Annotated in this window: 115 protein-coding genes, 1 tRNA gene and 1 other RNA gene (2 of these 117 cut by a window edge); 65 read left to right on the plus strand and 52 right to left on the minus strand. The window is 35.1% G+C overall.

The features are described 5' to 3' along the window. Together rsmH and mraZ are read right to left on the minus strand one after the other, a co-directional pair. On the minus strand, window positions 1–731 hold the 5' portion of the coding sequence (rsmH, locus tag HNS40_RS01990) for a 16S rRNA (cytosine(1402)-N(4))-methyltransferase RsmH (protein WP_172276863.1). Its footprint begins 169 nt before the window's first position; 731 of the gene's 900 nt are visible here — the first part of the coding sequence; its start codon is at window positions 729–731; its stop codon lies beyond the left edge, outside the window. Between the two features lie 10 nt (window positions 732–741). After that, the gene (gene mraZ / locus HNS40_RS01995; protein WP_172276866.1) at window positions 742–1,206 is read right to left on the minus strand and encodes a division/cell wall cluster transcriptional repressor MraZ; all 465 of its coding nucleotides are present in this window, start codon (window positions 1,204–1,206) and stop codon (window positions 742–744) included. Between the two features lie 484 nt (window positions 1,207–1,690). Between mraZ and HNS40_RS02000 the strand changes: the two genes are divergently transcribed. The 4 genes from HNS40_RS02000 (at window position 1,691) to HNS40_RS02015 (ending at window position 6,636) form a co-directional block, all read left to right on the plus strand. Further along, window positions 1,691–2,527 carry a 1-acyl-sn-glycerol-3-phosphate acyltransferase gene (locus HNS40_RS02000; protein ID WP_172276869.1) on the plus strand — a complete coding sequence of 279 codons (837 nt, stop codon included), beginning with the start codon at window positions 1,691–1,693 and terminating at the stop codon, window positions 2,525–2,527. A 2-nt stretch (window positions 2,528–2,529) separates the two neighbouring features. Further along, complete coding sequence (locus tag HNS40_RS02005) at window positions 2,530–3,495, plus strand: GNAT family N-acetyltransferase (RefSeq protein ID WP_172276872.1); 966 nt, start codon at window positions 2,530–2,532, stop codon at window positions 3,493–3,495. Continuing rightward, complete coding sequence (gene yihA / locus HNS40_RS02010; RefSeq protein WP_172276875.1) at window positions 3,492–4,097, plus strand: ribosome biogenesis GTP-binding protein YihA/YsxC; 606 nt, start codon at window positions 3,492–3,494, stop codon at window positions 4,095–4,097. The genes HNS40_RS02005 and yihA overlap by 4 nt, the downstream gene beginning before the upstream one ends. Before the next feature lie 220 nt (window positions 4,098–4,317). Continuing rightward, on the plus strand, window positions 4,318–6,636 hold the full coding sequence (locus HNS40_RS02015) for a T9SS type A sorting domain-containing protein (RefSeq protein ID WP_172276878.1): 2,319 nt from the start codon (window positions 4,318–4,320) through the stop codon (window positions 6,634–6,636). A gap of 419 nt (window positions 6,637–7,055) precedes the next feature. Here HNS40_RS02015 and HNS40_RS02020 read toward each other — a convergent pair whose 3' ends face one another. The 10 genes from HNS40_RS02020 to HNS40_RS02065 form a co-directional block, all read right to left on the minus strand. Then, window positions 7,056–7,556, minus strand: coding sequence for a cupin domain-containing protein (locus HNS40_RS02020; protein WP_172276881.1), 501 nt, complete (start codon window positions 7,554–7,556; stop codon window positions 7,056–7,058). Continuing rightward, window positions 7,556–8,242: an outer membrane beta-barrel protein gene (locus HNS40_RS02025; RefSeq protein WP_172276884.1), complete on the minus strand. Its 687-nt coding sequence runs from the start codon at window positions 8,240–8,242 to the stop codon at window positions 7,556–7,558. The genes HNS40_RS02020 and HNS40_RS02025 overlap by 1 nt, the downstream gene beginning before the upstream one ends. A 133-nt stretch (window positions 8,243–8,375) precedes the next feature. Further along, window positions 8,376–10,484 carry a Tex family protein gene (locus HNS40_RS02030; RefSeq protein WP_172276887.1) on the minus strand — a complete coding sequence of 703 codons (2,109 nt, stop codon included), beginning with the start codon at window positions 10,482–10,484 and terminating at the stop codon, window positions 8,376–8,378. Between the two features lie 4 nt (window positions 10,485–10,488). Beyond that, window positions 10,489–11,067 (minus strand): dephospho-CoA kinase, encoded by a 579-nt coding sequence (coaE, locus tag HNS40_RS02035; protein ID WP_172276890.1) that lies wholly within the window; start codon window positions 11,065–11,067, stop codon window positions 10,489–10,491. Then, on the minus strand, window positions 11,068–12,018 hold the full coding sequence (locus tag HNS40_RS02040; protein ID WP_172276893.1) for a hypothetical protein: 951 nt from the start codon (window positions 12,016–12,018) through the stop codon (window positions 11,068–11,070). It lies immediately after the preceding gene. 246 nt (window positions 12,019–12,264) lie between these two features. After that, on the minus strand, window positions 12,265–12,591 hold the full coding sequence (gene yajC, locus HNS40_RS02045; RefSeq protein ID WP_172276896.1) for a preprotein translocase subunit YajC: 327 nt from the start codon (window positions 12,589–12,591) through the stop codon (window positions 12,265–12,267). A 34-nt stretch (window positions 12,592–12,625) separates the two neighbouring features. Further along, complete coding sequence (locus HNS40_RS02050; RefSeq protein WP_172276899.1) at window positions 12,626–13,075, minus strand: DUF1573 domain-containing protein; 450 nt, start codon at window positions 13,073–13,075, stop codon at window positions 12,626–12,628. A 319-nt stretch (window positions 13,076–13,394) separates the two neighbouring features. After that, window positions 13,395–13,468: transfer RNA gene (locus HNS40_RS02055), tRNA-Arg, on the minus strand. Window positions 13,469–13,568: 100 nt separating this feature from the next. Continuing rightward, window positions 13,569–13,975: a transfer-messenger RNA gene (ssrA, locus tag HNS40_RS02060) on the minus strand. Between the two features lie 55 nt (window positions 13,976–14,030). Next, window positions 14,031–15,191: a glycosyltransferase gene (locus tag HNS40_RS02065; protein WP_172276902.1), complete on the minus strand. Its 1,161-nt coding sequence runs from the start codon at window positions 15,189–15,191 to the stop codon at window positions 14,031–14,033. Between the two features lie 306 nt (window positions 15,192–15,497). On the opposite strand from HNS40_RS02065, the gene rpsL reads away from it, so the two are divergent. The 35 genes from rpsL (at window position 15,498) to eno (ending at window position 35,484) form a co-directional block, all read left to right on the plus strand. After that, window positions 15,498–15,872: a 30S ribosomal protein S12 gene (rpsL, locus tag HNS40_RS02070; RefSeq protein ID WP_172276905.1), complete on the plus strand. Its 375-nt coding sequence runs from the start codon at window positions 15,498–15,500 to the stop codon at window positions 15,870–15,872. 23 nt (window positions 15,873–15,895) lie between these two features. After that, the gene (gene rpsG / locus HNS40_RS02075) at window positions 15,896–16,366 is read left to right on the plus strand and encodes a 30S ribosomal protein S7 (RefSeq protein WP_172276908.1); all 471 of its coding nucleotides are present in this window, start codon (window positions 15,896–15,898) and stop codon (window positions 16,364–16,366) included. A 36-nt stretch (window positions 16,367–16,402) separates the two neighbouring features. After that, window positions 16,403–18,484: an elongation factor G gene (gene fusA, locus HNS40_RS02080; protein WP_172276911.1), complete on the plus strand. Its 2,082-nt coding sequence runs from the start codon at window positions 16,403–16,405 to the stop codon at window positions 18,482–18,484. Window positions 18,485–18,513: 29 nt separating this feature from the next. Next, window positions 18,514–18,819 carry a 30S ribosomal protein S10 gene (gene rpsJ, locus HNS40_RS02085; RefSeq protein ID WP_172276914.1) on the plus strand — a complete coding sequence of 102 codons (306 nt, stop codon included), beginning with the start codon at window positions 18,514–18,516 and terminating at the stop codon, window positions 18,817–18,819. An 18-nt stretch (window positions 18,820–18,837) separates the two neighbouring features. Further along, a complete protein-coding gene (rplC, locus tag HNS40_RS02090; protein ID WP_172276917.1) occupies window positions 18,838–19,461 on the plus strand; it encodes a 50S ribosomal protein L3 in 624 nt (207 codons plus the stop codon). Next, on the plus strand, window positions 19,452–20,075 hold the full coding sequence (rplD, locus tag HNS40_RS02095; protein ID WP_172276920.1) for a 50S ribosomal protein L4: 624 nt from the start codon (window positions 19,452–19,454) through the stop codon (window positions 20,073–20,075). Before rplC ends, rplD begins: the two co-directional genes overlap by 10 nt. Before the next feature lie 40 nt (window positions 20,076–20,115). Continuing rightward, a complete protein-coding gene (gene rplW, locus HNS40_RS02100; protein ID WP_172276923.1) occupies window positions 20,116–20,409 on the plus strand; it encodes a 50S ribosomal protein L23 in 294 nt (97 codons plus the stop codon). Window positions 20,410–20,413: 4 nt separating this feature from the next. Beyond that, window positions 20,414–21,238, plus strand: coding sequence for a 50S ribosomal protein L2 (gene rplB / locus HNS40_RS02105; RefSeq protein ID WP_172276926.1), 825 nt, complete (start codon window positions 20,414–20,416; stop codon window positions 21,236–21,238). A 21-nt stretch (window positions 21,239–21,259) separates the two neighbouring features. Further along, the gene (rpsS, locus tag HNS40_RS02110) at window positions 21,260–21,538 is read left to right on the plus strand and encodes a 30S ribosomal protein S19 (RefSeq protein ID WP_172276929.1); all 279 of its coding nucleotides are present in this window, start codon (window positions 21,260–21,262) and stop codon (window positions 21,536–21,538) included. A 16-nt stretch (window positions 21,539–21,554) separates the two neighbouring features. Further along, window positions 21,555–21,965, plus strand: coding sequence for a 50S ribosomal protein L22 (gene rplV, locus HNS40_RS02115; RefSeq protein WP_172276932.1), 411 nt, complete (start codon window positions 21,555–21,557; stop codon window positions 21,963–21,965). Beyond that, window positions 21,965–22,666, plus strand: coding sequence for a 30S ribosomal protein S3 (gene rpsC, locus HNS40_RS02120; protein ID WP_172276935.1), 702 nt, complete (start codon window positions 21,965–21,967; stop codon window positions 22,664–22,666). The genes rplV and rpsC overlap by 1 nt, the downstream gene beginning before the upstream one ends. 27 nt (window positions 22,667–22,693) lie before the next feature. Beyond that, the gene (rplP, locus tag HNS40_RS02125; RefSeq protein WP_172276938.1) at window positions 22,694–23,116 is read left to right on the plus strand and encodes a 50S ribosomal protein L16; all 423 of its coding nucleotides are present in this window, start codon (window positions 22,694–22,696) and stop codon (window positions 23,114–23,116) included. 12 nt (window positions 23,117–23,128) lie between these two features. Next, a complete protein-coding gene (gene rpmC / locus HNS40_RS02130) occupies window positions 23,129–23,326 on the plus strand; it encodes a 50S ribosomal protein L29 (RefSeq protein ID WP_172276942.1) in 198 nt (65 codons plus the stop codon). 8 nt (window positions 23,327–23,334) lie between these two features. Then, window positions 23,335–23,589 (plus strand): 30S ribosomal protein S17, encoded by a 255-nt coding sequence (gene rpsQ / locus HNS40_RS02135; RefSeq protein WP_172276945.1) that lies wholly within the window; start codon window positions 23,335–23,337, stop codon window positions 23,587–23,589. Window positions 23,590–23,591: 2 nt separating this feature from the next. Beyond that, the gene (rplN, locus tag HNS40_RS02140; protein ID WP_172276948.1) at window positions 23,592–23,960 is read left to right on the plus strand and encodes a 50S ribosomal protein L14; all 369 of its coding nucleotides are present in this window, start codon (window positions 23,592–23,594) and stop codon (window positions 23,958–23,960) included. A 12-nt stretch (window positions 23,961–23,972) separates the two neighbouring features. Continuing rightward, complete coding sequence (gene rplX / locus HNS40_RS02145; RefSeq protein WP_172276951.1) at window positions 23,973–24,296, plus strand: 50S ribosomal protein L24; 324 nt, start codon at window positions 23,973–23,975, stop codon at window positions 24,294–24,296. Next, on the plus strand, window positions 24,293–24,853 hold the full coding sequence (gene rplE, locus HNS40_RS02150) for a 50S ribosomal protein L5 (protein ID WP_371742905.1): 561 nt from the start codon (window positions 24,293–24,295) through the stop codon (window positions 24,851–24,853). Before rplX ends, rplE begins: the two co-directional genes overlap by 4 nt. Before the next feature lie 2 nt (window positions 24,854–24,855). Then, entirely contained in the window at window positions 24,856–25,125 is a 270-nt protein-coding gene (gene rpsN / locus HNS40_RS02155; protein WP_172276957.1) for a 30S ribosomal protein S14, read from the plus strand. Between the two features lie 26 nt (window positions 25,126–25,151). Next, window positions 25,152–25,553, plus strand: a complete 402-nt coding sequence (rpsH, locus tag HNS40_RS02160; protein WP_172276960.1) for a 30S ribosomal protein S8 — start codon at window positions 25,152–25,154, stop codon at window positions 25,551–25,553. Between the two features lie 16 nt (window positions 25,554–25,569). Further along, window positions 25,570–26,124, plus strand: a complete 555-nt coding sequence (rplF, locus tag HNS40_RS02165; protein ID WP_172276963.1) for a 50S ribosomal protein L6 — start codon at window positions 25,570–25,572, stop codon at window positions 26,122–26,124. Window positions 26,125–26,177: 53 nt separating this feature from the next. After that, window positions 26,178–26,540, plus strand: coding sequence for a 50S ribosomal protein L18 (gene rplR, locus HNS40_RS02170; protein WP_172276966.1), 363 nt, complete (start codon window positions 26,178–26,180; stop codon window positions 26,538–26,540). A 6-nt stretch (window positions 26,541–26,546) separates the two neighbouring features. Next, window positions 26,547–27,065, plus strand: a complete 519-nt coding sequence (gene rpsE, locus HNS40_RS02175; protein WP_172276969.1) for a 30S ribosomal protein S5 — start codon at window positions 26,547–26,549, stop codon at window positions 27,063–27,065. An 11-nt stretch (window positions 27,066–27,076) separates the two neighbouring features. Then, a complete protein-coding gene (gene rpmD / locus HNS40_RS02180) occupies window positions 27,077–27,259 on the plus strand; it encodes a 50S ribosomal protein L30 (RefSeq protein ID WP_172276972.1) in 183 nt (60 codons plus the stop codon). A gap of 11 nt (window positions 27,260–27,270) precedes the next feature. Beyond that, window positions 27,271–27,717 (plus strand): 50S ribosomal protein L15, encoded by a 447-nt coding sequence (gene rplO / locus HNS40_RS02185; protein ID WP_172276975.1) that lies wholly within the window; start codon window positions 27,271–27,273, stop codon window positions 27,715–27,717. Between the two features lie 11 nt (window positions 27,718–27,728). Next, window positions 27,729–29,090, plus strand: a complete 1,362-nt coding sequence (gene secY, locus HNS40_RS02190) for a preprotein translocase subunit SecY (RefSeq protein WP_172276978.1) — start codon at window positions 27,729–27,731, stop codon at window positions 29,088–29,090. A 2-nt stretch (window positions 29,091–29,092) separates the two neighbouring features. Further along, window positions 29,093–29,884, plus strand: a complete 792-nt coding sequence (gene map, locus HNS40_RS02195) for a type I methionyl aminopeptidase (RefSeq protein ID WP_172276982.1) — start codon at window positions 29,093–29,095, stop codon at window positions 29,882–29,884. A 7-nt stretch (window positions 29,885–29,891) separates the two neighbouring features. After that, window positions 29,892–30,110, plus strand: coding sequence for a translation initiation factor IF-1 (gene infA, locus HNS40_RS02200; protein ID WP_172276985.1), 219 nt, complete (start codon window positions 29,892–29,894; stop codon window positions 30,108–30,110). 7 nt (window positions 30,111–30,117) lie between these two features. Continuing rightward, complete coding sequence (gene ykgO, locus HNS40_RS02205; RefSeq protein WP_172276988.1) at window positions 30,118–30,234, plus strand: type B 50S ribosomal protein L36; 117 nt, start codon at window positions 30,118–30,120, stop codon at window positions 30,232–30,234. 25 nt (window positions 30,235–30,259) lie between these two features. After that, window positions 30,260–30,637 (plus strand): 30S ribosomal protein S13, encoded by a 378-nt coding sequence (gene rpsM / locus HNS40_RS02210; protein WP_172276991.1) that lies wholly within the window; start codon window positions 30,260–30,262, stop codon window positions 30,635–30,637. Between the two features lie 32 nt (window positions 30,638–30,669). After that, window positions 30,670–31,062 (plus strand): 30S ribosomal protein S11, encoded by a 393-nt coding sequence (rpsK, locus tag HNS40_RS02215; protein ID WP_172276994.1) that lies wholly within the window; start codon window positions 30,670–30,672, stop codon window positions 31,060–31,062. A gap of 67 nt (window positions 31,063–31,129) precedes the next feature. Beyond that, window positions 31,130–31,732, plus strand: coding sequence for a 30S ribosomal protein S4 (gene rpsD / locus HNS40_RS02220; RefSeq protein ID WP_172276999.1), 603 nt, complete (start codon window positions 31,130–31,132; stop codon window positions 31,730–31,732). A 36-nt stretch (window positions 31,733–31,768) separates the two neighbouring features. Next, on the plus strand, window positions 31,769–32,761 hold the full coding sequence (locus HNS40_RS02225) for a DNA-directed RNA polymerase subunit alpha (protein WP_172277002.1): 993 nt from the start codon (window positions 31,769–31,771) through the stop codon (window positions 32,759–32,761). A gap of 5 nt (window positions 32,762–32,766) precedes the next feature. Further along, window positions 32,767–33,291 carry a 50S ribosomal protein L17 gene (gene rplQ, locus HNS40_RS02230; RefSeq protein ID WP_172277005.1) on the plus strand — a complete coding sequence of 175 codons (525 nt, stop codon included), beginning with the start codon at window positions 32,767–32,769 and terminating at the stop codon, window positions 33,289–33,291. Window positions 33,292–33,484: 193 nt separating this feature from the next. Next, window positions 33,485–34,039 (plus strand): hypothetical protein, encoded by a 555-nt coding sequence (locus HNS40_RS02235; protein WP_172277009.1) that lies wholly within the window; start codon window positions 33,485–33,487, stop codon window positions 34,037–34,039. A 155-nt stretch (window positions 34,040–34,194) separates the two neighbouring features. Then, entirely contained in the window at window positions 34,195–35,484 is a 1,290-nt protein-coding gene (gene eno, locus HNS40_RS02240; protein ID WP_172277012.1) for a phosphopyruvate hydratase, read from the plus strand. Between the two features lie 70 nt (window positions 35,485–35,554). On the opposite strand, the gene HNS40_RS02245 is transcribed toward eno, so the two are convergent. From HNS40_RS02245 to HNS40_RS02270, 6 genes are all read right to left on the minus strand, one after another. After that, the gene (locus HNS40_RS02245; RefSeq protein ID WP_172277015.1) at window positions 35,555–36,349 is read right to left on the minus strand and encodes a thymidylate synthase; all 795 of its coding nucleotides are present in this window, start codon (window positions 36,347–36,349) and stop codon (window positions 35,555–35,557) included. 27 nt (window positions 36,350–36,376) lie between these two features. Then, on the minus strand, window positions 36,377–37,630 hold the full coding sequence (locus HNS40_RS02250) for a nucleoside permease (RefSeq protein WP_172277018.1): 1,254 nt from the start codon (window positions 37,628–37,630) through the stop codon (window positions 36,377–36,379). Between the two features lie 28 nt (window positions 37,631–37,658). After that, a complete protein-coding gene (locus HNS40_RS02255) occupies window positions 37,659–38,240 on the minus strand; it encodes a bifunctional nuclease family protein (RefSeq protein ID WP_172277021.1) in 582 nt (193 codons plus the stop codon). A 123-nt stretch (window positions 38,241–38,363) separates the two neighbouring features. Continuing rightward, window positions 38,364–38,681 (minus strand): metal-sulfur cluster assembly factor, encoded by a 318-nt coding sequence (locus tag HNS40_RS02260; protein ID WP_172277024.1) that lies wholly within the window; start codon window positions 38,679–38,681, stop codon window positions 38,364–38,366. A 5-nt stretch (window positions 38,682–38,686) separates the two neighbouring features. Beyond that, complete coding sequence (locus HNS40_RS02265; protein WP_172277027.1) at window positions 38,687–39,985, minus strand: hypothetical protein; 1,299 nt, start codon at window positions 39,983–39,985, stop codon at window positions 38,687–38,689. Beyond that, complete coding sequence (locus HNS40_RS02270; RefSeq protein ID WP_172277030.1) at window positions 39,982–40,788, minus strand: DUF2249 domain-containing protein; 807 nt, start codon at window positions 40,786–40,788, stop codon at window positions 39,982–39,984. The genes HNS40_RS02265 and HNS40_RS02270 overlap by 4 nt, the downstream gene beginning before the upstream one ends. A gap of 535 nt (window positions 40,789–41,323) precedes the next feature. Between HNS40_RS02270 and HNS40_RS02275 the strand changes: the two genes are divergently transcribed. Then, window positions 41,324–43,675, plus strand: coding sequence for a sodium-translocating pyrophosphatase (locus tag HNS40_RS02275; protein WP_172277033.1), 2,352 nt, complete (start codon window positions 41,324–41,326; stop codon window positions 43,673–43,675). Between the two features lie 254 nt (window positions 43,676–43,929). After that, window positions 43,930–45,216 (plus strand): MFS transporter, encoded by a 1,287-nt coding sequence (locus HNS40_RS02280; RefSeq protein WP_172277036.1) that lies wholly within the window; start codon window positions 43,930–43,932, stop codon window positions 45,214–45,216. A 200-nt stretch (window positions 45,217–45,416) separates the two neighbouring features. Here the strand turns inward: HNS40_RS02280 and HNS40_RS02285 are convergent, their stop codons facing one another. Further along, a complete protein-coding gene (locus HNS40_RS02285) occupies window positions 45,417–46,376 on the minus strand; it encodes a hypothetical protein (protein WP_216663650.1) in 960 nt (319 codons plus the stop codon). Between the two features lie 112 nt (window positions 46,377–46,488). Between HNS40_RS02285 and HNS40_RS02290 the strand changes: the two genes are divergently transcribed. The 4 genes from HNS40_RS02290 to HNS40_RS02305 all read left to right on the plus strand — a co-directional run bounded on the left by HNS40_RS02290 (window position 46,489) and on the right by HNS40_RS02305 (window position 47,479). Beyond that, on the plus strand, window positions 46,489–46,677 hold the full coding sequence (locus HNS40_RS02290) for a hypothetical protein (protein WP_172277039.1): 189 nt from the start codon (window positions 46,489–46,491) through the stop codon (window positions 46,675–46,677). Beyond that, window positions 46,649–46,858, plus strand: coding sequence for a hypothetical protein (locus tag HNS40_RS02295; RefSeq protein ID WP_172277042.1), 210 nt, complete (start codon window positions 46,649–46,651; stop codon window positions 46,856–46,858). Before HNS40_RS02290 ends, HNS40_RS02295 begins: the two co-directional genes overlap by 29 nt. Window positions 46,859–46,976: 118 nt before the next feature. Then, complete coding sequence (locus tag HNS40_RS02300; protein ID WP_172276714.1) at window positions 46,977–47,324, plus strand: hypothetical protein; 348 nt, start codon at window positions 46,977–46,979, stop codon at window positions 47,322–47,324. Then, window positions 47,261–47,479 carry a T9SS type A sorting domain-containing protein gene (locus tag HNS40_RS02305; protein WP_172277045.1) on the plus strand — a complete coding sequence of 73 codons (219 nt, stop codon included), beginning with the start codon at window positions 47,261–47,263 and terminating at the stop codon, window positions 47,477–47,479. Before HNS40_RS02300 ends, HNS40_RS02305 begins: the two co-directional genes overlap by 64 nt. 117 nt (window positions 47,480–47,596) lie before the next feature. On the opposite strand, the gene HNS40_RS02310 is transcribed toward HNS40_RS02305, so the two are convergent. From HNS40_RS02310 to HNS40_RS02340, 7 genes are all read right to left on the minus strand, one after another. Then, window positions 47,597–48,826, minus strand: a complete 1,230-nt coding sequence (locus tag HNS40_RS02310; RefSeq protein ID WP_172277048.1) for a PQQ-binding-like beta-propeller repeat protein — start codon at window positions 48,824–48,826, stop codon at window positions 47,597–47,599. 333 nt (window positions 48,827–49,159) lie between these two features. After that, entirely contained in the window at window positions 49,160–49,738 is a 579-nt protein-coding gene (locus HNS40_RS02315; RefSeq protein WP_172277051.1) for a HutD family protein, read from the minus strand. Between the two features lie 215 nt (window positions 49,739–49,953). After that, window positions 49,954–50,877, minus strand: coding sequence for an AraC family transcriptional regulator (locus HNS40_RS02320; protein ID WP_172277054.1), 924 nt, complete (start codon window positions 50,875–50,877; stop codon window positions 49,954–49,956). A 63-nt stretch (window positions 50,878–50,940) separates the two neighbouring features. Then, window positions 50,941–51,441 (minus strand): hypothetical protein, encoded by a 501-nt coding sequence (locus HNS40_RS02325; RefSeq protein WP_172277057.1) that lies wholly within the window; start codon window positions 51,439–51,441, stop codon window positions 50,941–50,943. A gap of 20 nt (window positions 51,442–51,461) precedes the next feature. Next, window positions 51,462–52,415 (minus strand): SDR family oxidoreductase, encoded by a 954-nt coding sequence (locus HNS40_RS02330; RefSeq protein ID WP_172277060.1) that lies wholly within the window; start codon window positions 52,413–52,415, stop codon window positions 51,462–51,464. 142 nt (window positions 52,416–52,557) lie between these two features. Further along, complete coding sequence (locus tag HNS40_RS02335; RefSeq protein WP_172277063.1) at window positions 52,558–53,007, minus strand: hypothetical protein; 450 nt, start codon at window positions 53,005–53,007, stop codon at window positions 52,558–52,560. Window positions 53,008–53,154: 147 nt separating this feature from the next. Then, window positions 53,155–53,862 carry a YebC/PmpR family DNA-binding transcriptional regulator gene (locus tag HNS40_RS02340; RefSeq protein ID WP_172277066.1) on the minus strand — a complete coding sequence of 236 codons (708 nt, stop codon included), beginning with the start codon at window positions 53,860–53,862 and terminating at the stop codon, window positions 53,155–53,157. A gap of 135 nt (window positions 53,863–53,997) precedes the next feature. Here HNS40_RS02340 and gcvP point away from each other — a divergent pair, with 135 nt between their 5' ends. Together gcvP and HNS40_RS02350 are read left to right on the plus strand one after the other, a co-directional pair. Beyond that, the gene (gcvP, locus tag HNS40_RS02345) at window positions 53,998–56,856 is read left to right on the plus strand and encodes an aminomethyl-transferring glycine dehydrogenase (RefSeq protein WP_172277069.1); all 2,859 of its coding nucleotides are present in this window, start codon (window positions 53,998–54,000) and stop codon (window positions 56,854–56,856) included. 355 nt (window positions 56,857–57,211) lie between these two features. Next, complete coding sequence (locus tag HNS40_RS02350) at window positions 57,212–57,748, plus strand: glutathione peroxidase (RefSeq protein ID WP_172277072.1); 537 nt, start codon at window positions 57,212–57,214, stop codon at window positions 57,746–57,748. A gap of 85 nt (window positions 57,749–57,833) precedes the next feature. Here the strand turns inward: HNS40_RS02350 and HNS40_RS02355 are convergent, their stop codons facing one another. Then, window positions 57,834–60,299: an endonuclease MutS2 gene (locus HNS40_RS02355; protein WP_172277075.1), complete on the minus strand. Its 2,466-nt coding sequence runs from the start codon at window positions 60,297–60,299 to the stop codon at window positions 57,834–57,836. A 455-nt stretch (window positions 60,300–60,754) separates the two neighbouring features. Between HNS40_RS02355 and HNS40_RS02360 the strand changes: the two genes are divergently transcribed. The 3 genes from HNS40_RS02360 to HNS40_RS02370 all read left to right on the plus strand — a co-directional run bounded on the left by HNS40_RS02360 (window position 60,755) and on the right by HNS40_RS02370 (window position 64,994). Further along, the gene (locus HNS40_RS02360; RefSeq protein WP_172277078.1) at window positions 60,755–61,525 is read left to right on the plus strand and encodes a glycyl-radical enzyme activating protein; all 771 of its coding nucleotides are present in this window, start codon (window positions 60,755–60,757) and stop codon (window positions 61,523–61,525) included. Between the two features lie 34 nt (window positions 61,526–61,559). Then, a complete protein-coding gene (gene hypD, locus HNS40_RS02365) occupies window positions 61,560–63,926 on the plus strand; it encodes a trans-4-hydroxy-L-proline dehydratase (RefSeq protein ID WP_216663649.1) in 2,367 nt (788 codons plus the stop codon). A 387-nt stretch (window positions 63,927–64,313) separates the two neighbouring features. Beyond that, window positions 64,314–64,994: a hypothetical protein gene (locus tag HNS40_RS02370; RefSeq protein WP_172277081.1), complete on the plus strand. Its 681-nt coding sequence runs from the start codon at window positions 64,314–64,316 to the stop codon at window positions 64,992–64,994. A gap of 3 nt (window positions 64,995–64,997) precedes the next feature. Here the strand turns inward: HNS40_RS02370 and HNS40_RS02375 are convergent, their stop codons facing one another. Then, a complete protein-coding gene (locus HNS40_RS02375) occupies window positions 64,998–65,468 on the minus strand; it encodes an accessory gene regulator B family protein (RefSeq protein ID WP_371742907.1) in 471 nt (156 codons plus the stop codon). A gap of 160 nt (window positions 65,469–65,628) precedes the next feature. Here HNS40_RS02375 and HNS40_RS02380 point away from each other — a divergent pair, with 160 nt between their 5' ends. From HNS40_RS02380 to HNS40_RS02390, 3 genes are all read left to right on the plus strand, one after another. Further along, a complete protein-coding gene (locus HNS40_RS02380; protein WP_172277087.1) occupies window positions 65,629–66,447 on the plus strand; it encodes an ion transporter in 819 nt (272 codons plus the stop codon). A gap of 441 nt (window positions 66,448–66,888) precedes the next feature. Continuing rightward, complete coding sequence (gene aqpZ / locus HNS40_RS02385; RefSeq protein ID WP_371742908.1) at window positions 66,889–67,584, plus strand: aquaporin Z; 696 nt, start codon at window positions 66,889–66,891, stop codon at window positions 67,582–67,584. 125 nt (window positions 67,585–67,709) lie between these two features. Next, window positions 67,710–67,967: a DUF1543 domain-containing protein gene (locus HNS40_RS02390; protein WP_172277093.1), complete on the plus strand. Its 258-nt coding sequence runs from the start codon at window positions 67,710–67,712 to the stop codon at window positions 67,965–67,967. Here HNS40_RS02390 and HNS40_RS02395 read toward each other — a convergent pair. From HNS40_RS02395 to HNS40_RS02455, 13 genes are all read right to left on the minus strand, one after another. Then, window positions 67,962–68,996 (minus strand): DUF481 domain-containing protein, encoded by a 1,035-nt coding sequence (locus HNS40_RS02395; RefSeq protein WP_172277096.1) that lies wholly within the window; start codon window positions 68,994–68,996, stop codon window positions 67,962–67,964. The genes HNS40_RS02390 and HNS40_RS02395 overlap by 6 nt on opposite strands. Window positions 68,997–69,076: 80 nt before the next feature. Further along, window positions 69,077–70,003: a cytochrome c gene (locus tag HNS40_RS02400; RefSeq protein ID WP_172277099.1), complete on the minus strand. Its 927-nt coding sequence runs from the start codon at window positions 70,001–70,003 to the stop codon at window positions 69,077–69,079. A gap of 4 nt (window positions 70,004–70,007) precedes the next feature. After that, the gene (nrfD, locus tag HNS40_RS02405) at window positions 70,008–71,354 is read right to left on the minus strand and encodes an NrfD/PsrC family molybdoenzyme membrane anchor subunit (protein ID WP_172277102.1); all 1,347 of its coding nucleotides are present in this window, start codon (window positions 71,352–71,354) and stop codon (window positions 70,008–70,010) included. A gap of 36 nt (window positions 71,355–71,390) precedes the next feature. Beyond that, window positions 71,391–72,377, minus strand: coding sequence for a 4Fe-4S dicluster domain-containing protein (locus HNS40_RS02410; RefSeq protein WP_172277105.1), 987 nt, complete (start codon window positions 72,375–72,377; stop codon window positions 71,391–71,393). A gap of 329 nt (window positions 72,378–72,706) precedes the next feature. After that, on the minus strand, window positions 72,707–73,342 hold the full coding sequence (locus HNS40_RS02415; protein WP_172277108.1) for a 7-carboxy-7-deazaguanine synthase QueE: 636 nt from the start codon (window positions 73,340–73,342) through the stop codon (window positions 72,707–72,709). Beyond that, window positions 73,342–74,577, minus strand: a complete 1,236-nt coding sequence (locus HNS40_RS02420) for a T9SS type A sorting domain-containing protein (RefSeq protein ID WP_172277111.1) — start codon at window positions 74,575–74,577, stop codon at window positions 73,342–73,344. The genes HNS40_RS02415 and HNS40_RS02420 overlap by 1 nt, the downstream gene beginning before the upstream one ends. 36 nt (window positions 74,578–74,613) lie before the next feature. Further along, the gene (folD, locus tag HNS40_RS02425; protein WP_172277114.1) at window positions 74,614–75,495 is read right to left on the minus strand and encodes a bifunctional methylenetetrahydrofolate dehydrogenase/methenyltetrahydrofolate cyclohydrolase FolD; all 882 of its coding nucleotides are present in this window, start codon (window positions 75,493–75,495) and stop codon (window positions 74,614–74,616) included. A 2-nt stretch (window positions 75,496–75,497) separates the two neighbouring features. Further along, complete coding sequence (gene ffh, locus HNS40_RS02430) at window positions 75,498–76,832, minus strand: signal recognition particle protein (RefSeq protein WP_172277117.1); 1,335 nt, start codon at window positions 76,830–76,832, stop codon at window positions 75,498–75,500. Between the two features lie 362 nt (window positions 76,833–77,194). Further along, window positions 77,195–78,895, minus strand: coding sequence for a M23 family metallopeptidase (locus HNS40_RS02435; RefSeq protein WP_172277120.1), 1,701 nt, complete (start codon window positions 78,893–78,895; stop codon window positions 77,195–77,197). Between the two features lie 371 nt (window positions 78,896–79,266). Then, the gene (locus HNS40_RS02440; RefSeq protein WP_172277123.1) at window positions 79,267–80,319 is read right to left on the minus strand and encodes an ABC transporter permease; all 1,053 of its coding nucleotides are present in this window, start codon (window positions 80,317–80,319) and stop codon (window positions 79,267–79,269) included. Then, window positions 80,319–81,419: a BT_3928 family protein gene (locus HNS40_RS02445; protein WP_172277126.1), complete on the minus strand. Its 1,101-nt coding sequence runs from the start codon at window positions 81,417–81,419 to the stop codon at window positions 80,319–80,321. The genes HNS40_RS02440 and HNS40_RS02445 overlap by 1 nt, the downstream gene beginning before the upstream one ends. Before the next feature lie 160 nt (window positions 81,420–81,579). Beyond that, window positions 81,580–81,984: a hypothetical protein gene (locus HNS40_RS02450; protein ID WP_172277129.1), complete on the minus strand. Its 405-nt coding sequence runs from the start codon at window positions 81,982–81,984 to the stop codon at window positions 81,580–81,582. A gap of 26 nt (window positions 81,985–82,010) precedes the next feature. Next, window positions 82,011–82,553, minus strand: coding sequence for a DUF1599 domain-containing protein (locus tag HNS40_RS02455; RefSeq protein ID WP_172277132.1), 543 nt, complete (start codon window positions 82,551–82,553; stop codon window positions 82,011–82,013). Between the two features lie 38 nt (window positions 82,554–82,591). On the opposite strand from HNS40_RS02455, the gene folP reads away from it, so the two are divergent. Both folP and cdaA read left to right on the plus strand, forming a co-directional pair. Continuing rightward, on the plus strand, window positions 82,592–83,455 hold the full coding sequence (gene folP / locus HNS40_RS02460) for a dihydropteroate synthase (protein WP_172277135.1): 864 nt from the start codon (window positions 82,592–82,594) through the stop codon (window positions 83,453–83,455). An 89-nt stretch (window positions 83,456–83,544) separates the two neighbouring features. Further along, complete coding sequence (gene cdaA / locus HNS40_RS02465; RefSeq protein ID WP_172277138.1) at window positions 83,545–84,342, plus strand: diadenylate cyclase CdaA; 798 nt, start codon at window positions 83,545–83,547, stop codon at window positions 84,340–84,342. A 111-nt stretch (window positions 84,343–84,453) separates the two neighbouring features. Here the strand turns inward: cdaA and HNS40_RS02470 are convergent, their stop codons facing one another. The 7 genes from HNS40_RS02470 to HNS40_RS02500 form a co-directional block, all read right to left on the minus strand. After that, window positions 84,454–85,029: a hypothetical protein gene (locus HNS40_RS02470; protein WP_172277141.1), complete on the minus strand. Its 576-nt coding sequence runs from the start codon at window positions 85,027–85,029 to the stop codon at window positions 84,454–84,456. Between the two features lie 57 nt (window positions 85,030–85,086). Next, complete coding sequence (gene aroA / locus HNS40_RS02475; RefSeq protein WP_172277144.1) at window positions 85,087–86,334, minus strand: 3-phosphoshikimate 1-carboxyvinyltransferase; 1,248 nt, start codon at window positions 86,332–86,334, stop codon at window positions 85,087–85,089. A 1-nt stretch (window position 86,335) separates the two neighbouring features. Further along, a complete protein-coding gene (gene aroB, locus HNS40_RS02480; RefSeq protein WP_172277147.1) occupies window positions 86,336–87,409 on the minus strand; it encodes a 3-dehydroquinate synthase in 1,074 nt (357 codons plus the stop codon). 3 nt (window positions 87,410–87,412) lie between these two features. After that, on the minus strand, window positions 87,413–90,211 hold the full coding sequence (locus tag HNS40_RS02485; RefSeq protein WP_172277150.1) for a PD-(D/E)XK nuclease family protein: 2,799 nt from the start codon (window positions 90,209–90,211) through the stop codon (window positions 87,413–87,415). Beyond that, entirely contained in the window at window positions 90,208–90,930 is a 723-nt protein-coding gene (locus HNS40_RS02490; RefSeq protein WP_172277153.1) for a nucleotidyltransferase family protein, read from the minus strand. Before HNS40_RS02490 ends, HNS40_RS02485 begins: the two co-directional genes overlap by 4 nt. A gap of 109 nt (window positions 90,931–91,039) precedes the next feature. Continuing rightward, window positions 91,040–92,485 carry a chromosomal replication initiator protein DnaA gene (dnaA, locus tag HNS40_RS02495; protein ID WP_172277156.1) on the minus strand — a complete coding sequence of 482 codons (1,446 nt, stop codon included), beginning with the start codon at window positions 92,483–92,485 and terminating at the stop codon, window positions 91,040–91,042. Window positions 92,486–93,113: 628 nt separating this feature from the next. Continuing rightward, on the minus strand, window positions 93,114–94,493 hold the full coding sequence (locus HNS40_RS02500) for a C1 family peptidase (RefSeq protein WP_172277159.1): 1,380 nt from the start codon (window positions 94,491–94,493) through the stop codon (window positions 93,114–93,116). A 201-nt stretch (window positions 94,494–94,694) separates the two neighbouring features. Between HNS40_RS02500 and secA the strand changes: the two genes are divergently transcribed. From secA to HNS40_RS02515, 3 genes are all read left to right on the plus strand, one after another. Next, window positions 94,695–97,973, plus strand: coding sequence for a preprotein translocase subunit SecA (secA, locus tag HNS40_RS02505; RefSeq protein ID WP_172277162.1), 3,279 nt, complete (start codon window positions 94,695–94,697; stop codon window positions 97,971–97,973). 105 nt (window positions 97,974–98,078) lie between these two features. Continuing rightward, window positions 98,079–100,316, plus strand: a complete 2,238-nt coding sequence (locus tag HNS40_RS02510) for a patatin-like phospholipase family protein (RefSeq protein WP_172277165.1) — start codon at window positions 98,079–98,081, stop codon at window positions 100,314–100,316. 104 nt (window positions 100,317–100,420) lie between these two features. Further along, window positions 100,421–102,610, plus strand: coding sequence for a patatin-like phospholipase family protein (locus HNS40_RS02515; RefSeq protein WP_172277168.1), 2,190 nt, complete (start codon window positions 100,421–100,423; stop codon window positions 102,608–102,610). Window positions 102,611–102,729: 119 nt separating this feature from the next. Here the strand turns inward: HNS40_RS02515 and HNS40_RS02520 are convergent, their stop codons facing one another. After that, window positions 102,730–103,011 carry a hypothetical protein gene (locus HNS40_RS02520; protein ID WP_172277171.1) on the minus strand — a complete coding sequence of 94 codons (282 nt, stop codon included), beginning with the start codon at window positions 103,009–103,011 and terminating at the stop codon, window positions 102,730–102,732. A 204-nt stretch (window positions 103,012–103,215) separates the two neighbouring features. Between HNS40_RS02520 and HNS40_RS02525 the strand changes: the two genes are divergently transcribed. The 4 genes from HNS40_RS02525 (at window position 103,216) to HNS40_RS02540 (ending at window position 107,205) form a co-directional block, all read left to right on the plus strand. Further along, entirely contained in the window at window positions 103,216–104,505 is a 1,290-nt protein-coding gene (locus tag HNS40_RS02525; RefSeq protein WP_172277174.1) for a sensor histidine kinase KdpD, read from the plus strand. Between the two features lie 5 nt (window positions 104,506–104,510). Beyond that, window positions 104,511–105,212 (plus strand): response regulator transcription factor, encoded by a 702-nt coding sequence (locus HNS40_RS02530; RefSeq protein WP_172277177.1) that lies wholly within the window; start codon window positions 104,511–104,513, stop codon window positions 105,210–105,212. Window position 105,213: 1 nt separating this feature from the next. Further along, complete coding sequence (locus HNS40_RS02535) at window positions 105,214–105,600, plus strand: DUF302 domain-containing protein (protein ID WP_172277180.1); 387 nt, start codon at window positions 105,214–105,216, stop codon at window positions 105,598–105,600. Window positions 105,601–105,663: 63 nt separating this feature from the next. Then, window positions 105,664–107,205, plus strand: coding sequence for an OstA-like protein (locus HNS40_RS02540; RefSeq protein ID WP_172277183.1), 1,542 nt, complete (start codon window positions 105,664–105,666; stop codon window positions 107,203–107,205). A 31-nt stretch (window positions 107,206–107,236) separates the two neighbouring features. On the opposite strand, the gene HNS40_RS02545 is transcribed toward HNS40_RS02540, so the two are convergent. Next, window positions 107,237–108,184 carry an MlaD family protein gene (locus HNS40_RS02545; RefSeq protein WP_172277186.1) on the minus strand — a complete coding sequence of 316 codons (948 nt, stop codon included), beginning with the start codon at window positions 108,182–108,184 and terminating at the stop codon, window positions 107,237–107,239. Between the two features lie 83 nt (window positions 108,185–108,267). Continuing rightward, on the minus strand, window positions 108,268–109,554 hold the full coding sequence (locus HNS40_RS02550; RefSeq protein WP_172277189.1) for an N-acetylmuramoyl-L-alanine amidase: 1,287 nt from the start codon (window positions 109,552–109,554) through the stop codon (window positions 108,268–108,270). A gap of 135 nt (window positions 109,555–109,689) precedes the next feature. Between HNS40_RS02550 and HNS40_RS02555 the strand changes: the two genes are divergently transcribed. The 3 genes from HNS40_RS02555 to HNS40_RS02565 all read left to right on the plus strand — a co-directional run bounded on the left by HNS40_RS02555 (window position 109,690) and on the right by HNS40_RS02565 (window position 114,962). Continuing rightward, a complete protein-coding gene (locus tag HNS40_RS02555) occupies window positions 109,690–112,323 on the plus strand; it encodes a putative LPS assembly protein LptD (RefSeq protein ID WP_172277192.1) in 2,634 nt (877 codons plus the stop codon). 90 nt (window positions 112,324–112,413) lie between these two features. Continuing rightward, window positions 112,414–112,791 carry a RidA family protein gene (locus HNS40_RS02560; protein ID WP_172277195.1) on the plus strand — a complete coding sequence of 126 codons (378 nt, stop codon included), beginning with the start codon at window positions 112,414–112,416 and terminating at the stop codon, window positions 112,789–112,791. 8 nt (window positions 112,792–112,799) lie between these two features. After that, complete coding sequence (locus HNS40_RS02565; RefSeq protein WP_172277198.1) at window positions 112,800–114,962, plus strand: S46 family peptidase; 2,163 nt, start codon at window positions 112,800–112,802, stop codon at window positions 114,960–114,962. 72 nt (window positions 114,963–115,034) lie between these two features. Here HNS40_RS02565 and HNS40_RS02570 read toward each other — a convergent pair whose 3' ends face one another. Further along, a protein-coding gene (locus tag HNS40_RS02570; protein WP_172277201.1) for a YitT family protein crosses the window boundary here: on the minus strand, window positions 115,035–115,343 show its end. It continues 576 nt past the right edge of the window; 309 of the gene's 885 nt are visible here — the last part of the coding sequence; its start codon lies off the right edge, out of view; the stop codon is at window positions 115,035–115,037.

Raw genomic sequence — 115,343 nt, forward strand, 5'->3', positions numbered from 1 at the left:
ATGAAGTTCTTCGCGATACGATCCTCTAAAGAGTGATAGCTGAGGATGACTAGTCTTCCGTCTGGGTTCATTATCTGAGTGCATTGATTAAGCATGTCTTTAAAAGCTTCCAATTCTTGGTTGACTTCTATTCTTAAGGCTTGGAATACTTGTGCATAGAATTTGTTTTCACGAAATTTCGGTGCGAGAGGCAGTAGACTGTCTTTTAAACCCTGAATGCTTTCGAAAGGATTGGTTTCTCTTACGGCAATAATGTGATGGCTGATTTTATAGGCATTCTTTAATTCCCCATAAAGGCGGAACATATTGGTGAGGTCGTGTAATTCGTAAGTGTTTAGGATATGACTTCCAGTAATGCTGCCCCTTTGGTCCATTCGGCCGTCGATAGGACCATCGAAGCGAGTGCTAAAACCTCTCTCAGGAGTATCGAACTGATGGCTAGAAACGCCTAGGTCAGCTAATAATCCATCAATTTTTTTTACTCGGTGAAGGCGAAGGAAGTTCTTTAAAAAGCGGAAGTTTTCATGAATAAGGGTGAACCTAGAATCGTTTGGGATGTTTCTTTTTGCATCTTCATCTTGGTCGAATGCATATAAGTGGCCGTCCTCTAAATGTTCTAAAATCTTTTTACTGTGACCACCGCCACCAAAAGTTACGTCCACATAAATCCCATTGGGGTTAATGTTTAGTCCTTCAATACATTCATTCAATAAAACGGGCAAATGGTACATAATTTTTTACTTACTCATTGTCATGAGGAATATTCCCCATCACCTTTTCAGCAAGCGAACCAAAGTCCATGTCTGGGCTGCTTAAAACACCTTCGTAAGTGTCTTTGTCCCAGATTTCCATTCTGTTCACAGAAGAAGAGATAACCAGGTTCTTTTTGATGTTGGCATATTTAACCAAATCCTTAGGGATTTGAATTCTCCCAGTAGAATCTACTTCTACCGAACGAACGCCAGCCATAAAAGCCCTGATGAAATCATTATTTTCTTTTACAAAGCGATTCAATTTTGATAGGCCTTCTGCTTCTTTATTCCATTCACTCATGGGGTAAAGCTCCAGGCAGTTTTGAAATATGCTTCTTTTTAAAATAAAACCTTCATTCAGAATAGGTTGAACTTGTTTTTTTAAACCTGCAGGAATCATCACACGACCTTTTGTGTCTGCTTTAACCTCGTATGACCCTATCAGATTTATCATTATTACTTGCTAAAATTGAGTGTAAAAATACAGTTATTTTACCACATTATCCCACATTTTACGTTCTTGTTGATAAAATGTTACGGTAAAATTTCTAATATATTTTTCAAAGTGATATAAAAACCTAAATATCAATAAGATAGGGTGTTTTAGCTGTGGTGGTAAAAAGTGGGTGTGTTTATAACTTTTTCGAATTGTTAATTATTGGTAGTGTTTTTATTTATGAAAGTATTTATATGGTTGTTATTGTGTGTAAGTTATATGTATTCAGCTTTATAGGAAGGTGAGGTGGATGAATGGTTAGATGTGAAATTACTTTTTTTTTGGAAAATGAAATCCTTCCCACTTGTCCTGATGAGTGATCGAAAATATGGAGGGTGAGAAAAGTGGAATTTTGTTGGAATAATATAAATTAGATTAGATTCTAAGAAATGAGTAAATTTGCAGAATTCAGGTATATAAGAAATCCATAAATTCGTATAGGATGATAGAAGAGTCTAGTAAAATAGATAAGGTGATTGATGTGGAGAAAGTGATGGCCAGTAAGAATGAGAAATTGTTAAAATGGTTACCTTCTTTTGTCATATCTTATTTGAAAAGGATTATTCATCAAGACTTTATTAATAGTTTTCTACATAGAAATAAAGAGCTGTATGGTTTAGATTTTGTAAAAGCTATTCTTGATGATTTTGGGATAACGGTAACTTGGCAAGGTCTAGAAAATATTGGCAAAGAAGATAGAGTGATTATAGCATCGAATCATCCTTTGGGAGGGATGGATGGTATTGCATTGATGTATGTGATTGGACAATTACGTCAGGATATACAGTTTCCTGTCAATGATATCTTAATGAATCTTCCAAATTTGAAGGAGCTATTTGTTCCCATTAATAAACATGGGAGTAATATGGAGAATGCCCGTATCATTGACCATGCTTTCGAAAGTGATGTGATTACTTTGTTTTTTCCAGCTGGATTAGTTAGCCGGAAGCAGAGTGGAGGTATTGTGGATTTAGAATGGAAAAAGACATTTATTCGTAAAGCTAGATCCTATAAAAGAGATATTATTCCTACATTTATTTCAGGTAGAAACAGTAACTGGTTTTATGGCTTAGCCAAGTGGAGAACGAGGTTAGGGATTAAAATCAATATCGAAATGTTGTATTTGGTAGATGAAATGGTCAAGCAGAGAGGGAAAGAAATAAATATTAATTTTGGCTCCGCAATTTCTTATCAAAAATTTGATAGATCTAAGTCCGATATTGAATGGGCAAAAGAAGTAAAAGAGGTGGTTTATAGCATGCAAAATAAAAAAAGATAAAAATGAAAACCATAATACCTAAGGTTGATAGAGCCTTAATTGATGCTGAATTAACTGCGGATAAATATCTAGCAGATACGAATAATGGAGGGAATCAAATTTATGTATTTACTGCCCATGATTCTCCACACTTAATGCGTGAGGTAGGTAGGTTAAGAGAGATTACTTTTAGAGATGCTGGTGGGGGAACGGGTTGTGAATTAGATGTTGACGAGTATGATACATTAGAAAAACCTTTCCAGCAATTGATAGTTTGGAATCCTGAAGACAAAGAAATTGTTGGTGGATATCGTTTTATCCATGGAAGAGATATCGAGGTGAATGGCACCGAGGTAAAAAGCGCAACTTCTCATTTATACAGGTTCTCACAGCAATTTATTGATGATTTTTTGCCTCATAGTATAGAACTCGGGCGTTCTTTTGTTCAGCCTAATTATCAACCAACATTTAATCTTAAAAAGGGATTATACTCTTTGGATAATCTTTGGGATGGGATAGGAGCCATGGTTGTTGGTACTCCAGGTGTAAAGTATCTGTTCGGAAAAATGACCATGTATACAGATTATGATAAGGAAGCCAGAGATATTCTTTTGTATTTCTTCTATAATTTCTTTCCAGATAAAGACAAACTTTTAGTGGCTCATGCGCCATTAGCTTTAGAGGCCAGTGAAGAGGAATTGGAGGCTATATTTATTGGTAATACTTTTGAAGAAAACTATAAAATATTAGTTAAGAATCTTAGGAGTAGAAAAGAAAATATTCCGCCACTATTTAATGCCTATTTAAATTTATCTCCAACCATGAGAACTTTTGGTACTGCAGTGAATGATGAGTTCGGGTATGTTGAAGAAACAGGGATGATGATAACAGTGGATGATTTGTATGAAAAGAAGAAGAAGCGTTACTTGCAAAGTTATATTGCAAAAATTTCACATAATATAAAAGCAATGAGGAGAAATCGAATATGATCGTTAATAGCGCTGAGTTTTTAAAAAGTAGTACAGGAGTGTCACATTGCCCTCCTGACCAAAAACCAGAATATGCTTTTATTGGAAGATCAAATGTGGGGAAATCCTCATTAATTAATAAGCTTTGTAATAAGTCAAAGCTAGCCAAAACATCTTCCACGCCTGGAAAGACTCAGCTAATTAATCATTTTCTAGTTAATGAGAATTGGTATTTAGTGGATTTGCCTGGTTATGGATTTGCTAAAATGCCTATAGCCGTTAGGAAGAAAATGGAAGCCATGATTAGCGAGTATTTACTTGGGCGTAAGAATCTAATGAATATTTATGTTTTAATTGATTCTCGCCATCAGCCATTGGCAATCGATATGGAGTTTATGGAGCAATTGGCCGAAAACCAGCTCGCTTTTTCTATCATATTTACTAAGGCTGATAAGTCAAAGAAAAGAAAGCTAGAAGATAATATTGCCAAATATAAATCTAAACTTTCTGAAGCTTGGGAAGTTTTGCCTCCCATGTTTCTCACCTCATCTGAATCTGGCCTAGGTGCTGATTTAATTCTGAAAGATATTGAATCCATCAATACGTTGTTTCACGTAGATTAGGGTATATTTACTTAGGAAACGCTAAAGAAAAGCTTAAATAATTTGTTATTATTCTTTTTGTATAAGAAAGTATCTGTCATATCTTGTATGTTATCAGTGTGTTATGTGGCTTTTAGGATGGCGCTTGACTAAGCTTGAATTGCAGTGTAAAATATTTGATTTTCCATATAGAATTTATACATTTGTGTTTACCTAATCATTTTTTTAAAAACAATCAATTATGAGAAAAAATTTACTTTTAATTTTATCAATGTTTGTAGGGTTTGGCTTATTCGCTCAAGGCTACGAACAAGACTTTGATGGATTCACTTCTGGAGATTATTTAGCTGAGGTGGATACAGATTGGACAACTTGGACAAATGCTCCAGGTACAGCAGAAGATGCTATGATATCTGATGCTTTTTCTGTAACTGCACCTAATTCAGTTGTTGTTATGGGTACTACAGATGCTGTTTATCCATTTGGTGATAAAACATCTGGTGCTTATGAAGTTAGTTTTGATATGTATGTACCTGCTGGAAAAGCTGGTTATTATAATTTGCAGCATGTTTTTGCTTCTGAGTGGGCTGTTGAGGTATACTTAAATGGAGATTTAAGTAGTCAGATTTCTGCAGGTGGTCAAGAATTAACTAATTTGACTTACGAAGCTAATACATGGTTCAATGTTTCATTTGATATTAACTTAAATGAAGATTTGGCAACTATGTATTGGGATGATGAAGAAATTATTACATGGCAGTGGAGCTTAGCTACTGATGGTACAGCTGGTGAAAACCAATTAGGTTGTGCTAATATGTATGCTGGTGTTCTTACAGGTTATACGGAAGATCCTGAGTATTATTTTGATAACTTCATGTTTAATGAAGCTGTTGAAGTAGTTTATGAATCAGGTTTTGACATGCATACTTCTGGTGATTATTTAGCTGTTGTTGATGAAGAATGGACAACTTGGACTAATGCACCTGGTACAGCGGAAGATGCTGTTATTTCTGATGCTCAATTTGAAACTGCTCCTAACTCTGTTATGGTAAGTGGAACTAATGATGCTGTTTTCCCTTTCGGTGATAAAACATCTGGTGTTTATGGTGTAAGTTATGATTTTTATGTACCTGCTGGTATGGCTGGTTATTATAACCTACAGCATGTATTTGCTTCTGAGTGGGCTGTTGAGGTTTTCTTGTATGCTGATGGTTCTTCAAAAATTACTGCTGGTGGTCAAGAATTAACTAATGTTACTTATGCTCAAGATACTTGGTTCAATGTATTCTTTTATATTGACTTAAATGAAGATGTTGCTGTAATGTCTTGGGATGATACAGATATTATTGAGTGGCAGTGGAGTCTTGCAACTGATGGTACAGCTGGTGAAAACCAATTAGGTTGTGCTAATATGTATGCCGGTGCTGAGAATGGTGAAACTCCAATGTATTATTTTGATAACTTTACTTTTATTTCTTTATCAAATGCATTAACACCTGCTACTGTAGAGGTTGATACTGATGAGATTATTGTTGAAATCGCTGATGGAACTGCTGTAACTGAAACTTTTAGCATAGCAAATGTTGGACAAGAAAATTTAGAGTATGATGTTTATCCTACTTACGATGTAGAAGCATCTGCAGGTTCTGCAATGCATAATGTTGGTTATTGTGCCGATGATGTTACTCAAAATATTGGTTCTGACGGAGCTGTATCTCGTAAAATTGCTGTTTTATTAGAGCCTTCTTTACAAGAGGATTATATTGGTACTACTTTGGAATCTATTGAGGTTTTTATGGCTGATCAAGCTTTAGATATGTTTGTGAAAGTTTGGGCTGCTGGTGAAACTACTGTTCCAGGTCCTGGTGAAGTTATTTATTCAGCTTCTTTCAATGCTGCTATTGGTGAGTGGAGTGAAGCAATGATTACTGATGAAATCGTATTAGATGGTAACCCAATTTATATTGGTGTAGAATATTTCCAACCTGCTGCTGTTTATGCAATGGGATGTGATGCTGGTCCAAAAACTCCGGGTGTAAACTGGTCTTCTACTGGTCCTGGATGGAGTGAATTCTCTTTAGATTATAACTGGGCTGTAAGAGCTAATACAGTTGGTGATCCTTTCCCAAATTGGATGGATGTTCCTGTTGATTTTGGTATGATTCCTGGTGGCGGAAGCGAAACTGTTGGTGTATTTATGAGCCCTGATGGCTTGCCAAATGGACAGTATACTGGTTCTTTAGTAGTTGCTGCTAATGATCCTGTTACTAATTATACAGAAATTGATGTTACTCTTGATATTATTACTGCGACTAATGATTTAAATGCAACAGACGCTGTTATGGTTTATCCTAACCCAACTAATGATGTTGTTTTTGTTAAAGCTGATGCTCAAATTGAGCAAGTTATTGTAAGTAATTATTTAGGTCAAGTAGTTGATGTTTATACAACTTTAGGAACTGAAGGTCAAATTAATGTTTCTCAGTTAGACAATGGTGTTTATTTCTTAGAAGTAACTACTGATCTTGCTAAGCATACAATTAAGGTGATAAAAAAATAGTATTGATTTATATCAATAGAAAAAAGGGATGCAATTCGCATCCCTTTTTTTGTTCTTAACCGATTTTAATATTGTGATAGAGAAATGATGCCTTATGGTTTGATGTTTAAGGGTTAATGACTTAGACTATTGTGAATAGTTTAAGGTCTATTTGTCTAAAGATTGTTAGTGTGTGTTTATAGATTATGTTGTTAGGGTAATCCACTCACTTAGGTTTTGCTGTCCTTATTTAATAGAGCTTTAGGATGAATAATGAGAGGTGGTAATTTCGCAATGAGATAAGGGTTTCACAGAGAAATAATATCAGGTATTTGAGGATATGTTTTGCGCTTTATGATAATCGCTTGCTATTGATTAGCAAAATGTATTGCCTACCTTAAGCAGATAATAGTTAAGTCTTGTAAACTGAAAATAGATTTCTATTTAATGAACCTCTGAATGAGCATAGCATCCAGATTAAGGTAACTTTTAAGCTGCTCTTGATTAGCCATTTCAAAGTCTTGAAAGTCAAACCCAGGTGCTACAGTGCATCCTGCAAGGGCGTATTCTGTTTCTGGGGAGGGTTCAGCTGCAAACCAAGTGTTCTTAGGTACTACACAAACGGGTTGTTCTCCGCCTTCTATATCCATACCTAATTTGAGGAGCTTTATTGTATGATCCTCTAGAATATAAATATGAATGACTCCTCCGGCATAATGATGCCAAATCTCGTCTGACTTGATTCTATGAAAGCAAGAGTAATCGCCTTCTTCTAAAAGGTAATAAATAGCAGTGGAATGATTCCGATCTCCTGTGAATCTCTCAGGTAAGGAATCGGCTTTAATAAATTCTTCTGCTCGATATATTTCTTTATAATATCCGCCTTCTGGATGAGGGGCAAGGTCTAGTTGTTTAACCCAATAGGAGGCTATTTTTTTCATTATTCAATGCCTTTTCTTACGTTCTTCGATTGTGTGGCACCAAGAGTCCAGGTGAGTCTTATAGATAGTACTGAATGTCTCTGGTCAGAACTCTGTTTTTGATCATTTTGATTAATTAATAAATCCTCATCATCACCAGACCATAAGGAGGTAAGGCCATATTGGTATCTCACATTAATGGAAGCGCTTTTCCATATCCTGTATTTAAAATCAGCTATCCAATCTACATTGTCTTGTGCAAAATATCCATCACTCAGTGTATTAGATACTTCTTGTCCATTAACAATCCATTGAACTCTAACTAGCCTTGAATAAGAAAATCCAGTACCAATGGTCAGTCCGTTTTTGTCATTATATTGAAAGATTAAAGGGACTTCGGCATAATCTAATCTGGCTTTATAATATGGGACACTATCCTCGTATATGCCATTTCTTTTATATGCCCCTTTTTGGTTGAATAAGGCCTGAATATTTACAGAAAATAAATCATTAATAGGAACGATAGCACCTGCGCCAACTACCAAGCCTGGTTTCTGAAATTTTAAGCTACCATTGTTTACTAAATCTCCTTCTATTTTCGACATGTTTAATCCGATGATGGCTTCTCCCATAATTCTTTGAGAATAGGCGTTTTGTGTCAAAAATAATCCGCCAATAATGACGATATAAAGTATCTTTTTAATCATATCTATTTTTTATAAGATCAGGAACGCAAAAGTATCAACATATATTATAAAGTCTAATGAATTTAACTTTTTCTAATGTAATTATGTCGTTCTTATATTCCAGTTTCCTAATCTCTCAAACTTTGAACTTTTTCTATTTCATAGAAAGCTGAATCCTCTTTCTTAACAAATCTACTTCAATAACCGTAACCATCAGTTTTTGACCAATATGAACAAATTGATTGGGGTCTTTCACAAACTCGTTGGCCATATTACTCTTGTGAACCAATCCATCCTGATGAACACCTATATCAACAAAGGCACCAAAGGCGGTAATATTAGTTACAATTCCCCTTAATTTCATTCCTCCATGTAAGTCTGATGGTCGATTTATGTTGGGATCAAATTCCCAGGCATCGTATTCTTTTCTTGGATCTAAACCAGGTTTTAATAATTCTTTCTTGATGTCTTTTAAAGTAGGTAATCCTATGGTATTGCTAATGTATTTCTCTAAATCTAATTCTTCTAGAACTTTTTCACTACCCATTAAGTCCTCGAGTTTAAGGTTTAAATCTTTAGCTATTTTGTGAACAATGGCATAGCTTTCCGGATGGACAGAGGAGGTATCTAAAGGATTATCTCCATCGTTAATTTTTAAGAACCCAGCTGATTGCTCAAAAGCTTTTTGTCCGAGGCGAGCTACTTCGAGTATTTGTTTTCTGTTGGTGAAATTGCCATTTTCTTTTCTGTATTTCACAATGTTTTCGGCTAAAGATGGTCCAATACCTGAAACATAAGCCAATAGTTGCTTTGAGGCAGTATTTAAATCAACCCCTACCGCATTAACGCAACTCATTACCACTTCATCTAAGGATTGGGTGAGTTTATTTTGATCTACATCGTGTTGGTATTGTCCCACTCCAATGGATTTTGGGTCAATCTTTACCAATTCTGATAATGGATCTATAAGCCTTCTTCCTATGGAAACAGCTCCTCTTACTGTGACGTCATATTCTGGAAATTCTTCTCTAGCTACCTTGGAAGCCGAATAGACTGAGGCTCCACTCTCGTTTACCATAATGGCTTTAATCTCCTTATTGAAATGTAATCTTCTAACAAAAGAATCGGTTTCCTTTCCAGCAGTTCCATTACCAATGGCTATCACATCAATTTTATAGGCATCGGTAAGAGAAGTAATTTTGTGGGCTGCTAATTTGCTGTCTTTTTGAGGAGGGTGCGGAAAGATAGTCTCGTTGTGCAGTAAGTCACCGTTCTCATTTAAACAAACCACTTTGCAGCCCGATCTAAAACCAGGATCTATTGACAAAACCCTCTTGTTTTTTAGGGGAGGAGCCAAGAGGAGTTCTTTGAGATTCTTCGCAAAGATAGCTATGGAATCTAGATCTGCCTTTTCCTTTAACTCATTTTTAAACTCAGTTTGTAAGCTGGGTTGTAGTAATCTTTTATAGGCATCTTTAATACAAAGTAGAAGATGATTTCGAGTGGTAGAGCTCCTTCTGATATATTGTGATTCTATTAATTCGATTGCATTTTCAATAGGGGGCTCAATTTTGAACTTGATGAATCCCTCGTTTTCTCCACGATAAATTGCTAGTATCCTATGAGAGGCAGCTTGTTTCACTCTTTCTCTATAATCAAAATACATGGAGAACCGATCGCCTTCTTCTTCTTTTCCTTTCACTAATTTGGAGATGATTTCGCCTTCCCTTTGAAATAGATATCTTAATCTTCTTCTGATAAGAGGATCCTCACTAATCCATTCAGCAATAATGTCTCTTGCGCCTTGTAAGGCCTCCTCAGTGTCTTTTACATTGCTATTGATAAATCTTTTGGCTGAGTATTCAATGTCGTCATTACTTTGCGACATCATCATTTTTGCTAAACCTTCCAGTCCTCTTTCTTTTGCAACAGATGCTTTGGTTTTTCTTTTGGGTTTATAGGGTAAATAAAAATCCTCTAATTCCGATTTATCTGTAATAGAATCTAATTTCTTCTTGAGTTCCTCAGTTAGAATTCCCTGCTCATCTAATGATTTGTATATGCTGTCTTTTCTTTGATTGAAAGATGTTATTTGCTCAGCAATATCTCTAATACTTGCAATTTGTACTTCATCTAACCCGCCTGTTTTTTCCTTTCTATAACGGGCAATAAATGGGAGAGTAGCATCGGCTTTCAGTAATTCTAAAACCGCTTCTACTTGTTCGGTTTTGATGTTGATTTGTTGAGCAATCTTTATAATCATAAAACTATTTATTGAGGAATTGGTGAATTTTTAAAACTTGAGGAACTAGCATCTGGCTTCCGTCATTGTATATGATGTAATCAGCAGCATTTTCTTTTCTTTCGTCCGACCATTGGTTGTTCATCCTAGCTAAAACGTCCTCTTCATTGGCATCATCTCTTTGCATCACTCTTTTTAATCGGATATCCTTAGGGGAGGCTATAGTGATGGTTTTGTCCATCAGATGATCGAATCCGTTTTCAAATAAAATAGCAGCTTCTTGTATTACATATTTACTTTTTTGCTGCTGAGCCCAAAGCTGAAAATGGTCTCTAAGTTGAGGGTGGATGAGGTGATTGAGTTTTTCAAGTTCTTTGGCATTGTTAAATACTATGGATGCTAATTTCTTTCGATCTATTTGCTTGGTACTCGATAATACAATGGAACCAAAAATTTCAGCTATTTTTTCAATGGTTTCAGAAGAATTTAATATGTTCCTGGCTTCTAAATCAGCATAATAGATAGGCACGTTTAGAGCTGAAAAAATTTGACAAACCCATGTTTTTCCACTGCCTATATTTCCAGTAAGTCCTACTTTTATCATCTATTTGATTATTATAAATTCAGCCACTTTGGGGGAGAAATCAATCACACGAATATCATCAGGAAATGATTCTAGACTGATATTTAACTTGCCAATATTTAGAGGATCTATTGCAGCAATTACTTTAAAACCTTCAGGCTTTATTTCATTAAATTTCTCAAAAGAGACAGCATATTTTATTTCTATGTGCTTGGGAAATAGTCTGATGTTTTTGTTATCAATGAAATCTTGGGGAATAGGTATCGTTATTTTAGCTTCGGTGAATTTTTCAACCTCAACTATCAGCTCCGAAGTTCTTACTTTGGTGTTTACATTTGAGGGGATTAGGAGTTTTATTTGATCTTTAAAAGATAAATCCAATTCTGTATAGGTTTTGGATTCAGTGTAAACCGTATCGATGAGGTCTAACTTATTTTGACTACCATATAATGTGATGATCTGTGGCTGTAATCTGGCGGCTCCTTTAAGCTGAAACTGTGGGAGTAATAGGTATTTAATATTTGGAAAGATGGTTACTTCTTTTGTAGCCAGTTTTTCAAATTTTAATACCAAGCTATCTGGTCCCAATAATCTGAGATTTTTCGCTGAGCTAAATATTTTGTTGAGCTCCTCAATCTTTGTTCTTACCAAAGAATAAGATTGCTTGATTTGAGCATTGATTTGTGAAGTTGTCATTTCAGGGATATTCAATTCCAATGAGCTAGGAGAACCGAATAGGCTGGTTCCTATCAAATCGAATCCATTATCGGTAATTCTGATTTGGATAACAGAATCGGGTTTGTTGATGAGTATTTGATCTTCAGGATAATTGTGGTACTTCACCGGAATATTTACATTGATTTCGTATTCTTGAGAGAGTTTGATGAGCAGCCATAGAAATGCAGAGATGCCTAGACAAATTAAAAAAACGATTGTGTTTTTATTTTTTATTTTTAAAAATGAATAATCCATAAGGAAAGGTAAAATTATGAAAAAAGCTCTTTGATGCACAAATTAAGTACAGCAAAGAGCTTTTTTTGATGCATCAAACTTGATTAGAGTCTTTTTGCAATTTGAGAACTTGAACTAAAAAGCATGAATTCGAGTCTTGTGTGGTGCTCCAAATGTGAGTTTACATCAGTAAATGACTATTTGGAGCGCAAGTCTGCCTGACGATAAGGTAGGCATAACGAAGAAGTCGAGCTTTATAGACGAACACTATTTAGTTTGTCCAATAGGAGTATCCTGCGGAACAATACCAGATTTTACTACTTTTATTTTTGTTTGACCTTCTGTTTCAATAATCACAGAAGTCTCATCAATTTTAATAACTTTTCCTAAGATCCCACCTAGTGTAACTACTTCGTCGCCTTTTTTCAATTCTTCACGAAATTTTCTTTGTTCTTTACTCTTTTTCATCTGAGGACGAATAAAGAAGAAATAGAATACTACGATGACAAGAATAAGAGGTAAAAAAGACATGATCCCACCTGATTCAGCGCCATCCGCTGGAGGTGTCATTAATAAGATTGAAAGTAAATTCATTGTTTTGATTTTATATTATTGTTTATTTTTCTATTTATTGACCAGGTTTAATCACGTCTGCTTTAATATACAAGTTTTGTTTAGCAGGTGTGGAATTGGTCAAGACGGTAATTCTTTTGTTTTGAAAACCCATTCTATTTTGACTATCGAATTTTGCTTCAATAGCTTTCGTTTCTCCTGGCTTGATAGGGTCTACCGGGTAGTTAGATGCAGTACACCCACAAGAGGTACTCACTTTTGCAATAAGTAAATCGGTATTCCCAGTATTAGTAAATTTGAAACTATAAGAAACTACTTCGCCTTGTATCACCTTACCAAAGTCATGCTCTGTTTTCTTAAAACTGATGAGGGGCATCTTCATGTCCTCGTCAAGCCCAGCAGCAGAATTAGGATTGCTAATTATATCAGCAGGTAATTTATCAGGATTGTTTTTACAAGAGACAAAAGCCAATGCTAAAACAAATAAAATGATATATCTATTCATCTGTTAATGTCTTATTTAATTTGTCAGATGGAACCACATAAAATAAAATAATCATTTGGTCGTAAAGAATTATAATTATTTTAATTACGCTTGTTTCATATTCAATAATTTCAATTGAGCGCAAAAGTAATAAATATTAGATGATGAGAAAATGTTTTTTGATTTTGGCTTGGTTAAAGATGTTTAAAATATTCATGACTTACCATTAGTAATGAGAAGAAGTTTCAAATTAAATAAGTCTAGGAGGAGAATTGCTGTTTTTAAAATAAAAAAAGCATTGAAAATCATATAGATTATCAATGCTTTATAAATTAGTCCGTGACCCCAGGAGGGCTCGAACCCCCAACCCTCAGAGCCGAAATCTGATATTCTATCCAATTGAACTATGGGGCCTTCTAAATTTTAATGTTTAAAGATCAGAGTTCTAAATACTTATTAAAACACGAGTTTCAAAACTTTTAACATTAATCATTTTTACTTTGAACTTTTTTTTTGGTGGAGCTGGAGGGATTCGAACCCTCGTCCAAACTTATAGCCCAATGGCTTTCTACATGTGTAGTCTCTTATTAATTTTCGAGATAAGAACCGGGAAAAGACACCCAATTCTTAACCTTATCCTCTTAATTTCACTTCTTGGTCGAGGTTCCTAAAAAGCTATCTCCGAATTTTCGACTCCCTAAATACAGCTTGGAACAGAGCAGGTCCGTCTGCAGGAAGGCATAGTCCCGAAATCTAGTTTCGTGGATTAAGGTAGTCTAGCTGAGCTATGACTACGCAGCTAATGCGTAATTATTGTTATCGCCATTTACATAGCTGTGAGAATTAGGATTAACGAGCCATATTCACAACACTCGACATGCTTACCATCACACTTATACGCTGTCTAATCCAGTCAACCCCATGTGATATCCCATTTAAGGGCTGCAAAGATAGTAAATAGGAATGAATAAAAGAACTATTTATCCTTATTAATGGAATGGTATACTTCGTCTAGTTGTTTGCCAACTGCGTCAAAAGAAAAATGTTCCTTAGCATATTGACGAATGGAGGAGGGCTCAAAAGAATCTAAATGGTCTAGCATCCATTGGAATTGTTCCAAGAGTTGTTCAGGTTGTTTCGGTTCTATGAGTATTCCTTTTGTGGAGTCAAGGTGTTCGCTGATGCCACCAACGTTTGTGGAGAGTACTGGGAGTCCGCATGCCATGGCTTCGTTGATAACCACTGGCATGTTTTCGTAATTACTATTGACAAGCATGAAACTTGCTTTCATATACTCGTCAACTAACTCTTGCTTTTCTAACAAGCCTCTAAACTCAATGAATGATTCCAATTTATATTCTTTGCTTAATTCTTTTAGCATAAAATAGTCTATGCCATCCCCGATTAATATCATCTTAAAATCATCTCTTTTTTGAGCTAGTGCCTTAACCATTTTGATGATACCCGTTATGTTTTTGCTTTTGTTTTCAAAAGTGCTCACATGAATGACGCTTTTGGTCTTTTCTTTTTGAAGTATAAAATCATATTGAAAGAATATGTCATCTACTACATTTGGAATAATTCTGTAATGGTTGTTATTTAGTCCATGAGAGAGAAGAGCTTCTTGTAAGTTTTGAGTAACAGGAAGAACTGCACTTGCATTTTTAACAACATATTTTGTAAGCATCTTTCGTAAAGCTCCTTTATAAGTATTTACAGTTGTAAGGTATCTCGACCAATGTTCGGTAATGACAAATGGAATGTTTTGTGTTTTGTGGCTATATAAAGCTAACAGCCCAGCTCTAGTTAAAATGTGAACATGAATTAAGTCTATTGGTTTTCTTTTTTGTATTAATGATAAGCCCTTTTTGTATTCTATGAGGAATCTAAAGAGGTAACTAATCTTATTCTTTGGTTTGGGATAGTAGATATATAAGCTATGAATTCCATCATCTAAATACTCCTCGATTTCAGTTTTAGTAAGAATATTATCAATAGCTTTTAAATAGAGTACACTGATCGTGTTTTTTCTATTGGCTGCCTGCGCATGTTTTTTTACAAATAGGCCCCACATTTTGTCATACCTATTGGGGTACCATTGGGGTAAAAATAGGATATGTTTAGCTTCGTTTTTCATTCAGGTGCAAACCTATTTACAATATTTTAATTATCAAATTTCTATTTTACTTTTTAATTAACGTCACTTATTAATATTTATTTGTTGATAAACTTATTGCCATATTTAACTTTTGCTCGTGAGTATGCTCAGAATGGCATGAAATTGAGCATTATTAGGGCCTGTTTTCATAATAATTACACTATTAGAAAAAAAACCTAATAATTTTTTTATCAAGCAGTTGCATTCTCAAAAAATATTTATACTTTTGCAGTCCGAAAAATCGGAGTAAAATCGATTGGAATAAAATATAAATTTATTAATAGTATGCCAACAATACAACAATTAGTAAGAAAAGGCCGTAATAAACTGGAATACAAAAGTAAGTCCCGTGCCTTAGATTCTTGTCCTCAGAGAAGGGGTGTTTGCTTAAGAGTTTACACCACCACACCTAAAAAACCAAATTCAGCTATGCGTAAAGTAGCTAGGGTTAGGCTAACAAATGGTAAAGAGGTTAATGCTTACATTGGTGGTGAAGGTCATAATTTACAAGAGCACTCTATTGTATTGGTTAGGGGTGGTAGAGTAAAAGACTTGCCAGGTGTAAGATACCACATCGTTCGTGGAGCTTTGGATACTTCTGGAGTAGACGGAAGAACACAAAGAAGGTCTAAGTATGGTACTAAGAGGCCTAAGAAATAGTAACAATTTTTAGTTAGAAGAAAATGAGGAAATCTAAACCAAAAAAGAGAATTATTCTTCCGGACCCAAAATTTAATGATGTTTTGGTAACGAAATTCGTGAACAACTTAATGTTCTCAGGAAAGAAGAATCTTTCATATAACATTTTTTACGAAGCAATCGAGATTGTAGGAGCGAAGATAAAAGACGAGAACAGCTTAGATGTTTTTAAGAAAGCTTTGTCTAATGTAACTCCAGCAGTAGAAGTTAGAAGCCGCAGAATAGGTGGTGCTACCTTCCAGATTCCTTCAGAAATTCGTCCTGGTCGTAAGCAATCCATAGGGATGAAAGCATTAATTGGTGCTTCGCGTAAACGCCACGAAAAAACAATGGGTGAGAGATTGGCCGGAGAGATTGTTGCAGCTTTTAAAGAGGAGGGGACTGCTTTCAAAAAGAAAGAAGAAACTCATCGTATGGCTGATGCAAACAAGGCTTTCTCACACTTCCGTTTCTAAGACGGGCAAGGGTTTACATATAAATTGAGATTAGAGATGTCTGAAAAACTAGAGTATAGAAGAAATATAGGCATTATGGCGCACATAGACGCGGGTAAGACCACGACTACTGAGCGCATTTTGTACTATACAGGTCGAAGTTATAAAATTGGTGAGGTCCACGACGGAGCTGCTACGATGGACTGGATGGTTCAGGAGCAGGAGCGAGGAATAACAATTACTTCAGCGGCAACCACTGTGTATTGGAACCGCAATAATATTAAGCATAAGATTAATATAATTGACACGCCGGGTCACGTAGATTTTACTGTAGAGGTAGAAAGATCGTTACGTGTACTGGATGGTGCTGTTGCTTTGTTTTGTGCTGTTGGTGGTGTTGAGCCACAGAGTGAAACTGTATGGCGTCAAGCTGATAAATATAATGTTCCTCGTATTGGATTCGTTAATAAAATGGATCGTACTGGAGCAGACTTTTTTGATGTTGTAGGTCAAGTAAGAGAGAAGTTAAAAGCAAATCCTGTTCCTCTTCAAATTCCAATTGGAGCTGAGGAGAAATTTGTAGGTGTTGTTGATTTAATTAGCAATAAAGCTTTTGTTTGGGATGAAGGATCGCAAGGTGTTGAAATCCGTGAGATTCCTGTTCCTGAAGATTTAGTGGATGTAGCTGCAGAATACAGGATGAAATTGATAGAGGGTGTTGCTGAGGAAAGTGATGAGCTTTTAGAAAAGTTTATGGACGATCCTAATAGTATTACCGAAGATGAAATTCATGTTGCTATTAGAAAAGCAACTGTTGAGATGAGAATTACTCCTATTATGTGTGGTTCGGCATTTAAAAACAAAGGTGTTCAGATGCTTTTGGATGCTGTTGTTGACTTCTTGCCTAGTCCTGCTGATCAGCCTGCGGTAACTGGTGTTCATCCAAGAACTGGAGAAGAGGAAACTCGTAGTATCGATGATACTAAATTTTCTGCTTTAGCATTTAAGATTGCAACTGACCCATTTGTTGGTCGTATTTGTTTCTTCCGTGTTTATAGTGGTAAATTAAAAGCAGGATCTTATGTGTTGAATGCTTCTACTGGTAAAAAAGAAAGAATTTCAAGGATTATGCAAATGCACTCCAATAAGCAAGAGCCTTTAGAGGAAATTGGTGTTGGTGATATTGGTGCAGCTGTAGGGTTCAAAACTATACGAACAGGTGATACTTTAACTGACTTAAGTAGTCCTATTGTTTTAGAGACTATGAAATTCCCAGAGCCAGTAATTAAAGTAGCTATTGAACCTAATACTCAGAAAGAAATGGATAAGCTAGGAATAGCTCTTCAAAAACTTGCTGAGGAGGATCCTACTTTTAGGGTACAAACTGATGAAGATACTGGACAGACCATTATTAGTGGGATGGGAGAGCTTCATCTAGATATCTTAGTGGATCGCTTGAAACGTGAATTTAAAGTAGATTGCACTCAGGGTCAGCCAATGGTTTCTTATAAAGAAGCTATTACTGCTTCGGTGAACCACCGTGAAGTATATAAAAAGCAGTCGGGTGGACGTGGTAAATTTGCTGATATCGTATTTGAAATGGGTCCTGCAGATGAAGGTTTTGTAGGTTTGCAGTTTGTCGACAGTGTTAAAGGTGGTAATATTCCTAAAGAATATATTCCGTCTATACAAAAAGGATTTACTATGGCTATGCAGAATGGTGTATTAGCTGGATACGGTGTCGATAGTTTAAAAGTAACTTTAACTGATGGTTCCTTCCATGCAGTGGATTCAGATCAATTGAGTTTTGAATTAGCCGCTAAATTAGCATTTAAAACAGCTGCTAAGAAAGCAAGTCCTGTTTTATTGGAGCCTATCATGAAAGTGGAAATTACAACCCCAGATGATTATTTAGGTGATGTAAGTGGTGACGTTAATCGTCGTCGTGGACAACTAGAAGGTATTGAAGCTAAATCAGGTTCTCAGGTAGTGAAAGCGAAAGTTCCATTGCGCGAGATGTTTGGTTATGTTACGGCTTTACGTACTATCACATCTGGAAGAGCTTCTTCAAGCATGGAATTCAGTCATTTTGCTGAAGCTCCAAAGTCTGTGGTGGAAGATGTAATGGGAGTGAAATAATATTCAGTTATCATATAAAAACAAGAATCGTGAGTCAGAGGATTAGAATTAAATTAAAATCGTATGATCATAATCTAGTTGACAAATCAGCTGAAAAGATTGTAAAAACTGTAAAAATTACAGGTGCAGTAGTTAATGGACCAATTCCATTACCAACTCATAAGAAAATCTATACAGTGAACAAATCAACATTTGTGAACAAGAAATCGAGAGAGCAATTCGAGTTGAACTCGTATAAAAGACTATTAGACATCTATAGCAGTAATGCTAAAACAATAGATTCTCTAATGCGTCTAGAGTTACCAAGTGGAGTTGAAGTAGAAATCAAAGTGTAATTTTAAAGGCTTTTTAAAATGTCAGGAATTATTGGAAAAAAAGTTGGGATGACCAGCATATTCGATGAAAATGGAAAAAACATTCCATGTACAGTAATCGAAGCTGGCCCCTGTGTAGTTACCCAAGTTCGTACCCTCGATAATGATGGTTACGAGGCTATTCAACTTGGCTATGACGACAAAAAAGAGAAGAATACCTCTAAAGCGTTGCGTGGTCACTTTGAAAAAGCCAAAACTACACCTAAGAGAGTTTTAATAGAATTCTCTAGATTCGAAGAAAAGAAAAAATTCGGTGAAAGTGTTACAGTTGAAGTATTCGCAGAAGGCGAGTATGTTGATGTAGCTGGTACCTCCAAAGGTAAAGGTTTCCAAGGTGTTGTAAAACGTCATGGATTTGCTGGAGTTAACGATGCTACTCACGGTCAGCACAACAGACTTAGAGCCCCTGGTTCAATCGGAGCGTCTTCATATCCTTCAAGAGTATTTAAAGGAATGAGAATGGCTGGTCAAATGGGTAATAAGAGAGTTAAAGTAATCAATTTACAAGTAGTAAAAATTGTACCTGAAAAGAACTTAATTGTAGTTAAGGGCTCTGTTCCAGGTTCAAAAGGATCATATTTAACAATTGAGAGATGGAAGTAGCAGTATATAGTGTAAGTGGAAAAGAAACCGGAAAGAAAGTTGTTCTGGATGAAAAAGTTTTTGGTATTGAACCAAATGATCATGCTATCTATCTAGCTGTGAAGCAGTACAATGCTAATCAAAGGCAAGGTACTCACAGTTCTAAAGAGGTAAGTATGCTTTCTGGTAGTACTAGGAAAATTAAGCGTCAAAAAGGTACAGGTACCGCTCGTGCTGGTAGCATCAAATCGCCTATTTTTAGAGGTGGTGCTCGCGTTTTTGGTCCTCAACCAAGAGTTTACAACTTTAAATTGAACAAGAAACTTAAGCGTTTGGCTCGTTTGTCAGCTTTAACTTATAAAGCTCAAGACTCAGCGATTAAAGTAATCGAAGACATCAATCTCGATAGTGCAAAAACCTCTCAAATGGTTAAGATTCTTAAGGATCTGGAATTGAGTGGAAAAAAGACACTAATCGTGTTGAATGATATAAATAATAATGTATATTTGTCGACTCGAAATTTACAGGGGGTTACAGTGTTAAGGGTTTCTGATTTAAATACTTATGAAATTCTTAAGGCAAAGAACCTAGTTATGGTAGAGAGTTCAGTGGAAGCTTTCTCTGAATTAGCATAGTTAGACTTGTAAATTCATCGATAATTTAAAAGACAAGAAAATGGGTATTATCATTAAGCCAATCATTACAGAGAAAATGACAGCGGTAACTGAAAAGTTTCCGAATCGTTATGGCTTTATTGTAAACAGAAATGCTAATAAAATCCAAATCAAAGCAGCTATTAAAGAGTTCTATGGTAAGGAAGCAGTTTCTGTTAATACAATGAATTATCTGGGCAAGTCAAAAAGTCGCTTTACAAAAGGTGGCTTTATCTCAGGAAAAGAAAATTCGTTTAAGAAGGCTATTGTGACTTTGGCCGAAGGCGAAACAATTGATTTTTATAGCAATATATAATTAGATGGCTTTAAAAAAATTCAAACCGACAACCCCGGGACAACGCTTTAAGTTAATAAGCACGTTCGACGATATTACCACCTCAACACCAGAGAAGAGTTTGTTGGAAGGTAAGAAAAAATCAGGTGGTAGAAACAGTAACGGGAAGATGACTATGCGCTATATAGGTGGTGGTCATAAAAAGAAGTATAGAATTATCGACTTTAAAAGAGATAAAGAAGGTATTCCTGCAAAAGTGAAAACGGTAGAGTATGATCCTAATAGATCGGCTCGTATCAGCTTATTAGTTTATGCTGATGGTGAGAAGAGATATATCATAGCTCCACATGGTATTGAAGTTGGACAAGAAGTTCTCAGCGGAAAAGATGCCACACCAGATGTAGGAAACACACTTTATTTAAGCGATATTCCATATGGTACAATCATTCATAATGTTGAATTGCGTCCTGGACAAGGAGCTAAAATGGCTCGTTCTGCAGGTAACTTTGCTCAACTAATGACTCGTGATGGTAAATTTGCAATCTTAAAAATGCCTAGTGGTGAAACAAGAATGATTCTTCAAACTTGTAAAGCTACAATCGGTATGGTATCTAACGGTGAACATAGTCTCGAAAGATCAGGTAAAGCTGGTAGAACTCGTTGGCAAGGTCGTCGTCCAAGAGTACGTGGTGTTGTAATGAATCCAGTTGATCACCCTATGGGTGGTGGTGAAGGCCGCCAGTCTGGAGGTCATCCAAGATCGCGTAATGGTATTCCTGCTAAAGGTTACAAAACTCGTAACAAGAAGAAGGATAGTAACAGGTATATCATCGATAGAAGAAAGAAGTAAGGAATTAAATATCATTAAATTATGAGTCGTTCATTAAAAAAAGGTCCATTTATCCATTATAAGCTAGAACAAAGAGTTCTTGCTAATGTGGAGGCAGACAAAAAAACTGTGGTTAAAACCTGGTCTAGAGCTTCTATGATATCTCCAGACTTCGTAGGACAAACCATAGCTGTTCATAATGGAAACAAATTTATTCCTGTTTACGTTACTGAGAATATGGTAGGTCATAAGTTAGGAGAATTTTCTCCAACTAGAATCTTCCGTGGACATGCAGGGAGCAAGAATAAAGGTAATAAATAAGAAAGATTGAATCACTATGGGATCCAGAAAACATAACACAGCAGAAAAGATCAAGGAAGCCAAAAAACAAGTGGCTTTTGCGAAATTGAATAACTGCCCCACATCTCCCCGAAAAATGAGATTGGTAGCAGACCTAGTGAGAGGAGAGAGCGTTGAAAAATCGTTATATATTTTGAAGCATTCACCAAAAGAAGCTTCAAATAGATTATATAAAGTTTTGCTTTCTGCCGTATCCAATTGGCAAGCTAAAAATACAGAAGAGCGCATGGAAGATGCTAATCTTTATGTGAAGGAAGTATATGTAGATAGCGGAAGACAATTGAAAAGAATTCAACCAGCACCACAAGGTCGTGCACATAGAGTTCGTAAGCGTTCTAATCACGTGACAGTAGTTGTTGATAGTAGAATTATTAAAGAAGAAAACTAATGGGACAAAAGACAAATCCAATCGGTTTAAGATTAGGAATCATCAAAGGATGGGACTCTAATTGGTTTGGTGGAAAGAAATTTGAAGAGAAATTGGTAGAAGACATGAAAATCAGAAAGTATCTTTCTGCACGTCTTAGTAAAGCCAGTGTTGCTAAAATCGCCATCGAACGTACTCTAAAATTAGTAACTATTACTGTTCACACTGCTCGTCCAGGTATCATTATTGGTAAAGGTGGTCAAGAGGTTGATAAACTAAAAGAAGAGTTAAAAAAACTCACTAAGAAAGAAGTTCAAATTAATATCTCAGAGATTAAACGCCCTGAATTAGAGGCAAGTTTAGTGGCTAAGAATGTAGCAAGTCAGATTGAAGGAAGAATTTCTTTCCGTCGTGCGATTAAAACTTCTATTGCATCTACTATGAGAGCTGGTGCCGAAGGCATCAAAATTCTTATTAGTGGTCGTGTAGGTGGTGCCGAAATGGCCCGTTCCGAAATGTATAAAGATGGTCGTATTCCATTGCACACTTTAAGAGCAGACATCGATTATTCACTAGCAGAAGCTCACACTACTTATGGCCGTATTGGTATTAAAGTGTGGATATGTAAAGGTGAGATCTATGGTAAACCAGAATTGGTTCCAACAGGTGCTCCTGAAAAAGGTGGAAAACAACGTCCCCATCAACAAAGAAGAAGAAAATAAATAGGAATAAGTAAATAAGTTTTAGATATGTTACAGCCTAGAAAAACAAAGTTCAGAAAGATGCAAAAAGGTAGAATGAAGGGCAACGCTCAGCGTGGTCACGAATTAGCTTTTGGCTCTTTTGGAATTAAATCTCTGGAAGAAACCTGGATGACAGGTAGACAAATCGAAGCAGCTCGTCAGGCTATTACTCGTAAGATGAAGCGACAAGGGCAACTTTGGATTAGAGTCTTTCCAGATAAACCAGTAACTAAAAAACCAGCTGAAGTAAGAATGGGAAAAGGTAAAGGTGCCCCTGAATTATTTGTAGCTCGTGTTTCACCAGGTAGAATAATTTTTGAATCTGCAGGTGTGGATTTCGCCACTGCTAAAGAGTCTATGAGACTTGGTGCGCAAAAATTGCCTGTTCTTACAAAATTTGTAGTTCGAAGAGATTACGTAGAAGATTAAAAAATTACGAAGATGAAAAATTCAGAAATAAAAGAATTATCTACCAAAGATATACAGGAAAAACTAGAAGATCAAAAAATGATCCTCGATAAAGCCCGTTTAAATCATGCCGTTTCTCCATTGGAAAACCCCAATGTGTTAAAAGAGTATAGAAAAACTATTGCAAGGTTAATGACTGAATTAAACAACAGACAACCAGCAGATAAATAATTTTTGAAATGGAAAGAAATTTAAGAAAAGAGAGAGTTGGGCTCGTTGTTAGCAATAAAATGGACCGTTCCATTGTGGTGGAGATTGAAACGAAAAAAAAGCACCCCATTTATGGTAAGTTCGTAAAGCAGACCAACAAGCTCATGGCTCATGACGATGCTAATGATTGTAACATTGGTGACACTGTTAAAATCATGGAAACTCGTCCTTTGAGCAAGAATAAGCGTTGGAGACTAGTAGAAATCATTGAAAGAGCTAAATAATTATGTTACAACAAGAAAGTAGAAGTGGTGTTGCGGACAACAGTGGTGCTAAAGAGGTACTTGTTATTAAGGTCTTAGGTGGTACTGGTCGTCGCTATGCATCATTAGGTGATAAAGTAGTAGTTACCGTAAAATCAGCTGTTCCAAGTAGTGGTATGAAAAAAGGTACCGTTGTTACAGCCGTTGTAGTTCGTACTAAAAAAGAAGTGAGAAGACCTGATGGTTCTTATATTCGCTTTGATGATAATGCGGTTGTTTTATTAAACGCTGCTGGAGAGATGTCAGGAACGCGTATTTTTGGTCCTGTTGCTCGCGAATTACGTGAAAAAGATTTTATGAAAATTGTTTCTCTTGCACCTGAGGTGTTATAAAAAGAATAAACTATGAGTGTAAAATTAAATATTAAAAAGGGAGATACTGTTAAGGTAATCAGTGGCGAGTCTAAAGGAAAACAAGGACGAGTTTTAAGAATTGATGCTGCAACAGGAAGAGCCGTTGTTGAAGGTGCTAATCTTATAAAGAAGCACTCTAAACCAAATGCTCAAAATCCCCAGGGTGGAATAGTTGAGCAAGAAGCTCCTATTCATATGTCCAATCTTATGATTGTGGACGCTAAAGGAAATACCACCCGAATCGGTAAGAAAATAGATGAAAAAACTGGAAAATCAGTAAGATTTTCAAAAAAATCAGGGGAGGTGATTAAATAATGTACACACCAAGATTACAGGAAAAATATTCCAAAGAAGTTGCACCTGCTTTAATGAAGGAGTTTGGCTATACAAGCAGTATGCAAATACCCAAGATTACGAAAATTTCGTTGAATCAAGGATTAGGTGAAGCTATTACCGATAAGAAAAGAATCGATACTGGTCTAGAAGAAATGACAATGATTGCTGGTCAAAGAGCAGTCTCTACTAAGTCTAAAAGAGATATCTCTAACTTTAAGGTTAGAAAAGGTATGCCAATTGGAGTTAGAGTTACTTTAAGAAGACAAAACATGTATGAATTTTTTGATCGTTTGGTATCAGTTTCTATTCCTCGTGTACGTGACTTCCGTGGTATCAATGAAAAAGGTTTTGATGGACGTGGCAACTTTACTTTCGGAGTTCCAGAACAAATCATTTTCCCTGAAATTGATATCGATAAAGTAACAAAAATCAATGGTATGAATATTACTATTGTTACCTCAGCTAAAACTGATAAAGAGTGCTACGCTCTATTAAAAGAATTTGGCTTCCCATTCAAAAACAATAAAAAGAGTTAATTATGGCTAAAGAATCAATGAAAGCGAGAGAAGTCAAAAGACAAAAACTCGTTGATAAATATGCTAATAAAAGAGCTGAATTGAAAGCTGCTGGTGATAATGTTGGACTACAAAAGTTACCTAGAAATTCAAATCCAATTCGCCTTCATAATCGCTGTAAATTGACTGGTAGACCTAAAGGTTATATGCGTCAGTTTGGAGTATCACGTATTAATTTCCGTGAAATGGCAAATAATGGGTTGATTCCTGGTGTTAAGAAAGCCAGTTGGTAATTTTTAATTTATAAAAACGGATAATAATGAATACAGATCCAATTGCAGATTACTTAACAAGATTAAGAAACGCCATAAGTGCTAATCATAGAATCGTTGATGTTCCTCATTCTAAATTGAAACTGAACATTACAAAGATTTTGTTTGAAAAGGGATATATTCTTCAATACAAAGTTGAAAATGAAGGTACTATCGATAGCAATATTAAAATCGCTTTAAAATATCACCCACAAACAAAAATGAGTGCTATTAAAGAGTTGAAGCGTGTGAGTAAGCCAGGTTTGCGTGTTTATAAAGGCGCTGACGATTTACCACGTGTTATTAATGGTCTTGGAGTGGCTATCATCTCTACATCTAAAGGTGTAATTACTGATAAAGAAGCTCGCAGAGAGAACATTGGTGGTGAAATATTATGTTACGTAAGTTAATTAGAGGAGAATAATAATGTCAAGAATCGGAAAATTACCCATTCCTGTTACCTCAGGAGTTACTGTTGAAGTTTCAAAAGAAAACTTGGTCACAGTAAAGGGAAAATTAGGCGAATTGCAACAACAAGTAGATCCTGCTATTACTCTTAAAATAGAGGATGGAATAGTTACTTTAGATCGTGCTACAGAATCAAAAGACCATCGCTCAAAGCATGGATTATATAGATCTTTGATTTCAAACATGATTCAAGGTGTTTCAGAAGGATTCAAAACGGTACAAGAATTAGTTGGTGTAGGTTATAAAGTAGATGTTCAAGGTCAAGTTTTAGACTTTGCTTTGGGTTTCTCTCACCATGTGTATTTTGTGCTTCCTGAAGAAGTAAAGGCAGAAGCTGTTACTGAAAGAGGTAAGAATCCTACCTTAACTATGACTTCACACGATAAGCAATTATTAGGTCAAGTTGCAGCTAAAGTAAGATCATTACGTAAGCCTGAGCCATATAAAGGAAAGGGAATCAAATTCCAAGGTGAAGAGCTTAGAAAGAAAGTTGGTAAATCAGCCGCTAAGTAATAATTAATTATACTTGCCTGGTGATAAAGCCAGGGAATTAATGTCTTTAGAAAATGAAAGTAAAGAACAGAAAAGAGTATCGTAGACTCAAAATAAAGAGACGTATCAGAAAGACCGTTGAAGGTAGTGCTGTTCGTCCAAGAATGACTGTTTTTAGAAGTAATAAACAGATTTATGTTCAGCTTGTGGATGATGCTGCAGGACATACTGTACTTGCTGCTTCTTCAACAGAGGAGAATATTGTCGGACAAAAAGTAACAAAAATTGAACAGGCTGCATTAGTAGGTAAACTCGTTGCCGAAAAAGCAAAAGAAGCTGGTATCACCGAAGTTGTTTTTGATCGTAACGGATATTTGTATCATGGTCGTATTAAATCATTAGCTGAAGCTGCTAGAACTAGCGGCCTAAAATTATAATCAATTATGGCAAATAAGAATTTAAAAAGAGTAAAATCCAGCGAAATTGAATTCAAAGATAGACTGGTTAGTATTCAAAGAGTAACAAAAGTTACAAAAGGTGGTAGAACCTTTAGCTTTTCAGCTATTGTTGTAGTTGGAAACGAGAATGGTGTCGTAGGTTATGGTTTAGGTAAAGCAAACGAAGTATCTGCAGCAATTGCTAAAGGTGTTGATGATGCTAAGAAACATTTAATAAAAATTCCTGTTCTTAAAGGAACATTACCTCACGAACAAACTGGCCGCTATAGCGGTGCACGAGTATTTATGAAGCCTGCTGCTCCTGGTACTGGAGTAATTGCTGGTGGAGCGATGCGTGCTGTTTTTGAGAGTGTGGGAGTTAAGGATGTATTAGCAAAATCTAAAGGTTCATCAAATCCACACTCAGTGGTAAAGGCGACTATAGATGCTTTGACTAACCTCAGAGATCCAAAAACAATAGCACAGCTTAGAAATGTTGATTTAGACACAGTATTTAACGGATAAAATCAGGCATAATGGAAAGAAAAGTAAGAATCAAGCAGGTAAGAAGTAGAATTGGTCATCCAAAAGATCAAAAAGCAACCCTTGACGCTCTTGGCCTGACTAAAATGAATCAGGTTAAAGAACTAACGTTGAATGGTCCTTTAGAGGGTATGGTCAACAAAGTGAAACATTTATTACTAATCGAAGAAATTTAAATTATATAATCATGGATTTAAGTAATTTAAAACCGGCAGAGGGAGCAACTCACTCAGATAAAAGAATTGGTCGTGGACAAGGATCTGGCAAAGGTGGAACATCTACTAGAGGTCATAAAGGTGCAAAGTCACGTTCTGGTTACAAACGTAAAAGAGGATTTGAAGGTGGTCAAATGCCATTATTCAGACGCGTTCCTAAATTTGGTTTCAAAAATATAAATAGAGTAGAGTATCGCGGTATTAACGTGGACGCTATTCAGAAAATTGCTGAAGAATTAGAACTTCAAGCAATAACAATAGACGTTTTAATTGAGAATGGTTTGGTTAACAAGAAAGATAGAGTTAAAGTATTGGGAAGAGGTGAGTTGACAGCTAAAGTGGACATAACAGCCCATGCCTTTTCTGCGTCTGCAACTAAATTAATCGAAGCACAAGGTGGTACAGCAACTACCATTTAAAACCAATTTTCATGAAAAAACTAATCGAAACTATTAGAAATATCTTTAAAATAGAGGATCTTCGCAAGAGGATTCTCTATACCTTAGGTGTTATTCTGATATATAGACTGGGATCTTATGTGGTTCTGCCAGGTGTAGATCCTACTCAGTTAGCAGCATTAAAAAATCAAACTGATTCAGGATTATTAGGCTTATTGAATATGTTCTCTGGTGGAGCATTTTCTAATGCATCTATTTTTGCATTGGGTATCATGCCTTATATTTCTGCTTCTATTGTGATTCAGCTGTTAGGAATGGCTATTCCCTATTTTCAGAAACTACAGAAAGAAGGAGAAAGTGGAAGAAATAAAATCAATCAAATTACACGTTGGTTAACTGTTGCAATTACTGCATTTCAGGCTCCAGCGTATATTACTAATTTGATTTCTCAACTTCCTGCACAAGCAATTTCACCTTTTGACCCTAATATTACATCTCCTACTACATTTTTTTGGATATCTAGCATCCTAATATTAGTTGCTGGAACTTTATTTGTAATGTGGTTAGGTGAAAGAATTACAGAAAAAGGAATTGGAAACGGTATCTCTCTTATCATTATGATAGGTATTATTGCGAACTTACCTTTCGCTTTATTCAGTGAGTTTGCTTCTCGTATGGAGCAGTCTGGAGGAGGATTGGTGGTGTTTATTATTGAAATTGCAGTATTAGTATTTGTTGTGCTGTTAACTATTCTTCTTGTACAAGGTACACGCCGTATTCCAGTGCAGTATGCTAAAAGAATTGTTGGTAATAAACAGTATGGTGGTGTTCGCCAGTATATTCCTTTAAAGGTTAATGCTGCAGGTGTTATGCCTATCATCTTTGCTCAGGCAATTATGTTCTTACCCATTACTTTTGCTGGTTTTTCTGAATCAGAAGGAATGAGTGCTTTTGCAGCAACTTTTTCCAATATCAATGGGTTTTGGTATAACTTAGTATTCTTTATCGTTATTATTATCTTCACCTATTTCTATACAGCGGTTACAATTAACCCTAATCAAATGGCTGATGATATGAAGAAAAATGGTGGTTTTATTCCCGGTGTTAAGCCTGGTAAGAAAACTGCTGAATTCTTGGATGATGTAATGTCTAAAATAACTTTACCTGGATCTATATTCCTAGGTTTAGTTGCTATTATGCCTGCATTTGTTAGTGTTGTTGGAGTTAGTAGTCAGTTTGCTCAATTTTATGGTGGTACATCTTTACTTATTATGGTAGGTGTAGTATTAGATACATTACAGCAAATTGAAAGTCATCTTTTGATGCGTCATTATGATGGGCTTACTAAATCTGGTAGAATTAAAGGAAGAGGCGGAGCTGCTTCTGGAATGTAAGAATGGCAAAAGATAAAGTTACTATTAAAACTGAAGAAGAGATTGATCTTCTTAGAAAAAGTTCTTTACTTGTTGGTAGAACTCTGGCAGAAATCGCCAAAGTCATTGAGCCTGGCGTGAGTACCGCAAAATTAGATCGATTAGCTGAAGAGTTTATTAGAGATAATGGTGCTGTTCCTGGGTTTAAAGGTTATGGCGGTTTTCCAGCTACCTTATGCATGAGCATCAACGAAGAAGTTGTTCATGGAATACCTGGAGATCGTATCATTAATGATGGAGATGTTGTTTCGGTGGATTGTGGAACATTAATGAATGGTTTTTATGGAGACTCTGCCTATACCTTTGCAGTTGGAAATGTAAAGGAAGAAGTACTCAGATTGCTAGAAGTAACAAAAGAATCCTTATATAAAGGAATCGAACAAGCTGTTACTGGAAAACGTGTTGGAGATATTGGATTTGCCATTCAAAATCATGTTGAGCAGTTTGGATATGGAGTGGTTCGAGATTTAGTTGGGCATGGATTGGGAAGAAATTTGCATGAGAAGCCGGAAATACCTAATTTTGGCCGCCGTGGTTCAGGTCCTAAACTTCAGGAGCGTATGGTAATAGCAATTGAGCCCATGATAACACTGGGAACCTTTGATATTGCACAGGATCCGGATGGTTGGACTATTCGAACTTTGGATAATTTACCCGCTGCTCACTTTGAGCATGATGTAGTTATTCGAAGAGGAAAAGCAGAGATTCTGTCAAGTTTTGAGTTTATTGAAGAAGTTTTAAGAAAAAAAGAGTAAGATTATTATGGCAAAACAAATGTCAATTGAACAAGATGGTAAGGTGATCGAATCACTTGGAAACGCCATGTTTAGAGTAGAATTTGAAAATGGGCATATCATTACTGCACATATAAGTGGAAAAATGAGAATGCACTATATTAAAATTTTACCTGGTGACAAAGTTAAAGTGGAAATGTCGCCATATGATCTATCAAAAGGAAGAATAACATTTAGATACAAATAAACGAGCAATGAAAATTAGAGCGTCTGTAAAAAAGAGAAGTGCTGAGTGCAAGATTGTACGCAGAAAAGGAAGATTATATGTAATCAACAAGAAAAATCCCAAGTTTAAACAACGTCAGGGATAAAAATTATTTTTAATAAGTTAAGTGTATGGCTAGGATTGCAGGTATAGATTTACCTAAACAAAAAAGAGGAGAAATTGGTTTGACTTACATCTTCGGAATTGGAAGAAGTAGTGCTCAAAGCATTTTAACTGAAGCTGGAATCGATTGGAGCAAGAAAGTTCAAGATTGGTCAGATGCAGAACAAAAACAGATTCGTGATATTTTAGCAAAAAGCTATTTGATCGAAGGTGAATTACGTTCTGAAGTTCAGATGAACATCAAGAGACTTATGGACATCGGTTGTTATCGTGGAATTCGTCATCGTATTGGTTTACCATTACGTGGACAATCTACTAAGAATAACGCTCGTACCAGAAAAGGTAGAAAAAAGACTGTTGCTGGAAAGAAGAAGGCAATTAAATAAAATCTAGATTAAAACATTAGAAGTTTTTAATTATGGCAAAAAAGACAAAAAAGGTAACGAAGAAAAGAGTCGTTAAGATAGAGGCAGCTGGTAAAGCTTTTGTAAATGCTTCTTTCAATAACGTTATCATTTCTTTGACCAATAATCAAGGACAAGTTATTTCTTGGTCGTCTGCAGGTAAAATGGGATTTAGAGGTTCTAAGAAGAACACACCATATGCTGCACAGATGGCTGCAGGAGATTGCGCAAAAGTGGCTTTTGATTTAGGTTTAAGAAAGGTGAAAGTTTACGTGAAAGGACCAGGAGCAGGACGTGATTCTGCTATCCGTACTATCCATTCTCACGGAATTGAAGTTACCGAGATTAAGGATGTAACTCCATTACCACATAATGGGTGTAGACCTCCAAAGAAAAGAAGAGTATAATAACAAAGTATGTAACTAGTTTCAGCTTTACTGATAATTTTTTAGCTGAAACAAAATAAATTAGATTATGGCAAGATATATTGGTCCAAAGACTAAAATTGCACGTAAGTTCCGTGAGCCTATTTTCGGCCCGGATAAAAGCTATGAGAAGAAAAATTATCCTCCAGGACAACACGGACCTAATGCTCGCAGAAAGAAAGTTTCTGAGTATGGAATCCAGCTGAAGGAAAAACAAAAAGCTAAATACACTTACGGTGTCTTAGAAAGACAATTTAGAAACTTATTCAAAAAAGCTTCAAGTAAAAAAGGAATCACCGGTGAAGTATTATTACAATTAATCGAAGCTCGTTTAGACAATACGGTTTACAGACTAGGTATTGCCCCAACAAGATCAGCTGCTCGTCAATTTGTATCTCATCGTCATGTAACCGTAAATGGCAAAGTAGTTAATATTCCTTCTTACAGCCTACGTCCAGGTGATGTAGTAGCAGTTAGAGAAAGGTCAAAATCCTTGGAAGTTGTAACAAATGCAATAGCATCTAGAATAAATTATCCTTGGTTAGAGTGGGATGAAGATAAGTTTGCTGGAAAATTTGTAAGTTTCCCTGAAAGAGCAGACATACCTGAAACTATCAACGAACAGTTGATTGTTGAACTCTATTCGAAATAAGAAATAAATTAATAACCAAGATAAAAGGAACGTTATATGGCTATTTTAGCTTTCCAGAAACCAGATAAAGTAATCATGATAGAATCGACAGATTCGAAAGGACTATTTGAATTTCGTCCTCTAGAACCTGGATTCGGGATTACTATTGGCAATGCTCTAAGAAGAATTTTATTGTCTTCTCTTGAGGGATTCGCCATTACAAGTATTAGAATCGAAGGTGTTGACCATGAATTCTCATCTATCAAAGGGGTTATAGAGGATGTTACAGACATCATCCTTAACCTTAAGAAAGTAAGATTCAAGCAACAAATTGACTCTGAAACTAGTGAAAAAGTAAATGTGGTTATTGGCGATCAAGAAACGTTCAAGGCAGGAGACATCAACAAGTACCTTTCTGTATTTCAAGTATTAAATCCTGAGCAGGTAATTTGTCATATGGAACCATCCGTTAAATTGAATGTGGAAATCACTATTCAAAAAGGAAGAGGGTATGTACCTGCTGAAGAAAATAAGAACGTGAATGATCCGATTGGAACTGTAGCTATAGATTCTATTCATACTCCCATTAAAAATGTGAAGTTTGATGTAGAAAACTATAGAGTTGAACAAAAAACTGATTATGAAAAATTAGTTTTTGATATCGACACTGATGGTTCTATCAGCCCAAAAGATGCATTGCAGGAAGCAGCGAAAATTCTAATTCATCACTTCATGTTATTCTCAGATGAGAAGATCTCTTTAGAAACTGAAGAGAAATCTGTATCAGAAGAATTCGATGAAAATACCCTACATGTACGTCAGTTATTAAAAACAAAATTAGTGGATATGGACTTGTCAGTTCGTGCTCTAAATTGTTTGAAAGCTGCAGATGTAGAAACTTTAGGTGAACTTGTAGCATTCAACAAGAATGACTTATTAAAATTCAGAAACTTCGGAAGAAAATCTCTTACAGAGTTAGAAGAATTAGTGAAAAACAAGAGCCTTGAATTTGGAATGAATACTGCTAAGTACAAATTAGATAAGGATTAATTGACATGAGACATAATAAGAAATTTAATCATTTAGGAAGAAGAAGTGCGCATAGAAAAGCCATGCTTTCTAATATGGCAACCTCTCTTATCATACACAAGAGAATAAAAACTACAGTTGCCAAAGCTAAAGCACTTAAAATCTATGTTGAACCATTGATTACTAAATCAAAGACAGATAGCACACATTCAAGAAGAGTTGTATTTGCTTACTTAAAAAGCAAAGATGCTGTTACTGAATTATTCAGAGACATCTCTATGAAAGTGGCTGACCGTCCAGGTGGTTACACTAGAATAATCAAATTAGGAACTCGTTTAGGTGACAATGCTGAAATGTGTATGATCGAATTAGTAGATTATAACGAGCATATGTTAAGCACTAAAGAGACTAAGAAGAAGTCTAGAAGAAGCCGTCGTGGTGGTGGTGCAACAAAAACTGCAGAAGCAGCAGCAGAGAAAACTGTTGAAGCTAAAGCAGAAGAAGTTACCGAAGCAAAAGAAGAAGCTACAGAAGAAAAGAAAGCTGAATAGTCTTTTGAAAAAAGTTGTGGAGCCTGATATCGAAAATATCGGGCTTTTTTGGATCTTGATAATGACTTGTTTTTAGGATTTATTCTTTTTATATTTGGTATATATTTAACATAAGACTAGAAACTGAGATTTTATTTATTTTAATTTGATTCAGAATCTGGCCTTTTATTATTCACATATTAAAAAATACATTATGAAAAAAGCTTTATTATTATTATCGGTAGTACTACTTGTTTCGTTTATTTCAAGTTGTGAAAATAGAGATGTTAATCCATTTGATGAAAACCCTTCTGATGTTCAACTAAAGTCAAATTCCAATGAAAATTCAGATTGTTTCCAAGAAGTGATTGGTGAATTATCTCAAGGAGAGTATTTAATTACAAAAAGTACCATTGAGATTAAAACCAAATGGGAGGACGTATTAAATAAAAACAATGACTTGTCAGTAGTGCTGGATGAAATTACTATAGTTAATATTAACGGATATCACATTTTAAAAGGTGTTGATCTCACTAACCATTCTGTTTCTATTATTCCATTGGTTTTGAAGGATGGTAAACTATATGAGATGAAGGCAGCACCAGGTGGTGGTTATACTGTTACTTGTTCAGGATGTACTAGTACAGGGGCTAGTTCCTCTGGTGAATGTGAACCACAAATAAATCCACAGAATGGTTACTATTGTACGGACTGTAGTGAAGGAAAGTGTACAAAAACTACTACATATGATCCATCTGGAATTCTTTAGAAAATAAACATCTTTAATCTAAATAAGTTAAAAGGGCTGATTTTTTCAGACCTTTTTTTTTGCGCAAAATTTAATTTCGTATCTTCGCTGCTCAATTGAAAATACAAAGATATTTCAATTAAAAAATTTAATAAACCGTTTAAAAAATTAGTGAAATGGGAGCAATAACCAACATTCATGCAAGAGAAATTTTGGACTCAAGAGGGAATCCAACAGTAGAAGTAGATGTATTTACAAGTAATGGTATCGTAGGCCGTGCGGCTGTCCCTTCTGGAGCTAGTACCGGTGTTCACGAAGCTGTTGAGTTACGTGATGATGACAAGAATAGATTCTTAGGTAAAGGTGTTCTTAATGCTGTTCAAAATGTAAACAAAATTTTGAATGATGAGCTTAAAGGAATGTATGTAACTGACCAAATTGATATCGATACTAGAATGATCGAAATCGATGGTACTCCAAATAAAGCAAAATTGGGTGCTAACGCTATGTTAGGTGTAAGTTTAGCTTGTGCTAATGCTGCTGCTCAAGAAACAGGACAGTATCTTTATAGATATATCGGTGGAACAAGTGCTAATACACTTCCTATTCCAATGATGAACATCCTTAATGGTGGTTCTCACGCTGATAATAGTATCGATTTCCAAGAGTTTATGATTATGCCTGCTGGTGCTGAGCGTTTCTCAGAGGCTTTAAGAATGGGTGCTGAAGTTTTCCATAATCTTAAATCAGTTTTAAAGAAACAAGGTTACTCAACAAACGTTGGTGATGAGGGTGGATTTGCTCCAAACCTTAAATCTAATGAAGAGGCTTTAACACTAATCTTACAAGCTATTGAGAAGGCTGGATACCGTCCTGGTGAAGATATCTTTATCGCTTTAGATCCAGCTTCTGCTGAATATTTTCTACCAGAAGAAAATATGTATCACCTTAAATGGTCAACAGGGGATAAATTAACTCCTGGTCAGATGGTTGATTTTTGGGATAATTGGGCTAAGAAATACCCTATTGTATCAATTGAAGATGGTATGAGTGAAGATGATTGGGATGGTTGGAAATTAATGACTGAAAGATTGGGTGATAAAATTCAATTAGTAGGTGATGATTTATTTGTAACTAATACTGATAGATTATCAATGGGTATTGAAAAAGATATCGCTAACTCTATTCTAATTAAAGTGAACCAAATTGGTACATTAACAGAAACTATCAACGCTGTTAAGATGGCACAATCTAATAGTTATACTGCTGTGATGAGCCACCGATCTGGTGAAACTGAAGATACTACTATTGCTGATTTAGCTGTAGCTTTAAATACTGGTCAAATCAAGACTGGTTCTGCTAGCCGTTCTGATAGAATAGCAAAATATAACCAATTATTACGCATTGAAGAAATCTTAGGAAGTGCTGCTTATTTCCCAGGAAAAGACTTCAAATATGTGAAGTAATTAGAAAATGAACAAAAAAAATCCATCATTGAGAAATGATGGATTTTTTTTATGCTTTTTTTGAGGATGTTTAAACCGCAATATCCCCTTTTATAGTAGGATGAGCCTCATAATTAACAAGCTCAAAATCTTCAATCTTAAAGTCGAAGATGCTTTTGACTTCAGGATTGAGTTTCATGGTAGGTAGTTCTTTAGTATTACGAGTAAGTTGGAGTTTTACTTGGTCCATGTGATTATTGTAAATATGAGCATCACCTATAGTATGCACAAAATCTCCTGGCTCAAGTCCAGTAACTTGGGCTATCATCATAGTTAGAAGTGCGTAACTTGCAATATTAAATGGTACCCCTAAAAAGATATCTGCGCTGCGTTGGTAGAGTTGACAGCTCAACTTTCCATTGGCTACATAAAACTGGAAAAGTATATGACAAGGAGGCAGTGCCATCTTCGAAATCTCACTTACATTCCATGCATTTACTATATGACGCCTAGAGTCTGGATTGTTTTGAATTGAATCAATGATTTGGCTAATTTGATCAACATGTTGTCCATCGGCGCTAGGCCATGAACGCCACTGATAACCATAAATAGGACCTAGGTCACCATTTTCGTCGGCCCATTCATTCCAAATCCTCACTTTGTTTTCTTGAAGATACTTCACATTGGTATCACCTTTTAAAAACCACAATAACTCGTGAATGATAGAGCGTAGGTGCAGCTTTTTAGTGGTAGTAATCGGAAAGCCTTTAGTTAGATCGAAACGCATCTGATGTCCAAAAACACTCTTTGTTCCTGTTCCTGTTCTGTCCGTTTTCTCGGTGCCTTCCTCTAAAACTCTTTCTAGTAGGTTTAAGTATTGAATCATGTTTTGTTTTCGTCTTTATTATAAACTCTAATGTGCTATTTCACCAATTTTTTCTGGTTCATGTTTGTGCTTAAACATCAAGGCGAAAGCCACAGTTATAAGGAGTGAATAGATTGCAAAAGAAGTCCATATTTCTTGCCACATATAATTTCCATCATTATTTAAGAAGAATTTATCAATAATAATACCGCTCGACCATGAGCCTAAAATTGCACCAAAGCCGTTTGTCATCATCATAAATAGACCTTGAGCACTGGCTCTAATTTTAGAATCTGTTTGTGTTTCTACGAACAGAGACCCCGAAATATTAAAGAAGTCAAAAGCCATTCCGTATACAATATTTGAAAGAATAATCATCCATAAATAATCAGCTGGATTTCCATAACCGAATAATGCAAACCTAATAACCCATGCTATCATACTCATAAGCATCACTTTTTTAATACCAAATCTTTTCAAAAAGAATGGTATAGCAAGTATAAATAAGGTTTCTGATATTTGTGAAATGGACATGATAATCGCTGGGTATTCTATCACCAATAGATCTTTGTATTCTGGAATTTTAGCAAAATCGTGAAGGAATGTATCACCATACATATTGGTAAGCTGTAAAGAAGCACCAAGTAACATGGAGAAGATAAAGAACATGGCCATTTTAGAGTTCTTAAATAAGGCAAATGCATTCAAACCAAGTGTATCAACAAAAGACTTTGTTTCGATATCTTTACTCACTTCACACTTAGGTAGCGTAAATGAATATAAGCCTAGAATTACAGAGGCGATACTAGCCACATAAAATTGCATGGAAGATGTTTCAATCTTTAATAAACTTACTGTCCACATGGCTATGATAAATCCTATGGTTCCATAAACTCTAATAGGTGGGTATTCTTTTACAATGTCTTTTTTGGCTTTATTGAGAGCTGAATATGCTACTGTAATTGAAAGTGAGATAGTTGGCATGTAAAAAATCATATTAATCAGCATGACCCAAAAGAATGTATTTGGATCGTTTATTTGTGGAAGGTAGGCTAATACTCCTGCTCCAATGATATGAAATATACCTAGTAACTTTTCTGCATTGATCCATCTGTCAGCAATAATTCCTGATAGTGCAGGCATAATCAAGGAGGCGATTCCCATGGTTGAAAATATGATTCCAAAGTCGGCACCAGACCATCCTTTATTTTGAAACCAATATCCTCCAATAGTAATAAGCCAAGCCCCCCAGATGAAAAACTGGAGGAAGTTCATGATGATTAAACGATTCTTAATACTCATATGGTCATTTATTTATGGTTAAATATGTTTATTGATTTTTTCTTCTGCCTATTTCATCTCGAATGACCGAGGCTTTTTCGTATTCTTCATTCTCAATAGCACTTTTTAAGGATTCTTCTAATTCCATCAGATTTAAAATTTCCAATTCATTATCTACCTCTTCATTCAATGATTCCACTTCAAAGCCCATTTCATCTTCTATTTCCATCACTACACCAGCACTAGCCATTACATGTTCGTAGGTGTAAATTGGACAGTCGAAGCGCAAAGCAATGGCTACAGCGTCGGAGGTTCTGCTGTCTAGTTCGATTTCGTTAGTTCCATCAAAACAAACCAATGCACTATAAAAAATGCCTTCAAGGAATTTATTGATGATGACTTCTCTCACTGTAATATTATAGGTTTCAGCAAAGGTTTTAAATAGATCATGGGTGAGGGGTCTTGCTGGTTTCATCTTTTCTACCTCAATAGCAATGGCTTGAGCTTCTAGCCCACCAACTATGATGGGAAGCCTTCTATTTCCTTTTTTTTCGTCTAAAATGAGCGCATAAGCTGAGCTCTGGGAGTGGCTATAGGATAAGCCAAATATTTTCAATTCTATCTTTTGCATAATCTTAAAAAAGTGTAACAAATGTACATTATTTTTTGAATTTGAGCTCAGGATTCGGTAATAATAAGGCATGAAAAAAGCCAAAGTTCTCACTTCAGCTCTCTCTATTTTGTATAGGCTGTTCTACTGGTTCAATGCAGATTTGCCTTCATCTGTAATCATTGATGGTGTCCATTGAGGCTCCCATACTAAATCAACTTGTACTTCATATTCTGAGTATTCGTTTTCAATAACGGTTTTTACATGGTTGATTATGGTATCTCCAACAGGGCATCCTCTAGCTGATAATGTCATGATGACTTGAATTTTCTTTTCATCTTCTTGGTGATGTATCTCGTAGATTAAACCTAAATCTACTATATTTATGGCTACTTCAGGATCAATAACTGTTTTAATTTGGTTAAGAATATTTTGTTCTGTTTTTGTAAGATTATCTAACATGGGATTTATTTTAATGGTTTCAAATTCTCTTTATGTAAAACGATTTTCATTGTATTGTAAGTATAGAGGAAAGCTGTAATAAACAAGGCAATAACTCCTCCATAAAATGTAAGTTTGCAATGAACAAATAGGCTAATATTCAATAGTATAATTGCGGTGATAAAACTGTAATAATGAGCATTTGCTATTTTCTCTGAATATAGGTCAGCCGGAAGTGGAGTTTTGAATTTCCCTACTTTATCTTGATATCTGGCCAGCCAAAGAATAAAAGGAAGTGTTTTATACATTTGTCCTAAAATAAGGGAGGTGAAGAATCCCAAAATAAGATTCATTCCAAATGCCAAGCTCAGCGGTATAATTTGAGCTGATAGAAAATCAGGAGCCAGAAATACCAATAATCCATTTATAAAACTTGCAGCCAATAAAAGGAAGGATAGAACGGTCAATTTCATTCCAATATCCAGTCTCTTTCTTAATCTGTTTTTATAGGCATCAAAATTATATCTTACAAATGAAGCCACTCCTAATAGAATCATAAGGCCAGCAATTTCTTTAGTCCATGATGGAAATGATAACAATAAAGAAACAACAAGAAAGGTTAGCCCTAAATTGGTGAGGGCATAGCTTATCTTAATATAAATGGTTTTCAAGTTGTGTACAATAAAGAACATTGGGAGTAAAATACTTGCTACTCCCATCACTAACATCAGAAACCATCCAATAAGACCAAGAGCTGCATGAGCTTTTAGCAGTTCAATGGGCGAAATCTGCATGAAATAGAATTTGTTATTTAACAAAATAGCTATGCCTAAAGCAACAGTAAGTGAAAGCCAAAATACAGAAGTGATGATAAAGTTATTCTGTGTGGATTTTACACGGGTTGTTCTTGCCGTTGCAACAAAATTGATGACAAACACGATAATGGAAAGAAGAACAAGACTTCCTCCAATAATGCTCATCCATTTTGGTGACGTATAGTTCTGCCAAAAGCTAAAACTCAAGAGGATGTTTCCAATGGCAAGGGTCCAGAAACTGAAATGAGCCATCTTTTCACTGTTAATTTTCACCTCCATTACTACAGGAATCAACTGGTAAAGAGCTCCGAAAATAACCATACTTACCCAGCCTAGAACGAGCATATGAGTAAAGCTTAATAGGTTTGGCCCAATAAAAGAGGCCAGAATATTCTCTCCCGATACCAACATCATAATAGAGGCTAATACCAAACTAAATGCACTATAGATATAATAGGGGATGACTACTCCTGGAGATGGAGCATTTTTTGTGCTTAATCCTGAATTCATGATTTAAATATGATAAGTTTAATATTAGCGCTGTCTATTTCTTTAGAAACAAATGAAAAGTCTCTGTTTTTCAATTCTGGTATTAGATATTGAGGAAGTTTTTTGTGATGAACAAATAGAGCGTTTTTTGAATCGATATTCTCAACAGCTTCAAGAATGCTCACCATTGGCATAGGCATTTCTAGATCTCGTACATCTAGTTCCGCCATTTTACCTTTGTACGCTTCTTCAACGTGCTCGAAACTCCAATCTTTATTAGGCTTTTCATTTTTAGGCTCCTCTAATTTCTCTTCAGAAGTTTTATATAATAATGTATGTACTTCTTGTTCTGTTGGACGGGTTGTTTGGTATGAAAATCCTTTATCTTTTAATATATTCAGAAGAGGGATAGGCTCAAAAGTATTGATGATTAATAAAGCTTGGTGCTCATTCATCGTTTTTAGTTGTGCCATAATTTTATTGAATGGATCTTCCCCCGAATTTAATATAGGGCGTACATCAAGGGTGATTTTCTCTAGGTGATTCATATTAATTTGTTTTTCTAATTCAGGTATATTTATGGTTTCTTTTGGTTGACAGTTCTCTATTTGGAATCCTATTTTGCTAAGTGCTTCCAGAATACTATCGCTACTTACTCCTCCAATTTTTGCCGCTTGTTTTACATTCACTCTAGGAGCTAGTAATTTGCGCAAAACTGGATTTTTTAATTTTTTAAAATTCGAATTGATTTGTGCAATGATTTCAATGGCTTGCTCATTCGACTTTATAATTTCCAATATCTTAGTATGTTCATTGATTATCATGAGGCAAATGTAAAAAAAGCAAATAGGTACGACAATACCTAAAAATAGGTATTTTGAATGAAAGAGAGAAAGTAAAATTCATGATAACTAAAAGTTTAGGAGATTTTAGACCAAATGGTTTTAAAATATTAACATAAAATTAACAATATATTTTTTGTTAAATTTAATTTAGCTAGGATAATGCCAGAATTAGGATTAAGTAGAGTTGAAAAATACTACATTAAATAAAAATCGAATAATAGAATAAATAAGAAAAAAAGTCTGTAAAATTTCAATCGTTTGCGGTTGAGAATTAAGGAGCTATAAATTCCGGAGAAATATTTGTGTAAGTAGTTGTACTAAAATATATTGATGGAAATTACACTGAAATAGGAGCTGGATAAAAATTCTGCGGTAATATCTTTCAAATATAGAAAAAAATCTTTTATGCATGCATATAATCAGCATATATATTTTTATATTTTTGTTGGGAACCAGACCTAATACCAAAGAATATTACCATCATTTTAAAAGAAATAAATAAAAACTTAATTATATGGATTCTATCATCTATTTTATTCTGGCATTTTCTATAGCTGGATTTGTGTTTATGTTTTGGAAAACGTCTTGGGTTAACAAACAAGAGGTTGGGACTGAAAAAATGGCCGTTATTGCAGGACATATTTCAAAGGGAGCAATGGCTTTCCTAAAATCTGAGTATAAAGTTCTCTCTATTTTTGTTGTAGCAGTCGCAGTTCTTTTATTTTTTAATAGCACAGCACAGGACAGTTCCAATGGTTTTGCTGTATTGTCGTTTATTGTTGGTGCTGTATTTTCTGCCTTAGCAGGATATATTGGGATGAATATTGCAACAAAAGCAAATGTTAGAACCACAAATGCAGCACGTACATCGATAAGTAAAGCACTAGTAGTAGCTTTTAATGGCGGAAGTGTTATGGGACTAGGAGTTGTAAGTCTTGGTGTTTTCGGATTAGGTGGATTATTCTTATTTTATAATTATGTAATTGGTGTAGATTGGGGAATCACTGTGGTATTAAATGTGATTAGTTCTTTTTCATTAGGGGCTTCATCTATTGCACTGTTTGCAAGAGTTGGGGGAGGAATATATACTAAAGCTGCAGATGTTGGAGCTGATTTGGTAGGTAAAGTTGAAGCCGGTATTCCAGAAGATCATCCGCTCAATCCTGCAACTATTGCCGATAATGTAGGTGATAATGTAGGTGATGTAGCAGGAATGGGAGCTGACCTTTATGAATCTTTTGTAGGTTCAATTATTGCAACTATGGTTCTTGGAGCTAGTTTTTCTGTTTTGCCAGCTTTTTCAGAATTTTCATTAGGAGCTGTCATGTTGCCATTGGCATTAGCTAGCGTAGGAATTTTAGTTTCTATTATTGGTACCTTTTTTGTTAAAGTTAAAGAAGGAGGAAACCCTCAGACAGCATTAAATAAAGGAGAATTTATATCGGCAGCTTTGATGTTAGTTGGAGCATATTTTATAATTACAAATCTATTACCAGAGGCTTGGAGCCTCGGTGGAAAAGATTATACTGCACTTGGTGTATTTTGGGCAACCATTGTGGGACTAGTTGCGGGATTAGGTGTTGGTAAAATTACTGAATATCATACAGGTACAGGAACAAAACCTGTTACTTTAATAGTAAAGCAATCAGTTACAGGCTCTGCTACAAATATTATTGCAGGTTTAGGTGTAGGTATGATGTCTACAGCTATACCAATTCTTATTATTGCTGCTGGTATAATTGGAGCATTCTATTTTGCAGGGTTATATGGTATTGCTATAGCAGCTGTTGGAATGCTTGCTAATACAGGAATCCAATTAGCAGTAGATGCTTATGGACCTATTGCTGATAATGCTGGTGGAATTGCCGAAATGAGTGATCTACCAGAAGAAGTAAGGCAAAGAACAGATAAATTAGATGCTGTAGGAAATACTACAGCTGCCATTGGTAAAGGTTTTGCTATTGCCTCAGCTGCATTAACAGCTTTAGCTTTATTCTCTGCTTTTATGCAACAATCTGGTATTAGTAGTATTAATATTTCCAAGCCAACAGTTATGGCTGGATTATTAGTGGGAGCCATGTTGCCTTATGTATTTTCAGCCTTAGCTATGAATGCTGTAGGAAGAGCAGCTATGAAAATGATTGAAGAAGTAAGAAGACAGTTCGCTAACATTCCTGAACTTAAATCGGCTCTGAAAATTATGAAGAAATATAATTCTGATTTATCAAAAGCGACACAAGCAGAAGTTGATGAGGTAGAACATGCTCAAACCAAAGCTGAATATGAAAAATGTGTGGCAATTTCTACAAAAGCATCATTAAAAGAAATGGTTTTGCCTGGTTTATTAGCCATTGTAACTCCAACTCTAGTTGGTTTTATAGGCGGACCTGAAATGTTGGGTGGATTACTAGCAGGAGTTACCACTAGTGGTGTACTGATGGCGATCTTCCAATCAAATGCTGGAGGAGCTTGGGATAATGCTAAGAAGATGATCGAAGAAGGACAGGTAATAGATGGTTACGAGCACAAAAAAGGAGGAGCTTCTCATAAAGCTTCTGTTGTTGGAGATACAGTAGGTGATCCTTTTAAAGATACTTCTGGACCATCATTAAATATTTTATTAAAATTGATGTCAGTAGTGGCATTAGTGATTGCACCAAGTATTGCCAATGTGAATTGGGAATTAGCTGGAGAAGAACCAGTGAACAAAATTGAAATGGTGAAATCGATAAATGAAGTACAATCTATAGAAGTAAGTGAAGAAAATTCTGAGGATTCTAAAACAATCATTTTAACAGAGTCTGATTTGACTAGTATAGAAGAACAAGTTGTTTTAGCTGAAAATAGGAGCCTTAAACCTAATTAAAGGGAGTGCAATTATATAACTATTGAACCCATCTCTTTTGAGGTGGGTTTTTTTTGTTTAACTTTTTCTTGAAATAAGGCTAAGAATCTTGAATACTGAAGGTTTAGCCAGTTGTCAATTAAATAATTGGAGTAATGAAACTCTATTGTTTGCCAGTTATAATTCAATATTGTTTATTTATTTATCAAGAACTAGAGATATGTAGTTGATTATTACTAACTTTAGGCTAGTGTTTTTCACCAAAACCAAATGAAATGAAAGAAAAGTCAAAAAACTCCAGTATTAATATGCGATCGCTTATTGCTGGATTTTCCGGAAATATTTTAGAATGGTATGATTTTACTGTATATGGATTCTTTGCTACTGTGATTGGAGCGCAATTTTTCCCTGACGAGGATAAAGTGGTGCAATTGATTTCTGCATTTGGGATTTTTGCAGCTGGTTATTTAATGCGACCTATCGGAGGAATTATATTTGGACATATTGGTGATAGACAAGGTAGAAAGAAAGCTTTATTATACTCTATCTTACTGATGGCTATTCCTACGACTCTTATTGGATTTTTGCCAACATACGCAGACATTGGATGGTATTCAGCGCTCTTATTGGTTCTATTAAGACTCCTCCAAGGTTTATCAGTAGGAGGAGAGTTCACGGGTTCCATTTCTTTTTTAGTTGAAAAAGCACCAAAGGGCAAACGTGGATTCTTTGGTTCATGGTCTACATTTGGAGTTTTTGGAGGAATGCTATTGGGCTCTGGTTTAGGCTCTATCATCACTTCCATATTGAGCACTGAGCAGCTGCACGATTTTGGTTGGAGAATACCATTTCTTTTTGGTGCTGTGATTGGAATTGTTGGTCTTTACCTTAGGAAAGGAATGGGAGAAGAGGAACATTTTGAGGAGGCCAACAAAGAACAATCTTCTTATAAAACACCTTTGGCCGAATTTTGGGCGTCTTATAAATTACAAGCATTAAAAATTATGTTATTGAGTTGGGCATTTGGAGTTTCAGTTTATTTAATATTTATCTTCTTGCCATCTTATTTACATACTTTTCATCAGGTAAAACTAGACGATGCGCTATCAGCTCACACCATTACCTTAATAGTATTGATGTTGATGATTCCTCTTTTTGGTCATTTAACAGATAAAATTGGCAGAAAGACAGTACTGTTTTTATCCCTCCTCGGATTTATTATTTTTAGTTATCCGCTATTTGCTTTGATGTTTGAGAATACTTTTGAGGCCATATTAATAGCTATGTTGGTATTTGCTGTTTTTGAAGCAATGTTTCAAGCTGTGATGCCTGCCTTAATGACGGAGTCTTTTCCTGCAAAAGTGAGATATACCGGCTTGTCTATCAGCTATAATTTTTCCCTTGCCATTTTTGGAGGAACTACACCATTGGTTTGTACCTGGTTGGTCAAGCAAAGTGGGGGAGATGTTTGGATGCCTGTTTATTATTTAATGGCTTCATGTGTGATTGGAGTGATTGTGGCCTTATTTATTCCTGAGACTTATAAGAAGGAATTGGAGTGATAAGTATTTTAGAGATGGATGGTGTATACATTTGAATTGCAACTATTGGAAAGCGAAATTGATTTGACTCATTATAATAAAAGCAATTACAATGCTCTGATGGAAGTATTTTTTATGAATTGTGTGCTTTTGATACTGATCAGAGGTTAATATCAGGTTGGCTATTAAGGTAAAAGCCTACCCAGTAAATATGATATTTATCAATTTATTTCAAATACAGTATAGGTTCTTGACCACTCCACAACCTGATTTGGTTCCACATTTATATCAAAGAATAACTCCGGACTAATGACATGTTTCCACCCCCAAACATTTACTTTAGGGGTTTTAAAGCTTGCTTTTTCACTAATCCCTATTTTGCTTTTGGTATTGATTAATTCCCAAGATGCTTCAATATTTTCATTTCCTGAAAGATTACTGAAGAAAAATTGTTCGTTTGGAGTTTCATTAAATGATATTTCCTTTTGTCCAATGATCACTTTCCCCTCTGGATTAACAGTAGCTCCAAATGATTCGGGTTTAATTTGAAAGGGAAATCTTAAGATATAATGACTCCCCATTAATTCTCTATTGATAGCAAGAAAATTGTGAGTATATTCATTAGTCATTATGGTTTTTTCGCCGGTATTCCGTAGATGATATCTAATCACAAAACCACTTTCTAATAATTCAATTTCTTTTTTCAATTCATAGGAATAACCATTAGCATTTGGAGCACTACATTCAATGATTAGTTTATTGGATTCCTCAGTAATATTAAATTTTGCAGGCTCAATTTCATAGTTTTTACTAAATTGATATTGTTCCCCTTCTTTTTTTAATCGTCCGATTCCTATTTTATGAAAATAATCACCTTGTTTAATATCCTCAAAACCGATAGGTCTATCTATCCCAAATTCATTATAAAAACCTTCCCCATATATCATGCTGTACTTATGGTTTAATTTTTCAGTTCCAGAAACATAAATGCCTTTGTATTTTACAGCAGTAATTTTACCTGTCCAATCAAATCTAGAAGCTTTATAACCTTCCTCCGGAAGATCAACATGGATTTGAAGGTTTTTATTTTTTAGAACATATGAGGTGTGTTTTTCTTCTTTAAATGTACAGCTTGTAGTTATAATTAAGAGTATAAATAGTAGTAATATAGAGTTTTTCATTTCGTTGTGATATTAAGTTGTTTTATTTCCATACAAGGTTATGAATAATTTCACATAATAGTGAGCATTTATTCAAAAATCTTAAATAGGTTTATGCTTAGTTAAACATTACATGACCATCATCATTGCTTTTGTTGTTTATAAAAACAATCGAGAAGGTTTTGAGTGGGATAATACTGGATTGTTTGGAGTGCGCACCAGTAATTCAAATATTATAGTTATTCCAGGGGATATTGATAACGATGGGGATATGGATGTTATCATGACAGGGGATGCCCCATCTTATATATATATCAACTAAAATATTTATAAATGAGAATGGCTCATTCACCAATTTAACACATAGTATTCCTGGGTTTGGATCTGGAACAATTGATCTATCTGATATTGATAATGAAGGAGATTTGGATGTTTTTGCCATAGGTTATGATAGCTTAGGCGATACAGATGTGGGTATATTTATCAATGATGCAAATAGATAATATAAATAGTATAAACTAGGCTCCTGATTCTCCAACGGATCTGATTTCAGAAGTAAATGATAATAGCCTGATGTTGACTTAGTCAGCTTCCTATGATGACCATATTCCAATAGAAACTTTGCAGTATAATATTTATGTTGGAAGTGCTCCTGGAATGGGTGATGTATTTTGTTCTCAATCTATCATTGATCCAAAATCTGAAAATTCTGGGTTTCACTACATGCCCAAGCAAGGAAATATAGGAATGAGTCTTAAGTATACGATTTCTGAATTAGCTGATGGAATTTATCATTGTAGTGTTCAGGTTATGGACCAATCGGGTATATCTTCAGTGTTTGCAGAGGAGGAAATCTTTGAAGGTGGTTGTTTTACTGGTATTGAACAAGTTGATCTGTTGCAAATATGTATCCAAACCCTAGCTCCAATTGGGTTTATATCCAATCCTCTAGTAAGCCTCAGAATATAGAAATTTATAAGATGTTAGGAGAATTACTCTTGTCAAAAGAGAGGGTTCTTCAGGATGAGAAGATTGTTGTCAGCCAGTTTCCTCAGGGAGAGTATTTTATTAAAGTAACTTCGGAGGATTATTCTGTGGTTGAGAAAATACATATTGCAAGATAAACCAAAGGTTTCTAAATGAAAAGGTGGGTCATAAATTATAATATGACTCACCTTTATTGTTTCCGAATTTTTGTAATTAAGCGCGTATCAAGATTCAATTACTGATTATGGAATAGCTTATTTTTTTAGCTTGATATCGTAAGCAAGTAATGCATTTCCATGTCTGATATACAGCACCCCATTTTTGATCACAGGATGAGAGAAATGTTCTTTTGTTCCTTTTTTGACGTTAAAACTTCCCTTAATTTCAAAAGTTTCAGGATTGACCAAACAAACATTTCCTCTTTTATGTGCATAGGTATAAAGCATTCCATCTGCATAAATGATCGAACCATTCCCTGTTTCAAGAGAATCCATAATTGCACCTGTATTAGCATTTAACATCAATAGCTCTTTACTTCTTCCTCCAGCTCCAGTGTATAATTTGTCACCCAATTTGATCATTCCTCCGAAATAATTTCCAATGATGGTATCATGCCATATCTTTGTTATTGATGAACCATCCTCAGATAATTTATACTTTAATAAACCATGACCTATGGGGGCCGCAGTAAATATTGAGCTATCCTCATATATAACAGTGTTGGCATGGTTTGGATATTTTGAAGTAAAAGACTCACTCCAAAGTAGATTTCCTGTTTTTGCATCTATACCCATAAAGTTTTCTTTAGAGTAGGTGACCAGAACTTGATTTCCATTAATGTCAACTATTTTTGGCGAGTTATAGGCTGGTATTTCTCCCTTGGCTTTAGATATCCAAATAATATTTCCATTATATCTATTTAGTGCAACAATATTGGTGTCGGCTCCTCCGGGCATAGCATACACCATGCTATCATTAATAAGTAAAGATTGTGCGTATCCAAAATAGGGTGTTTTTCCATGAAAATCAGTCAACAAGCTTTTAGACCAAATAATGTCACCATTTTTACTTTTCATACACGATATATCGCCTCTTCCAGATGAGACATAGAGAAGATCATTTATTAGAGTAGGGGTGGACCTTGTTCCTGGATAACTGGTATTCCATTCAGAGCCAAAATCCTTTTGCCATTTTATATTTCCATTTATATCAAAAGCCACAACCGTAGCAATGCTATCTCTAGAAGCTATAATGTATAATGCACTGTCAGTGATGATAGGAGAACCATAGCCTTCTCCCAAATCTTCATTAAACCATAATAATTCTGGGCCTTCCTCTGGCCATGTTTTTAAAAGATCTTGTTCCTGATATTTACCATCTCTATTTTCTCCCCTCCACTGTTCAAAAACGGTCTGTTTTTTTTCTTCTGGAGAACAACTAAATAATATTGTGGCAATAAATACAAATAATAAGGTCTTTTTCATGATTATGGAGATTGTTTATGTTTTTGTAAAAATAGAAAAATTACCCTGATTTAAAATTAGAAAATGGAGAGAATTCTAAATGTATTTAATTATATTTCTTTTTTAATGATTTGCTATAGCTTGTATATCCTTTTTTGAGATGCTATGAGTTTTCTTTGTGGAGCTTGTCCTTTTATGCGGGGCAGGATGTTGAAAAGCTGTGTCACGAAGAGCCACAAGGGATTTTACGAAGAGTCACTAAGTAGTTTTGAGGCGTTTTTTGGGTAGGCTGAGAGTGTAAATCAAATGGCTTAAGGAACCAAGAAATATAATGCTAAGCAGCAACAATTTCATCTAATAATTTATTCTACACAAAATCATCTCGCATTCGAGAGAGGCTTTAAAATCTATCTTCCCAATTTCATTTTCTGAATAAATACTGATGACTTCACCTTTACTAGCAATAATTGATTGATCTTGAATAGATAGTTTTGTCTCTCCTTTAAAAATGTAGAAACCATAGTATTTAAAATTAGGTTTTAGAGAAATACTTTTAAGATGGTGAAATGTAATCGCCTCAATTTCGCCTGTGCACTCGCCTTTTAACATTAAGTTAAAATCGGTCGCTTTCCCGTAACTCTTAGTATTCCAATCGCCTGAGAACGCATCTTGCTCAAATTTCTTAATCGTTTTGGAGTGATGATTCTCATGGTCAATTTTAATTTCTCCATCTAAGATAATGAGTTTCCGAGCTACATTGGGCAATTTAGTAAAACTCGATTCCTCAGTTTCAACAGTGGCGGTACTTATTCTAAATAGAAAGTTCTGCTTTTTATAATTGGCGTTTTTTGGAAATATGGCTAATTGTGTTGTGGTTCCTCCAGACCAATTATTGGTGATTAAATCTGGAGCTTTTGTATGTTCAATGTGCATGGTTTTAAAAATAAAATTCAGGTAAATTTAATAAGAATGGTTTTAATAGGTTAAATTATTTTCATCAAAGTTTTTTGTGGTTGGATTGTAAATCTGATCCTGGTATAGATTTCGCGAAAAACGCTCCATCGGAAATGTTTTCCGATGGCACATAATGCATGATTTTAATTCAGTTTAGTATATTTAGTCGATTGCAAAAATGACCTAGCGGGTGTTTAGTTTAGTATTGCATTTTCTATATATTCCTTAGGACTAATCCCTGTTTTCTTTTTAAACAAGCGTGAAAAATATTGAGGATATTCAAAACCCAGTTTATATGCAGTTTCTGAAATAGTGGCATGAGGCGAAAGCAGCAGGTTTTTTGCTTCTTCTACCAAATATAAATTAATTTGGTCAATAGCTGTTTTTCCAGTTTCGGCTTTAATAGTATCACTCATATACCTACGACTGACACTCAGTTTATCTGCAATCCACTCCACCGTTGGAATTCCTTTTTCTTCTAATTGGCCTGACTCTAAATACTCATCTAGTATTTCAGTGAATCGTGTAAATAGTGCCTTATTGATATCTTTACGATTCAAGAATTGGCGTTTGTAAAATCGGTCAGCATATTTTAATAAAGCTTCCAAATGAGTTAAGATAATTTCCTTGCTAAATTCATCCTGATTGTTTTGGTATTCTGCTTCAATATTACGAAAAACTGATTTTAAGGTTTTCTCTTCCTTTGGCGAAAGATGAAGTGCTTCGTTTACATTATAATTAAAGAAGTTGTACTTCTTGATTTGCTTTTGAATATCCAATCCTCGAATAAAATCTTCGTGAAAAGCCATAAACCATGATTCCGAACTGATTACAATATCTTTTACAGTATAGGTTTGATGAGGTGCAGAAAACAACAAAGTTCCTGTGCTGCAATCATATTTTGTGCGGCCATAAAGAATTTCACCCGAAACAATGTTCTTCAAACTGATGACATAAAATTGATTGGTATAGCTCACTTCACCTTTTGAAGAAACGCAATTTTCAATTTCCTCAGCACTTAGCTTTTTATGACCAATACTAAAGAGAGGATTCTCGGGCTCAGGCAAATTCTGAGCCTGATTAAATTCCGTTATATTTTTAAAGTTGATGCTATTCATTAATACAAAATTAAGGTTTTTATTAAATCCAGTTGAATTTGCTGTTTTACGTTTATTCTCTTTCTATTTTTCTACTATAGTGAGTTGTTCTTTATATTCACTAATTCTGGCATAAGCTGTTCCATCGATTATTAAAATAACTATGAGCATAGCAATAGTTGTAATGCTAATGGCTCGCCAAATAGGAGTATTGATAAGTATAATGAGCAATGCAGCTACTATGATAATAAGGGGAATAGCCTTAAAAACTACAGTATTGTATTCTTTCAATGTAGCATCTACACGAGCAGTTTCTGATTTAATAAAGGCAGAGGTGTCTTTATTATAGGCTTTTTCAAATTGTGAAATTCTTGCTTTGTTGGTGAAGAGCAATCCAAATCCGATGGTCATAAGCATGGCTCCGGCTACTAAAGTGGGTATGATATATGCTTTCGCTAAATCTGTTTTTCCTAAGTGCCAGAAACCTATGCTTGCGGCCACAAAAGCGATTCCAAAAAGAATAAAGAAGGAGGTAGAGAAAACTTCGGCTTTTGCCCAATCTGTTGCTGCTTTTAATATGGCCATTGTTTTTGTGTTTTAGAGATTTAAAAATTCCATGTAATACCTGTTTCTTTTTCTGATAAATCCCATAGCCTCTTTGCTACAGCTTTGTCCTTAGCATGAGCTTCTATGTGATGAGCACCAACAGGCCCAACCCAATTACTACGTCCGGTAGGTCCGTAAAAAGCACTTTGGTCTAAATCCTCTTCTGTTGCACACATTAGTTCAGGATAAGCACCATTCTCAGCAGGCTGTGTTAAAGGTGAAAATTTCATCAGACCAAAAATAATCTTCATCATAAAACTACCACTGGTATTTATTAAGTTGGTTCTTGAAGAACCTGGATGACAAGCATAGGCTTTCACATCTGTTTTACTCGCTTTTTCCAATCTATTCTGTAATTCATAAATGGTCATAATTTGTGCCAATTTACTTTGGCTATAGGCGTCATTAGCAGTATAATCTTTTTCCCAGTTCAAATCATCAAATTTGATGGTTTTAAGTCCCATATCATAACCCATACTACCTACTGTTACAATACGCCCCTTGGATTTTTCAATCAATGGATATAGAATAGCTTGGAGTGTAAAGTGTCCAAAGTAATTAACACCCATTTGGCTTTCCCATCCCTCTTTAGTAGTCGTTCGTTTTGGCACCTGAGCTATTGCTCCATTACACATAAGTGCATCAATGCGATCAACTTTCTTAAGAACCTCTTTTGCGGCTTGTTTAACAGAATCTTGAATACCAAGGTCCATTTTTATAGCTGACACCTCTATATTGGCACCAAGCTCTTGTTTTAACTTTGCAATGACGTCATCCGATTTTTTTGGGTTACGATTCAACATCACCACTTTTGCTCCTTTGGATAAAAGTATTCGCGTTGCTTCAAATCCTGTACCACTGGTAGTGCCTGTTATAACAAATGTTTTGTCTTTCTGGGACTTCATTAATTCCGGAGTCCATCCTTTTTTACCAAATTTATTCTTTTGAGTCATCATTCTATATTTTGTTCAAATTATTATGATGCAAAGTTGAGAAATGAAGGCTAATTAGCACTTAAACAATTTGGTAGAAGATGTATACATTTTGGATAAGCAGTGGTTTTCTAATAAAGTTCAAGTGAAAGGAGGCCTAGTATTATTTTGGAGCGTTTTCTATATAATACAGCGAGTTCAAATCAGCAATATAGTATGATAACAGAATCATGATGAAAATTAAAAATAAGCTTAAAATAGTAAATACAATATCCCATAAACTATATTCAGATTCATTTTGGGGGAAAGCACTATCTAAGCTTGTGTAAAATTGCCATTCTCGATCTTGATATTTAAAACTCAAATGCCTAAAAAAACTATCTATGATGGTTAAAATTAATGGTGAAAAAAGGATGGTACTGGCCCAGACCTCCTCAAGACTTTTATGTCTGAAAAAGATAAAACCTATCAAGCCTATCATCGATAGAGCAATCGAAATTATCCATCTAGTAGAATATGGAAACCAAGATGCTTTTCGAAAATGAGTCATGGTAAAATTCAGAAAAACCGCAGCTATAATGACACTAAAAATTAAAACTGATTCAATATCCATTTTTTTATTTCTTTAATTTAAAAGTAAAATTAAGATAATTACATTATAAGCTTTAATAACAGATGGAATAATTATTGCTAGCTCAAAAAAAAGCCATCCAAAATAAATTGAATGGCTTTTTCTAAATTATATTAGATTCAGAATCTGCTACAAAATATTAGTATAAACATTTTGCACGTCGTCATCATCTTCTATTTTATCCATCATCTTTTCGATGTCCTGTAATTGCTCTTCAGTAAATTCTACTGGAGAGGTGGGGAATCTATTTAATGTGGCTTTCTTCACTTCTAATTTCATGTCTTCAATGGCACTGCCTAAGGTTCCGAAATTGGTATAATCAGCATAGATGAATATTGTGTCGTCAACGGCTTCAATCTCTTCTAAACCTGCATCAATCAACTCCAATTCTAAATCTTCAATATCATGCTCTTCTTTCTCAATTTCAAAAACCGCTTTACGGTTAAACATAAACTCTAAAGAACCCGATGGAACCATGGAACCACCTGCTTTATTGAAATATGATTTTACATTGGCAACCGTACGAGTGGAGTTGTCTGTGGCACATTCCACAAATACCAAAACACCATGAGGACCTTTCCCTTCGTAAGAAATTTCGGTATAAGCATCAGCATCTTTACCGGCAGCTCTTTTTATGGCATTGTCAATATTATCTTTAGGCATGTTTTGCCCTTTGGCATTCTGAATGGCAGTTCTTAGTCTCGGATTCATATCCGGATCAGGTCCGCCTTCTTTGGCGGCCATGGTGATCGTTTTTGCTAATCTTGGAAAAACTTTAGACATTTTGTCCCAGCGTTTTTCTTTTGCTGCTCTTCTGTATTCAAATGCTCTTCCCATTTCTTAATTGTTATTTTGCTGCAAAATTAAATTATTTTGTTAAATATCAAGGATAAGAGAAATACTTATTAATAAATCTCTTAAAGTCATTAACTTTGGGCTTTGTAAAAAATCATATTTTAAACACGTAAGATAATGATAACCAATAACTTTGTTGCTCGTCATTTGGGTATCCGCGAAGAGGATTTACCAATGATGTTGGAGAAAATTGGCGTTGCCAATATCGATGAACTTATTTACGATACTGTTCCCGATCAAGTACGTTTAGAAAAACCACTTGATTTAGCTGATGGAATCAACGAATTTGAATATATAAACCATCTAAAAGCATTAGGTCAGAAAAATAAACAATTCCGTAGTTTTACTGGAATGGGATATTATCCTACCATCCTTCCTCCGGTTATTCAGAGGAATATGTTGGAGAATGCAGGCTGGTATACAGCTTATACTCCTTATCAAGCAGAGATTTCTCAAGGTAGATTAGAAGCCTTATTGAATTTCCAAACGGTCATTTCAGATCTTACGGCTATGCCACTCTCCAATTGTTCTCTTCTCGACGAAGGTACAGCTGCAGCAGAGGCTATGTTGATGGCTTTTAATGCCAGAAGTAGAGCAAAAACTAAGACTGGTGCCAATAAGTTTTTTGTGGATAAAGATATCTTCCCTCAAACTATTGCCTTACTTGAAACAAGATCGAAGCCACTAGGTATTGAATTAATTATTGGTGATTTCCAATGTGTTGAAATGGATGATACTTATTTTGGAATCATTCTTCAATATCCAAATGACAGAGGAGCAGTTATTGATTATACTAAGGTGGTTGAAATGGCTCATACTCAAGAAGCATTGGTAATTGCTGCTGCTGATTTAATGAGCTTATTATTATTGAAAGCTCCAGGCGAGTGGGGTGCCGATATCGTTATTGGGTCATCTCAACGTTTTGGTGTTCCTATGGGTTTTGGTGGGCCTCATGCAGGTTTCTTAGCCACTTCTGATAAGTTCAAAAGAAATATGCCAGGTAGAATTATCGGTATCTCCAAAGATAGCCAAGGTAATCCTGCTTTAAGAATGGCACTTCAAACTCGCGAACAACATATCAAACGCGAAAAAGCAACTTCAAATATTTGTACAGCCCAAGCTCTTTTAGCGAGTATGGCTGCCATGTATGCTGCTTATCATGGTCCAAAAGGGTTGAAAGAAATAGCTCAAGATATTCATCAAAATGCAGTAGCATTATCTGATGGGTTGGAAGCTTTAGGATATCAACAAGAGAATGAAGTTTTCTTTGATACATTGTATATTTCTGGTATTGAGAATATTGCTTTGATAGCGCAAGCTGCTTTAAACAAAGAAATGAACCTTAGGTATTTTGAGGATGCAGTAGGGATTTCCATTAACGAAACTACTACCTTAGATGATTTAAACGATATTCTTGAAGTTTTTGCTCAATCTGAGGATGGTGAATCAGTAGCTATGGACGATTTGGTTTCAGAGAATATCATTCCTGAAGCATTCCAAAGAACTTCTGATTATTTAACTCATGCGGTATTTAATTCTTATCATTCAGAAACTGAAATGATGAGATATTTAAAGAAATTGGAGATTAAAGACTTATCTTTAAATCGCTCTATGATTCCTTTGGGCTCTTGTACCATGAAGTTGAATCCTGCTGCTACTTTGTTTTCATTAAGCTGGCCAGAATTTGGTAATATCCACCCATTTGTTCCAAGAGATCAGGTGGAAGGTTATTTAGAGTTGATTCAAGATTTAGAAAGCGATCTTTGTGAGATTACTGGTTTCGCTGGTATGTCTTTCCAACCCAATAGTGGTGCCAATGGTGAATATTCTGGATTAATGGTGATTCGTGCTTATCACGAAAGTAGAGGAGACCATGATAGAAATATCTGTTTAATCCCTTCTTCTGCCCATGGAACCAATCCTGCAAGTTCTGTAGTTGCTGGTTTTAAGGTAGTCGTTGTGAAAGCCACCGATAATGGTGAAATTGATATTAATGATTTACGCGAGAAAGCAGAATTACATAAAGATAATTTAGGTGCTTTAATGGTGACTTATCCTAGTACACATGGTGTATATGAGAAAGGTGTTACTGAAGCTCTAGAGATAGTTCATGCCAATGGCGGACAAGTTTATATGGATGGTGCTAATATGAATGCTCAGGTAGGTATTACCAATCCTGGTTTTATTGGTGCTGACGTTTGCCATTTAAATTTGCATAAGACTTTTTCTATCCCTCATGGTGGTGGTGGTCCTGGAGTTGGTCCTATTGGTGTAGCAGCTCATTTAGTTGAATTCTTACCTGGACATCCAGTATTTCAAACTGGTGGTAAAAAAGGAATTTCTCCTGTCGCGGCAGCTCCATTTGGAAGTGCTTCCATTTTACCTATTTCTTACGGATATATTAAGCTTTTAGGTGGTGAAGGATTATTAGATGCTACTAAGTATGCTATATTAAATGCCAATTATTTGAAAGATAGCTTAAAGGATGATTATCCAATTCTTTATACTGGAAACAAAGGTAGAGTTGCTCATGAAATGATTATCGATTGTAATAAGTTCTCTCAAACAGCGGGGCTTCAGGTAATAGATATTGCTAAGCGTTTAATGGACTTTGGTTTCCATGCGCCAACAGTAGCTTTCCCTGTAGTTGGAACTTTAATGGTAGAGCCAACAGAAAGTGAGCCATTGAGTGAGTTGAATCGTTTTATTGATGCCATGAAGTCTATCCGTGAAGAGATTAGAGAGATAGAGGAGGGTAAAGCAGATAAGAAAGACAATATTATTAAGAATGCACCACATACAGCAGGAATGGTTACTGCAAATGAGTGGGACAAGCCTTATGGTCGTCAACAAGCTGCCTTCCCAAGAGATTGGTCTAACGAAGATAAATATTGGCCAGCCGTTGGAAGAATTGATGATGCCTATGGTGATAGAAATTTATTCTGCACTTGCGCCCCAACTGAAGATTATATTTAATTCTTGTCAATAGTTTAGATAGAATTTTAGGATATGGAAAAGCCCTTGTTAGTTTAACTGACAAGGGTTTTGTTTTTGATTTTAGTCGTAACAAAGCTCTCTTGAGCTGTATTTGTTTAGAGAAATGAAAGGGATCAAAGCCTTGAGTGTACGAGAGGATTGGAGCCCTGGAATCTAAAGAACTCATGACGCTATCCATTCATGCATTTCAATTATGCTCTATGTAAATCTCCAAGGCTATCATCCTTCACGATTTCTAGAACGATTCTTCCTTAACTATTTTCTAACAAATAAATCTATAAACTATTGCTCTTTATGTTTAACTTTGTTTAAAATAATTTAAACAAAAAAAACAATGAAAAAATACAGTCTAATATTTATAAGTATTTTGTTGGTCACAGCTATAAATGCCCAATCCTCATTCTACTCATATACTGTGGAAGATATTAATGGAGAACCATTTGCTCTAGAGCAGTTAAAAGGAAAAAAGGTAATGGTGGTTAACGTGGCTAGTAAATGTGGTTATACCAAGCAGTACGAGCAATTACAGCAAGTTTATACTGAATACGGTGGAGATGATTTCGTAATCATTGGCTTTCCAGCCAATAACTTCATGAAACAAGAACCAGGAACCAACGAAGAAATCAAAACTTTTTGCTCAGTTAATTATGGAGTTACCTTCCCTATGATGAGTAAAATATCTGTAAAAGGTGATGACCAATCTGATGTTTATAAATGGTTAACATCAAAAGAACTCAATGGATTTGAGGATTCTAAAGTGAAATGGAATTTTCAGAAATACTTAATTAGTGCTGATGGTCAATTAGAAAAAGTGATTTCTACAAAAACATCACCTGATGATGAAGAAATTATCAATTGGATAAAGGGATAAAACCTCAATAAAAATTAAAAACTAAACCTTCATTTCTTTTGGGATGGAGGTTTTTGGCTATAGGCAAATAGTGAACAGCCAATAGCTAATAGCTTAAAGTAGCAATAGTAATACCATGGCCACCTCGTTCCACATGTTCATCCTGATAGTTGGCTACTTCTGGGATACCACTCAAATATTCTCGTATCACTTGTCTTAGGGCTCCTGTGCCTTTTCCATGTAGTATTTGTACTTCATAGATTCTCAAGAGGATGGCTTCGTCAATAAAATGCTGTACTTTATGAATAGCATCCTCCACTCTTTCTCCTCTAAGGTCGAGTTTGAGTTGAAAGTTAGCCGCTTTATCATGTAGTTCAGTAGCAATTTTGCTATAATTACTTGTTACCTTTCTATCCATATCACGAGCTCTGGTCTTGCTAATGCCTTCTAGGTTTTTTAAGTCAATGCTCATGCTGATATTATCAAATATCACCACCGCCTTTTTGCCTTTTATCTCCTTTAGAATTCCAGCTCTTTTCTGACCTTTAACGATCACATTTTGACCTTTTTTGAGCTCTATCTTAACTTCTTTTTTTACTTTAGGTTTTGTATGTTCCTTTAGTTCATCGGCAGCCCTTTGGTGAATATTGACAATAGGTTTTTTTGAGGACTTAGATTTGTCAAAATGTTCTTTCTCTAGTTTTCTCTTTTCCTCTTCTAATATTCGCCTTGCTTTTAAAGTCTTACTTTTGTCAGCCTGATTTTCTTTTATTTCCTTAATAGTTTGTTCTATTAATTTATTACTGGAATCTAAAATCTTAGCAGCTTTGGCTTCAGCTTCATGAAGTATAGTATTCTTTTCACTTTGCAAACGAGCATAAAGGCTTTGATATTTTTCTATGGTTTCAGAAAGCAAATCATCAGATAGATCCACATGTTTCTTCTTCTGATCCAGTTCCTTTTTCTCCACATCTAATTGCTGCAATTGTTCTTCAAAGTCCAATTGTTTTCTATCAGCTTTTGATTCTATTTTTTTAAGAACCCGCTCTGGAAATCCAATCTTCTTGGCAATTTCAACGGTAAACGAGCTCCCAGGACGACCTATCTTCAATTGATATAAAGGTTCGAGTTCTTTGGTGTTGAAAAGCATGGCAGCATTAGCCATTCCATTGTCTGGGGAGGGTAATAATTTCAAATTGGCAAAGTGAGTAGTAATTACACCAAAGCATTTTTTATTATTGAGTTCTTCTAGAATGGCCTCAGCAATAGCACCTCCTAAATTGGGTTCTGTTCCGCTACCAAATTCATCAATAAGGAATATGGTTTTTCCATCAGCTTTCTGAAGAAAATATTTCATATTGAGCAAATGAGAGCTATAGGTACTTAAATCATTTTCAATGGATTGTTCGTCTCCAATATCAATAAAGAAATGCCTAAATATTCCGGCAATGGAAGTCGATTTAACAGGAATGAGTAAACCACATTGTAGCATATATTGAATTAGTCCTACCGTTTTTAAGCTTACGGATTTGCCACCAGCATTAGGTCCGGAAATGATGAGGATTCTTCTATAGTCACTTAAGGAGATATCTAGAGGAACCACCATCTTATTTTGAGCACGATGCGAAAGGTAGAGGAGGGGATGACGAGCACCATGCCAGTCCACTTTTGGTCTTGCCTGTAAATCAGGTTTAATGGCATGTAAATCAATGGCCAATCGAGCCTTTGAGATGATAAAGTCGATGAGTCCGAGCTGAACAAAAGCATTTTTTAAGTATTCAATATCTGGGCGCAGTAAATCTGCGATTTCAGTTAAGATTTTGATGATGGCTCTCTTTTCAGCAGCTTCTAATTCCTTAATCTCATTATTAATCTCGAAAAGTTGAGCAGGTTCCACAAAAACGGTTTGTCCGGTAGCAGATTCACCATGCATAAAACCTTGGATTCTACGCTTATGTGAAGCTGCCAAAGGAATCACCATTCTCCCGTTTCTGATGGCTGGCTCTGTATCAGGACTTGTCCAGCCCTTGCTAATAGCCAGCTTTAAACTGTCTTTAATAATACTGTCATTATTGCGCTGCAAGCTTCTTAACTTTTTTCTAATTCCGAAGAGCTCCTCAGAAGCATGGTCTTTAATATCACCCTTATCATCAATAATCTGATCTATTCTTCTTAATAGGGAGATATCTGTTTCTAAATGTTCAGCAATCTTTCTAATCTCAATATTCTTGTCGCCTCTATCATCCAGCATCATGATGATTTTATGCATCACTTTTAGAGCAGTATACAAATCGAATAAATCTTCTTGTGGAATATGACTTCCTTTTTGTCTAATACCCTCAAGCGCTTGACGTAGGTCAAAATAATCATAAGTAGGGAAGGAGGTTTCAGTTAGTAAAAGGTCTTTCATTTCCTCAACCTGTATTAACCAGAGCTCAATGTTTTTATGATTGGAACTGAATTTTAGTTTGTCCACCCATTCCACACCCATGCTACTCACACAGTTGTCCAAGAGCATTTGTCGGATTTTATTGAAGCCTATTTTTGTTTCGAAGTTATTCGGATAAATCATGGCGCAAAGTTAGAGCAATTACAGATAAAATCAATTGTGAAATTTTGATGGTTATTGGGAGGGTTATTTTGTCGAAATTAGTTTTTTATAAGCCTCTTTTTTGTTGATTATTTAGAGTGTTTTTTGAAAAAGAACAGTATTGTAATTCTTTAAACATTCAATTTGCTAATGAAAAAGAAATTATCGTATTTTTGAAACTGAAATGAATAAAAACGCTAATATATATATTGCAACTCAACTTTTGGGTGATAGCCATCAGCATCTGTTTGAGTGCTGGATTTTTTGATCAATCCATTCTTTCCAGTATTTCATGCCGACGATGAATTGAATGAAGTGTGAACTTTACGATTTTTCTCAAATATTTTTAATTCAATATCGGCATCATACCACTACAGAGGTCACTAAAAACCTTTTGAAAATGGTATCATTTCATTAATCATTAAATTTATTTGATCATGCGAGGTATTGTTTTTGATATCAAGCGTTTTGCCATTCACGATGGCCCTGGAATTAGAACCAGTATATTTTTCAAAGGATGCCCTTTGACTTGTTGGTGGTGTCATAATCCAGAGAGCTGCGCTACAGGAGTTCAGAAATTAGACTTTGAATTCAAAGGAAGTTCAACATTAGGTTGGGAAACCACAGCAGAACAACTTCTAGTGGAGGTTGAAAAGGACAGCGCTTTCTTTGATGAATCTGGTGGAGGGGTGACTTTTACAGGTGGCGAACCCATGATACAAGCCAAGTTCTTAAATGAAACAGCTGCTTTATTTAAATCTAAAGAATTGCATTTAACATTAGACACCACAGGATATGCAGCCGAGAAAAAGTTTCAAGAATCAGCAGACTTAATGGATTTGATTTTATTCGATTTGAAGCACATGAACGAGAAAGCTCATTTTGAATTTACTGGTGTTAGTAATAAGCCCATTCTTAGAAACCTCAATTATTTAGTGGAAAGTGGCAAAGAAGTGCATATCCGGTTTCCCATGATGCCAGGCTTGAATGATGAGGAAAAGAATTTAATTGAAATGATGCAATATCTTCAAAGAAATACCGCTATCAAAAGAATCCATCTTTTGCCCTATCATAAAATAGCATCGGGAAAATATGAGAAGCTGGGAATGAAAAATAGGATGGCTGGAATTGAAGAACCAAGTAATGCTAGAGTTGATTTGGTGAAGGATTATTTTGAAATTGGTGGTTTTGAAGTCCTGATTGGTTAAAAATAAGCATTTTAAAAAAAGAAAAAACACATAGATGATAACAGATAGAATTAAAAAATTAAGAGATTTAAGTTTAAGCACTCGTCCCTCCATTTCGGAAGAAAGAGGCGTGTTGATGACCGAATTTTACCAAAGTAAAGAAGCCAAAGGATTGTCTGTTCCTATGCTCAGAGCCAAGGCTTTTCATTATTTGATGTCCAATAAAACCATTTATATTGGAGATGGTGAAATGATAGTTGGTGAGCGTGGTCCAGCGCCACAGCAAACACCCACTTATCCTGAGGTTTGTATTCATTCCATTCAAGATTTAGAAATTGTGGATGAAAGACCAAAGGTAAGTTTTAAGGTGAGCGATGAAACCAAAGAGGTTTTCAGAAAAGATTTAATTCCATTTTGGACTGGTAGAAGCCAAAGAGATAGAATCTTTTCTGTGCTTCCACAAGAATGGGTAGATGCTTATTATGCGGGCATTTATACTGAGTTTCTAGAGCAAAGAGCTCCAGGACATACCGTTCTAGGTGATGTTATCTATCGTCAAGGGTTTAAGGATATTAGAGCAAGAATAGAAAAAGAAATAGAGGGAGTTGATTATTATAATGATCCTCGTGCAGTGGAGCGATTAGAGGAGCTTAAAGCTATGAAGCTAAGCTTGGACGCGGTTTCTGTTTTTGCGCAAAGACATGTGGACAAGTTAAGGGTTTTACGAGAAGCTGAGCAAGACGAGAAACGTCAGCAAGAGTTGGACAAGATGATAAGTGTGAGCTCCAATGTGCCAGAAAACAAGCCTAATGACATTTGGGAGGCATTGCAGTATTATTGGTATGTGCACCAAGGAGTGATAACGGAGCTAAACCCTTGGGACTCCTTTAACCCAGGTCGACTCGACCAACATCTGATGCCATTTTATCAGAAAGCACTAGACCAAAACGATTATACGGATGCTGAAATGCGTGAGCTCCTCCAAGCTTTTTGGGTGAAGTTCAATAACCATCCATCACCACCAAAAACTGGAATTACGGCAAAAGAGAGCAATACTTTTACTGATTTTGCTTTAATTAATGTGGGAGGAGTTAAAGCTGATGGGAGCGATGCTGTAAATGATATGAGTTATATCATACTCGATATTATTGAAGAGATGCGAATCTTACAACCTAGTTCTATGGTTCAGTTGAGCAAGAAAAATCCGGATCGTTTTATCAAGCGAGCATTAAAAGTGGTGAAAACAGGTTTTGGACAGCCCAGTATTTTTAATACCGATGCTATTATTCAAGAACTCATGAACCAAGGTAAAAGTATAGTGGATGCCAGAAATGGCGGTGCCAGTGGTTGTGTGGAAACTGGAGCATTTGGAACCGAAGCCTATATGTTGACAGGCTATTTCAACTTGGCCAAGATTTTAGAACTAACCTTAAATAATGGTTTTGACCCAAGAACAAAGCAGCAATTAGGCCCACAAACTGGGAATGCTGCAGAATTCAAAAGCTTTGAAGCTTTAATGGAAGCATGGAAAACCCAAGTCAATTATTTTGCAGATTTAAAGATTAAAGGAAATAACATCATAGAAATCATGTGGGCAAAGCATATGCCAGCTCCATTTTTATCGGTTTTTATCGATGATTGTATTGCCAATGGAATGGATTATAATGCTGGAGGAGCCAGATATAATACCAGTTATGTTCAAGGTGTTGGAATGGCTAGTATTACAGATTCTTTGAGTGCCATCAAGCATCATGTTTTTGAGGATTCAACTTTAACAATGGGTGACTTTTTAGCCGTATTGAAAAGCGATTTTGAAGAAGCAGAAGAATTTAGGAACAAGCTAATTAATGAAACGCCTAAATACGGAAATGATGATGACCGTGCCGATGATATTATGCGCGAGGTATTTGAGGTATTCCATGGAGCCATAGATGGAAGGCCATCACCAAGAGGTGCGAAATATAGAATCAACCTCTTGCCAACCACTTCTCATGTGTACTTTGGAAGTGTGATAGGAGCGTTACCCGATGGACGAAAAGCCAATAAGCCATTATCTGAAGGCATTTCTCCATTCCAAGGAGCAGATAGAAATGGGCCCACTTCGGTGATTAAGTCAGCCTCTAAAATTGATCATTTAAGAACAGGTGGAACTTTATTGAATCAGAAATTTACTCCAGCTTTCTTAGATAATGATTTGGGAATAGAACAAGTAAAAAACTTGGTGAGGACCTATTTTAAAATGGATGGGCATCATATTCAATTTAATGTGGTGACTGCTGAAACCCTTCGTAAAGCGAAAAAAGACCCAGAAGCCAATCGCGATTTAATTGTTCGGGTAGCAGGTTATAGCGACTATTTTATTGAGCTAACCGAGGAATTACAAGATGAAATTATTCGTCGTACAGAGCACGATGAGTTTTAAAGACAAATACCGTAAGTATTTAAATTGACACCTTTAAACACAGAAGGTGATTGACCTGAGCCCAAGATTTTTTTCTTGGGCTTTTTTTACAAAAAACTAACAATCAGGGCATTTCAAAATAGTTTAACTTGCACACAGTTAAAATACAAACCAAAACAATACTGTCCAAAAGAAGTTCTATATTAAAAAAGATTCTTCACCTCATTTCATTACGTTCAGAATGACAGGGTGTTAGGATTTGACAGGAAGGAAGAAGGGCTTTGCTTTTGGCATTGAAAAAAGCAAAGCCCTTCTTCCTTATGAGTTGCCAAAATACCTGTCATTCCGATGCATAGCGAGGAATCTTAATAATTATTCGGACGCTATTGAAACCAAAACTAAAGTCATATGAGATCACTATTAAATATTTTCACGCTTTTCACCATTTTACTCTTTTTAAACTCTTGTGGAAATTCAAATCTGCAAGCCCAACAAGATGTAGTAGAGGATTCTACTGAATTGGCATCCTCAGAAAATATAGAAGTAGAAGTTATTGAAGAGAGTATATTTATTGAAGATATAGGAGAACGAGAACCAACAGATGACGAGATTAGAGAATTTGGTATCATCTCAAATATTGAAGATGGAATTTACCCCATGTTTATAGTAACCATTGAATTTCCAGAGCGAGAATTTCAAATGGATTTTAATCTAAACATGGAATATGCCAATATTGATCCAAAATCTATAGATCTGCTTATTGGTAAATATGCTAGTTTCTATTATACAAGTGAATTAGAGAATCGCCTGATAGATATGCATTTTCAAGGCAAATCCTTAATGGGAGACTATGCTCCAGAGGTGAGTGATAATTGGAAAAAAGTAAATGGAGTTTTGAGTGGAGCTGAAAGTCCTACCATAAGTGATTTGCCTGGAAGTATAAGCATCACCGATAAATCAGGTGAGGTTTTTGAGTTTGAATATTATGTAGATGAAATGATGGTGAAAGCCAATGGCCAAGAGGTAAATGCATTTTATACCTTACGAGGTGTGGAAGATATCACTTATTTGCGAGTGTCTGAGTATTAGGTCTTAGTGATTGAAAAATGGATGTTCCCATATTACTACGTCCGGATTGATAGTTCTTACACTTCGATGAAATTCGCCATCAAAAGAAGAGAAAAACCAGCAAGATTTTACTTTTTCTTCTTCGTTTTTGTATTTTAAAATCCAATATCTACTACCGTTAACTTTTGATCTACTCTTTTTTATGCTGATGATATTAGTGAAGTGAATGGCTTTTTCCTTTTTATCATGAATAATAAAAAAATACTCATCATCGTGTTTTAGTTTTCTCGCTCTCTTAAATAATAGAAAAAAGCCAATAGAACTGAAGAGAAGAACAAAGGTCCAGCCATCTTTAAAATCTCCAACAAGAATTCCAAATATAAATACCAATATGAAAGGGATGAAAAGATATCTCATCCAGGTATAGCCATAGCTGATGATTTTTTTCTCATTCATAAAATACGTTTTTACAATATTAGGGTTTTTATAGAAAATTTGCTTTCATTGTTTTGTTAATGAACTTGTAATCAGCCGCTATTTTTATTAAATGATAAGTTGTTAAGTTGGTTAATAAATTGAATATTCCTGAAATAAAATAAACGGTTATAACTTCTATATTCGTTGGAGCTATTGGAAATACAAAAAATTCCTATTTATGAAACATAAGCTTTATAAAATTCTTGAAAAAGGCGCCCATGGAAAGCGTCTTAATTTGTTTTTCGATTATTTTATCATGTCACTGATAATATTGAGTGTCATATCTATAGTTCTAGAATCGATTTCTGAAGTAAACATGGAATACGGGAATTATCTAAGGGCTTTTAACCTTTTCTCTATAGTTGTATTTACCATAGAATATTTATTGAGGCTTTATGTTTCTGATTTAATGTATCCTTCAAATAGTAGACTAAAATCGGCTCTTAAATTCATATTCTCTCCCTACGGACTCATTGACTTATTATCCATTTTACCATTTTACCTTCCCTTGATTTTCAAAATTGATTTGAGATTTTTACGGACTTTAAGGCTAATGCGATTTTTAAGAATCCTCAAAATAAATAGATACGATCATTCTTTTAAACTGATCTGGGATGTGATTAAAGAAAAGAAATCAGAACTTGGCGTTACAGGTTTTGTTACCTTTTTAACCCTTCTTGTGGCTTCTTTTCTAATGTATTATGTGGAGGGCGAAAAGCAACCAGAACTATTTCCAAATGTTTTAGAATCGTTTTGGTGGGCCATAAGTACATTGACAACTGTTGGGTATGGTGACGTGTACCCTATAACTGCCATGGGGAAGGTGATTAGTGGAGTAATTGCTTTAATGGGTATTGGGATAGTTGCCCTTCCTACTGGTATTGTAAGTGCTGGTTTTATTAGTAAAGTTCAAGAGAGAAAAAGACCTGCAAATTACAATACTTATCATTGCCCTCATTGTGGAGAAGAGCTTCCTCATAGCCATTTTAAGAATTAATTCTTTAGTTTGTCGATTAATTTGAGGTATCTATAAGCATATTCTATGCTTCAATTGCTTGTGTATTTTTTGCTTTTATTCGACCTCGAATAGTACTATATTTTCAGATAATTAGTATTCTAGAGGTTTGTATTGTTCTAGGTTAACATACTCTTTAGGTTTAAGCATAAAAATGACATGTACTTTAATAAAGAGAAAATCCATCTACGGATTCCGTTAATTTCCACAAATTTTTATTATAAACCATGGTTAGCTTTGTTATCCATGGTTTATCATCCGTGTTAATTACTATCAGTGAGCTCTCTGTGCTTCAGTTCGTGATAATGCGCGGACAAAATAAAAGTATGCTTTTATCCAGTGTGTATTGTAAGGTTGGTTTTTAATGTTCTAATAATTCTCTTATATTTGGATTCTTTAAATCAATGTTATTCATCTAAAATAATTTTTATGAAAAAATTAGTAGCAGAATTTATAGGAACCCTTTGGTTGGTTCTTGGTGGTTGTGGAAGCGCTGTATTGGCAGCAGGTTTTCCTGAATTAGGAATTGGTTTTGCTGGTGTTGCACTAGCTTTTGGACTTACGGTAGTGACAATGGCTTACGCGATTGGTCATATTTCAGGATGTCATTTGAATCCTGCAGTTTCTATTGGTTTATGGGCCGGAGGACGATTCGATAAGAAAGAATTATTACCTTATATTGCAGCTCAAGTTTTAGGTGGGATCGCAGGTGCTGGAATACTCTATTTAATTGTGAGTGGAAAACCTGGTTTTGAGTTAGGTGGCTTTGCCGCAAATGGATATGGTGAGCATTCTCCAGGTGGATTTTCAATGGCATCAGCTTTAATTACTGAAATTGTAATGACCTTTATGTTCTTGATTATCATTTTAGGAGCTACACATTCTAAAGCACCTAAATATTTAGCGGGACTCGCTATTGGCTTGGGTTTAACATTGATTCACTTGATCAGTATTCCGGTTACTAATACTTCCGTAAACCCTGCACGTTCAACTAGTCAAGCTATTTTTGTAGGCGATTGGGCTATAGATCAACTATGGCTATTTTGGCTTGCGCCTATCATAGGAGCCCTATTGGCTGGATTGGTTTATAAATTCCTTTCTCCTGAAGAAAAAGCATAATACGAGAATACGATTAATAATATGAAGCTTGAGAAATTCTCAGGCTTTTTTTATACACCTTTTTTATAAAAGATATTTATTAGGAATATTTAATTTAGCATTACTAATTGACTAAAATTAACATCATGGAAAAGCATTTATACGCCATATTATTAGGCGGGAAATTAAGAGCAAATCATTTAATGGAAGATCACAATTTGGTATTTGTTATTGCTGAAAATGAACCTAAAGCTAGAAAGTTAGCTAAGCATAAATGGCAAGCGGAGGAGGTTCATGTGGATGGAACTCAAAGAATAGATCAGGTAGATGGTTTCAAAATAAAATTGGAAAAGCAAGAGGGTGAAACGAGTAAATTGAGCACCAACTCTAAGTATTCTTTATAATTCCCAACCTAGGCCAACAGTATAAACATAGTCTTCTGGAGTAGCATCTGAAATAGGTTTATTGTCTATATTATAATCAAAAGTTCCTCTGATATAAAAGTCTCGAGGTAATTCGTATTTGGCACTGACCTTGCTGATCATTCTTACTCGTCCTCTTTCTGAAAAACTTGGATAAACAGTAATGTTGGTAAACATGCTTAAATCCCCCATATCAAACATGTTATATTCTAATTTCAAGGTTCCTTCTATACTATTTAAATCAGCAGGGTTATCTGGATTATCAACAAAGTTCTCTAGCGTATATGCGATACCAAATGAATAGTTGAAATAAACTTTATTCGTATGAATAAGATATTGACCAATGCTTAAATTATAGGTGCTTCTCAGATCAAGCTGTTGTTCAGTATTACTATAATAATTGGCTATTGCAGAAGAAAAGAAATCGTTTTTCATGAAGTATTTGAAGTCTAACATACCTGTTGTTCTTTTCGTACTTGGTGCATTATCTTGAACATTTCGAATCACGTTAAAGCTACTAGCAATACCCCATTTAATTCTATAATAGTCAGCATGAATATTACTGTTCAACTGATGTAGATTATTGGTTTTGGTGAAGGAGTATCCAAAATCCAATGACAGGTTCATGATATCAAATATTTTTCCATCGTCTACTTGTTTTAAATAAACAACATCCTCGATTTCTGTGCTTATCATTCCATTCACATAGTCCGTAATTCTAATACTATGATTGGTGGTGTCTTTTTGTATTTTACCAAATAGTCGTTCGCCAGAATTTAAGGTGACTCTAAAATTTCTAGTAGAAATAACTTGGCTAATCTCCAGCCATTCTATTTGGAAATCCTTTTCGCTATAGCTGGTTTTAAATATTAAGACTCCGCGCTCCATTTGCTTTATCTCGCCATATAATCTAGTTTGGTCCTTAGTGATTAAGGTGTCGCTTTGTGCATAAGAGAGTAATGGTAAAATTAGGCATAGGAGTAGAAGAATATAAATTATGTGATGTTTCATTTTAAATGTTTTGTATAGCAAAAATATAAAAACCGAGTCAATAAATCGACTCGGTTTTATCTATTGTCAGAACAGAAATTTTAGTTTCCGATTTTCTTTATTTTAAATAGATTCATAACTACTTTTCCCATAACTCCCCATGCAATTAAAACCATAGAAAGATAGGTGACCAATAACCAAATTGGGAAATTTCCTCGATTGGCCCATAGGGCACGAGTTTCACTAAAGTGACTTGGATGAGTAGCAATAAGTTTTAATTCAGCAGATTGATTTAATTCACCAAATTTTTCTTGGTCTACTACATAGACTACTAGTTCTCCTATACCTTTTTCACCACTTGGTAAATCGGCAGGATAAATAGCTTTAATAACACCCTCCTCATTGGTTATAGCACCAGCTTCCATAATCGGAAGATTATTGAAATAACGCTTGATTCCTATGAAGATTTCAGCATCGACGACTGGAGCTTTTGCGCCATTGAAGGTACCCATTAAAATGGCGCTTACTTCGCTATTGGCCTCGTCTACTTTTACTTCAAGGAAATATGGAGCACCTACTTCTGTATCATTAGATTTTGGAGTTTCAACTACTTGAGCACTTGCTGTAGGCTTAAAGTTAGCATCAAAAGAGCGGATATAATTGACCACATCACCTCTTTGTTGCTCAGAAAGAATAGCACCATAGGCTGGCATTGTAGCACGACCATCAGTTATTTTATGGAAAATGCTACCTTCAGTATTGGCATCATGGAAAGCTTGTTCACCAAAATCAGTAGGTTTAGGAATCAATGGCAAACCATTGTTTTTACCCACATCGCCGTGGCAAGATTTACAATTAGCTAAAAATACTACTTTCCCAGCTTTAACGCTTTTGTCAGAATAAGCAATTGGATTGCTGTCTTTTCGCTTGGCATCGCTTACTTTCCAATCGCTTTGAGCCATTAAGCTAAATGGCATCATTAGGACTAAAACAGCCAAAATATTTATTGTTATCGTTTTTGTCTTCATAGCACTAATCATATTTTTCAAATTCTTCAGTAATTCCTTTTTCTTCGGCTAATTCCCACATTGGAATGACAGGGAAAATCTTAAGAAGAATGGTAATGATCATTAGAGCCATTGCAAAAGCTCCAGCTGTAACTGCCACTTCAATCCAAGTAGGCATGTATTTATGGAATTCATCAGGCACATTTTGGATAGGCAAATGTGGATGAAGTAAAGTAGGAACAACAATGATAATTCTTTTTAGAAATGCTCCAATAAGAACAATGACTGCAATAAATGTTAAGTTATTTGGCTTTCTCCAATGTTTAAATATCATAAAGAAAATGGGTAATCCCATTCCAATGATTTGAACCACCCAAAATAAGCCAGCATAGGCTCCTTGGAAAAGAGTATGCAAATGAACGGCTTCACCAGTCTTCATTTTATAAGCAGGAACTAAGAATTCATTAATATTGAAATAAGCATACAATAAAGAAACCAATACTAATAATCTACCCATCATATCAAAATGATGATCCGTAAAATAGTCTTGAAGTTTGTAATTAGAACGAAGAATATACATCACAATAATGACGGCTGCTGTTCCTGCTACAAAAGCTCCAGCTACGAAATAAGGACCAAAAACAGTAGTGTCCCAGCCAATTCGCAAAGTAGATGCAAATAGCCAAGATGTTACCGTATGAATAGCCATAGCTACTGGTATGATGATGATACTTAGCATTCTAATACTCTTATGAAGAATTTTATATTGCTCTGGAGTACCAATCCAACCTAAACTAAGGATATTATACAATTGATATTGCCAAACAGGCATATCCTTCATTTTCTTTTTGATAAAAGCTAAATCAGGAATTAAAGGTAAAATAAAGAGGAGGGTGCTAATAGCTACATAAGTTGTAATTACTGTAACATCCCAAACAATAGGAGATTGTAGTCTTCCGTGAAGGAATAGATTTAAAAACCTATCCGGACGACCCATATCTGTGATAATAACCAAACCGGCTACCATTACAAATCCTAAAGCAATAATTTCGGAAACTCTAGTGATAGGCTTTACCCATTTTTGCCCTGCTAATCCTAAAACTGCACTCACTAGCATTCCAACCAAACTCACAGCAACAAAGAATACAAAATTGGAAATGTACAATCCCCAACTCACATAATCGCGCATGGCTGTTACACCTAATCCTTCAGTAAGCTGAATATAATAGGCATAGCCAAAGACCACCATTACCAATCCCAAGAATCCCATCCAAGGTAAAAATCCCTTATGGTTCTTCATGGGTCTGATAGCATCTTCAGCATACTTATCAACCAAATTCTTGGCTTGTTCTTTTGATAAAGATTCAGACATATCTTTTATTTTTTTATTGATTTTTCAAATGATTTTTTAAACGTGATGTTCGTCTTCCAAAGTGGTTTTACCATTATATTCGAATGGAAACATTCTGTTTTTTGGTGGTAAATAATACACGTTTGGTTTAGTTCCTAATTCTGGGAGTAGCGTATATCCTGCATTTTTACGAATCAATTCGCTAAAACGAGTGGTTTCTCCTGAGGTACCATTGGTAACAGCATCCTCATTTAAATCACCAAAATAATAAACTCCATTGGGACATGCGGAAACACAATAAGGAAGTTTTCCTTCTCTTAAGCGGTCGGCACTAAATAAACATTTTGAAATAGTTCCTTTTTTTTGTGGAACATTAAGCTCGACATTATAAAGCAAATCTTCATCCTCTTCGTGATTCTTAGGCTCAAACCAGTTGAAAACCCTTGCAGAATAAGGACAAGCTGCTATACAGAAACGGCAACCTATACATCTTTCATTATCAATTAAAACAATTCCATCTTGGCGTTTAAAAGTAGCATCAACAGGACAAACCTTAGTGCATGGAGGGTTGTCACAATGGAAACAAGGCTTGGGCATGAAATATGGCTCTGTATGCTCCGATTCTTGCATACGCAATACATTGATGTGATGTTGCTCTTCACGCAAATGGTGTGCATTTTGGCAAGAAGCCATACATGCTCTTACGTTTCTACAACGAGCTAAGTCTATCACCATCACCCAATGCTTACCTGGGATTCCTTCGCGACCTTGTTCTTGTAAAGCTGATGTATATTGATCCTTTTGAACAGGACTTAGTTCACTGGCTTTAATTTCTGCCAACTGACCATCTTCAGTCAGCACTTTAATCTTTTTTTCGGAATCCGATAAAGCAGACTCAGCTTCGCCACCATGTCCTTCTTTACCATCTTGAGCGGCAAAGCCAGCATATCCCGCTGCTCCGGCTGCCACCGCACCAATCCCAATTAAAGAGCCGATTTTCAGGAAATCTCTCCTTGATTTGGGGTTTGAATTATTATCTGACATATGTTATAATTTGATTTTGTTTTTCTTCTGTGAAAATAGGAAAAAAATTAACAAAAATTTTAAATTTCCCATAATTACTGTAAAATGAATTTTCTAAACTCCTAAAAGCCTTGTGATTATTTCTTTTTCTTGAACAGTTTTACAACTCTAAATGACATAAAAACCAACGATTAGGAATAAAGATATAACTTAAAGAAATTTGTTGGCCAAAAGTACTAAGTCCTATCCTAATTTCAAAAGAAATAGGTAATAAAATACCGAAATTCAGTAGCTTATTACCTATTTTTTAATGTATAGCAATATGTTGTTTGCTAGGTATTTACATCGGATTATGGAATTTTCATGTATTTGTGGCTTTGAATAGAGATATTCCATTGAGGATTCTTCATTACATATTCTGTTATCGCATGCATCATTTGATCTGCTTTACTCCATTCTGGTTGAAGGAATAAAAGGCAATCTGAGTTTACGAGTTTAGCATTGGCTTCGGCCCAAGCAAAGTCTTCTTCGGTTTCAATAACTACTTTTAATTCACTGGCTCTGGAGTAAACAGACTCCACCGGTGGTGATTTTTTCTTTGGTGAAACGCATATCCATTCCCATTCACCAGAATAGGGGTGAGCGCCACTACTTTCTAAATAGCGTGTCACATTATTTTTTTTCAATTCTGCACATAGGTAGTCCAAGTTGTTCATTAACGGTTCACCACCAGTAACCACAACTGCCTTTGCGGGCTGAGCAGCAGCATTTTTTACAATATCATCAGTAAGGGTAGGAGGATGCATCTTTCGATTCCAACTCTCTTTCACATCACACCATTTACAGCCCACGTCACAACCTCCAATTCTGATAAAGTAAGCGGCTTGTCCTGTATTGGCTCCCTCTCCTTGTATGGTATAAAATTCTTCCATTAATGGAAGCATTTTTCCCTCATCTAACAATATATCCTCTTGTTCTTTTGTCATTATTCTGTAATCATTAGTTTTTGGAAACCAATGTTTTTTCCTTCTTTCACTCGGACAAAGAAAATCCCTTGTCCCAACTCAGAAGTATTAATTTTAACACTGACTCCTTTTTGAAATTGGTTTTCTACGAAACTAAATTGGCTTACTTTCTGCCAGCTTAAATTATAGATTTCCACATCGAAATTAGGTTTCTTTAATCCTTTGATACTGACTATAACTTTTCCTTCTGAAGGATTGGGCTTTAGGATGATTTCAAAGGGTTTAAATAATGGTGAGTTTATACGAGATGCGTTTATGATTTGTATTAAGTCGAGTTGATAAAGTCGTGGAGGAATAAATGAATCCTCACAAGTCATTAATAAATGGTCTTTATCTTTAAAGCAAATAGATTCTGTTTGAGCTCCTTGTATATGAGCAAAGTCCACTCGTTTCTTGTTTCCACCAAAAAACTCATCATTCTTAAAGTCCCAAATCACCCAAACAAAAGGAACGAAATTCTCATAACCTACGAGGGCCAAAATATTTTCCTCTTCAAAATAGTCGGCACCTGTTAATAATCCTCTCACATTAAACTGGTCGTGGATTTCTAGTAAATAGTGACCAGCTTGTTTAGGGATTTTATAGCAACTGGTTTGTTGGTTTACCCAGTTTTTTGTAAAAATATAGAGAAAGTTACCCATTGGAGCTACTGATTCACAATCGTAATTATTGCTTCTGTTTTGCTTATTAAAGTTGATCTGATCTTGATAGGCAAATGTAATTTTTTCAGTATTAACTTCAGTATTACCCTCCTCAGGGATTTCTGATTTTAAAATTTTATAGATGGTAAGATCGTCTCTGGTGCCATAGTTATTTCCAAAATCACCAATATAAATAAAATTTTCATCCTGAGTGATATCTTCATAATCGAAATTAATAGCTCCTCTGAGCAATATTTTTTGCGTGACTTCACCCGTAGATTCATCTAAACGATAAATAGCAGGTTCTCCTCCAGAGTCATTATGGGTCCAGGGAGCATTTCTGAACCAAATTAATCCGCTGGTTTCTGATACTTCCGAAGCCAATTCTTCGATGATTATTTCTGGCTCCATGAGCACAGGATCATATAAACACGATCCATCATTTTCTTGCGCCATGGAGTTATAATTATTGGCATTGGGATCCGTACAACCTAATTGAGCCCAAGAATAACTTATTGGGAAGATAAACGCAATAATCAAAAGAAGATTCTTCATAAGTGTGGGATTTATGATAAGAACAGGAAGTAAAAACTATCTGTAAACTTCTTTCTTAGAAGCTTTAAGAGTGTTTTCTAAAAGTGCAGCAATGGTCATGAGACCAACACCACCAGGAACAGGAGTAATTAGGCTTGCTTTTTTGCTCACCTCATCAAATTTCACATCCCCCACTATTTTATATCCTTTTTCTGAATTGTCATTTTTTCTGTGAATCCCAACATCAATAATTACGGCATCTTTTTTTACCATATCCTCTGTTAAGAATTCTGGTTGGCCAATAGCGGCAATAATGATATCCGCTTGGGCAGTTATTTCTTTCAGGTTTTTGGTTCTGCTATGGCATAGGGTAACAGTGGCATCGCCAGGATTACTTTTTCTACTTAACATGATAGAAATAGGAGTTCCTACGATATTAGATCTACCTAAAACAACTACATTTTTACCAGATGTTTCGATTTTATATTCTTCAATCATCATCATGATACCATAGGGAGTAGCAGGTAGATAAGTTGGTGCACCAGTCACCATTTTGCCAATATTGATAGGATGAAAACCATCTACATCTTTTGAGGGATCTATTTTGTTGATGACTCTATCCACGTCAATATGATCTGGAAGCGGAAGTTGAACAATAAATCCATCCACATCAGGATCATTATTCAAAAAGTCGATGATTTCGATCAGCTCAGCTTCAGTAGTTTTCTCAGAATATTTATAAAGTGAAGAAGTGATACCAACCGAACGACAAGCTTTTTCCTTACTTTTTACATAAAACTCGCTTGCTGGATCTGCACCCACTAAAACGGCTGCTAAATGAGGAGCTTTCTCATCGTTATCAATCATTTTAGCTACCTGAGCAGCTATTTTATCTTTAATTTTCTTAGAGGTGACTTTTCCGTCGATTAACTTGCTCATGATTATCTTCTTCTCATTTTATTCATCATATTCATCATGTTTTTGCCACCACCACCGCTCATCATTTTCATCATTTTGCTGGTTTCGGCAAATTGTTTAAGAAGTTGATTTACTTCTCTCACTTCTGTACCTGCTCCCAATGCAATCCTTCTTCTGCGACTTCCATCTATGATTTTTGGATTCTCTCTTTCTGCAGGGGTCATGGAATATATAATAGCTTCTATGCCTTTGAAAGCATCATCGTCAATATCTACATTCTTTAAGGCTTTTCCCATACCTGGAATCATACCCATCAAGTCTTTTACATTACCCATTTTCTTAATTTGCTTGATTTGATTCAAGAAATCATTGAAATTGAATTGATTTTTAGCAATTTTCTTTTGAAGTTTTTTAGCTTCTTCTTCATCAAATTGCTCTTGGGCTCTTTCTACAAGAGAAACAATATCACCCATACCTAAAATCCTATCGGCCATTCGGCTAGGATGGAATACATCAAGAGCGTCCATTTTTTCTCCAATACCCACAAACTTGATGGGCTTAGTAACTACCGAACGGATAGTTAGCGCAGCACCACCACGAGTATCACCATCTAATTTGGTAAGGATAACCCCATCAAAGTTTAATTGATCGTTAAAGGCTTTGGCGGTGTTTACAGCATCTTGACCAGTCATGGAATCTACCACAAACAAAGTATCGTGAGGTTTAATGGCTTTTTTGATTTCGGAAATTTCCTTCATCATTTGCTCATCTATAGCCAAACGACCAGCAGTATCCACAAGAACCACATTATAGCTACTCTCGTGCGCTCGTTTTACCGCGTTACGCGCAATATCTACGGGGTTTTTATTGTCTTCTTCAGTATAAACATCAACTCCAATTTCGCCACCAAGTACTTTTAATTGCTCAATCGCAGCAGGACGATAAACATCACATGCCACCATTAAAGGTTTCTTTCCTTTTTTGGTTTTAAGGTAATGAGCTAATTTAGCAGTATGTGTTGTTTTACCAGAGCCTTGAAGTCCGGCCATTAAAATTACAGCAGGATTATTATCTATATTTAGTTCTGTTGCAGTACCGCCCATTAATTCGGCCAACTCATCGTGTACTATTTTTACCATTAATTGCTTAGGAGATACGGCATTTAGAACATCAAGTCCTAAGGCTTTATCCTTTACATTAGCAGTAAAAGTTTTAGCGATTTTATAGCTCACATCGGCCTCTAATAAGGCTTTTCTGATTTCTTTAATAGTCTCGGCCACATTAATCTCAGAGATTTTGCCTTGGCCTTTAAGTATTTTGAACGAACGTTCTAGTCTATCATTTAATCCTTCAAACATATTCTTTTGGAATTTTAGGGCTGCAAAAATAGTAATTTTCTATGAAAATTCCTTGTTAAAATGATGCTTGGTTTTTGTTATTGAAATTAAACGATATGCCTTTATGATATTGGTATAAAAGGGACTTTTGATTGGATTTAGAAAAGTGAAAGTATAAAAAAAAGGTGCGATAACCAGTCGCACCTCAAACACAAACCATAATTAACCAAAGAAATATTATTCACTAATATTTCTTATGCAAATATAAGTGCTCTTTTAGAACTAATATTAAACGATTATTAAATGTTGGAGAAAAATGTGCAAATGGAATGATTCAATGACTAAGCGCAGTGGTTTTACTTAACAAAAGGGTGGGTATGAAACTAAAAATGAAGTATTTTTTCAGAAATATTACCTACGCCATCATTGATAATGATTTTGAAGACATTTTTTTCTTGAATATTATTCAGTTGGCAAGTCAAGCGAGATTTTTTTGGATCATAACTCATTAAAATCCAGGAACCGTTGAACCAAGCATTATAATCAGAAATTCCACTTTCTTGATCTGTAATAGTAAAAGAAAGGCTTTTGGGTGTTTTGTTATTTTCTAATTTTGTTCTCACTTTTATAGAGGGCGCAATGGTGTCAACTAAAATGAGGTATTCGCCAAAATCTCTGGTTTTAAAACTCAAGTCATATGTGTTTTCCCATGAAGAAGAATAAGCGCTGATACTTTTTTTATAATATTCACCAATATAAATATTATTTTTTAGGTCCTCTTCGATTTCAATATTCTTCAACTTCACGTGAATATGCTCTTGTAAACCAGCACCTACTTTACCAATATGATATTTCTTTCCATTGATCGATTTGTCGCTTTCTTCAATGGAGGAGCTAAAGCTCAAAGTATCATATAAACTTCTACTCGGGAAATAGACCTTTATATTTTCGTCCTCATAATTATTTTCACCCAAAGGGTAGTATAAATTGCCACTACTTAATGACTCATTATTCTCAATAGTCTTTGAAAAAACGGTGAAATTGAGGATGGCTTTATTGTCATGTATGTCTTTTACAATGTATTTTATCTGATGGTATTGATTATCGTTAAAAGAGAAAACCCCCTTATTTACAATCTTGTTATAAATAGGAAGTTTGTTATTGGGGCTCTGATAAGTTCTTTGATAACTCCTTCCTTTCTTTTTATAGAAATCAAAATCAATGAGTGTGTTGATATATCTGGTGCTAGCAAAATTTAGTCTTTCCACATTGTGTGAATATACGAGATTAGAATCCACGAAAATTTCTATCTCATAAACTCCATTTTTATTTTGAGTATCATTTTGTTTGTCAATGGTGTTGATACCTAGATAAAAGTCTCCAGCAATTTCTAAGGTATCCTTTTCTTTCAGTAAATAATCACTTCCCCAACCTTTTAGAGTGAAAGTTTGAGCATTTTGTTTTCCCTCGATTTTAGCCTGTTCTTCTGCTGGGTATATTCTTATCGAACTTATGGTAGGGGTAATGAAGTCTTTAACTTTGAATCCGAAAAGTAATGGGTTGATGATTTCTTGATTGGCCGTTTCACGAATTTCAAAATGAAGATGAGGTCCTCCAGAACCACCTGTATTTCCACTTAAGGCAATAATGTCTCCTTTTTTAACTGGAAATTGCCCAGCTTTTACATATAAGTCTACACTAAAACTTTGGTTTTTGTATTGTTGCTGTTCAACGTATTTGGCAGCATCTCCTTTGAGTTCTTTCAGGTGACCATAAACGGTGGTGTATCCGTTTGGATGATCGATATAAACAGCATTTCCATAACCCCAAGGCGAAATTTTAATACGACTTACCCAGCCATCAGCTGCTGCGTAAATATTCTTTCCTTCTACTCCTCCAGTTTTAATGTCTATTCCGCCATGAAAGTGATTGGAGCGTAATTCCCCAAATGTTCCAGAAAGATAAATTCTACCTTCTACAGGTGAACGAAAATAATCTTGTGGATATTTTGACTTAGTTTGAGCATTTAAATGTTGAAAAAGGACGCTAGAAAGAAAAATCAGTAGGATATATTTGAATTTCATAAAACTTGTTCATTTATTTTGGGGTTTGCAAAAATAGGAAATTTCGTTTGATAGTTAAAAGTTAATATTTAACAGTTAATAGTTAAAAATCAAAACTGTCCAAATGAAGTTCCATATCAAAAAAGATTCTTCACTTCATTGCATTACGTTCTGAATGACAAGGTGTTCGGATTTTATAAGGAGGAAGAAGGGCTTTGCTTTTGGCATTGAAAAAAGCAAAGCCTTTCTTCCTTATGAGTTGCCAAAACACCTGTCATTCCGATGCGTAGCGAGGAATCTTTAATAATTATTAGGATGCTATTGGTTAAAACGAAAAATCATGGCTAGAATTCAACAGATAAAGGCCAAAAGCTAATTACCAAAAGCCAGCATTAAGTTTCCAGTTCCACTCTAGGATCGATTACTCGATAAAGGATATCTACTACTATGTTCACAAGAATGAGGAGAACGGCCACAAAAAGTACTGAGCCCATGAGAACAGGAAAATCGTATTTCTCAAGCGAATTAACGATAACAAGTCCCATTCCTTTCCAATCGAAAACGTATTCTACAAAAACAGCACCTGCCAAAAGTGAGGCAAACCATCCGGAAATGGTTGTGATAATAGGATTTAGCGCATTTTTTAGGGCGTGTTTTCTAAGGATTTGCCATTCTGTAAGACCTTTAGCTCGTGCAGTTCGGATATAGTCTTTTGCTAAAACTTCTTTCAAGCTAGAGGAAGTTAATTCTGTAATAATGGCTAGTGGTCGAATGCCTAGGGTGATTGCTGGAAGAATCAGGTTTTTGAGTGCCAGATGTTTGCCATTGCCCAAATCGTCAACTTCATAAAGGGAGCCGAACAAGTTTAAACCGGTATAATCGGCCAATACAAAAGCAAAAAGCCAAGCCATTAAGATACTGGCAAAAAAGCTGGGTAACGACATACCGAATACGCTCAAACCAAATATGAAGGAATTTAAAAATTTATTTGGATATACAATGTTGACCATCCCTAGGAACACCCCAACAACTAAGGCAAACCCCATGGATACGGCTGCTAGTAATAAGGTTTTCGGAAAAGCTTCTGTTAAAATACTCGTTACCTCTCTGTTGCTCTGAAAGCTTTTTCGCAAGTAGGGTGGTTTTATTTGAAGATGATGGTTCTTGATGTTTGGTGAAATTTGAAATCCTGCAGACTCCTCCGTTTTTTCTTTTATTCCGATAGGCGATAAGTCGTGTAAGAAATTGAGATATTGAATATAGATGGATTTGTCCCTCCCTAGTTCTTTGTTGATAGCTTCTACCGATGCGATATCTGCTCTTTGCCCCAACATCATTCTAGCAGGATCACCAGGTAAAATATTAAATAAGAAGAACACCAAAGTAGCTACGCCAAGTAGTACCCAAAATCCATAGAGGAGTCTTTTGAGAATAAAAGGCAGCACTATTTCAGTTTTATTATTTCCTCATATTGAGGAAGGTGACCTTGTGCCCATTTGCCCATGATTACACCATTTTTCAAAACTACTAATCCTGGATTAGAGCGGATAATTGTTTTTAAATCTATATCATCGCTTTGATATAAATCTGAGTAGAATCTTTTTTCTTTTTGAAACTGGTCGATGATTTCTTCACTACTTGCTGTGATTAAGCTAAAGGAGTAGGCGTTTTCTGTGGCTCGCCTTTTTAATTCTTTCATCTGTTCCAGGTGTTCCCAATCACCTTCGTTTAAATCATAAGAGATTAATAAAAAGTGATACATAGGATCGTCAACAATATTATCTGTAATATCTTGTCCAGCTAAATCGAAGAAGCGGATATCAGAAACTCTTTCATTTGGATCTACCACTCGCATATCAGAATATTCCCATTGACTCATCCAAATACTATCGTTATATGGATAATTGGGTGAAAGATATTCTTCTGTTTCACCTGTGTTTTTATTTTTATAGATAAGATAGTACTCTAAGGGTTTTGGGTTTTCTACTTTGAGGTTGGTGCCCACTTTCCATGATCTGAAATCAAGAAGAGGTAGACGATTGATATTATATGAGTTGAATAAGGTGAAACCAATCACAATCAAAATTGCAATTGACCATTCCGTAGTTTTCTTGTAAACATTGTCGAATGAGTTTCTGGTAAAGAAAATAAATATCAAGAAGAAGTCAATCACCAAGTTCTTATAAAATGTTTCCCAATTGGTGAGGATGATAAAATCTCCAAAGCACCCACAATCAGGAACTGGATTGTAAATAGCATCATTGAGGGTGAGGAATGTAAAGAGTATCATCATTAAGGCTACCAACCATGCTGTAGTCTTCTTAAAAATATTGAAGACTAAAAATACTCCAAGAGAAAACTCAGCCACGCAAAGTAAAACAGCTAATGGTAAAGCGAAAGGAATAGCCCAGTCGGTACCAAAGGCAATAAAATAATCTTCTATTTTATAAGCTGTTCCTAGGGGATCAACTCCTTTTACAAATCCTGAAAATATAAAAACTAGTCCTACAAATAACCTGCTGATTATTCTTGCAATTCGTATCATTGGGTAAATATTTTAATAAAAATGCTAATGCATGCAAATTTGCACAATTTTGCAGATATAAGACACTTTAATCCCTAAAATTTAGTGAATGAAATGTAAATATTACAGAAAAATCAAAAAATAATTCAAAATTATAAACTTTGAATGTTGTGAGAGGCTATTAATCTATATTAATATCATAGACATAGGAAAAGTAATGCATTCCTCTTTTTTTACTTATTTGGCCTCCTGTATATGAGTCAAGGCTAAAAGGAGATTTTCCTGAACTGCCCTTATAATATGTTGTATGTATGGTGTCTTGGACAATTAAAAATATGGTGTCGATACCATTGCTATAAAAAGGGGGTGGAGGTGAATCCTGATCTTCATAAGAGTGTTTAAACATATGAAAAGATTCAGTTTCAATTCTAATAGTATCTTTCTTTATTATATAAGAATAGTTTAAAATCAATGATATATGGGTGCTAGACTTGTTCGTGAAGGTATAATCAACACTAGCCATTGGTTCGTATCCACAGGACCCAAATACAATGATGGATAATAGAAATAATAATGAATTTTTCATATAATAATAACTTAATGAAAATGATTTTATTTCTTTTCAGATAAAAGAATCAAAGCAAACAGCGCATAGTTAATCATATCTTGATAATTGGCATCTAAACCTTCAGAGACAATCGTCTTGCCTTCATTATCTTCTATTGATTTAATTCTAAGCAGCTTCATAAGTATAATATCATCTAAAGAAGAAATACGCATATTTCTCCAGGCTTCATCGTAATCATGGTTTTTGTCTTCCATTAACGACATAGAACCAGTGACATGAGTATCATAGAGTTTTTCAAGTTCAATTGGTTCGATATCACCACTTTCTCCATGGCCTCTTTCCAATTGAATAAGAGCCATTACAGAATAGTTTACAATGCCAATAAATTCAGGTTCGATTCCTTCGTTTACTTTGCTGCTTCCTTTTTCTTGAATGGAACGAATTCTACTAGCTTTTATATAGATTTGGTCTGTTAATGAGCTTGGCCTTAGTATTCTCCATGCGCTACCATAATCAATCATCTTATTCATGAATACACTTTTACATAATGCGATGGCTTCTTTGAATTGTTGGCTAGTATTTGACATTGATTATATCTTCTTAATTTAGCCACAAAATTAATTAAATGAGTGAAAACAACAGCTCTTTTTCAAAATTTCAATGTGGAGATTTGGAAATAGACTTGGAAGTCCCTCAGCTGATGGGGATTCTGAACTTGACTGATGACAGTTTTTTTGATGGAGGAAGATATAATAAAGGGGATGGATTTTTATCGAGAGCTGAGAAATTAGTGGTGGAAGGTTGTACTATTATTGACATTGGAGCGGCTTCAACTCGTCCAGGAGCAGAATTGATAGACGAACAAGAGGAATGGAGGATTTTAGAGAAGCCCTTGCAAGTTTTGAGGAAGAAATATCCAAGTATTCTATTATCGGTTGATACTTATAATGCTGGGCAAGTAAAAAAGTGCAACCATCTTGGGGTTAATATTATTAACGATATTTCTGGTGGTACTTGGGATTCACAAATGTACGCTGAAGTGGCCCAATACCAAATGGCCTATGTGATGATGCATATTAAAGGAGAGCCTAAAACCATGCAGAATCAAACAACATATTCTTCAGTAATTGATGAAGTGAAGAATTATTTTGAGGAGGGTATCAAGAAGCTTAATGAGCTTGATTTTAAAAATATCATTTTGGATCCGGGTTTTGGTTTTGCAAAGACTTTGGAACAGAATTATGAGTTGTTGGGCAAAATGAGTCAATTGGAAGCCTTTGGATATCCAATTTTAGCTGGATTGAGTAGGAAGTCTATGATTTTTAGAGCCCTAGGGATAAGCCCACAGGAAGCTTTGAATGGAACAACTGCATTAAATATATTGGCATTACTAAATGGGGCTAAAGTTCTCCGTGTTCATGATGCTAAAGAAGCTCGTGAAACCATTCAACTATTTTCACTGTATAAAAGAGGTGAAAAAGAAAGCTAGGTTATCAATATTTGGGTGAATTCGTATAAATAGCATCCTCAGATTAGATTTTTAAAATACCTTTGCCGCCTTAATATAAGTACTACTAAATGCTAACATTTGTAACAGGTTTTATTGAGCTGAGATTCCTCGATGTATTAGATATCGCCCTAGTGGCGGTGCTTTTGTATATGCTTTATGCTTTGCTTAAAGGAACTGTTGCCATTAATATTTTTGCAGGTATCGCTGCTATCTATTTTATTTGGAGATTGGTAGTAGCCTTGCAAATGGAAATGTTGAGTCAGATATTGGGAGCCTTTATTGGAGTGGGTTTCATCGCTTTAATCATAGTTTTTCAGCCTGAATTGCGTCAGTTTTTACTTGTATTTGGTACTCCCAAAGTCTTAGAAATCCTTCCTGAACGGTTGAAATTTATGTTTCGAAATTTCCAGCCTGAACAAGCTAATTTAGATACCGATAAAATTGTTAAAGCTTGTCATAGTATGAGTGATGACAAAACGGGAGCCCTAATTGTGGTTACTCATCAACATGAATTAAATGATATTATTGAGACCGGGGAGGTTATGAATGCTAGAGTTTCAGATCAATTAATAGAGAATATCTTCTTTAAAAACAGTCCACTTCACGATGGAGCCATGGTGATTAGTGACAATATTATTCAAGCTGCGGGGTGTATTTTGCCGGTTTCTAAAAATAGAAGCATAGATGTTTCATTGGGATTAAGACATAGAGCAGCAATAGGTATTACAGAAGCTACTGATTGTATTTCTCTAATTGTATCAGAAGAAACAGGTCATATTTCCTATTGTAAAAATGGGGTGGTGGTTCAAAATGTTCAAGCGCATCAGCTTAAAAATTTCTTGGATAAGGAGTTTAATCCGGTTTAGTGAGAATTTGGTGTGGGAGTTGCAATATAAAATACTTTTTGTAAAGTATCCCTATTTACTTTTATTGTTAATTACGAATCAGCTAGCCTATATGTTATCTGAAAAATAGGTTTAACTTGTGGATTCTTGTGAGTGAAAACCTTTACTAGTTATCTCTGTAATTAAATGTCTAACTTCTGCCTCATCTATACCTATTCCAAATTTAATAGTTTTCATTCCGTAATCAAATCTAAGCTTTCCACCAGTTAATCCCCAGAAATCCCCAATATTCTTTTGGGCAAATAAGCTCGCTATGTTTTGGGCAGGATTTAATTCAAGGTTTTTGATTGATTTCGTTTCATATTTCTTGCTTCTAATAATGATGCTAAAGATACTTTTGTCAATCTGAAATATTCCTTTGTCTATATAAATTGTTTCCTTCCCTGCTAGATTCCAAAGTAATATAATAATTGAAAATACTCCTCCAAAAGTCCAACCTGCAAGCCAAACCATCATAAATAAAACTATACCAGTGTTATTAGAATCTAAAAGGTCGATAATGGCTGATTTCTCACCTAAAAACCATCCCACTAACCAAATACTTAGAAATAATATAATAAACCAGTTTTTCTTTGACGGAATTAGAATTTTCAGATTGAATTTATCCGATTCAATCTTCGTTCTACTAGCGTAGGGTTGTTCAATCATGAATTTAATGAAATTGAGTCTTATGTAATAGGTAAATTGGGTTTTGGAATTAGAAAATTAAACCTCCTCCATAACAAATCCAACTTTCTTTAAATCATTCCAGAAATCAGGATAAGATTTATTAACCACATTGGGGCTTTCTATGGTGATTTCACCAAAAGGTATAGCCAGAGGAGCAAAGGACATGGCCATTCGATGATCAGCAAATGTTCTAATAGCACGAGTCACTTTTGCATTAGACGCCTCCATTTTGATACTATCTTCAGAAGTATCTAATTTTAGTCCCATGTCTTTTAATTCTGTATGCAAGGCATGAATTCTATCTGTTTCTTTAAATCGGAGGTTGTGTAATCCATGAAATTCCCCACTAATACCTAAGCCTGCAGAAGTACAAACTAAGGTTTGAACCATGTCGGGGTAATCTAAGAAATCGTGCTTGAAGTGCTGACAATGGTTATTGGTTTTGGTTAAGCGAACACCGTTCTCTAAAAACTCACTATGAACTCCAAACTGTTCGTAAACTTCTGCAATCATGGCATCACCTTGTATGCTGTCTTTCTTTAAGCCATGTAGAAATAAATCAACATCCTCAGAAAAGGCTGCCATTTCGTACCAATAAGAGGCCGCACTCCAGTCACTCTCCACAAAATATTCCCTTCTACTTGAATATTGTTGTTTCTTAATGGCGATAGCATTTTCGTGCATCAATATTTCGATTCCAAAATGCTCCATTACTCGGGCAGTCATTTTGATATAAGGCATAGAGGCTACTTCGCCTTTTAAATACATGATAAGGCCATTTGTCATCTTTGGCGCCATCAACATTAGGGCAGAAATATACTGGGAACTTACTGTAGCATCAATATCGATAACACCACCTTTGATTCTCTTTCCTTCAACTAAAATAGGAGGAAAGCCTGGGTTTTCAACATATCTAATGTTCGCGCCAATTTGTTTCAAAGTATCTACTAGTATCTCTAGTGGACGCTCTTTCATTCTCTCAGAACCGGTGATTAAAGATTTTACATTAATGGCAGAAGCATAAGCGGTAATAAATCGCATAGCGGTACCAGAATCTTGCATATCTAGAGTAACAGATATATTGGTGCCTTTCAAACGCAATAGAGTTTCTAAAGCATTATGAAGTACTTTGGTGTCATTACTTTTAGAAAGATTTTCTATTTGTAAATCATCAGAGCCTAATATGGCATCTATAACTAGCAGTCTATTGCTTTCGCTTTTTGATGCAGGCAAATAAATATCGCCCTTCAATTCTTTGTTGGCCTTTCTAACGATATAACTCATCTTAGTTCGCTTTATAAAATTTGATTGATTCTTTGATATCTTCCAAACTTGAGTTTTGGTTGATGATTGATTCCCCAATGGATGATACAAAGGTAAGATTTAATTCATTCCCACTCTTCTTTTTATCTTGCCATAATAAGGTTTCTACTTGTTCAATAAAGTCTTCTGTGATTTCGTAAGGATTGTAGTAACTAGATATTTCATTTCTGATGATGCTAAATTCATCTTGGCTGAGAAGGCCTTTTTTAACAGATAAATAGGATTCTAGTATCATTCCTATGGCTACAGCCTCGCCATGTAGCAAAGGAATTTTATCGTTTTTCATGGAATAGCTTTCCAAAGCATGGCCTAAGGTATGGCCAAAATTCAGTGTTTTTCTGATGTTTTTTTCTGTGAAATCTTGTTCTACAACTTCTTTTTTAATCTGAATACTATTTTCGATGAAACCTAGAATGGTATCCACCTTCAAATCTTTAACCTGAGTGAGCGCTTCCCAATGCTTTTTATCCGTGATCAAGCCATGTTTCAACATTTCTGCCCATCCGCTTAGAATTTGGCGGTCGTCTAGAGTATTTAAAAAAGAGTATTGTATAAATAGTGACTTAGGTTCGCTAAACAATCCTACTTGGTTTTTAAAATGTCCCAGATTAACGGCTGTTTTTCCTCCAATACTGGCGTCTACCATAGATAAAAGGCTGGTGGGGATATTGACAAAATCCATTCCTCTTTTAAATGTGGAAGCGATAAAGCCACCCAGGTCAGAAATCATTCCACCTCCAAAATTGACCAATAAACTTGAGCGATCGGCTTCATATTCACCCAAAGCATGCCATAATTGAGCTGCTATTTCTATATCCTTCGATGATTCTCCAGCTTCTATTACTAATACTTCGGCTTTTTTAATTTCCTCCGATTCGTGTTGTAAGATTGGCCAGCAATGGTCCATTATATTTTCATCCATTAAAATAAATATTTTGCAATATTCATTTTTGGAGATATAGGAATCTAATTGCTCACCTGCCGATTCGCAGATGTAGATGGGATAGTTTTGGGTTACTATTTTGGTTTCCTTCATCAATTATACTTTTTTATCGCAAATTTGCTTATAAATACAAAACCTGCAAGTTTTTTCTTCATTTGTTTGTGTGAATGGAACCTCGGGATTGAAAATCTCAGTGATTAAGGCTGTGAAATCTTCATCAAGCTGTTCCAAGTCTACTTTTCCTGTTTTTAACATCAAGTAAGGTGTTTGGATTTTTCGGAAAGAGATGATCCCAGATATGGTCGATTGATATAACTGATTGTCATACATCCAATAATAGATATAAAGCTGTAGTGCTTTGTCGTATTCAGGATTTGTAAAAATTTTATTCAAGTCATCCTCCCTTTTATAATCGGGGATTTTGACATTCTTTTCCTCTACCTTTCCTGTTTTATAATCCAGGATTCTCAACTGATTTTCATAAAAGTCTATTCGGTCTGCAATTCCTTTAATGAGAACTTTCTGTTTGCTGCCCTTCAACTCCAATTCTCGTTCCAACTGATCTTCTACTGCAATTATTTTTAATGCTGATTTTTGGCTTTTGGCTACTTTTATTTCATGCTTAATGAAGTGTTGAAGATAGTGTAAAGTATCTTTATAACTTAAATAATTAGCGCCCTCTTCCAATTGTCCTTTGAAATCGTTTTTAGCAAAATACTCTTTCAGCAGCTCAGGCAAATCCTTTTGTAAATTTTCTAGTTTCTCAAATGGAAAGTCAATTCCGATAAATGGCTTGTAAAAATCTTCTAATAAATGATGAATCACATTTCCTATCATTCGTTCATCAATAGTTTCAACAAATTCATCAGGTTCTTTGATTTTGGCTATTTTCTTGAAATAAAACTGCAATGGGCAACGAACATAGCTAATAATGTGAGTTGGAGATAACCCAAGCTTAGCAATGGTTTCCAGCTTATCTATGCAATTTTCATCTTTTTCTATGGTAATTTCCTCTATTTCTGAAAGCTTTAAATCTTCAAAACTTAATAATTTCTCATGCATAGAAACTTCTCTATTGTATCGAGGAAGTTCAAACTGTAATTGTTTGATGAATCTGCTTTTTTCACCACCACTCATTTTTCTTTTGGTGGTGGAATATATGATTTCAATATTTTTTGCTCTTTGAATCAGGCGATAGAAGTGATAGGCAAAAACGGCGGTTCGCTCTTGTACTCCTGGTAATTCGTATTCGTAACGAATATCAGCAGGAATAAAGGAATTGATATGAGTAGAAGCTGGTAAAATATCCTCATTAGTACTTAAAAGAATGATATTTTTAAAATCCATTAATCTGGTTTCTAATAATCCCATAAGCTGTAAGCCTTCATCAAACTTGCCTAAAAACGATTGTTTTATAGTTTTGATGAGTTGCTTATAAAAAGTATGATAAGTTTGGAAACTTTTAGGTTGCCCGTTCTTCTTTATCAAATGCGATAAACGAACAATAATGGATTTGATTTGCATTAAAGCATCAATTTCTTGTTCTGAAGTATTCCCAATCTCCAAACTTTTTGTTTCTAGAATAAAATCAATTAGTAAGGAAATAGAATCATTTAAATGCTGAGCATTATTTTCATGGTTATTGAATATGTTAGAGAGTTTGTATACGCCTGCTTCTTGTAAAATAGCCGATACCATCTCTGTTCCAACGAAGTGTAAGGGTATGGTGTGAGAAAGTTTTGAGGAGTCTTTATGATCCTGTTTCAGGAGTTCATTATTCAGAACTTCTATTAAATTAGTTTTGTGAATGCGAAATTGTGGTGAATCGAGAGCATTGAGTTTATGAGCATGCAAGTGTAATCGGATAAATGATTCTATCAGCCTATAGGCGTGGCTGTGTGTAATGGGAAAACCCATGGTAATATTGAGTTTCTCTAATAGCTCTTTGGAGAGGCTATTTAATAAAGGTAATAATAAGTTTTCATCAGCCGGAATAACTACTGTTTGAGATAATTCCTGTGCGTTTTTAGCCTCCAAAATCTGATTGGTCAGTCGTGCTTGTCCCAATACTCCAGGGCTACCAATAATGTTGATATGTTTGTCGTTTTGCATGAAAAAACTAGAAGCTTGTTCTTCCACTTCTGCACTCCATGTTCTATGCTTTCGCATATAAAAACCGGCTTCCATTAATCCATCATCCAAATAATAATGATCCACATCCCAAAGCACTTGAGTAATAGGCATTCTCACTAGTTTTTTAATAATGATTTCTTCACTTGTGGTTAATGCATTAAATCCGGCAACCGTAATGTTAGCCCATTCCAGGTGAAGCAATAAATCATCGCAATTCTCTGCAAAATGACGGTAGGCCATTCCTTGATAGCAAGCTTGCTCTTTATAGAGCCGTGCTCTAAAATCTTCATAAACAAAAGCCATTTGATTATAAAAGCTCAAATATTCTTTTTGAGAAGCACTCAAAGGGCTACCATCCGGATTCCATTGTTGTATGGCTTTGGCTTCACTAAGGTAGGAGAATATGGATTTCCCATTGGCCATATTCATGTCAATCTCATTAAAATCGTGGATTAAAGTAGACGAATAATTTAAGAATACCTCGAACTCAATTTCTGTGGAAGGATCTTGTTGTTGCATCGTCTCAAAAAGGTGAAAGGTGAGGTCCACTTCATCCAGCTTAATCAGCTGTAGGTGATGGAAGATAAACTCATCAATGGAAAATATTTGGGGTAGAAATCCTCCTTTAGGATTTCTTTCCATAATCCCTTTTTTTATAAACCTGCTGGCTCTTCTATTGGGAGTTATGATACATCTTTTTAGTGCAGAAATATCATTTTTACTCACAAAAGCGTCCGCTATCTCATCTATAAACTTTCTCATGAGCTCAGCCATTTATTAGCTTTGTCAATGGCTTCAGGCTTTCCTAAATCCATCCAAAAGCTTTCGTCAATTTCTAGGGCACTTATTTCTTCACTTTGACTCATCTGAATATATACTGGAATGATTGGGAAAGCATTATCTACATTGAAATAGGGGAGGGTGCTTTTATTAATCACATGAACTCCATTAAAGGCAAATGGTTTATAGTTTTCGACTTTTATGTTTTCGGGCTTGGTTTTTCTAGTTTTTATATTCGTCCAACCTTTTAACTTGTTGTGCTCATCAAACAATAGATACCTTGATGTCCTTCTGTTCTGCACTAATAGTGTGACTTTGGAATTGGAGTTTTGATGATGATTAATCAGTTTGTTTAAATCAAAGTCAGTTAGGATATCCACGTTATGAACCAATAAGTCTTCTTCATTTTCAAGCAAATTTAATGCCTTTTTTAGGCCTCCTCCGGTATCTAATAATTCCTCTCTTTCATTGGAAATGATGATATTACACCCGAAGTTTTTATTCTCTTTTAAATAAGAAATAATCTGTTCCCCATAATGATGAATATTGATAATGATATCTGTCATGCCAAAAGATTTAAGCTTCAATATCAAATGACCAAGCATAGGTCTTCCTTGCAAGGGAACCAAAGCTTTGGGAGTGGATTTAGTATAGGGATAAAGTCTGGTGCCAAGACCAGCAGCGAAAATAAATGCTTTCAAATTTGTTTTTTTTCAAAGTTAGAAAAATTATCAAAATTGCTTCAAAAAAAACCTCAAAAAAAAACTGCCCTTTATAAAAGAGCAGTTTCTATCTTGGAATTGCAAAATGCTATTGCAATTTGATTTTCTTTTCCAATTCTGCTACATAAACTCTAAACTTCTTATCGGTTTCCGATAGGTTGTTGATAGTTTTTACAGCGTGAAGAACAGTAGCATGATCTTTATTTCCACATTGTTTGCCAATATGAGCCAAAGATGATTTAGTATGTCTTTTACTAAAGAACATGGCCAACTGTCGGGCTTGTACCACTTCGCGCTTACGAGTTTTACTATTGATAACATCCAATGGTAATTGGAAATATTCGCAAACCACTTTTTGTATGTATTCTATACTGATTTCTCTATTGGTAGATTTTACGTATTTGTCGATAATCTGCTTAGCTAAATCAATAGTAATTTCTTTTCTGTTTAACGAAGATTGAGCTAGGATAGAAATTAAAGCGCCTTCCAGTTCTCTCACATTATTGGTGATGCTATAAGCTAAATACTCAATCACATCTCTTGGCATTTCGATACCTTCATTATAAAGTTTCTTACCAATGATGGCAATTCTAGTTTCTAAATCAGGAGTTTGTAAATCGGCTGCTAACCCCCATTTAAATCTAGAGAGAAGTCTGTTATTGAAACCACTCAATTCTACTGGAGGAATATCAGAAGTAATAATGATTTGCTTGTCTTTTTGATGTAAATAGTTGAATACTTGGAAGAATACATCTAAAGTCTTTTCTTTTCCAGCTAGGTGGTGAACATCATCAACAATTAAAACATCTACCATTTGATAAAAATGGATAAAATCATTTTGATTATTATTCCTAATGGATTCGATAAACTGCTGCATGAACTGATTACTATGCACATATAATACAGTTTTTTCTGGGAAATTATTTTTCACCTGAATTCCAATGGCCTGAGAAAGGTGTGTTTTTCCTAGTCCAGTTGGGCTGTATAAAAATAAAGGATTAAAAGATGTTTTACCAGGGTTTTCAGCAACTGCATAACCAGCAGAACGAGCCAATCTGTTACAGTCACCTTCTACATAGTTTTCAAAAGAATTGCTTTCTACCAAATTTGAATTCACTTTCACCTTTTTAATTCCAGGAATGATAAAAGGATTAGGAATGTCTTTATTATTATCTTTTTGCATATCATAAGGTGGAGTTACCGATGGGTTTCTGGTAGCTCTTGCATTCGAAGTAGGGAGTTTAATAGTGTAAGGAGCCTCATTCTTATCACTAGTAGTATTGTCCATTACAATACTATATTCTAGGCTACCATTGGGTCCGAGTTCCTTTTTAACCACCATCTTAAGTAATTTAATATAGTGCTCCTCTAACCATTCATAAAAGAATTGGCTAGGTACTTCAATAGTCAATACGTCGTTTTGGAGTTGAATAGGTTTGATGGGCTCAAACCAAGTTTTATAGGCTTGGATACTTACGTTATCCCTAACGAATTCCAAACATCTATCCCATATTGTATTCTGATTTCTCTCCATTAAATGGTAAATTATATCCTATTCCACAACAAATAGGAAAGTGTAATTAATTAGTTTCTTAAATATCTTAGAAATGTTTTGTATGCACAACAAAAAGGAATATTTTTACAAAATCTACTCCCTAACAACACAATTTTTCATTTCTTTTTGGCTGACACAAATATCAACTCAAACAAGTCGAAAAATATTTTTATTTTTTGTTGACTTTGTTGATTTAAATAACTAAAATAAGGCGCTTAGCCTATTTGTTGATATTATATGATATTGTATGATATTGGGGTTGTAGCTTCTTAATAGATTGGTAATTAGATGTTATGGAGTCTGTTGCGGTGGAGGTTTCTTTTTTTAAAAATTAGAACATTCCTGAGTATCTTATCTAAAAATCCTTTGTTAACAAAGTGTTGACGAAAATGTTGATAAAATCGGCTAGAAATACTTGGATTATATTATTACAGGATGAAAATCGTTTTTCATCCGTTGGCCATAAAATCCAAAAAAAATCGCCGTTAAAAAATGATTTTAACGACGACTTTTGAACACTTTTTTGAACACTGTGTTAATGATTACTTAACTTAGACCATATTATTTCCCTTTGAAAAATAGTTCATGAATCATTTGTTTTGTATAACTATTTGTCCATCATAAACATGGGGTCCCATGGTGGGAGTAGCTCGGCTTCTGTCTCTAGTATCTTCAGTACTTTCGGGTCGATGTATTTTTTGTGAATAACTAATCTAAACATAAACTCATCGAACCATTCATCGGTCATAATAAGGTGTCCATCATGACCTTTTTTACCCCAGCTGTTCTCTAATAACCACTTGTCTGAGCTGCCATCTTCTAGAATATTTACGCCCATCAAAGCCATTCCATGTGAGCTTCCACTTTCAAAAGTTTGAATTCTCTGTTTTTTATCCATATTGAAATCTACACCAAAAAGATTAGCATAATCGTAAGTATTTATATCAAGATATCCTTTTTCAGCTTCTAATTGTTTTCCAACATCACAACTAAAATACATTCCTTCATTATCTTTAATAGATGCAATGGCAAACTTTTTAATCTGGTCGGCTTCTAAATTGATATATTTCCAGTTTCCACCTTCTTGCATATGTCTATCATACCTGATTTCATAAAGTTGATTCATTTCTTTGCCTGGGTCATTCATCAACATCACATAATCATCGAAATTGATATCAATGACTTCTTCAAAGAATTCCATTGGAGTGAAAGTTTTAGCTTCGCTAATTTTCCCATCTTTTCCTTTGTACTGCCACTGGAAGTCAAGAGGAGGTTCACCGAGGCTAAATGCAAGAATTTGATAAATCTCTGCTAATTTCTCGTTCTTCATCTCCATTAGCATTTCACGAGACATTTTAGTTTTTCCCAGCTCTCTTAGTTTTAAACCATCCTCTCTTAGCTTTCTTCTAATAAGTTTGCTCATCATGGCTGTGTTTTCACTCTGATAAGTCTCAGGCATTGCACTTGTTGGCACTAAGCCATATTTACTTACTAAATCCACAACTCCTGTCCATTGTCCACCATCACCAATAGGATTTTTTAGTAGCCATTCCACTTCTCTATCTGTAAGAGGAAGAAATGCTGTTTCAATCATTCCATTATAAAACAGGTTGGCTTTTTCTAATTGATCGTAGAAAAACAAATAAGTATGAGAAAAAGTGAAAGATTCCAATTCATATTTAGTAATCACTTTTGCTCTAAGAACATTTAATCCTGTGAACATCCAACACCTTCCGCTGCTTTTCTGATTGGTGATGCCTTTTGTTTCCACTTTATTATTGATAAAGAAATTTACTTTGCCTTTATTCTCTTGGTCAAGGGCTAATTTTTTAATGCTATTATTGCTAATGGCGTTGGTTAAGGCTGTTTTTGCAGGATTATTATTCAGTTCTAAAGCCATTTTCTTTAGGTCCTCATGATTCAATTCCTGTCCGAAACTTAAACTATAAGCCAAAAGACCTATAATAATGAAGCTAATTTTTTTCATGCCGTTGGTGTTTTTTTTATTTCATGCAAAAATAATAATTGATTGCAAAGGTTAAGAATTTATTGATTTTTAGATTGGTATTATTAAACGGTGTTTTTTTTTACTTTTGCAAACTTGAATTGGGTGTCAATTAGTCATATTTTAAAATAGAGTATGATAATTGATTAACAATATCATATTTACAGCAAAAAAAAGAGTAATATGCTAGGTATTTTTAAGAAAATTCTCGGAAGTAAATCCGATCGTGATATAAAAGACATAAAACCTTATTCTGATAAGGCTATTAAGGCTTATGAGCAAATTTCAAAACTAAGTGCTGATGAGCTTCGTGCTAAAACATTAGGATTCAAAAAACAAATAGCTGATGCTACAAAGGCTGATGAGGATCAGATGGCTGCTATCTTACAGCAGATAAATGACCAAGTTGATATAGATATCCATGAAAAGGAAAAGCTTTATGAACAAATGGATAAGCTGAAGGACAGTATTTATGAAACTACTCAAACTGTGCTTGATAATATTCTTCCTGAGGTTTTTGCTGTAGTAAAAGCTACAGCCAAATTGTTCATGGATAATGAAAAACTGGAAGTTACTGCCAGTGAGCATGATAGGGACCTTGCTGCTCGGATGGAGAATGTGAATATTAAAGGCGATAAAGCCTTTTATAATAATGAATGGATTGCCGGTGGTAGCATGATCAAATGGGAAATGGTTCATTATGATGTTCAGCTTATTGGTGGTACCGTTTTACATCAAGGCAAGGTTGCTGAGATGGCAACTGGGGAGGGTAAGACTTTAGTAGCAACATTGCCTGTGTTCCTTAATGCGCTTTCAGGTAAAGGAGTTCATGTTGTTACAGTGAACGATTACTTAGCAAAACGAGATGCAGAGTGGATGGGGATGTTATACGAGTTTCATGGTTTAACAATTGATTGTATTGATAAACACCAGCCTAATTCTGAAGAAAGAAGACAAGCTTATAATGCAGATATTACTTATGGAACTAATAATGAATTTGGTTTTGATTATCTGAGAGATAATATGACTTCAAATCCAGATGAATTAGTACAGCGAGAACCAAACTATGCGATTGTGGATGAGGTCGATTCAGTATTGATTGATGATGCTCGTACACCATTGATTATTTCTGGTCCAACTCCAAGAGGTGACCATCAGGAGTATGATAACCTGAAGCCTAATGTGGAGCGCTTGTATCAGGCCCAAAGGAAATTAGTAACCAGCTTATTAGCAGAAGCCAAAAAGATATTAGGCTCTAATCCTAACTCAGAACAAGAGAAAAAAGGTGGAGAGTTATTGTTTCGTGCTTTTAGAGGATTGCCAAAGAATAAAGCAATTATCAAATATTTAAGTGAAGAAGGTAAGAGAACACTCATGCAAAAGACTGAGAATTTCTATCTTGCTGAACAAGCTAAGCATATGCATATCATCGATGATGAATTGTATTTTGTGATTGAAGAAAAAACCAACTCTATTGAGCTAACAGATAAGGGTATTGATATCCTTACCGATTCTTATGAGGAGGCTGAGTTTTATATCCTACCAGATATTGCCGCGGAGTTAGCTATGCTTGATAAAGATGCTGGTGATGAAAAAGAAAAAATAGAGAAAAAATCGGAGATATTAAGAAATTTCTCTATTAAATCTGAAAGAGTACATACCGTTAATCAATTACTAAAAGCATATGCACTTTTCGAAAAGGATGTGGAATATGTGTTAATGGACAATAAGATTAAAATTGTTGACGAGCAAACGGGTCGTATTATGGAAGGACGTCGTTATTCTGATGGACTCCACCAAGCTATTGAGGCAAAGGAAAATGTAAAAGTAGAAGCAGCCACTCAAACCTATGCTACTATTACCCTTCAGAATTACTTTAGAATGTATCGCAAGTTAGCAGGTATGACTGGTACTGCGGAAACAGAAGCGGGAGAATTATGGGATATCTATAAATTGGATGTGGTTGTAATACCTACTAATAGACCAATCGTTAGAGATGATAGAGAAGATTTAGTATTTAAAACTACTCGTGAGAAATTTAATGCAGTTGCCAATGAAATTGAGGAGTTAGTAAAAGCTGGACGTCCTGTTTTGGTGGGTACCACTTCTGTTGAAACTTCAGAGTTGTTGAGTAGAATGTTGACTCGTCAAAAAATTAAACATAATGTCTTGAATGCGAAATTGCATCAACGAGAGGCTGATATTGTAGCTGAAGCTGGACAAGAAGGTACGGTAACTATAGCTACCAATATGGCTGGTCGTGGTACCGATATTAAATTGAGTAAGAAGGTAATTGCAGCTGGTGGTTTAGCCATTTTAGGTACAGAACGTCACGATTCTCGTCGTGTCGACAGACAGTTAAGAGGTCGTGCTGGTCGTCAGGGAGATTCCGGTAGCTCTCAATTCTATGTTTCTCTCGAGGATAACTTGATGAGGATGTTTGGTTCTGATAGGATTTCTAAAATAATGGATCGCCTTGGCCTTCAAGAGGGAGAGGTGATTCAGCATGGTATGATTACCAAAAGTATTGAGAGAGCGCAAAAGAAAGTGGAAGAGAATAACTTTGGTATTCGTAAAAGATTATTGGAATACGATGATGTAATGAACTCTCAAAGAGAAGTGATTTATAAGAAACGTCATCATGCTTTATTTGGCGAGCGTTTAGCAGTAGATGTGAGCAATATGATGTTTGACTATGTAGAGCAAATGGTAAGTGAGTACATAGAGAATAAAGATTTCGATGCATTTAATATGGAGTTGCTTTCATCATTAACAATGGAAAGCCCTGTGGGAAGAGAAGAGTTTATGAATGTTAATGCTTCAGAGCTCACAGAGAAGATTTATAATAAAGCTTATTCAAATTATAAGGAAAAGAATATTAGGATTTCAGAAAATGTATATCCAGTGATAAAGGATGTTTATGAAAAGCAGAATCATTACGAAAATATCGCTATTCCAATTACTGACGGAATTAAGACCATAAATGTAGTGGCCAATTTGGAGAAATCATTTAATGATGGCGGAAAAGAAATTCCTTTATCAGTGGAAAAAGGGATTACATTAAGTATTATCGATAACAGCTGGAAAGAGCATTTAAGAGAAATGGATGACTTAAAACAGTCTGTCCAGAATGCTACCTATGAGCAAAAAGATCCTTTATTGATTTATAAATTTGAATCTTTCAATTTATTTAAGGATATGATTCAAAGAAATAATAAAGAAATTACCACTTTTCTAGTTAAGGGAGACTTACCAAAAGCTGAAGCTAAATTAGAGGAGGCTAAGTTACCAAGTAGTCAAAAGAATTTAACCGAAGGTAGAGATGACTTGCTTTCTCAGTCACATAGTGATACACAAACCAAGCAAAAATCGCAACCAATTATTGCTGAAAAACAAATTGGTAGAAACGAACCTTGTCCCTGTGGGAGTGGGAAGAAGTACAAGCAATGTCATGGTAGATAATTGGATATAGATTATTTAAAAATATAAAATCTGCTTTATTAATATATGAAGCAGATTTTTTTTATTTTTATACTTTGAAAATCAATTCATATCATTGAAAAATTTATGCATAATAAGTTTGTCAAAAAAAATCTATATTTTATTCTAATTCTATTGATTGGGGTTTCTCAAGTCTATGGTCAGAATTCTGATGTGGAAAACCCTCGAATTGGTTTGGTTTTGAGTGGTGGCGGAGCTAGGGGCTTTGCACATATTGGGGTGATAAAAGTATTAGAAGAGGAGGGGATCGACGTAGAACTCATTGGTGGAACGAGTATGGGGGCTGTTGTTGGAGGTTTATACTCTATGGGTTATTCCATATCTGAAATTGAGAAGATGGCCTTAACTCAAGATTGGGATTTGGTTTTGAATGATAAGGTAAGTCGTAGAGATTTAGGTATATATGAGAAGCTGGACAGTGAACGGTATGTTTTTTCTCTAGGTTTAAAGGGACGTAAGCTGAGTATTCCTCCAGGTCTGGTTTATGGACAGAATGTCATGTTAATGCTCACCACTTTGTCAAACCCCGTATATCATGTCGAAAGTTTTTCAGATTTAGATAAGCCATTTTTTTGTATGGCTACAGATTTATTGAGTGGGCAAGCCATCAAGCTCGATACCGGAAATATCGCATTAGCTATTCGTGCTTCTATGTCGGTTCCATCAGCTTTCGCTCCAGTTAAATGGGGTCCTTATTATTTGGTTGATGGAGGAATTATAGATAATTTCCCTGCTAAGGAGGTGAAAAAACTTGGTGCAGACTATTTAATAGGTGTAGATATACAGACTCCTTTATACCCACAAGAAGACATTACTAATTTAGTTCAAGTATTATCTCAATCTATTTTTCTGAGCGGAGAAGATAATTATGAGAAGAACCTTGAGCTTATTGACCTCTTCATCAAACCTGAAATTGATCCCTTCACAGCAATGGATTTTAATAGGGCCGATTCTTTAATAGCAAGAGGTGAAAGAAAAGCCCGACAAATGGTTCCCCAAATAAGGGCTTTCCTTGATTCTATTTCATTTAAAAGAGAAAAAGTTAGAGGGGATCAAGATGCTTTCCCATCTATGGATGTGTTATATGTTGATCATGTGAAGTTTATTGGAAATAAGAGGGTGTCCGATTCTTATTTGAAAAGTAAATTAGATGTATTTTCAGGTGATTTGATTTCTGTATTTGAGCTCAATGATAGAATTAATGAATTGTATGGGACCAAATTGTTTCATACAGTAGACTATCAGTTAAGTAGAACTGGGAATGGAGAAACAATAATCAAAATTACAGTGGAGGAGGCCAGCTTATTTGATTTAAATGTAGGAGCACATTATAATGAATTTACTAAAGCAGCTTTGTTACTCAATTTGACAGCGCGAAATTTCGGCGCGCAAAATGGACGTTTATCTGTTGATCTAGTATTAGGTACAGTGGCAAGGTTTGCTGCTGAATATGTTGTTGATAATGGATTTAAACCCGGTTATGGAGTCGATTTAATTGCTTTTTCTCAACCGGGGTTTCGGTATAAGAATGGCAAGTCAAATGTTAGTTTTAATAATGGTGTTTTTCAGACTAATGGTTTTGGACTTTTGACCTATAAGAACTTACTGCGATTTAAATTAGGTTATAACCTGAGGCAAAATACTGTGAGTCAGGACGTCTCAGTTTATGATTTTGATAATGCTGATAATGTAAGTGTTGGATTATTTGCTGACATTTTAGTGGATACATATGATAAGTTATACTTTCCAAATACAGGCATGCGCTTTAGGGGTAAGATGGAATTTGGAGCTGGTGAAAATACTGATATTGATACAGATGATGCTGGCCTTGTAGTATATGATACTTATGATTATGACTATACATCTTTATTTGTAGAGTTTAATGGTATCATAACTCTTCGTAAAGCTTGGGTTATAATACCTGATGCTTATTTTTATAAGATTTTGGCTGAGAAAGTACCCATTTCAAAGCAGGCTAAGTTTGGTGGCTTTCAACCATCGTATTTTGTAAATTACACTGTTTTCCCTGGATATGATTTTATGGAACTTGGAGGGCATACTGCTTTTAACCCTAGATTAAGTTTGAGATATAATTTCTGGAAGAAACATTATTTAACGGCCAAAGGAAATTTATTATCGCTGAATTTTGATTTTGATAAGTCATTTGAAGATAATAAATTTTATAGTGGTTGGCAATTATCTTACAGTTACTATAGTCCTTTAGGGCCTGTAAGTTTTTCAGTGGCTAAAGCATATCCAAAAGGAAAACTGGTTCTAGATTTAAATTTAGGTTTTAGATTTTAATAATAACAATGAAAAAAGTGATGACATATCGTTCATGGAGCAATTTTTTGTTTAGTTCTCAAATCATTATATTGTGTTTTTTGAAAAGAACAATACTGCTTTTGATGCTAATATTGTTTTCATTAAATTTAATTGCAGAACCTGTAAAACTCGATACAACTCGTAAAACGAGGCCAAAAGTAGGTCTTGTGCTCAGTGGAGGGGGAGCTAAGGGGTTTGCACATATTGGTGCGTTAAAGGTGATTAGAGATGCTGGAATCGAAGTGGATTATGTAGCTGGAACGAGTATGGGTAGTATCGTAGGTGGATTATATGCCATTGGTTATAGCCCCGAATTTATTGAGAATTTAGTTAGAAGTCAGAATTGGACTGATCTTCTTTTAGATAAAATAAGTAGAAGGCAATTAAGTCTTGATGAGAAAAATTATAATGAACAGCAATTTATTAGTTTTCCTGTCACAAAAGAAAAGATAAGTCTTCCATTTGGAATAAAATATGGTCAGAATATATCATTATTGTTATCCACTCTAACAACTCCAGTATACCAACATCATAGTTTTAAAGATTTTCAAACTCCATTTTTGTGTATTGGAACAGCCATTGCAAATGGAGAGTCGGTGATAATTGAAGATGGGAGTTTGGCAGAAGCTATGAGAGCAAGTATGGCTATTCCAACAGTATTTACCCCTGTTGTGGTTAAAGGGAAGCTTGTGGTTGATGGAGGTTTGGTAAATAATTTTCCTGCAAAGGAATTAGCTGAGCGAGGATGCGATATTATTATTGGAGTGGATGTGCAGAGCCATATCGATTATAAAGTGGAGGATCTGAATACAATTACTTCAATACTTGATAGAAGTGCAGGGTTTTATCGAAAAGCATTGAACGATACAGCCATGAAATATGTAGATTACTATATTCAACCTGATATTACAGGATATGGAGTAGGCTCATTTGCTGATTATGATAGTATCATGCTGCGTGGAGAAAGGGCTGGTCTGAAGAATAAGTCACGGTTGGATAGTTTAGCATCATATCTTAAAAAGTTTCCCGATTATGAATTAAAGATAAGAGACCTTCAGCCCATCTCGCACTTTGTTTTAGATTCTGTTGTTGTAGTTGGAAACGAGATTGTTTCTACCCAAACCTTAAAAAAGCTTTTTAATGAGAAAAAGGGGGATGTGGTAGAAATTGAAGATTTGGAGGGGGCGATAGAGCAGGTTTATGGAAGTTTGTTTTTCAAAACGGCAAAGTACAGTTTGATTCCAGGCAAACAAGGTGCAATCCTAAAGATAGAAGTGGAGGAAGATGAGTTAGGGAGTATTGGTTTGGGTCTTCATTACGATTCTGATTATAAGGCAGGTATATTGGTCACCAGTCGGTTTAGGAATTTGCTTTTCAAAAATACACTTCTTGAAACTACTCTTGGCTTAAGTGAGAATCCTCATTTAGGTTTGAAATATTATCAGAATAGAAGTTTGTTACCTAGTTTCGGATTTGCTACCAAATGGTTTAGCTTTTCTTTTATCGATTATTTAAATGGTAAAGATAAAGTGGGTGAATATCAGATGTCAAATTTATTGGTGGAATTGTATTTACAGTCAATAAGTCGAAGAAATGTATCATTAGGTGGTGGGGTGCAAATGGAAGTTTCCAGTTTGCGAAATAATATTGGAATTGATTTTGGTGTGAATAATTCACAGTTTTCACAGTCTTTCTTCAATTTCTTTGCATTTTTAAAAGTAGACAGATGGGATCATAGCTTCTTTCCTACTAGAGGGGGTAAAGTTGATGTGAATGCAGTTTTTATTACGGAATTTTTACAAGGTGGAAATTTAAATTTTGGTGAGAAAGCTACCATATTGTCTGGAACCTATGATAAGGCCATTCCACTTAGTTCAAAATGGACTTTTCGTCCTAGAGTGAGCCTAGGTTTGACTTTTGGAACAGGAATCTATGTTAGTCATATGTTTATGTTAGGTGGTCAAGGGGCTCATTATTTACCAGGCATGACTTCTTTTAGTGGGTTAAATGTGTTTCAATTGTATGGGACTCAGATGCTAGCAGGTAGGTTACGCTTGCAGTATAATATTCATAAACGCCACTATTTAATGGCTACGGTGGACGTCGGAAATACTACTTTCATTAAATCAGATTTGTTTTATGTAGATAATAGCGCTATCGGATATGGTTTGACCTGGGGATATGACAGTGTGATTGGTCCAGTAGAATTATCAGTAATGGGTTCTAATTATAGAACTATTTCAGGATTCTTAAATATTGGATTCTGGTTTTAATGAGATGTTATTATATAAAGAAACCCCCATCTCTAACGATCAGGGGGCAAAACTAAATGAAAAGTAAATTGATTTTATAAAAAAGCAATCCTTAGATTGCCCTTAATATAAAGCTTCAATTATTTTTTTTCTGGTTTAGCAGCTTTTTCTTTTGTGGCTTTGCCATCAGAACAGCAGCTTTTCTTCTTTAATACATCGTTACTTTTACAGTCGCTTTTAGCTTTCTTGTCGCAACCTTCTTTCTTAGCATCTTTAGTTGTTGAAGTGGCTTTTTTCTTACCATCTTGAATCATCTCAACCATGTTGGCGTTTTGATCTGTACTATTTGTTGTACCTGCAATAGCAAGTGAACTTCCACCAATAAAAGCTGCAAGAGCTAAACTTAAAATTAATTTTTTCATGTTCTTTGAGTTTAATTATTTTTTTATGTCAACAAATGTATGTCTGACTTCCATTGACTCGTGTTAATCCCCTGTTAACTTCTGTTAAGGAGCTGTTAATTAAACAACAATAGGCCTTTCTTTTCGATTTTCCTAAGACATTGCCTAGAATATTTGTAATTTTGTTAAATTCTAAATATTAATCTTCAGTTCATTTATGTTTTTATGAAGAAAAGCACAGGAATTCTAATTATTATTTTGTCGGGTCTATCTATTTTTGGCGTTGTTATAACTCAGTTTATTTGGATTGATAATGCAATCAATTTAAAAAAGGAACAGTTTGTAGACCAAGTACAGGTTACATTAAAAACGGTTGTAAATAACCTGTATACCATTCAAAATACTTATGAGAATGTTAATATGTTTAACCCAAGCTGTAATCACATTCTTGATGATGCAAAACATCATGTAGAGTATCCAGTTTTGGATAGTATATTGGCTGCAGAATTAGCTAGTATTCGTATTAAAAAGAATTATTATTACGCTGTTTATAGAGAAGAACAAAATCATAGAAGCTTATCAGGAGGTCATATTGGTGACTATGGGGATGAATTATTATCAAGTTCATACTGCGTTTCGTTGTCGTGTTTATATAATCATCGAGAAACTTATTATTTGTCAATATATTTCCCTAATCAAGGTCATATCATATTTGAACAAATGATTACAGGAATTCTTATTTCTGCAATTTTCGTTTTAATTATTGGCTTTAGTTTTATCTATATTATCTATGTGTCTTTCCGGCAGAAAAGAATTTCACTTATTAAAAATGACTTTGTTAATAACATGACTCACGAGTTTAAAACTCCTATAGCTACGGTTTCGTTAACTTCAGAAATGCTTTTACGTGATGAAATACTTAGTGATCTTCCGAAAGCAAGAAGATACGCTAAGGTGATTTATGATGAAAATCAAAGACTTAAACATCAGGTGGAACAGGTGTTACAGATTGCGGTGATTGATAAAGGTGAATTGAAGATTAGAAAAAAAGATGTAGATACCCACAAGGTGCTCAATGACTTGATTAATAAAATGGAGATTTCCGTTTCAAGTAAAGGAGGAGTTATAAAAACTTATTTTGCTGCCAACTATCCCAAGATATGGGCTGATAAAATGCATTTTGTTAATGTAATTAGTAATTTGCTTGATAATGCAATAAAATATACCCCAAGTACACCTGTTATCATTATTCGAACTAGAAATAATAAAAAAGGTCTTATTATCAGCATAGAAGACAATGGGATTGGAATAAAATCGGAGGACCAAAAAGATATTTTTAAACAATTTCACCGTGTTCATACAGGGAATATTCATGACGTAAAAGGTTTTGGATTAGGACTTTATTATGTGAGTCTGATTACCGATGCTCATGGAGGAAATATTAAATTGACCAGTGAATGGGGAAAAGGCAGTATATTTGAAGTGTTTTTCCCTTTTAACATAGAAGTAAAATAGTAATTATGGAAGATAAAACAAGAATCCTTTTAGTGGAAGATGATGCCAACCTAAGTATGGTCCTTAAAGATTATTTGGAAATGTTGGGATACGAAACCGTATTGCGTAACGACGGTGAAGAAGGCCTCGAAGCGTTTAAAGAAAATGAATTTAGCCTGTGTATTTTAGATGTAATGATGCCAAAGAAAGATGGTTTCAGATTGGCAAAAGACATTAGGGCAATAAATGCTGATATTCCTCTTATTTTCCTCACCGCAAAGTCGCTGAAAGAAGATAGGATTGCTGGGTTTAAAGCGGGATGTGACGATTATATTACAAAGCCATTTAGTACCGAAGAATTAAGTCTTCGTATTGGTGCCATCCTCAAGAGAAGCGAAATTCAATACCGTCAGAAGAAGATTCCAGATATTTTTGAATTGGGTACTATTCAATTCGATCATAAGAATATGATTCTTATTCATGGAGGTAAGGATTATTCTTTAACAAGAAAAGAAGCGGCCCTTCTTAAATTATTGGCTGAAAATAAAAACCAATTGGTTGAAAGAGAATATGCGCTTGAAAAGATTTGGGGTTCTAGTGATTATTTCATTGGTAGAAGTATGGATGTGTTTATTGCCAAGCTTCGTAAGATGTTGAAAATTGATCCGAATATTTCCATTACCAATGTTCACGGAACAGGGTTTAAGTTAGAGGTAAGCGATAATTAATATGGAATATTCTATTGGAAGAAAGTTGGATTGCGATTTCGATACCGCAGTTCAGCGCTTAACTGACTCCCTACAAAATGAAGGTTTTGGTATATTAACGGAAATTGATCTTGATCAGGTTTTTAAAAATAAACTTGGAAAAGATTTTCGCAGATATAAGGTTATTGGAGCTTGTAATCCTCAATATGCCTACGATGCCATCACTAAAGAGGAGGATCTAGGATTAATACTTCCTTGCAAACTCGCTGTGCAATTTGTTTCAGAAACAGAAACTAGAATTGTAGCCATAGAGAGTAAAGTCTTGTTCGACTTCATTGGAAATCCTGCTTTAAATTGTGTTCGCGATGATATTAGAACAAAAATGGAATTGGCTATTAAATTTGCTTAAAATATTCTTGATTTCTAATCTAAGTGCTAACTTTGCGCTTTATGTTTTTGCTATAAATTTCTAATGAAACTAAAACTATATTTTCTTGTATTTCTTACTATTTATGCAATATCCTTGATGGCGCAAGTTAGCAAATCCCCAGAGGAGGTTAAACAGATAAATCTTCTCCATGCTGATGTAGGTCGTTTCGATAATGTGTCAGGACAAAGTGCCCAAAAACTAATTGGAAAAGTTAGAGCAGAACACGAGGGCTCCCTTTTCTTTTGCGATAGTGCATACCTCTACGATAATAATAGTATCGATGCTTTTGGTCAAGTTCATATTATTGTGAATGATACTCTTGACATGTATGGTGATCAGCTGTTTTATGATGGTAATATCAAAGTGGCTGAGTTTTATAATAATGTTCGATTAGTTGACAAGAAAGCCACATTATACACAGATGAGCTAATCTATGATAGGAATTCAGGTATAGGGAGGTATTTTGTTTGGGGAAGAATCGAAGATTCTACCAATGTTTTAACCAGTAAAAAAGGATATTATTATAATCAAATAGAAACTGTTTACTTCAAGGATAGTGTGGTGGTAATAAACCCTGATTTTGTGATGAAGTCAGACACCTTGAAATATGAAACCAATACAGAGCGTGTATATTTTATGGGTCCTAGTACTATTGTAGGGGATAGTTCCTATATGTATGCAGAGAGTGGGTTTTATGATACTCAAAATCAAGAAGCTCGCTTAAGTGAGAATGCTTTTGTTCAAAATAAGACCAATACCATTAGTGGCGATAGTATCTTTTATAGCAAAGAAAGAGGCCTTTCTAAGGTCTTTAGAAATGTGGTGATGACCGATACAGCCAATGACGTTTTGGTGACTGGAGAATTTGGAGTTTATAATAAAGCTAAGTTTTTTGCTTTTATGGTAGATAGCGCACAAGCTATTTTTGTTGATAATGGGGATTCCTCCTTTCTGCATGCCGATACCTTGATGATTCGTTTCGATAGCATTGAAAAGCCAGAGTTTTTATTTGCATACAATCACATGAAATTCTTTTCTAAAGATATGCAAGGTATGGCTGATAGTTTGGTTTATTTTTTTAATGATTCTACCTTGCAATTTCACTCTAACCCATTCCTCTGGTTTGAAGACAATCAAATTAGCTGCCAAAGAATAGATTTAATCTCGAAAAACGGCGAATTAGATTCTGCTTCTTTCCAATCCGATGTGTTTTTGGTGAGCCAGGATACTGTTGAACCACGATTTTATAATCAGGTGAGCGGGAAAAATATGCATGCTTGGTTTAGAGAGGGAGATATGAGAAAAATCCTGATGCTTGGAAAATCAGAAACACTCTATTTTATGTGGGAAGAAGATGGAACTCCAGTAGGTATGAACAAAATAGAATCGAAAGACATGTTGATTTTTCTAAAAGATCAGCAATTAGAAACCATTACCTATATCGATAAGCCAACAGCAACCTTAACTCCAACTCAATTCGTTAAAGCTTCACAAGAAAAATTGAGAGGATTCATTTGGAAAGACGATTATCGACCAAGAAAAAGGGCAGATATCTTCAGAAAAGAAGGTGAAATAGAAGAATAAGTTGAAAAAAAGTAAATCGAGAAGATAGAGTTTAGAATAAACTAAATTTCACATATCTTCCAGGATTTGCTTTAATATCTTCTAATAATAAATTCAAATCTCTTGCTGATTTTTCCATTTCAATATAAAGTGTGTCATTATTCATTAAGGCACCCATAGAGCCTTCTCCATTATTAATCTTATTCATAACCATAGAGAAATCAGCTAAGGATTTATTGGCATACCTTAATGTGGAAGCCATATCAGCCGCCGCCAAGCTATCACTAATCTCATGGAAATTGGTAAGAATAGCCGTTAAATGCTCATTATTATCCCTTAAATTACTTGTAATGGACTCAGCATTGTCTAAAATCCTCTTTATACTACTAGTTTCCTGACTTAATAAAGAATCTAAGTTTCCTGTAACTGATTCCACATTGACTAGGGATTTCTCTAGATGACCCAAGCTGCTTTTAATATTCTCAGAGGTTTCGCTGTTAAGTATGGTTTGTAAGTTTCCAATAATTTCATCTACCGAAGATAGAAGCTCTTCTGCTTTATGCTTTAATGGCCCAATAGTTTGTTCCATTTGTTCTTGTAAAGTGCTTTCTATACTGGTTTTCATGGTGTCGCCATCCATCAATAAATGAGGAGTGTCTCCAATGTGTAAACTAATGGCCTTAGTGCCCATTAGGTCAGTGCTTATAATTTTTGCTATGGTATTGGAGGGTAGTGGAAAGTCTTGGGTCAGCTGTAACTCTACCATGATTCGTCCGCTATTATCAGGCTCAAAATATAGGGTTTTTACATTTCCAGCTCTAAGACCATTAATAAAAACAGGGTCTGATTTAGATAGTCCGCTTACATCGTAGTACCTGGCATAGAAGGTTCTCTCTTTAATAAAAACATCTTTTCCCTTCAGGAAATTATAACCCCAGTATAATAATCCTGCAGCTACTATAAATATAATTCCAATTTTTGTCTCTCTATTGATCTTCATCTTAGAATTTTTTTCAAATATCTGAATAATTTGCCGAAGCTAAGTGTTAATTTGTCTTATTTCCTGAAAACAGAAGCCGAAAATCACTCTCTATTCTTAGCTCTAGCTTCTTTAATGCTGATTCTTACGCCATTTAAAAAAGCCACTAAAAAAGCATCATTAAAACCGGCTTTGCGCACTTTTGCCTGTAATACTAAGGCTTCCTCATAATTATCAGACTCCCCAGAAGTGTATCTATACATTCCTTTATGTGGATAAGATGAGATGGTGGGTAGGCTAGAATATTTTCCACCTTCTAATTTTTTTTGCGTAGAGAGGCTTAAGAATTGAACCTTATAAATAACCTTTTCTGAAGCAATAACTGGTTTCTCTTCTTCAATAGGCTTAGCCTCCGTTTTTGTTTTTTCCTCCTCAATTAGAGTTGGTACAATAACATTTTCCTCTGGCTTGATAGTTGTCATTTCATTTTTCTTTTCGTCATCAGAAGGAGAAGAGGTGATATCATGATTTTTGTGTTTCGCCTTATCTTTTTCTATGGCATCATGACTTTTTTTATAATCACTGACAGCCACAGCAATAGCATCACTTAATTTCTTCTGTCCATTTGTGCTATTTAAAAACTTTTCATCATTGGTATTACTTAAAAATCCAAGCTCCAAAAGCACACCAGGCATTGTAGTTTTATATAATACCCAAAATCCAGCTTGTTTTACTCCTCTGTCTTTTAGAGGGGTTTTGTTGGTAAATTGATATTGCATTTTTGTAGCTAAGTCTAGATTGTGAGAACTAAAACTATTTTGAAAAAAGTTAAAAATTATATGACTTTCTTCAGAGGTTGGATCAAAACCATCATAATTAGTTTCGTAATCATCCTCAAAAAGTATGGCCGCATTTTCAGCTTTTGCTACGTTTAAATTGGCTTCGCTTTTATGTAATCCCATCACGTAAGTTTCGCTGCCATGTGGTTGTGATGATTTGTTGGAATTACAATGGATAGAGATGAATAGATCAGCATTTGATTTATTTGCGATTTCTGCTCTTTCCTTTAAGGGAATAAAAACATCAGTTTTTCTGGTGTATATAATTTCAACTTCTGGATGTTTTTGTTTAATTAATTGGCCAGTTTTTAGTGCAATCGAAAGCACTACATCTTTTTCACGGCTGTATTTTCCGGAAGCTCCGGGGTCTTTTCCTCCATGACCGGCGTCAATTACGATTTTGTTTAAGGTGTTTTGAGCGGTTATTTTTTCGTGTGGAAGAAAAATGAATAATATCAATAAGAAAAAAAGGATGTTTTGGGTAAAATATCGGGTTTTAGTGTTAACCAAAGTTAAAAACACTAAGCTATTTGATTTTGTGTTTGTAGTCATACTTGTTTTATGGCAAATTTATTTAGTTTTGGCTTTAAAATTATTGAATAAGACTATTTGTCTAATAACATCATATACAAATTGTTAACGAATTTATCAACAGGAAATTGCTTTCGCTTTCTGTCAACAGTTCTATTGTTTAGCCTCATACTCAATGTAAGTGGGCAAAATAATAGCACGGTTGATGCAGGAAAAGACAGCCTGTTAAATCCCATATTGGTGGATTCTTCTTCAATTTTGATGCCAGATTCAATAAAAATTGTTGATTCGTTGCTCATAAAAATGGATACAATTGCTAATGATTCTGTAGCGATGGATTCAATTCCCCCCATGCAATCCTCCACTTTGGATGCGCAAGTAGATTATCAGGCCAAAGATTCCCTTCGTTTTGATTTAAGAACTCGAAAGGTCTTTTTGTATAAAGAAGATAACATCACTTATGGTAGTATTAATCTGCAAGGTGATTATATGGAAATAGATTTTACTAAAAATGAGATTTATTCACGAGGAATGGAAGACAGTACTGGAAAAGTGATGGGGGAGCCTATCTTTAAAGAATCTGATGATGAATTTGCTAGTGTGGAGATGAAATATAATTTCGATACTAAAAAAGGATTAATATCTGGAGTTTCCACAGAAGAAAGTGGTGGATTTTTACATGGTGAGAAAATTAAGAAAATGCCAGATAATACTGCTTATATACAGGGAGGTAGGTTTACCACTTGTGATCTCGACCATCCACATTATGCCTTCCGTTTTCGTAAATCGAAAGTAATACCTGGTGATAAAATTATCACAGGTCCAGCTTATTTTGAGATTGCTGATGTGCCGACTCCTCTGCTGGTTCCTTTTGGGTTATTTCCTAACCAAAGTGGAAAACAAAGCGGTATCATTATACCTTCTTATGGAGAATCTGCTTCACAGGGTTTTTATTTTAGGGATGGGGGATATTATTGGGCGGTAAGCGATTATATGGACCTAGAATTTTTAGGAAGTATTTATACAAGAGGTTCGTGGGCTCTTAATACCAAAGCTTCTTATAAGAAAAGATATAGGTATACAGGTAATCTAAATTTAAAATATGCCATAAATATTGTGGGAAGCGAAGGTTCTCCAGATTATAATAAAAGTAATGACTTTGCCATTCAATGGAGTCACTCCCAAGACCCTAAATCCAGACCGAAAAGTAAATTTTCAGCCAATGTGAATATGCGTTCAAGTTCTTATAATCAATATGAGCTTAGCAATACCTATGAAGATAAAGTATCTAGTACTTTTCAGTCAAGTGTAAACTATTCTACTCGTTTTGGCGAGAATTGGAACTTTAATGCCAACTTGTCGCATAGTCAGAATACTCAAACAAAAATAGTAACCATGACCTTGCCGCAAATCTCATTGAGCGGAACTCGTTTTTATCCTTTTAGAAAAAAAGACAAGGCAGGTGCATTAAAATGGTACGATAATATTTACTTGACTTATACCATGGATGCTAAGAATACAGTGTCTGTTGCCGATTCTATGATGTTTGCCCCAGGTTGGGAACAGTATTTTAATAATGGGATGCAGCACAAAATCCCTATCAGTAGTAGTGTTAAGATTTTGAAGTATTTAAACTGGACCAATTCTATTAATTTAACATCAAGGTGGTATTCACAGCATATTGATAGGTATTGGATCGACGCTACTAATATTGATAATGATACTCTAGGTTCAATGGGACAAGATACAATTAGTGGATTTATTACGGCCAATGATTTTAGCTTGAGTTCCAATGTATCTACAAAGTTATATGGGATGTATTCTTTTGGGAAGAATTCACCAGTAAAAGCCATTAGGCATGTGGTAACTCCAACTGTAGGTTTCTCTTATCGCCCTGATTTTAGTGAATCTCAATATGGTTATTATGATTCTTATATTAATGCCTACACAGAGGAGGTTGTGGAGTATTCTCTATTTGCTAACGGAATTTATGGCAGTCCAGGAAGTGGCAAAAGTGGGAATCTTAACTTTTCATTAGCCAATAATATTGAAATGAAAGTTAGAGATAGAAATGATACGGTGACTGGAGATCGCAAAATCGTTTTGATTGATAACCTAACTTTTACAACTTCCTATAATATGGCCGTAGATTCTTTAAATTGGCAACCATTGAGGATTAGTGGTAGGACTAAATTATTTAAGAATATCGATATCAGATATAATAGTCTTTGGGATCCATATATTCTTGACTCAGCAGGAACCAAGAATTTGAACCAAACAGAGTGGAGTGTGAATCGTAGGCTTTATAGAATGGAGAATATGAGTTGGTCCACGGGTTTAAACTTGACATTAAATAATAATACCCTAAAAGATGGGTTGTTTAAAAAAGAAGACAAACCAAAGTCAATAGATAAAAAGAAGGAAGAAACCAAGTCAGGAACTATACCTTGGTCTATAAATTTATCTTATAATTTAAGTTATAATATGAGGCATGATTATCTTAATTATGAATTAATCAGAGATAATGATGTCACCCAAACTTTGGGATTTACAGCGAATCTGCAACTCACTCCAAATTGGAAGATGAATTTTCGATCGGGTTATGATTTCAAAAACGAAAAATTGACTACTACCATGATTGATATTGTTAGAGACCTCCATTGCTGGGAAATGCGTTTCAACTGGACCCCATTCGGAACTTGGAAAAGTTGGAACTTCAGTATCAATATTAAATCTTCCATGTTTAAGGACCTAAAAGTGGAGAAGAAAAAGAGTCACCTCGATTATTAAGTTCTCATAAGTCCTAATTCTTGGTGAAATTATAAATTCAGTCTATCTTTGGGCTGATTTTTTAATGTTACACAATTAAATACACTTCAAATGAAAAAAGTTATATTTACCGAGAAGGCACCCAAAGCCATCGGTCCTTACAGTCAGGCCATTGAAAAAAATGGACAATTATTTGTTTCTGGTCAAGTTCCGGTTGATCCAACAACTTCAAAGGTTGTAGATGGAGGAATTACTGAACAAACTGAGCAAGTAATGAAGAATATCGAGTCCATATTGCAATCTGCGGGTTATTCCTTTGCCGATGTGGTAAAATCTACATGTTTGCTTTCTGATATGTCAAACTTTGCTGCAATGAATGAAGTTTATGGTAAATATTATGCGGAGAATCCCCCAGCTCGTGCTGCTTTTGCTGTAAAAGAATTACCATTAGGTGTTTTAGTAGAAATTGAAACTTTAGCTATTAAATAGTATCAAATATGAAAAGAATTAGTATCATTTTTCTTCTGTTTCTCACTGTTTTTACCTCGCAACTTTCTGCAAAAGAAGGCATGTGGATTCCTTTATTTCTTGGAGAATTGAACGAGGCACAGATGAAAGAAATGGGTATGAATATTACGGCAGAAGATATTTATAGTATAAATAATGCCAGCTTAAAAGATGCCATCGTGATTTTTGGTAGAGGATGCACAGGTGAATTGATCAGTGATCAAGGATTACTTTTAACCAATCACCATTGTGGTTATGGACAAATCCAATCTCATAGTAGTATTGAGCATGATTATTTAACCGATGGTTTTTGGGCCATGGATAAAGGTGAGGAGTTAGTTAACCCTGGCCTGACTGCTACTTTTCTTGTGGAAATGAGAGAAGTAACTGAGGAGGTTTTAAAAGGAATAGATGAGCAGTTGGACGAGAAAAAACGAGATGAATTAGTAAAGGACAATATCAAGAAGCTAAAAGAAGCCAATGCTATGGATAATGGCATTGATATTGTCATTAAACCATTCTTCTCTGGAAACAGATATTTCATGTTCTTCTACGAAGTTTATAAGGACATTCGATTGGTTGGTGCACCTCCAAGCAATATTGGCAAGTTCGGTGGTGATACAGATAACTGGATGTGGCCGCGTCATACTGGTGACTTTAGCCTTTTCAGAATTTATGCTGATGAGAACAATCGTCCAGCTAAATATGCTAAAGATAATGTTCCATACAATCCAAAGAAACATTTAAAGATTTCCCTGCAAGGTGTTGAAAAAGGAGACTTCACTTTCGTTTATGGATATCCCGGAACTACTAGAGAATATTTGGTTTCAGATGCAGTGAAATTAATTACCGAAGAAGAAAATCCGATCAAGATAAAAATGCGTACCATTCGCTTAGATATCATGAAAGCGGCACAAAACTTAGATCCAAAAGTTAGAATTCAATATGCAGGTAAAGTGGCCTCGTTGGCTAATGGCTGGAAAAAATGGCAAGGTGAAAATAAAGGTATTAAAAGAATGAATGCCATTGAAAACAAGTTTATTAAAGAAAATGAGATGATAAAGTGGATGGATGAAAATCCTGAAATGAAAGCCAAGTATTCTGATGTTATACCTGAATATAGGAAACTATATGCAGAACTTAGCCCATGGACGAAGCAATATCAGTATTATCGTGAAGCGGGGATGGGTATAGAATTAGTTTCGTTTGCTTCTAGATTTCAAAATATCATAGAGGAATTGGAAAAAGAGGAGCTTGATGAAACTAAAATCGAGGAGATGGCAGTAAAGTTGGACAAGAGTATTGCAAGTTTCTTCAAAAACTATTATCAGCCTATTGATGAAGCTATTGCTGTGCGTTTGTTGGATGAGTATTATGTAGGAGTAGATACTGAAGACCTTCCAGATTATTTTACTTTTATTGAGAAGAAATATAAAAATGATTTTAAAAAGTATGTTTCTTACTTATTTGAAAAGTCTATCTTTACCCAACAAGATGATTTAACCAGTCTTTTGGCTAAGCATGATAAGAAGTTTCTGAAAACCATAAAAAAAGATCCTGCCTTTCAATTTTCTCAAAGTTTAACAAATAAAAGTGAAGAGATTAAGGAGGCTTCAGAAGATTTAACAAGTGGTTTACAAGGCTTGGATAGAGCGTATATGCAAATGCAGATGGATTATCAACCCACAGAGGTTTTCTATCCTGATGCAAATTTCACTATGCGTATTGCTTATGGTCAGGTGGATGGGTACTTTCCTAGAGATGGAGTCTATTATGAGCACTTTACCACCTTAGATGGAATCATGCAAAAAGAAAATCCAGATATTTACGACTATGTGGTGGAAGATCAATTGAAAAAGCTTTATCAAGAGAAGGATTTTGGAGCTTATGCCAATAAAGAAGGTCAGATGAATGTGTGTTTTGCAGCTTCTAATCATACTACTGGAGGTAACTCAGGCAGTCCAGTGTTTAATGCCGATGGCCATTTAATCGGAATAAATTTTGATAGAAACTGGGAAGGAACCATGAGCGATATCGTTTATGATCCTGACCAATGTAGAAATATTACATTAGATATTAGATATTGTCTATTTATCATAGATAAGTTTGCTGGTGCTGGCCATTTGGTTGAAGAAATGTCTTTGATTAAATAAAGCTGATGATGCCATAAAAACAAAGGGCTACGAAATTTCGTAGCCCTTTGTTTTTATATTCGAATAGTATTATTAATCGTCATTAAGAGATTTAAAACCATCTCCCATGATTTCATTTGCATCAGAAACCATAATGAAAGCTTTGTTATCAATACTTCCGATGAAATGTTTTAATAGCACCAATTCTCTTCTAGTAACCACAGTCATGATGATTTTTTTCTCAGCACCTTGATACATGCCTGTGCCATTTAAATAAGTTCCTCCACGTCTCATATCATTAATAATCTTATCTCTTATTAATTCATGCTTTTCAGAAATAATCATCACCGATTTTTCGTAGCCAACTCCTTCTACCATGGCATCAATAATTTTACCAGTTAG

The sequence above is a fragment of the Lentimicrobium sp. S6 genome (genome assembly GCF_013166635.1).
GTDB lineage: Bacteria > Bacteroidota > Bacteroidia > Bacteroidales > UBA12170 > UBA12170.

Coding starts and splice junctions, on each gene's coding strand:
- rplC (WP_172276917.1), top strand. CDS start 18,838: ATGTCAGGAATTATTGGAAAAAAAGTTGGGATGACCAGCATATTCGAT.
- rplW (WP_172276923.1), top strand. CDS start 20,116: ATGGGTATTATCATTAAGCCAATCATTACAGAGAAAATGACAGCGGTA.
- secA (WP_172277162.1), top strand. CDS start 94,695: ATGCTAGGTATTTTTAAGAAAATTCTCGGAAGTAAATCCGATCGTGAT.
- yihA (WP_172276875.1), top strand. CDS start 3,492: ATGATCGTTAATAGCGCTGAGTTTTTAAAAAGTAGTACAGGAGTGTCA.
- HNS40_RS02355 (WP_172277075.1), bottom strand. CDS start 60,299: ATGATTTATCCGAATAACTTCGAAACAAAAATAGGCTTCAATAAAATC.
- nrfD (WP_172277102.1), bottom strand. CDS start 71,354: ATGTCTGAATCTTTATCAAAAGAACAAGCCAAGAATTTGGTTGATAAG.
- rplB (WP_172276926.1), top strand. CDS start 20,414: ATGGCTTTAAAAAAATTCAAACCGACAACCCCGGGACAACGCTTTAAG.
- rpsD (WP_172276999.1), top strand. CDS start 31,130: ATGGCAAGATATATTGGTCCAAAGACTAAAATTGCACGTAAGTTCCGT.
- HNS40_RS02250 (WP_172277018.1), bottom strand. CDS start 37,630: ATGAGTATTAAGAATCGTTTAATCATCATGAACTTCCTCCAGTTTTTC.
- HNS40_RS02005 (WP_172276872.1), top strand. CDS start 2,530: ATGAAAACCATAATACCTAAGGTTGATAGAGCCTTAATTGATGCTGAA.
- infA (WP_172276985.1), top strand. CDS start 29,892: ATGGCAAAACAAATGTCAATTGAACAAGATGGTAAGGTGATCGAATCA.
- HNS40_RS02400 (WP_172277099.1), bottom strand. CDS start 70,003: ATGAAGACAAAAACGATAACAATAAATATTTTGGCTGTTTTAGTCCTA.
- HNS40_RS02560 (WP_172277195.1), top strand. CDS start 112,414: ATGAAAAAAGTTATATTTACCGAGAAGGCACCCAAAGCCATCGGTCCT.
- HNS40_RS02565 (WP_172277198.1), top strand. CDS start 112,800: ATGAAAAGAATTAGTATCATTTTTCTTCTGTTTCTCACTGTTTTTACC.
- HNS40_RS02245 (WP_172277015.1), bottom strand. CDS start 36,349: ATGATTCAATACTTAAACCTACTAGAAAGAGTTTTAGAGGAAGGCACC.
- HNS40_RS02350 (WP_172277072.1), top strand. CDS start 57,212: ATGAAAAAATACAGTCTAATATTTATAAGTATTTTGTTGGTCACAGCT.
- HNS40_RS02285 (WP_216663650.1), bottom strand. CDS start 46,376: ATGAAAAACTCTATATTACTACTATTTATACTCTTAATTATAACTACA.
- gcvP (WP_172277069.1), top strand. CDS start 53,998: ATGATAACCAATAACTTTGTTGCTCGTCATTTGGGTATCCGCGAAGAG.
- hypD (WP_216663649.1), top strand. CDS start 61,560: ATGATAACAGATAGAATTAAAAAATTAAGAGATTTAAGTTTAAGCACT.
- HNS40_RS02280 (WP_172277036.1), top strand. CDS start 43,930: ATGAAAGAAAAGTCAAAAAACTCCAGTATTAATATGCGATCGCTTATT.
- HNS40_RS02000 (WP_172276869.1), top strand. CDS start 1,691: ATGATAGAAGAGTCTAGTAAAATAGATAAGGTGATTGATGTGGAGAAA.
- HNS40_RS02340 (WP_172277066.1), bottom strand. CDS start 53,862: ATGGGAAGAGCATTTGAATACAGAAGAGCAGCAAAAGAAAAACGCTGG.
- HNS40_RS02545 (WP_172277186.1), bottom strand. CDS start 108,184: ATGAAGATCAATAGAGAGACAAAAATTGGAATTATATTTATAGTAGCT.
- HNS40_RS02470 (WP_172277141.1), bottom strand. CDS start 85,029: ATGATTGAACAACCCTACGCTAGTAGAACGAAGATTGAATCGGATAAA.
- rplQ (WP_172277005.1), top strand. CDS start 32,767: ATGAGACATAATAAGAAATTTAATCATTTAGGAAGAAGAAGTGCGCAT.
- HNS40_RS02455 (WP_172277132.1), bottom strand. CDS start 82,553: ATGTCAAATACTAGCCAACAATTCAAAGAAGCCATCGCATTATGTAAA.
- folD (WP_172277114.1), bottom strand. CDS start 75,495: ATGAGCAAGTTAATCGACGGAAAAGTCACCTCTAAGAAAATTAAAGAT.
- HNS40_RS02040 (WP_172276893.1), bottom strand. CDS start 12,018: ATGGATTATTCATTTTTAAAAATAAAAAATAAAAACACAATCGTTTTT.
- rplP (WP_172276938.1), top strand. CDS start 22,694: ATGTTACAGCCTAGAAAAACAAAGTTCAGAAAGATGCAAAAAGGTAGA.
- HNS40_RS02275 (WP_172277033.1), top strand. CDS start 41,324: ATGGATTCTATCATCTATTTTATTCTGGCATTTTCTATAGCTGGATTT.
- aroB (WP_172277147.1), bottom strand. CDS start 87,409: ATGAAGGAAACCAAAATAGTAACCCAAAACTATCCCATCTACATCTGC.
- HNS40_RS02290 (WP_172277039.1), top strand. CDS start 46,489: ATGACCATCATCATTGCTTTTGTTGTTTATAAAAACAATCGAGAAGGT.
- rpsQ (WP_172276945.1), top strand. CDS start 23,335: ATGGAAAGAAATTTAAGAAAAGAGAGAGTTGGGCTCGTTGTTAGCAAT.
- secY (WP_172276978.1), top strand. CDS start 27,729: ATGAAAAAACTAATCGAAACTATTAGAAATATCTTTAAAATAGAGGAT.
- rplN (WP_172276948.1), top strand. CDS start 23,592: ATGTTACAACAAGAAAGTAGAAGTGGTGTTGCGGACAACAGTGGTGCT.
- HNS40_RS02310 (WP_172277048.1), bottom strand. CDS start 48,826: ATGAAAAAGACCTTATTATTTGTATTTATTGCCACAATATTATTTAGT.
- HNS40_RS02530 (WP_172277177.1), top strand. CDS start 104,511: ATGGAAGATAAAACAAGAATCCTTTTAGTGGAAGATGATGCCAACCTA.
- HNS40_RS02255 (WP_172277021.1), bottom strand. CDS start 38,240: ATGCAAAAGATAGAATTGAAAATATTTGGCTTATCCTATAGCCACTCC.
- rplX (WP_172276951.1), top strand. CDS start 23,973: ATGAGTGTAAAATTAAATATTAAAAAGGGAGATACTGTTAAGGTAATC.
- HNS40_RS02320 (WP_172277054.1), bottom strand. CDS start 50,877: ATGAATAGCATCAACTTTAAAAATATAACGGAATTTAATCAGGCTCAG.
- HNS40_RS02380 (WP_172277087.1), top strand. CDS start 65,629: ATGAAACATAAGCTTTATAAAATTCTTGAAAAAGGCGCCCATGGAAAG.
- eno (WP_172277012.1), top strand. CDS start 34,195: ATGGGAGCAATAACCAACATTCATGCAAGAGAAATTTTGGACTCAAGA.
- rpsH (WP_172276960.1), top strand. CDS start 25,152: ATGAATACAGATCCAATTGCAGATTACTTAACAAGATTAAGAAACGCC.
- rplF (WP_172276963.1), top strand. CDS start 25,570: ATGTCAAGAATCGGAAAATTACCCATTCCTGTTACCTCAGGAGTTACT.
- HNS40_RS02315 (WP_172277051.1), bottom strand. CDS start 49,738: ATGCACATTGAACATACAAAAGCTCCAGATTTAATCACCAATAATTGG.
- HNS40_RS02510 (WP_172277165.1), top strand. CDS start 98,079: ATGCATAATAAGTTTGTCAAAAAAAATCTATATTTTATTCTAATTCTA.
- HNS40_RS02370 (WP_172277081.1), top strand. CDS start 64,314: ATGAGATCACTATTAAATATTTTCACGCTTTTCACCATTTTACTCTTT.
- folP (WP_172277135.1), top strand. CDS start 82,592: ATGAGTGAAAACAACAGCTCTTTTTCAAAATTTCAATGTGGAGATTTG.
- HNS40_RS02540 (WP_172277183.1), top strand. CDS start 105,664: ATGAAACTAAAACTATATTTTCTTGTATTTCTTACTATTTATGCAATA.
- HNS40_RS02030 (WP_172276887.1), bottom strand. CDS start 10,484: ATGATTATAAAGATTGCTCAACAAATCAACATCAAAACCGAACAAGTA.
- aroA (WP_172277144.1), bottom strand. CDS start 86,334: ATGAGTTATATCGTTAGAAAGGCCAACAAAGAATTGAAGGGCGATATT.
- HNS40_RS02435 (WP_172277120.1), bottom strand. CDS start 78,895: ATGAAATTCAAATATATCCTACTGATTTTTCTTTCTAGCGTCCTTTTT.
- HNS40_RS02265 (WP_172277027.1), bottom strand. CDS start 39,985: ATGAATTCAGGATTAAGCACAAAAAATGCTCCATCTCCAGGAGTAGTC.
- coaE (WP_172276890.1), bottom strand. CDS start 11,067: ATGATAAAAGTAGGACTTACTGGAAATATAGGCAGTGGAAAAACATGG.
- HNS40_RS02410 (WP_172277105.1), bottom strand. CDS start 72,377: ATGTCAGATAATAATTCAAACCCCAAATCAAGGAGAGATTTCCTGAAA.
- HNS40_RS02270 (WP_172277030.1), bottom strand. CDS start 40,788: ATGATAATCAATGAACATACTAAGATATTGGAAATTATAAAGTCGAAT.
- rplV (WP_172276932.1), top strand. CDS start 21,555: ATGGGATCCAGAAAACATAACACAGCAGAAAAGATCAAGGAAGCCAAA.
- rpsM (WP_172276991.1), top strand. CDS start 30,260: ATGGCTAGGATTGCAGGTATAGATTTACCTAAACAAAAAAGAGGAGAA.
- HNS40_RS02500 (WP_172277159.1), bottom strand. CDS start 94,493: ATGAAAAAAATTAGCTTCATTATTATAGGTCTTTTGGCTTATAGTTTA.
- HNS40_RS02330 (WP_172277060.1), bottom strand. CDS start 52,415: ATGACTCAAAAGAATAAATTTGGTAAAAAAGGATGGACTCCGGAATTA.
- rpsN (WP_172276957.1), top strand. CDS start 24,856: ATGGCTAAAGAATCAATGAAAGCGAGAGAAGTCAAAAGACAAAAACTC.
- HNS40_RS02020 (WP_172276881.1), bottom strand. CDS start 7,556: ATGAAAAAAATAGCCTCCTATTGGGTTAAACAACTAGACCTTGCCCCT.
- HNS40_RS02225 (WP_172277002.1), top strand. CDS start 31,769: ATGGCTATTTTAGCTTTCCAGAAACCAGATAAAGTAATCATGATAGAA.
- rpsL (WP_172276905.1), top strand. CDS start 15,498: ATGCCAACAATACAACAATTAGTAAGAAAAGGCCGTAATAAACTGGAA.
- HNS40_RS02235 (WP_172277009.1), top strand. CDS start 33,485: ATGAAAAAAGCTTTATTATTATTATCGGTAGTACTACTTGTTTCGTTT.
- rpmC (WP_172276942.1), top strand. CDS start 23,129: ATGAAAAATTCAGAAATAAAAGAATTATCTACCAAAGATATACAGGAA.
- HNS40_RS02050 (WP_172276899.1), bottom strand. CDS start 13,075: ATGAATAGATATATCATTTTATTTGTTTTAGCATTGGCTTTTGTCTCT.
- HNS40_RS02260 (WP_172277024.1), bottom strand. CDS start 38,681: ATGTTAGATAATCTTACAAAAACAGAACAAAATATTCTTAACCAAATT.
- rpmD (WP_172276972.1), top strand. CDS start 27,077: ATGGAAAGAAAAGTAAGAATCAAGCAGGTAAGAAGTAGAATTGGTCAT.
- rpsS (WP_172276929.1), top strand. CDS start 21,260: ATGAGTCGTTCATTAAAAAAAGGTCCATTTATCCATTATAAGCTAGAA.
- rpsC (WP_172276935.1), top strand. CDS start 21,965: ATGGGACAAAAGACAAATCCAATCGGTTTAAGATTAGGAATCATCAAA.
- fusA (WP_172276911.1), top strand. CDS start 16,403: ATGTCTGAAAAACTAGAGTATAGAAGAAATATAGGCATTATGGCGCAC.
- ffh (WP_172277117.1), bottom strand. CDS start 76,832: ATGTTTGAAGGATTAAATGATAGACTAGAACGTTCGTTCAAAATACTT.
- HNS40_RS02335 (WP_172277063.1), bottom strand. CDS start 53,007: ATGGATATTGAATCAGTTTTAATTTTTAGTGTCATTATAGCTGCGGTT.
- HNS40_RS02395 (WP_172277096.1), bottom strand. CDS start 68,996: ATGAAACATCACATAATTTATATTCTTCTACTCCTATGCCTAATTTTA.
- HNS40_RS02485 (WP_172277150.1), bottom strand. CDS start 90,211: ATGAGAAAGTTTATAGATGAGATAGCGGACGCTTTTGTGAGTAAAAAT.
- HNS40_RS02015 (WP_172276878.1), top strand. CDS start 4,318: ATGAGAAAAAATTTACTTTTAATTTTATCAATGTTTGTAGGGTTTGGC.
- map (WP_172276982.1), top strand. CDS start 29,093: ATGGCAAAAGATAAAGTTACTATTAAAACTGAAGAAGAGATTGATCTT.
- HNS40_RS02445 (WP_172277126.1), bottom strand. CDS start 81,419: ATGATACGAATTGCAAGAATAATCAGCAGGTTATTTGTAGGACTAGTT.
- rpsK (WP_172276994.1), top strand. CDS start 30,670: ATGGCAAAAAAGACAAAAAAGGTAACGAAGAAAAGAGTCGTTAAGATA.
- HNS40_RS02415 (WP_172277108.1), bottom strand. CDS start 73,342: ATGACAAAAGAACAAGAGGATATATTGTTAGATGAGGGAAAAATGCTT.
- rplR (WP_172276966.1), top strand. CDS start 26,178: ATGAAAGTAAAGAACAGAAAAGAGTATCGTAGACTCAAAATAAAGAGA.
- rpsE (WP_172276969.1), top strand. CDS start 26,547: ATGGCAAATAAGAATTTAAAAAGAGTAAAATCCAGCGAAATTGAATTC.
- ykgO (WP_172276988.1), top strand. CDS start 30,118: ATGAAAATTAGAGCGTCTGTAAAAAAGAGAAGTGCTGAGTGCAAGATT.
- HNS40_RS02550 (WP_172277189.1), bottom strand. CDS start 109,554: ATGACTACAAACACAAAATCAAATAGCTTAGTGTTTTTAACTTTGGTT.
- HNS40_RS02535 (WP_172277180.1), top strand. CDS start 105,214: ATGGAATATTCTATTGGAAGAAAGTTGGATTGCGATTTCGATACCGCA.
- HNS40_RS02525 (WP_172277174.1), top strand. CDS start 103,216: ATGAAGAAAAGCACAGGAATTCTAATTATTATTTTGTCGGGTCTATCT.
- HNS40_RS02360 (WP_172277078.1), top strand. CDS start 60,755: ATGCGAGGTATTGTTTTTGATATCAAGCGTTTTGCCATTCACGATGGC.
- mraZ (WP_172276866.1), bottom strand. CDS start 1,206: ATGATAAATCTGATAGGGTCATACGAGGTTAAAGCAGACACAAAAGGT.
- dnaA (WP_172277156.1), bottom strand. CDS start 92,485: ATGGAGAGAAATCAGAATACAATATGGGATAGATGTTTGGAATTCGTT.
- HNS40_RS02420 (WP_172277111.1), bottom strand. CDS start 74,577: ATGAAGAATCTTCTTTTGATTATTGCGTTTATCTTCCCAATAAGTTAT.
- HNS40_RS02450 (WP_172277129.1), bottom strand. CDS start 81,984: ATGAAAAATTCATTATTATTTCTATTATCCATCATTGTATTTGGGTCC.
- HNS40_RS02390 (WP_172277093.1), top strand. CDS start 67,710: ATGGAAAAGCATTTATACGCCATATTATTAGGCGGGAAATTAAGAGCA.
- yajC (WP_172276896.1), bottom strand. CDS start 12,591: ATGAATTTACTTTCAATCTTATTAATGACACCTCCAGCGGATGGCGCT.
- cdaA (WP_172277138.1), top strand. CDS start 83,545: ATGCTAACATTTGTAACAGGTTTTATTGAGCTGAGATTCCTCGATGTA.
- HNS40_RS02065 (WP_172276902.1), bottom strand. CDS start 15,191: ATGAAAAACGAAGCTAAACATATCCTATTTTTACCCCAATGGTACCCC.
- HNS40_RS02295 (WP_172277042.1), top strand. CDS start 46,649: ATGCCCCATCTTATATATATATCAACTAAAATATTTATAAATGAGAAT.
- HNS40_RS02025 (WP_172276884.1), bottom strand. CDS start 8,242: ATGATTAAAAAGATACTTTATATCGTCATTATTGGCGGATTATTTTTG.
- rplD (WP_172276920.1), top strand. CDS start 19,452: ATGGAAGTAGCAGTATATAGTGTAAGTGGAAAAGAAACCGGAAAGAAA.
- HNS40_RS02515 (WP_172277168.1), top strand. CDS start 100,421: ATGCTAATATTGTTTTCATTAAATTTAATTGCAGAACCTGTAAAACTC.
- HNS40_RS02305 (WP_172277045.1), top strand. CDS start 47,261: ATGTATCCAAACCCTAGCTCCAATTGGGTTTATATCCAATCCTCTAGT.
- HNS40_RS02325 (WP_172277057.1), bottom strand. CDS start 51,441: ATGGCCATATTAAAAGCAGCAACAGATTGGGCAAAAGCCGAAGTTTTC.
- HNS40_RS02520 (WP_172277171.1), bottom strand. CDS start 103,011: ATGAAAAAATTAATTTTAAGTTTAGCTCTTGCAGCTTTTATTGGTGGA.
- rplO (WP_172276975.1), top strand. CDS start 27,271: ATGGATTTAAGTAATTTAAAACCGGCAGAGGGAGCAACTCACTCAGAT.
- rpsG (WP_172276908.1), top strand. CDS start 15,896: ATGAGGAAATCTAAACCAAAAAAGAGAATTATTCTTCCGGACCCAAAA.